Below are 115,343 nucleotides of genomic sequence, written 5' to 3'. Positions count from 1 at the left end.
CTTTGGTGGCGATGATGAGCTCATTCCGCACGCTGCGTTCCTGTAAGACTTCGCCGATTAATTCTTCAGATCGCCCCAATCCATATATAAAGGCGGTATCGATAAAATTGACGCCGCCATCCAATGCCGTGCGCACTAAATCCTTCCCTGTTTCATCATTTAGATTTGGAAATAGATTATGCCCGCCGACCGCATTCGCGCCGAATCCGATCCGCTTCACCTTCAGCTTCGTTTTGCCGAGTGTACGTGTTTGATCCATTGTTCCTTCTCCTTTGAAACCAATTTTGATGAAAAATAGTGCAGGGTCACTTTTTGTATTAGATATCCTTTTTCTATTTTCCTTCTTTTTTCAGGATATACAAAAAGGAGAAAGTGTATTTCTCCTTTCGCAAGTTTATTTTGGCAGGCTGGATTTTACCTACCGCCACCCCGTCTCCCGGTTAGAAATCAAAATTCCGTTTCAAAAATAAAAAACCTTGAAAAGCCAGGCTTTTCAAGGTTTTTTTCATTATGAGGATAACGTTTGTGCAAAACGATCCGCTTCGTCTTGCAACGTGCTTTCAATTTCTTTGTAACGGCTGGAAATTGTTGAGGCGCTGACGCCGTATTTTTTCGCCAGTTTGGCTTGAGAAACGGACGCGCCGTTAAGAGAAATCGCATTCACATAATATTCAACTGCCGCAGCAAAAGCTTCCGGTTTTCTGATAACAGGTGATTTTTTCTCACAGAATGTTTTCCAAATGTCAATGACAGCCGGAATCAATTCAGTCGGATACTCATCTCCGCTCATGCCTTCTTCAATAGCCGCAGCTGTTTCTTTCTCCATGTTATTTGCCCACTCAACACTGCTTTCTTCAGCTGCCTCTGCCTGCGGCTCTTCATCTTTCTCCGCTAACAGCGCGAACAGAACGTTGTTGAATTCTTGCTTCATGAAGTCTTCCGGCGTTTTGCCGTTCTTCACAGCGGCATCCGCATATTTCTTCACTTTGCTGATCAGCGCTTCCGTTCTCTTCACCGGGAAGATCGTGAACTGCATGAAGAATTCTGCTTTTTCTGCTTCGTGGATTGGATATCCGAGAATCAGGCTCCCCACTGGCGGGAGGTCTTGATTGTTGGCGTCCATTTCCACTTCGAATTGTTTTGTCGTAATAACATCCTCAAAGTGAATGACACCTTCTTTTATGTCCTGCAGCAGCAATAAAGCAGGCGTCATGCTCTTCCATGATTCAACGATCTCACGCGTTTTCGGACGAGTGATTGAATCGCCTTTTTTCTGAAGGTACTCTTCGAAGATTGTCTTTTCACCAGCAAGCTGATGGAAGAAGATTCCCCAGATTCCTAAGTTAAATACGCTGATGTCTTTCGTCTGTCTGTCCATAGCAGAAAGGAAATCATGCTGGTTGATAAAGCCTGAAATACTTTCTCTATGTACTGTGAAGGCATACTCCACTAAGTCTTCCTGAATTTGTTTTGCTTCTTTTGCCGCTAGTTCTGTCGGGAAGTCGACAACTTTACTTCCGCAGCATTTTTTATATTTCTTGCCGCTGCCACATGGGCAAGGGGCATTTCGTTTCACTTTTCCCACAATAAACCCTCCGAATTCTTTTGTAACTTTTCTATTTTAACAAAAATAACTTCTGAGGGCTTGGTTTCGGGCTAAAAAAGAATTTGGTAATATGATAAGCTGGCTGATTATGCCAATTTACCTATGACATTTACATCAACTTTTGTGATTTAAGACTTATAACCTATTCCCACTTTAGGCCCTTCTTTTTTACAATCATTAGGTATTTATCTAAAATTTTAAGGAGTGTTTATGTTGGAACTAGCTGGTTTTATGTTGCGCGCCTGCGCCCTACTACTTGATGTGGTCATTGCCGCAGCAGTGATTTTGGCAGCCGGATTTACGTTTGGTGACGGGTCCGCCGGCGTCATTGTTGTCGCCATAATAATGCTGCTTGTGTATCCTTTGCTGATGCCGCTGACAAACTGGAAGGGTACACTGGGCAAAAAAATCATTGGGCTGCAAATCGTGAGAGACGAAACATACGAAAGAATATCCCTTCCACAGGCCATTGTCCGTTACATGATAGCGTGGGTGCATGTGTTCTCTCGCCTGATCTATTTGACAGCCGCATTTACGAAGAAAAAACAAACCGTTCATGATATGGCTGCGAAAACAATTGTGCTAAAAGCAGAATAACCTTGAAGAATAGAATTCTTCAAGGTTATGCATCTCGTTAGTTCGTATTTTGGCCTCCGCCGTTCAGTCCTTCTTTAATCAGGCTGTTGACTTGGCTGTTCATCAATAAACCGATGTGGCCAACACCATGAATTTGAACGTTTTTAGCACCGTCTAATTTTGATAAATAATTCATGACAATCATATCGGCACTGCTGTAAACGGATGTGTATAAAATCTTTTGGTTTGGATCTGTTCCTGGAAGCGCCTTGTTTGTCACCAAACGATTCGCGCCGCCAAGCGTTACGACGTTTTCAATTTTATTTCCGCCGTCCAGATTTTTTATGTAGTAAAGTGTGTTCGCGCCACCCATGCTATGAGCAACAATATCCACTTTTTTCGCACCTGTTTCATCTAAAACCTTTTGCACAAATCGTGATAATACCGGGCCATTATTATAATTCGTGCCTGTCTTGTCCCAAAAATCAACTGCATACAGCTTGTCCCGCGACCAGCCCTGAGATACGAGATAGCTCTTAATACCTGCAAAATTGTATGATGCTCCTCCAATACCGTGTACCATAACAACCGGATTGTGTTCAGCAGCTTTTGCTGACGGCTGCATCGCAAACAGCGATGTGACTGACAGCACCAAAATTGTTACAAGTGCAATGAACTTACTTTTTACAAATTTCATAATATCCTCCTTTTTTTGTAACAAATTCTTCAATTATATTACGTTACCAAATTAATTAAGTAAAGGGTAATTTTTACTTATTTTTAAAGAGATTTTAAGGTTCAGAGGGGATTTTTGGTCCTAAAATTGCAAAAAAAGAAGGCTTATTTGCCTTCTTTTCTTTAATACTCATTGAAATAGGCCTGGATTTTTTGAGGATCGTCTGTTTTGGTGAGCACGAGCATCTGTCTACTTACGGCTTTTCTCTCGTTTTTTTTCGTTGTAATATACTTCTTTTTTGTCTTTTCATGCAATGAATTTTTCTTGACAATTGATGAGTGAATCAAGATAATAGACCAGTCACTATATTTTTGATTGCAATTCAGTAAGGTGGGAATGTTATGAGTTATGGAGATTCCCGTGAGAAAATCCTTTCAGCTGCGACCAGGCTGTTTCAGCTGCAAGGGTATTACGGAACGGGGCTGAACCAGATTATTAAGGAAAGCGGCGCTCCTAAAGGCTCTCTTTACTACCACTTTCCCGGCGGCAAAGAACAGCTGGCGATCGAGGCGGTGAATGAGATGAAGGAATATATCCGCCAGAAAATTGCGGACTGCATGAAAGCTTATACCGATCCAGCGGAAGGTATTCAAGCCTTTTTGAAGGAGCTTTCCTGTCAATTTTCATGCACGGAAGACATTGAAGGCTTGCCTGTCGGCTTGCTTGCGGCTGAGACGTCATTGGAAAGCGAACCGTTGCGGGAAGCCTGCCATGAAGCCTACAAAGAGTGGGCCTCTGTGTATGAGGAAAAGCTGCGGCAAGCAGGCTGCAGCGAAAGCCATGCTAAGGAAGTCAGCACTGTGATTAACGCCATAATTGAAGGCGGTATTCTTTTATCTTTGACGGCAAAAAACAGCACACCGCTCCTTCATATCTCCAGCTGCATTCCTGACCTGCTGAAGAGATAAAAATAAGACATACTTATACTACGTTCGAATAGAGAGGGGAAATGTTTTTTGGAAACAGCAGCTAAAGCATCTCAGCAATACAAAGTGATGCCGATTATGATTTCCTTGCTGTTGGCCGGTTTTATCGGCATGTTCAGTGAAACAGCGCTGAATATCGCTTTAACCGATCTTATGAAGGAATTGAACATTACAGCGTCAACCGTTCAATGGTTGACGACGGGCTACCTGCTTGTACTCGGTATCCTCGTTCCTGTATCAGGACTGCTATTGCAATGGTTTACAACAAGGCAGCTTTTTACCGTTTCACTTATCTTTTCAATTATAGGAACCTTGATTGCGGCGCTTGCGCCAAGCTTCCCGTTTTTATTAGCGGCAAGGGTTGTTCAGGCACTCGGAACCGGTCTTTTACTGCCGCTGATGTTTAACACAATCTTGGTAATTTTCCCGCCTCATAAACGGGGCGCGGCGATGGGAACGATCGGGCTTGTTATTATGTTCGCGCCCGCTATCGGCCCGACTTTCTCCGGATTGGTTCTGGAACATCTCAACTGGCACTGGATTTTCTGGATCTCTCTGCCGTTCCTTGTGCTGGCGCTTGTTTTCGGTATCGCATACATGCAAAATGTATCAGACATTACAAAACCGAAAATCGATGTATTGTCTATCATCCTGTCGACGATTGGCTTCGGCGGCATTGTGTTCGGATTCAGCAACGCGGGTGAAGGCTCCGGCGGATGGTCCAGCCCGACTGTGATCGTCTCACTGATTGTCGGGGTTGTCGGTCTTATCCTATTTTCAATCCGCCAGCTGACGATGAAGCAGCCGATGATGAACCTGCGTGCGTTCAAATATCCGATGTTTATTTTGGGTGTTATTATGGTATTCATTTGCATGATGGTCATCCTGTCATCTATGCTGCTTCTGCCGATGTATCTACAAGGCGGCTTAGTCCTGACGGCATTTGCTTCTGGCCTTATTCTCTTGCCGGGCGGCATTTTAAACGGCTTTATGTCCCCTGTTACAGGCCGTCTGTTCGACAAATACGGACCGAAATGGCTTGTCATTCCGGGATTTGTGATTGTTACTGTTGTCCTTTGGCTCTTCTCAAACATCACGACCACTTCAACGGCTGTGCTGATTATCATCCTGCACACCTGCTTAATGATCGGGATATCTATGATTATGATGCCAGCGCAGACAAACGGTTTAAACCAGCTGCCGCGAGAGTTTTATCCTGACGGCACCGCTATTATGAACACGCTGCAACAAATGGCGGGCGCTATCGGAACAGCGGTTGCGGTCAGCATTATGGCTGCAGGCCAGCATGATTATATGAGCACTGTCAAAAACCCTGCCGATCCGGCAGTCATCCCGCAGGCTTTGACTGCGGGCGTGCAGCACGCGTTTGTGTTTGCGATGATTGTTGCTGTTATCGGTTTAATTGGCGCTTTCTTCTTGAAGCGAGTTAAGGTAGATCATTAATATGAAAAGCCCCTGACCTTGTGTTCAGGGGCTTTTGTATGTTTACATTCAGAGCGTTTTCGACGCGATTTCATCAATCGCATGACGCAATTCATCCTTCGTGTTATAAAAGTGAGGAGCGAGACGAATGACAGTGTCCCGCGGCGCGCAAATCACTTTTCTCTTCTTCAGCAGCGCCGCCGTTTCCGATGCCCGCTCATCCCGGATCGCAACCATGCCCGGTTGCTCTCCCACTGATGCCGCCAGCTGCAAGCCTTTTTCAGCAGCATATTGACATGCATCGGCACAGATCGTTTTCACATGATCCCGGATATGAGAAACCCCGATATGATTCAGCAATGATAAGGCCGCTGCCGCTGCGTATACACTGATAAAAGCAGGGGTGCCTGTTTGAAAACGCCGCGTGCCTTTCGCATAAGCTGCATCAAATCCGCTCTCCCGCCCGAACCAAGCTGATGCTTTCGGTTTCAGTGCATCCGCGACCTCCTTTCTCACATAAAGAAATGCCATTCCCGGTATGCCAAGCAAATACTTCCGGGTGCCAGCCGCCAGCATATCTACACCCCACGCCTTCACATCAATGGGAATGTGCCCCGCTGATTGATAGGCATCCACAAATAAAAAAGAACCCTTTCTCTTAGCAATTTCAGCGATTGCTTTTACATCCTGAACAAAGCCGTCACGATAATGAACGTGCGGAACACACGTCAGCACTGTTTCATCTGTAATATGCGTTTCATACTGTTCGAGCGGCAGCCCGCCGTCTATCGATGGAATGACGGATACGGTATAATCCGATTGTGCCTGCCAAACATGAGACACCGCCGGAAAATCCATCTCTGTATACACAATATGCTTCTTTCCAAAAACAGATAAAGATGATGCTACGGAAATGAGCGCATCAGAAACTGACGGCACAATTGCAATTTCATCCGGTTCAGCCCCTATCATCTTTGCAAACTCGTTTCTCGCACTTTCTGTTTTTTCGATCGCTTCATTCCAGTTCGTCCCCATATGCAGCAGGCTGTCATGATAGTCTTTAATCGCCTTTGATACAGGCTCTGCCAACGCGCTCTGAGAACAGCTGGCAAGCATCGTATGTGTCTGCACGGTTGGGAACAGCTGGCGATACTGCTGCGGCAAATGCTGCATTGTGATTCACTCCTTTTTATTATTTTGATGAAAAACCCAAAAATAAACAATAGAATATAAGTAAAAAGGAGATGGGAAGATGAGAAAAAAAGTGCTGATCACAGGCTTTGACCCTTTTGACAAAGAAACCGTTAATCCATCATGGGAAGCGGCGAAACAATTGAATGGCTTAGAGACGGATGAAGCAATCATTAAAGCAGAACAAATTCCGACTGTCTTTAGAACCGCTCTGGACACTCTGCGGCAAGCCATTCAGAAGCATCAGCCCGATATCGTGATTTGTGTCGGCCAAGCCGGAGGGCGGATGCAGATCACGCCAGAACGGGTAGCAATCAATCTTGCAGACGCGCGCATCCCCGATAATGAAGGACATCAGCCGATTGATGAAGAGATTTCTCCAAGAGGGCCCGCTGCTTACTGGACGGGACTTCCCGTGAAACGAATGACTGCGAAAATGAAGGAAAATGGCATTCCAGCCGCAGTTTCTTATACAGCGGGCACATTTGTATGCAACTACTTGTTCTACGGGTTAATGGATCACATAAGCCGGACATCCCCCCACGTTCGCGGCGGGTTTATTCATATCCCTTTCATTCCAGAGCAAACAATCGACAAAACAGCGCCGAGCCTCAGCTTAGACACGATTGTCCGAGCATTGAGAATCGCCGCTGTTACGGCCGCACAATACGATGAGGATTTGAAGACACCGGGCGGTACGCTGCACTAAGCGGCCGCCGTTTCGCTTGTCAGTCTCTTTTTGTATACAAACGCCGATAGGGTGACACTTACTTCAAACAGGACAAGCAGCGGGATCATGACGAGAAAATCAGAAATGAAATCAGGCGGTGTAATCAATACAGACACGACGATCAGCAAAAAATAGGACAGCTTTCTCGCTTTGGCCAGCCGGTAGGGATTTAGGACGCCCAGCCTTGTTAAAAACATGACCACTAAAGGCATTTCAAACAGAAAGCCAAACGGCAGGCTCAAATTCACCATAAACCTGAAATAGCGGTCAGCCGTAAACATTGTTTCAAAATGGCCGGAAGACAAATGAGTCAAAAAGCTGAGCACGATTGGAAACAAGACAAAGTATCCAAAGGAGATGCCCGCCAAAAACAACACAAATAACCCGGGTATGTACATGAGCGTCACCTTCCGCTCCGTTTTCGTGAGCGCCGGGGCAACGAAACGCCACAGCTGGTACGCGGCAACAGGGATGGAAGCCGCAATAGCACAAATGCCGGCAAGCATCATATACACCCAGAGGATTTCACTCGGGCCAAGCACAGCCAGCTTTCCGTCTAAATCCCTGATCAGCCAGTCATAAATATCCTGCACAAACAAAAAAGCCGTGATGAGAAATAGAAGAAATGCCGCGAGAGTCACGATAATCCGGCGGCGAAGCTCTTCTAAATGCCCGATCAGATGGGTTTCTTTTTTATCCATTCAAAAAAGCCCTCCCTTTCATAAAAAAGAGGCAGACCCGGTGTCTGCCTCATCAGCACTCAGCCCGCGTTTTTGTCCTGCTTTACCGCTGTCAGCTCAGCTGATTTTTCGTCTTTTTCATCACCAGACACAAGTGATTTTGTGGCGCTTTTAAATTCCAGCAGTGTCCGTCCGGCAGCACGCCCGATTTCCGGAAGCTTTGAAGGGCCAAAAATAATGAGGGCAATGACAAAGATTAGAATCAAACCCGGTATACCAATGTTTGAAAACATTTTTTTCACTCCTTAATTCGTGATTTTTGCCCGTTTCTTAATCATTTGTTTTTCGTGGGCTTTGTTGTGTGCAAAGAAACGATCCTCTTCGACTTCATCGGATTGCTTCACCCCGCCTTGGATCGTTGTGGATGATACCTTTCTCAATCCAGTTTGATCCTTTTGGTAAACGAATGAAGCCCGTGTTGAAATGGCTGCGCCCGGCTCTGTCACAAACGGCATCACCCGATAATCAGCTTTCCACTGATGAGGCGTCACTGTACAGCGGACATATCCGCGATAATCGTTAAAGAACTTGATATGCGGATTTTCCTTTAAAATTTGATCTGTATCCGCTCGCTTATCCGCTCCGTTTCCTCCGGAGGTGATTGAGGTGCCGACAAATTCAGCCCCGAAAATTTTTGAGCTTGTTTTATTAAAATCAACGTGGAGGTTTGATGCCCAGCTTGCGTGTACATCTCCTGTCAGCACGACAACGTTATTTAGATTTTTACTTTTAATGAAATTGACAACCCGTTCGCGCTGAGCCGGGTAGCCGTCCCACGAATCCATGCTGTAGATCGGGCTTGCGCTTGTCCCAAAATTCCACTTCGCAAAGAAAATCTGCTGCGCCAGCACATTCCAGTGGGCGGTCGAGCTGCTCAAATTGTTGAAAAGCCACTGCTCCTGTTCTTTTCCTAACAGGGTCCGATTCGGATTGAGCGATTCATCAGAAGGCGGCTTATTGCCGTCGTTATTGGCTTGGTCATCCCTGTACTGGCGGGTATCAAGGACATTGAAGGAAGCCAGGTTTCCGTACGTAAAGTGCCGGTACAGCTGCATATCCGGACCATTCGGCAGAGAGGAGATGCGGAGCGGCATATGTTCATAGTACGCCTGGTACGCAGCCGCGCGGCGGAGCACAAATGCTTCAACCGACTGTCCTTTTTCCGGTATTTTATTGGCATAGTTGTTTTCGACTTCATGGTCATCCCACGTCACAACCCAAGGGAACGCCGCATGTGCAGCTTTTAAATTGGCGTCAGATCGGTATTGGGCATGGCGGTTCCGATAGTCTTGAAGCGTAATGATTTCCGCGCTGTTGTGCGTGCGGACATTGCCTGTTTTTGAGACATATTCATTGGGACCGTATTCGTATATGTAATCACCGAGATGGAAGACAAGATCAAGCTTTTCCTTCGCCATATGCTTGTAGGCCGTATAATATCCATGCTCATATTGCTGGCAGGAAGCAAACGCAAAGGTCATTTGCGGCACATTGGCGCCAGGGGCAGGCAGCGTTTTTGTTTTTCCGACAGGGCTTAGTTCATGTCCGGTTTTGAAACGATAATAGTACACTTTGTTCGGCTCAAGCCCGTCCGCTTCCACGTGAATGGAGTGAGCGAGATTCGGCTTGGCCATTTCAGTGCCCTTTCTCACAATCTTGCGGAAATGCTCATCCTTTGCGACTTCCCATTTGACAGGCACCGCCTGATTTGGCATTCCCCCGCCGTTCAGCGGATCTGGTGCCAAGCGCGTCCACAGCACGACACTGTCAGAAAGCGGATCTCCAGACGCAACCCCTAACGTAAACGGATAGCTCGTGAACTTAGGCGCGGCATTTACTTCAAATGCACCAACTGACTGAGCAATAGTCAGTCCAAGAGAAAGTCCTGCAATCTTCCCCGCTCCTTGAATAAATTTGCGGCGGTCAAACGTATTGTTTTGAAAGCTTTCCTCTTTCAGTTTCTGTACCCATTCATCAAAACGATTGTCGTATGCCATTCAAGATCCCCTCTCTTCTCATTGATCGCCTCCATTATAGAAAATCATTGTTAAATGGCTGTGAAGAAGTGTGAACCGATTGTAAGCACTGAACATCAGAAACAGGTCTTCACTCACAAGCCTGCCGCTGAAACGTGCCGAAAGATGGCTAATTGGCGCGTTCTCTGCATATCTTGTCGTTTGCAAGCCGCCCATTCGGACTATTTTTCTTCACATGATCTTAAAAAAACAAAAACACCGAGCCATTTCGCAGAATGACTCAGTGCCTTATCAGTTATTTCGAAAATAATCTGCTGAAAAAACCCTTCTTTCTCGGATTTTCAGCAGGAGGCTCTTGTTCTCTTACAATTCCTTTTTTCTTCGCTTCTTTCAGCCAAAATGGAAATTCAGTAAGCAGAGCGTCATAAAGCTTATCATCGGAAATACTGTCAATCTCTTCGATTTGAAGGAAGTTCGTGTTATCAACAGCACGTCCTTCTAACGTATCCAACTTATTGAGAAAATCGATGCTTCCGTTTCCAACGCCGACAAACTGCCAAAACACCGGCTTATCAGAAGAGGCTTCAATAATCGATTTAATCGGCTTTTTACAGCCTCCGTCATTGATAAAAACGACGAAAGCGGGATATGAACTAGGTTCCTCCGCAATATATTTACGCAGCACATCTTTCAAGACCGGCGGCTCATCATTTCTGTCGAATTTATGCAAGCGGTCATTATTTAAAATTTCACGATCGACATAGCCCGAAAAATCTTTTTCAGAAACTGGCTTTAATCAGGAGAATCCGTTATCATACACCCATACATCCAGCAACCCGTTATCATCAAATTGATCAGCCACTGCCAAAATCCGCTCCACACCGTCCCGTTTTTGGTTCTCATTGAACCCGTGATATCAAGAACCAGTCCGACACGAGCCGTCACCTTTGTTAATTGCTTTTTTTTCCAGTACGACCTTTATCTTTTGCAAATCAATTGTTGCCATTCTGTCATCTCCGTCAGCTCTTTTTTCTCTATATCTCTTCAAAGAAAAACACCGTTCAATTTGAACGGCGTCCTGTCTCTAAAATGTGTTATATACATTTTCACACGTTTCCGCTGTCGGCTGATAAAAGCAGTGTGACTTAAATCTGGCCACAAACGGCTGGTTATACCACTGGGAGGGACAGTCTCCCTCCGGCCTGAAGTACCACAAACTAAATTTTGCAGGCCAGCGTCTTTCACCGTTTATTGACCGGCGTGCCAGGCTCCGCTCGCTATCCCGCGCCCTTTGATAAAAATATCCATGAGTTACAGCCTCAAACGCGTGCGGCTGAAAAATCATCTGTCTGATGGTGCGGAGGCCTTTAAAATCTGAGCAATTTGCCCGCAGCCGATTGATTCCCACGTTGCCGACAAGCAGCATCCCCTGCTTGCCTTCGCCTTCCGCTTCCGCTCTGAGCAGCCTTGCCAGTAAATCGACATCCGCACTCGTTGCTCTCACGACCGCCATCACGTCACCTCCCCTTGATCTCCTTTCATCATATTTCAGTACTTCAGAAGTGATGACGGAGGGACAGGTGAGTTTTTAAATTTATTCAATTGGATGTGCGACAAAGCCTAAAAACAAAAGGCTTGATGTTTGTTCATCTGTGATGACAAAGAAAAATGGGCGGTTGGCCATCAAGGTAACATCTGGCGTGAGTGCGGACTCAACAGTTTCCACTGACGAGGCAGCCGCAGCCTCGGTTCCTGCTTCATCCACCTTGATAAATGTGTGGTGATTCACATCATCGATTGAAACACCGTGGCCTTCAGTAAACATGCTGGAAAAGTCAGCAGCGGAAAAGACCGATTTCATCCCCATATCGTGAAGAGCGCGTTTTACGTTATACTGCCCTTTCAGTGTAAAGCGTGGCATGCTCAGCTTCACTGTTTTTGGCTGAAATGCGCTGTCCCATGCTTTTATGTTTTGACTTGTGAAAAGAGACATGAAAGAAGCCGGCTTTTTCTTCGGCAGAAATAAAGTGAAAGTAAGTTGTTGATCTTCATATGGAAGCTTGACTGCTTGGAACAGTTCATTTTCTAAGTAAGCAAGTCGTGCAGTCTGCTTCATCAGCAGCAGTTTTTTGGCCGAGCCGTCAGGCAGAAAAAAATGCTCTTCAGCGGTCACATACTGGTCAAACGGCAGCGCCCACTTTTCTTGAAAATAGACGGCGTTTACCAAAAGAGAAACAGCTTCCGGCGAAAGATGATCCGCGATGTCATCAATATGCCCTTTCGTTTGGTGAGCTGTCCATTGATTGATCAAGTTCTTTGCGGTCTGAATATTGTCATCCATTTTAAAGACTCTGCCCGAGAAGAATTGTTTAATCGTTTGTTTAAAGTCTGGCTTGGTCTCAATCCTTGTCCATACGGCATTGGCCGTCAGCAGTTCACCTTCAGGCAAGGATTCAAATCTTTTCATGAGCGCGAACGATGACTCATTTATGGCGCTGTCATGAAGGCCCGATAAATATAAAGCAGCTTTGATTTCTTTTAATGTATCTCCCTCCGTTCCATTTGCAGTCATCATCAGCACCTGCTGCAAGCTGTATGGGGAGATCAGCAGGTTGTCCGTTAACCCGTCTTGTTCTGACATATTTTGAAACAACTCGGTTCCGAATCTACGCTCCGCTTCAATAAAACCCTTATGAATATTGTAAGCTTTGTTTTTTGCAGAGTCAGATGGAGAAGGTGATTGAGCAGATGATGCCGGTTCTTCAGCGGGTTTGCAGCCTCCTCCAAAAAGCATACACATCAGCACAACTGTGAACATCTTTCCTTTCATAAAAACCCATTCACCCCCTTTACATGGACTGTAAAAAACACAATATAAGGTTTAACTTTTTGCATTTGAGGAATCATACATAACAAATCAAAATACAGAAGGAGGAACTTTGGAATGACACATGTGAAAGCGCTCGCGATTAAAGGTATTATGACAATTATTGTGTTGTATCTAGTGCTTGGTCTGGGCTTTGGTTTCACGTTCGGTGATACGCTCTTAATGACGCTTGTGTTAGGGATTATTTCTTATTTGCTTGGCGATCTTTATGTATTGCCGAGATGGAACAATATGATTGCGACCTTAGCTGATTTCGGTCTGGCCTTTCTTGTCATTTGGCTGATGGGCATGCCGCTTTCTATGGGGATGACTGGCGGTGAGGTTGCATTGGCGGCTTTATTCGGCGCGATCGCCATGGCAATCGGTGAATATTGCTTCCATTTCTATATGATGAGCAAAGAAATTGGCAAGAAGCATTATCTTGAAACAAGAACAGATTCATAATAGATAGGCCGGTGCTGTCAGCATCGGCCTTTTATGAATATTGGGCGCCTTTGTTTACGCATCTTGCTTGTCTGCGTTCCTGATCGCCATGTAGGAAAAAACCAAACCGAAAGCCGCTAAAGATAATGGGATATAAACAACAGACGAAATGGAGAAACCAGGGTTTGTTGAACTGATGAGCATAACAATCACTACAGATGATATGATGGTAGCCGGAACCGAGTGTTTACGCATCCCAAAAAAGATGGGAACTAAACTGGTTCCAGCGGCGCCAAAAGCGAAAACCGCCATTTTTACCGCCTGCTGAGACATGATTTCGGAAGTAAGCTCTCCCGGTATGAAATGGTAGATCGAGTTGAGCCAAAAGAAATTGGCGGCTATGAGTATATTTGATAGTAAGATTGTGATAAACGTCAGTCCGCCCGCGATCATGAGCTTAGCAGTGAGCAGCTTTTTCCGGCTGATCGGGTACGTGAACATCACAAGAATGGTTTTGTTTTTGTATTCCGAAATCACCAATTTTGCGATCAGTACTGCGCCAAAAACGATAAATACTGCTCTGACGAAAGTGCCGATGATGAGAAACGCTTCCTCCGTGCTTTGAAACGAAACCCCACTTTCAGCTTTTTCTGAATAACAGATCAGCCACAAAAAGCCCATGATGATCAAGTTGGCAATGAGGGCACCTCTGACATACCAGCCCATCTTCATTTTTCTCAATTCGATTCTGATCAAATTCATCAACGTGTCTCTCCTCCTTTACGCACTGATGCTATTGCCGTTGATCAAGTTGATAAAATAATCCTCCAGCGACGTATACTTTTTGGTCATTGATTCAATGTCTACATCATGTAAAACCAGCGCTTTAGATATGGCAGCCTGAGAGGCTTCAGCCTCGTAAATTCGAATCGTTTTCTCGTTTAAAATCTTAAAGTTGGTTAATCGCAGCTCTTTCTCCAGCACAAAGCAGGCCCTTGTCTGATTCGGTGTGACAAACTCGATGTATTCAGTATTCTGTCCTCTTACATCCTCCATTGACACTTCTTCAAGCAGCCTGCCGTCCCGAATGACGCCGATCGTGTCTGCAATTTGTTCGATTTCACTCAGCAAGTGGCTTGAGATCAGCAGCGTCATACCGTACTCTTTGCTCAGCACTTGAAACAGCTGCCTGATCTTTTTGATGCCGAGTGGATCAAGACCATTAACCGGCTCATCCAAAATAAGCAGATCCGGCTTCGTGAGGATGGCACGCGCAATCCCAAGGCGCTGCTTCATACCGAGCGAAAATGTTTTGACGGGCTGCTTGTCGATTTGTTTTAAATTGACCATATCCAGCACTTCTTGAATGGCTTTTTTATTGTGGTACCCCATGTATTCACAATGCAGATCTAAATTTTCTACTGCTGTCAGATTTTCATAAAAAATCGGATATTCAATCATGCTGCCGATGCTCCCCAGCACCTCGTATGACGTGTGGGTAAGCTTGTTCCCTAGGATACTGATTTCACCGCTTGTCGGTTTGACAAGGCTCGTCAGCATTTTCATAATGGTTGTTTTACCCGCGCCGTTCGGGCCGAGAAAGCCATAAATTTCACCTTTTTTAATATGCATGCTGACATTGGATACGACTTCTTTGCCCTGATACGTTTTGGTCAGCCCGTTTGTTTGTACGATATAAGTCAAGTTCGTTTCTCCCTCCCTCTCTTTTCCTGTTTTCTATTGTAGCGGCGAGCCCTGTCATTTTTATTTCTCAAATCTTAAGAAATTCTTACGTTTGTTAATATGTCATTCGTTTCAATGTGATCGTAAACGCAGTCCGTTCGTACGGCTTGCTTTGAACCGATATGGCGCCTCCCATTTTCTCTGTAAGCCGTTTCGTGATGGTTAAGCCGAGACCGCTTCCTTGAAATGCTTTATTTCTGGATTCTTCAAGCGTGTACAGCCTCTCAAACACACGCTGCTGATCGGTTTCACTGATCCCTTTTCCCCGATCCCATACGGTGATGGCAACGCTCGTCTCATCATACGACAGCGTCATGCCGATAAACTTGCCGGCCGCGCCATATTGAATCGCATTGGACAATAGGTTTTGCAGGATTCTGTCCAGTGCCTCTTCATTCGCGCGGGCATACACTGGCGTATCCGGGATATTGATGGCAGCTTCAAAACCTTTTGACTGAACAGCGTCATAATAGTGCAGAATATTTCGTTTGCATATTTCGTTTATATGTACTTTGGTTATCGGGATGTCTTTATCTTCTGATTCTAATTTGGCTAAATCAAAAAAGGAGTTGATCATCTGAATCAGTTCATTTGTTTTCTGGCGGAGCTTCCCCAGCAATCTTTCCCGCTCTTCATCCGGCATGTCTGGGTCACTTTGAATGGCTTCGAAATAACCGAGAATGACCGTTAACGGCGTTTTCAGGTCGTGCGACATGTTGGTCAGCATCCGCTTCATGGATTGCTCTGTTTTGGCAAACTGAGCGCTGAGCTGCTGACGATTCTCAACGAATAGGTTGATGTTAACAAGCAGGTCTTTGAGCGACTGATCATCTGTATGAAGCAAAATTTGTCCCGCCGAATCCCGGCTGAGCATGGAGCCAAGCTGTTCTGCCGTGTAAGCCAGATTCCCGTCCCGCTTCTTTTTCATCATGAATTGAATGACATTCAGACATACCAGAACGATGACAACGGCCATCCATAACACTGTCATTCTAAAACTCTCCTAATTTATAACCGATGCCCCATAACGTTTTAATATATTGAGGGGAAGAGGGATCGTCTTCAATCTTTTCTCTAAGCCGCCGCATATGTACGTTAATGATGTTTTGATCACCAAAGTACTCTTCATTCCAGACGGAACGGTAGATTTGTTCTTTCGTAAACACTTTTTTGGGATTTGCCGCAAATAGGCACAGCAGCTGCCACTCTGTTGACGTCAGCTGAAGCGGTTCTTCGTTTTTCAAAACTGAGACATTGTCTATATCTATTTCAAGCTGGTGAATCCGGATCACCCTATTCTTAGCCGGTTCCTCCGCCGAATATTGCGTCGCCCGCCGTATCGCGGCTTTTACTCTGGCTGTCAGCTCAATCATTGAAAACGGTTTGGCAATATAATCATCCGCCCCAAACCCCAGTCCTAATGCTTTGTCCACATCTCCGTCTTTTGCTGAAATCATCAAGACCGGAACGTTGCTTTTTTCCCGGATGATTTTCAGAAAATCCATGCCGTTCAGCTTCGGGAGCATGATATCAAGGAGAATCAAATCATATGAATCGTGCTGAAACAGCCGGATGCCTTCTTCACCGTCGAAAGCATGCACGATCTCAAAGCCTTCTTTTGTTAAATAATGATCCACCATTTCACTGATTGAATGGTCGTCTTCTACTAGCAATATTCGCTGCATCTTCTCACCTAACCTTTGCAAAATCAAAAAACACACACGTGATTACACTTATTGTAATTGAAAAACGTGTGTGTTTTACAAAAATTATTCATTTTTACCTGTTTTCAGTTTTCTATATTCCATGCCCGTTATGACAATAAATACAGCTGCGCATCCAATGGTTTGAGTAAGCTGGAGCCGCTCACCGAGAAATAAGGCTCCAAAGAAAATCGTCAAGACAGGGCCTGCCATTGAAATAGTGGCAGCTCGCAGTGCCCCGATTCGTTTTATGCCCTCAAGCATCAGCACAAATGGAATTACAGTGGAGACGACTGCGATGAACACAAACAAACCGTACACAGCAAGCGGATATGCTGTCATTGGCGTATTCATGCCGATCGCCTCCTTTATGCCTGTGTAAAGCATCATGGCCGCTCCGGCTGCTGTCATCCCGTAAGCATTGAGTCGGATGCCGCCGATTTGATGGACGAGACGCCCGGAAAGGACAAGATAACCAGCATAAACGGCCGAGGATAACAAAATGAATACAGATCCAATCATATTCGCCTGAAAAAGCTCAGCATTCCAGCCGCCGAGCGCAAAGAAAAAACCGATCATGACCATCAACACTGCGAAAAGGTCTTGGATGGAAACCATTTTCCGGTCATAACACGCGTTGAATCCGATCATAAACACCGGATAGCTCATCAGCAAAATACGCTCAACCATTGCGGATACATGGTTCAGCCCGATAAAATCAAACAAGGGAGACAGAAAAAAACTAAACACTCCCGCGACACACGCCCTCCATAGATCTCCTTTTTTCATATCGTCTGGCATTGGAGGACGGTATAACAAAAAGATCAGCCAAAACAGCGGAACAGCAAACAGCTGTCTGTATAACAATACCGCGTCTGGCTCAGCACCCATTTGATATGCCCATTTAATCCAAATCGACTTAGATGCAAAACAAGCCGTTCCGATCAGCAAAAAAACCGTACCTGCCGATGCCTTGCGAATCTTACTCTGCTCTTCTACTCTCATCTCAGCTCAGCTTTTCTCCTTTACTTGTTCAAATGCTTTTGTATAAAATCCAGAAGCGTATTTCCTTGAGCCGTCAGAATGACACCCTTCCCGCCGCAAGCTGGACATGGGCTGCCTTCGATTTCTCCTGCTCTTTCACACTCAGGGCATGCGACCTCAAGATCATCAGTTGCTATGACCACATGACATCCTCCTTTCCTCTTCATCTGTTATGCACCCACCAGCCATCATCCATTGGCCGTCACCTCCTTTAAGACACAAAAACCCCCGTCCTATGCAAAGGACGAGGGTCTCGCGGTACCACCTTTATTAACAGCTATACAGCCGTTCACTCTCAGTACAGAAAACATCCGTTTCGATACGCCTCTCTTGGTAACGGGGAGAGAATCCCGGCTTCGCCTACTATCCGTTCAGCAAAGCAATTCAGAAGCCCATTCGGCATCAGGGGAGGATCGGTTCACACCTGCCACCGACTCTCTGAACCTCACACACTGACGCGTACTTACTCTTCCTCACGATTGTTGATCCGTTCTTTTGTTAGTAAAATTTATAATACTCGGTTAATTTTAAGAAGTCAATTCTTAATCCGATTTTACGCCGAGTGCCTCCAGCGCCATTTTGATGTGCTCCTCCTGCTGTGTCTGAAGAGCAAACTTGGCAACTTCCAGCGGATATGACGCCTGCATCTCTGAGATGTGTTCCTGCATTTTTGCCCATACGCGGCCGCCTGCTTGATGATAGTATTCAAGCAAACGGGCAGTTTCCTCTTCCCCGAACAGCATTTGATAAAAGATAAAATCTTTTGCAGGATCAGCGACTTTGGCCTCTGTCCAATCTAGAAGGCCTGTGACATGTTCATTTTGGCCAATCAAAATATGCGGTGGATGTAGATCACCGTGTATCAGTACGGAAAACTCCGGCCAATATGCATCATCATTTATCCACGTGTGCCATCTTTGCCAAAGCTGTTCAGACACTCCAAGCTTGTTCTTTACGTCATCCATAGATTCAACTATGTTTCGCCTGACTTCTTCCGGACTCATCACTTTTATACCAGATTGGCAAGCGTCTGCTGGGTTCACTCCATGTAATTCAGCCAGTATCTCGGCTAGTGTCCTTATAAAATGGTCTGACGGCGGCTGATGATTCATATTCCATACATACTGTTTCTGTTCCAGATCAATCACAGCAGCTGGCGTTCCTTTTAACATTGGGTAAGCAATCAATTCCGGTGTGTGAATGTTCCAATCCGGTACATCAGCTGTAAGAACCGTGCGGAGAAAGGCAAGCGTTCTGCCTTCTGAAACTGCTCTTTCAACAACATCACTTCGCCGCGGTTTTCGCAGCACCCATGGCATACCTGTATCGTCTTCGGCGAATACAACTTGAAAATCCATTCCAGTTTCATTTAATTTCGCATTTTCAGAGTGAACCGCCAAACCTTGGTTGCGTGCAAGCGCAACAGTCTCTGTGATCAGCTGTATGTCGTTCTGGTTTGTCATCTCTTTTCCCCTTTCTCATGTTCCGCCTGTCGTAGAGAGAGGGGATGTTGAAGCACAAAAAGAGGGCCGCATCGCTACCCTCTTTTGATGACAATATAAGGGCTCATACATAGGCAGATTCATCCCGATTCTCCGCATTCAGGCGAGAGTCGTTCACTATTGAATTCGTATCAATCGGAATCTAATGAATGCCATGCTGTAACCCCTCCGTTCTTTGTATGTCGTTTACCTTTTTACATCATATTCCAATTATGAGCTGCTAGAACAATGAATCAAGTCACTGGTGCAGGATTAAACAAGCACAAATCATTATGAAGGCCCCACCGGTCCGCCCACGTTTGTTTTCGGCCGCTTGCCACATCCAGAATCGTCCTGAAGATTTCCCAGCCTACGTCTTCAATACTGGCTTCACCTGTTGCGATTCGCCCGGCATTAATATCGATTAAATCCGCCCAATGCTCTGATAATGAATGACGTGTCGATACTTTCAGCACCGGTGCAGCGGCCAAGCCGTACGGTGTTCCCCTTCCTGTCGTAAAAACCTGCAGATTCATGCCTGCCGCCAGCTGAAGGGTACCACACACAAAATCGCTTGCCGGTGTCGCCGCAAACAGCAGGCCTTTTCGCTCCGCCTTTTCACCTGGGCCGAGCACGCCGGAGATGGGGCTTGTGCCTGATTTCGCTACCGAGCCTAACGCTTTTTCCACCACATTGGATAATCCGCCTTTTTTATTGCCTGGTGACGGGTTTGCGCTTCGGTCTGCTTCCCCCCGCCGCAGATAGCTGTCATACCACTTCATCTCTTCGATCAGCGTATGTCCGACCTCTTCACTCACAGCCCGCGGCGTTAATAAATGAATCGCATCCCGCACCTCTGTCACCTCAGAAAACAAAACCGTTGCCCCTGCGCGAACCAATAAATCAGCTGCATACCCCACCGCAGGATTCGCTGTCACGCCCGAAAACGCATCACTGCCGCCACATTGCAGGCCGATGACCAGATCAGAAGCTGGGCAGGTCACACGGGCTCTGCTGTTCAGCCTGATCAACCGTTCTTCCGCCATTTCCAACATGGACTGAATCATTGCCGCAAAACCTTGATGATCCTGAAGTGATAGAATGTCATCCTGATTCTCAGAAGCAATTCTTGACGGGAGGAGCTTTTCACATCCTAATCCGATCACCATCACTTCCCCGCCGAAGTTCGGATGCTTCGCCAGATTTTGAATCGTGCGAATCGGAATGACGGCATCCGGCGCATTGATCGCCACACCGCAGCCGTATTGATGGTGCAGTGGTACAACATCATCGACATTTGGATATTTCGGCAGCAGCTCTTCTTTTATCCGTTTGACTGCATAATCCAAAACGCCAACGACACATTGAACACTTGTAGTGATACCGAGAATATTTTTCGTCCCCGCACTGCCGTCCGCATTTCGATACCCTTCAAACGTGTAGCCTTCAAGAGGCGGAAGCGGTTTGGGCACTCTGTTTGCGAGAGGAAGATCGTCTAAAGCCGGAGGAGCGGGCATTCTTACGAGGGCTTCCCTTATCCAGCTCCCGCGTTTGATCGTCTCATCGGCAAATCCGATCACCTCACCGTAACGAACAATCTCATCTCCTTGATTCAGATCGGTTAAGGCCACCTTATGGCCTTGAGGTACATCCTCTTCAAGTACGAGTCCACATGAAAAAACAGTGCCCTTTGGCAGTCCTCCGTCATTAACAATAATCGCCGTGTTATCTGTTTCATTCACTTTGATGTAAAGGGGCGCTTGGTTCTTTCTGAGGTTCATCGCCATCTGAAAATCACTCCTCATATCATAGTAAGCGTTTTCTATATCGGTTCAAAAAAGCCGCAGCTCTTTGCGGCTGTAGTCTACAATTATTTCTTATCCATGCCCTTCAAAATTTTGTCACGGACAAATTTCAGATGCTCATACATGTGGTAATGCGCTTTGTAGGGGTCTCTTTTAGCAAGAGCGTCGTAGATTTTTTTGTGATATTCGACCGTTATATCTCTCTCCCTGTACGGTATCTGGCTGTCAATTTTCGCATGGGTGATCAGCAGGGATTGAATCATCCCTTCAACAACGGGGTTATTGGCACTTAATGCAATAATTCGATGAAATTCTTTATCTGCTTCACCATAAAGATTGTCAGTGCTGCTGGCTATGTCGTCGATTGTCTTCTGCAAACGCTGAAGCTCATCCTCATTAATTTTTTCCGCAGCAATCGTCACAAGTCCGAGTTCTAACGCCATCCGCGCTTCAATGATAGCCGGAAGATTATCAGTGGCCAAGGCAAGCATGACGGAAAATGGCTGCATGCCGATTTTATCGTTGAAATACGTGCCGCCGCGGGTTTTTCTCGTAATCACCCCAAGTGTCTCTAGTGAGCTGAGGGCCTCGCGAAGCACCGGCCTGCTGACATGCAAAATGTCCATCAGTTCCATTTCTGTCGGTAATTTGTCTCCAGCCTTTAACTGTCCGCTCGATAATAAATGGACAATCCGTTCAATGACCTGCTTGGCTAATGTTTTCCGATTGACTGTATCGACTTTCAGATCTTCTAAACCTTCGTACACGAACAACTCTCCCTTCAGTTGTTCAATTGTAAGACAAAACAGCCAATATGACAATATTTGCAATAAAACTTATCGCACAAGACAAGGGCGTTTGCGGTCGAACTCCCAGTTGCTGATCAAAAACTGCATAGGGACCGCATCATTCCGCGCGCCTAAATTCATTTTTCGATAGAGTTCATGGGCTTTTTCCACTTGTTCCATATCAATGTCAATACCGAGACCGGGCTTATTCGGCACCTTGACACAACCCTCAGAAATCTCAAAAGGCTGTTTCGTTAAACGCTGCCCGTCCTGCCAAATCCAATGGGTATCAATCGCCGTAATGCGTCCCGGAGCCGCTGCTGCCACATGGGTAAACATTGCAAGGGAGATATCAAAGTGGTTGTTGGAGTGAGATCCCCATGTCAAACCCCAATCATGGCACATTTGCGCAACCCGCACCGAACCCTGCATCGTCCAGAAATGGGGATCAGCCAGCGGAATATCCACCGCATGAAGCTGGATCGCGTGACCCATTTCCCTCCAGTCGGTCGCAATCATATTTGTTGCGGTAGGAAGCCCTGTCGCGCGGCGGAATTCAGCCATTACTTCTCGGGCGGAGTAGCCGTTCTCATCCCCGCACGGATCTTCCGCATACGCGAGCACATCATGCTTACCTTTGCATAATGCAATAGCTTCCTCTAATGACCAAGCCCCGTTCGGATCAAGAGTGATCCTTGACTCTGGAAAACGTTTTGCTAATGCGGTAACAGCTTCAATTTCCTCCTCTCCCCGCAGCACCCCGCCTTTCAGCTTGAAATCCTGAAAGCCGTAGCGCTCCTGCGCAGATTCAGCAAGACGTACAATGGCCTCTGGGGTTAGTGCTTCCTCATGGCGGAGACGGAACCACCCGCAATCTGACTGCTCATCGCTTTGATATGGCAAAGTCGTCCGCTTTCGATCGCCGATGTAAAAGAGGTAGCCGAGCATTTTCACTTCATCACGCTGCTTCCCTTCGCCAAGCAAAGCCGCGACCGGTTCTTGAAGAAACTTTCCAAGCAAATCTAACAAGGCCGCTTCCAGCGCTGTGACGGCATGTACCGTGGTGCGCAAATCAAACGTCTGGATGCCGCGTCCTCCCTTGTCTTGATCGGCAAACTGCTTTCTAACCGTTTGCAATATTGACTGGTACGCACCAATGGATTTTCCGACAACAAGCGGTTCTGCCAGCTCGAGTGTACGGCGTATCTGTTCTCCGCCAGGCACCTCTCCGACTCCCTGATTTCCGCTGCTGTCAGTTAAGATCACGATATTCCGGGTGAAAAATGGGCTGTGTGCGCCGCTTAGATTCAGCAGCATGCTGTCATGTCCCGCAACAGGGATCACCTTCATCTCACAAATTGAAGGAATATTCGATCTCTTTTCTTTTTGAACCTGCTCTTGTATTGGTGAACTCATGTATTTTCCTCCTTTTATAAAGCGCTTTCATTAATGTTAAACAGGCAATGATTGATCGGGGTCCTGCTCTTGCTTCTTTAACACGACCCGTTTGATCGGCCCGACCAGCAGCAAATAGCTGAGGATCGCCGCAACCGCATTAGCACCGACAAACACGAGCGCGCCATTAAAAGATCCTGTGGCATTTACGATGTAGCCGATAATAATCGGCGTTGTAATTGAGGCTATATTTCCGAACGTGTTGAACAAACCGCCGCTTAATCCTGCACACTCTTTCGGAGACGTGTCCGACACGACAGCCCATCCCAATGCGCCGAATCCTTTTCCGAAAAAAGCAAGTGACATAATGACAACGACGAGCCACGCTGAATCTGTATAGTTGCAGACAATCATACTGCAAGACAGCAGCATGCCGACAATGATCGGCGCTTTTCTTGCAAAGGTCAGCGAACGGCCTTTTTTGAGTAAGATGTCTGACACAATGCCCCCAAGCACGCCGCCGGCAAATCCGCACAGCGCCGGAAGAGAAGCGACAAACCCCGCTTCAAGAATAGACATGCCGCGGGCCTGAACCAAATATACCGGAAACCATGTGAGAAAGAAATAGGTGAGAGTCGTAATGCAATATTGCGCGATGTACACGCCAATCAGCATGCGGTTCGTTAACAGCTGTTTGATATACGGCCAGTTCGATTCTTTTTCTTGCTTGCTTTTGCTGTCATCCATGGAAATCAGCCCGCCGCCCTGTTCGATGTACGCGAGCTCGGCTTCGTTGACCTTCGGATGTTTTTTCGGTTCATACACTGTTTTTAGCCAAATAACAGCCAGAAGAATGCCCGCGGCACCCATGACAACAAAGACAGAATGCCAGCCGAAAGAGTGGGTGAGCCAGCCCATTAAAGGAGAAAAAATGACGATTGCGAAGTATTGAGCTGAATTAAAAAAGGCTGAAGCTGTCCCGCGCTCAGAGCTTGGGAACCATGAGGCAACAACTCTGCCGTTTCCGGGAAATGAAGGCGCCTCGGACAAGCCGACCAGAAAACGCAGTGCAAACAACAGGATAATCGCTGTGCCGGCGGAGAAAAAACCAATCGCCCCCTGCAGCAGCGTAAAAAACGACCAGAAAAAGATGCTTAACGCAATGACAGTCTTTGAACCAAACCGGTCCAGCAGCCAGCCGCCCGGAAGCTGCCCGATGACATAGGCCCAGCCAAAAGCAGAAAAGACATAGCCCATAGCGACCGAGTCCAATCCCAGATCATGCTGGACGGAATCTCCGGTGATGGAAAGCGTGGCCCGATCCGCGTAGTTAATAGAAGTCACAAGAAACAGCATAAAAACGATGAACCAGCGTACAGACGTTTTTTTGCCCGCCGGCGAAACATTCGCATAGTCTTTTTTCATAGTATCTTCTCCTTTTCAAAGTAGAGAATCATATGCTGGCTGTGATAAAGCTGGGAAAGAGACGTCCGCCTCTTTCCAGCACCATTATGGCTTTACAAACACGGTTTTGATTGCCGTGAAAAAGTCCTTCGCCGCCTCACCCTGTTCGCGGGAGTGAGAACTCGACTGCTTCATGCCGCCAAAAGGCGCCTGAAGCTCAACACCCGCGCTTTCCGCGTTAATCCGGACAAGCCCCGCGTCAATTTCATCAACGAATGAAAGCATTCGGCCGATGTTTTGCGTGAAAATGGATGCGCTTAAGCCGAACTTTACATCATTGGCGATGTTCAGTGCCTCCTCCATCGCGTCCACCTTGATCAAGGCGATCACTGGGCCGAAAATTTCCTCTTGGGCGATCGTCATCTCAGATGTCACATTGTCAAAAATGGCGGGCTGAACATAATAGCCGTTTTGATACTTACCGTCCTCTAGCTTTTCTCCTCCAATCAAAAGGGAAGCGCCCTCTTGTTTACCTTTCTCAATGTACGACAGGCAGTTGTCAAGCTGATTCTTGCTGGCGATCGGTCCCATCCAGACATCCTCTTTTAAGCTGTCTCCGATCGTAATATCCTTTGTGCGCTGGAGGAGTTTTTCTTTAAAACGGTCGTAAATTCCACTTTGCACGATGACGCGGCTTGTCGCGGTGCACTTCTGGCCGGTTGAACGGAAGGCACCCGTAATGACAGCTTCTGCTGCCTCTTCAAGATCAGCGTCATCGGCTACGATGACCGGGTTTTTGCCGCCCATTTCAAGCTGATATTTGGCTCCTCTCGCTAAAGCGGCTTGCCCGATGATTTTCCCGACTTGATTTGAACCCGTAAACGTAACGGCGTTTACACCTTCATGCTCAGCAAGTCCCTGCCCGACAACAGAACCCGGGCCTGTCACCAAATTGATGACCCCTGCCGGGATCCCTGCTTCTTCAAAGCAGGCAATGATTTTCGCGCATGTCACAGCTGTTTCTGTCGCCGGTTTGATGACAACGGTATTGCCGTATACCAATGCCGGGGCCATTTTCCAAATTGGAATCGCCACCGGGAAGTTCCACGGAGAAATCACGCCGACCACACCGAGCGGTACACGGGTGGTGAACATGAGCGCGTCTTTGTCAGTAGACGGAATCACGTCACCCATTTTGCGCATGCCCTCTCCGGCGTAATAACGCAGAATGGCAATTCCGCGGGCTGTTTCGCCTTTCGCTTCGGGCAGTGTTTTTCCCATCTCACGCGTTTCGCAGGAGGCGATTTCCTCTAAGTGCTGCTCCATAATATCCGCTGTTTTGTATAAGAATTGGCCCCGCTCGGCTCCCGTCAGCTTTCTCCAAGCCGTTTTGGCTTCATTGGCGGCCGCGACGGCCCGTTCCACATCTTCAGCCGTTGAATTCTGTACATAGCCGACAATATCGTTTACATCCGCAGGGTTTTCGACCTTGACCATATCGCCTGATTGAGACTTAACCCACTCTCCGTTAATAAAGTTGAGATACGTATTTTGTTCCGTGATCACAGACATGCCCATTGCCCCTTTCATGTTTTTTCTGTTTATCAAACCGTCGCGGCTTTTTTCGGAAAACGGTCAGCCGCCTGCTTCAAAATCGCTTCTAATTGCTGATAGTGCTCTTTTTCAACCGGGCCGACTGGCGGTCTGGCTGTGTTTCTCACATTCAATCCCATGATCTCCATGCCCGCTTTAATCAAAGATACGGCATATCCTTTCCGTTGCTTGCGAATGTTGTTGATTGGAAGAATCACATGCTGATAGAGCTCCTTCACAAGCTCGTTATTTCCGTTTTTCAATGCGTCATAGAACATCCGGGAAATATGCGGGATATAATTTGAAATCGCTGAAGAATAGGAGTGAAACCCGATCGACAGGTAAGCCGGCATCGTCACTTCAGCCATCGGCATTCCGTTGAGCCATCCTAAGCGGTCGCCGAGCGTATAAACGAGATTAATATTCAAATCCATATTCCCCACCCCGTCCTTCACACCAACCAGCTGTTCAAATTCTGTCAGCCGCTTGATCTGTTCAAGAGAGAGAACGGCGTTATCGCGCTGATAAAGAATTGCATTCAAATCGGTGCTTTCAATAATCGTTTTCGCATACTGATAAAGCCCCTCCTGTTCGCCATGCACCAAATACGGAGGCAGGAGCAAGTATCCGTCGGCGCCTTTTTTCTCCGACAGCTGCGCCCATTCAAGCGCTGTACTGAGGTTACCGCCCACCCCCGTGTAAACCGGAACCTTTCCTCCGGCTGCCGAGACTGCAACTTCCACCATTTGCTCGTATTCTTTCTGGCTGAGGGATTGAAATTCACCAGACCCGCAAGCAATAAAAATCGCTTCCAAGCCTTCTTCAAGCAAAAACTCGATATTTTGAAAAAGAGCTTCTTCCTCCAGTTTTCCTTGTGTATTAAAAGGTGCAACCGGAAAACCTAATATTCCAGCGGGTGCTTTTCTGATATGGCTCATCAACATAACCTCCTATTATTTGTATATACAGCCCCTAACTGAAAGCGCTTTTATTATTTTTTGGTTTTACATCCGCTCCTTCCCTATATCCTTTTGTTTAATTGTAAGACAAATAAACAATAAGTCAATATCTTTATTTTCTGATATTTTATAAATTAACCAGTAAACCGCTGTCCCACCGGGGTTCTGTAGCAACAAAAAAACAGCCGGATCGGCGGCTGTTTTGGTTTACATCGTTCTTTGTTTCATCGTCTCGTGCAAAAGCTTCGCTTCCAAAAAGAACACGTGAATGAATTTTTTCATATTCACTCTTGCAGGGGCGAGAGGTTTTGCATCCTTGGATTGGAGTTCTTTCATTTTCTGGCTGACAACCGGAAAATCAAAGAATTTCGATGCATAGGTTTCAAATTTCGGATTTGAAAAATCAGTTGTCCCTAATGAAGCAAAATGGTGCAGTGAATGGATAATCGCTCTGCGGATGCGCTGCTCTGAGGCTTTCATTTCTCGATTGACCTCCGTTTCGGATGCCCCTGCCCCCAGCTTCCGTTCCGCTACTTGGGTGAAGATCTGTTTGAGCGAAGGGATATGTTTTTCGTACGGCTCAGATTGCTCATGTTCTGCCAAATACTGGAGCACGGCCATGAGATCATGTGCGCCGCCTTCCCCCATCATGCCCAGCTCGGACAACAGGAATGTTCCTGCTTCTTTTAAGCCGCTGTCACTTTGCTGCTGAGGGCGCGCTTTCTGTTCAGTCCGATTGACAAGCCGGCTTAGAGAGTGCTGAATAGCCCCAATCGATTGCTCAAGCTCGATCCGCTCCTTCACCTTTTGGAGAACCGTGACAATTTCTATGCGGTTAATCGGCTTATGGATAAAATATTCGATGCCGAGCGAGTACGCTTCCCCGACCATTTCCTTCGCTTCCACTTGTGAGATCATCACGATTTTGCCGGAGTACGTATTCTGGAGCTGGCGAATCGTCTCAATGCCGTCTCTTCCGGGCATTAACAGATCAATTAATAAAATATCAATCTGCTTGAATTGCAGCATATGCCCTTCCACCTGGCTCCCGTCGTCCGCTTCACCAGCAGCTTCTCCGAGATCCTCATCTTCAATGATCTGCCTTAAAATTGACCGTACTGCACGGTCATCATCAGCGATAAAAAAACGCATATCTTTCGGTTCATCCTTTCTGAATCAAATGCCGGACAGGCAGCGTGATGGCAAACACCACACCCCGCTGCTGGTTATCAAACGTAATATCCCCATCTAGTTCAGTCACTATTTCCTTCACATAGGAAAGTCCGATTCCCGTAGAAGGCGTGCCAAATTCGTCATATTTTGAAGTAAAGCCCGGATCAAACACAATGTCTCCTATTTTTTCAGGAATACCGGGACCATTGTCTTCCACCTGAAATTCTACCATACTCTCATTTGGCCTACGCAGGCTCAGGCTGATCATCCCCTCTTCTCCCATGGCCTCTACCGCATTTGCCGTTAGATTATTAATAATCGAAAGCACGATAAATACGTGATATTCGTCATGCTCTCCCTCTATCGAGCAGTGAAAATCAATCTGCTTTTTCAGTGATTCAGCGTACTTTTCATTCATTCGAATCACAAGCTGCAGCAAATCAGAAGCCCTCATATAATCTCTTAAACTCTCATTCGAAATCAGTTTTGAAAGCCCTGCGAAAATCCGCTGGTTGTCTTTTTTCACTTCATGAATCTCTCCGGCCAACCTCAGGATTCTGCCGCTGAGCTGATCATCCTTGCCCTTCACTTCCCGATAGAGCTGATACGAATCGTTCGTCACTTGCTCTGTCGTTTTCAGCGTCTTTTTTAAATGCACCGTTTCTTCGTATAAATTCGAAACGATCATCAGCATGTGCTCATGCTGCCGCCTCGTCTGTTTTTCTCTCGACTGCGTTTCATAAAGCTTCAGCACAGTATAAAAACTCATCACGATAAATGTGTGAGAAATCGCAATCACTGCGATATCCGTGATTTTCTCAGGCGTGACAACCGTATGAAAAATGAGAAACTGCACGGCCAGCTCGACACAATCTGACACAATTTCAATCATAAACCCGATAAAACCGAGCATAACCGGCCGTTCGCGGAAACGATTAGCCTTTAATACGGAAAACAGACAGGCGTAAGTCATATAAAAGAAAAAGCCAGACGCTTGGTCATACAGAATCGGAGTCAGTCCGCTGTGTCCCCCGCCCCATAATTCCAGGAAGACGCGAAAGATGAAAACCGCCGCTCCAGTCAGAAATCCCGGCAGCACAGCGGGCACTTGCCGCAGCAGCGATAAGAAGAAGAAAAAAGCGGGTGCGCCAAAGCTGATCCGGAACTCTTCATTAAGGGGATAAAATTTCAGTTCACCTGCCAGCGGCACCGTAATCAGCATGAGAGCCAGTATATATCCGTCTTTTTCAAAAAAACGTTCCAATTTTATCATGATCACATCCTCGCTTCTATTTTGGGGAAACAGCAGAAAACCTGCAAATTTCTTTTGACCCAGAACATGAGCTTTTTATAAATCTTACGGCTTATTTTCAAAATAGTTTTGTCGTATTTTGTATGATTCTGTAGTCGCCATTATACAGTAAATATACTTCCGCTTTTATGAAAGCGTTTAATGCCCCTTCAGCCTTCGTTTTGATAAACCTCAGTCCTTAAAGAAGAAAAACAGTAAGGAGGAATTCGATGAAAGAATTGATAAAAGAGCCCCAAACAGAAATAGACCCGGCATCACAGCTGCATGATTGGGTTGAGCACTATCGCCCCTTTGCCGCCAATGGACAAAGTGCAAACTATATCCCCGCTTTAGGAAAAGTCAATGACTCACAGCTCGGCATTTGTATATTGGAGCCTGACGGAACAATGATACATGCCGGCGATTGGAACGTCCCTTTTACCCTGCAAAGCATTTCAAAAGTGATCAGCTTTATTGCCGCCTGCATGAGCCGCGGCATTCCTTATGTGCTGGACCGCGTAGATGTCGAGCCGACAGGTGACGCCTTTAATTCAATCATTCGGCTCGAAATCAACAAGCCGGGAAAGCCATTTAATCCTATGATCAACGCGGGTGCCCTCACCATCGCCTCACTTCTACCGGGTGAGTCGGCACACGATAAGCTCGAGTTTCTGTACTCAGTGATGGAAACCTTGGTAGGAAAACGGCCGAGAATTCATGAGGAAGTGTTCAGGTCTGAATGGGAAACCGCCCACCGCAACAGAGCGCTGGCCTACTATTTAAAAGAAACAAATTTTTTAGAAGCAGATGTAGAAGAAACGCTTGAGGTGTACTTGAAGCAATGCGCCATGGAGGGCACCACAGAAGACATCGCATTGATCGGCCTGATCCTTGCCCATGACGGCTATCATCCGATTCGCCGCCAGCAGGTGATTCCCAAAGACGTGGCAAAATTGGCCAAGGCGTTAATGCTGACGTGCGGCATGTACAACGCTTCAGGCAAATATGCGGCCTTTGTCGGCGTGCCGGCCAAAAGCGGCGTCTCCGGCGGCATCATGGCTCTCGTCCCTCCAAGCGCCAGAAGAGAACAGCCTTTTCAATCCGGATGCGGCATCGGCATTTACGGGCCTGCCATTGACGAATACGGCAACAGCCTCACCGGCGGTATGCTGCTGAAGCATATGGCACAGGAGTGGGAGCTCAGCATTTTTTAAACATAAAAAAGAGGTGATTGTATGCAGCAAATCCTGGAACATATCGTCGGTATCGCAAATGATCTTTTGTGGTCAAAGCTATTAATTGTTTTGCTCCTTTCTCTGGGAATCTATTTTACGTTCAGGCTTAAGTTTTTACAGGTTCGGATGCTGAAAGAAATGGTCAGGGTATTAAGAGAAGGTGCTGCTTCCCGGTCGAAAAACAGCATTTCTCCGTTCCAAGCGTTTTGCATCAGCATGGCCGCCCGTGTCGGAACGGGAAATATTACAGGCATTGCCATCGCCATTGCTCTCGGCGGACCAGGCGCAATCTTTTGGATGTGGATTATCGCCATTATCGGATCAGCATCAAGCTTCGTGGAAAGCACACTGGCTCAGATTTATAAAGTAAAAGATGCAAACGGCTTCCGCGGGGGTCCGGCTTACTACATGGAAAAAGGGTTGAACAAAAGGTGGATGGGCGCGCTTTTCGCAGTGTTAATTACCTTATCGTTCGGTATCGTCTTTAACTCGGTTCAATCAAATACAGTCAGCCTCGCCTTTGAAAATGCGTTCGGCACAAACCGCCTGACTTTGGGGCTCATTTTAATTGCTGTGTTCGGCACGATTATTTTCGGCGGTGTAAAGCGCATTGCGAAACTGGCTGAATCCATTGTCGTCGTATTGGCTGTTCTGTATATCGGAGTTGCGTTTTTCGTGATTTTCACCAATATTACGCAGCTGCCGGACGTAATCGCGCTCATCGTGAAAAATGCGTTTGGTTTTGACCAGGCTGCTGGCGGCGCTTTGGGAGCGGCGTTAATGCAGGGTGTCAGACGGGGAATCTTTTCAAACGAAGCGGGAATGGGAAGCGCACCGAATGCCGCTGCCACTGCAACGACAAGCCATCCTGTCAAACAGGGGCTGATTCAAGCGCTTGGTGTCCTGTCAGATACACTAATCATTTGTACAAGCACCGCTTTTATCATCCTGTTTTCAGATGCCTACCATACTCCGGGACTGAGCGGAATCGCGTTGACACAAGCCTCTCTGAGCTCCCATGTCGGATCTTGGGCATCAGGCTTTCTCGCCATTCTGATTTTGTTATTCGGTTTCTGTGCTTTAATCGGGAACTATTATTATGGCGAAACCAATATCGGCTTTTTGAACAAAAGCAAAAAATTGATTTTTGTCTACCGTATCGGCGTGCTGGCGATGATTGTGTTTGGCTGTGTTGCCAAAGTCCAGCTCGTCTGGGATCTGGCTGATTTGTTCATGGGCCTGATGGTCGTCGTGAATTTAATCGCGATTTTCTTATTATCAAAAGTCGTTTTTGCGGCGCTCCAAGACTATACACGCCAGAAAAAAGCAGGCAAAGATCCGGTCTTTTATAAAAGTGTACTCAAAAACCACAATGGCATTGAATGCTGGCCGCTTTCTGAGACACAGGCTGACACAAACAACAAACAAATATCATAAAAAAGGGTGTTCAGACATACGGCTGAACACCTTTCCCTTTTGCGTTTATTGACAAACACGTAAACCTCCATTACGATTTTCATATCTTTTTCAAAAAATCTGAAAGAAGGCATCGGTACATTCTATGAACCCTATCCAACACATACTAGATACATACCCGCTTATTGTGCTAGACGGCGCCATGGCGACTGAGCTTGAACGCAAGGGCTGTGATTTGAACGACAGTCTATGGTCGGCAAAAATCCTGATGGAAGAGCCACACCTGATTAAACAAGTTCATACTGATTATTTCGTGGCAGGCGCCGACTGTGCGATCACCGCCAGCTATCAGTCTACGTTTGAAGGCTTTGCTGCACGCGGGCTGAGCGAAGCGGAAGCACGCCGGCTCATCGAGATGTCCGTCAGCATCGCAGCTGAAGCACGTGATGAATTTTGGTCACTTGAAGAGTACCGTCCGAATCGGCCAAAACCAATCATTGCTGCTTCTGTAGGACCTTATGGTGCTTATCTTGCAGACGGGTCTGAGTATCGCGGTCACTACGGAATCTCAGAGGATGAACTTGTTGATTTTCATCGCCCCCGCATGAAAGCGCTAATCGAAGCCGGAGCTGATGTTTTGGCATGCGAAACGATTCCATGTCTGACCGAAGCAAAAGCGATTGTGCGGCTGTTGAAGGAATTTCCTGAAACGTATGCTTGGATCAGCTTCAGTGCAAAAGACGGCCTGCATATCAGTGACGGAACACCTGCGGCTGACTGCGCATCATGGCTTGATGAGCACCGCCAAATTGCAGCGATCGGCATCAACTGCACGCCGCTTCAGCATATCCCTTCTTTAATAGAAGAGTTAAAAAAGCACACATCTAAACCGATCACCGTCTACCCAAATTCAGGCGAGCAATATGATCCGGAGACAAAAACGTGGAACGGCGCAGCATGTGCAGAACCTTACGGACAAAGCGCCCGCACTTGGCATGAAAAAGGAGCGAAGCTGATTGGCGGCTGCTGCCGGACAAAACCTGAAGATATTAAAGAAATTGCGGCTTGGGCGCGCTCTTTAAAAACAACTTGACTTATCGGAATTGTTTGTATATTCTATCTAAAAGCCGGTTCGCCGGAGTCTCGTGTCACTCGCTGACATGAGACTTTTTATTAGGTAGGAAATAAATCGCCGATAGAAAGTTGGAAAAAGATGAAATCTGCCCACAACAAGAATGAGACAAACTTTCAGAGAAGTATGAAAAGCCGGCACCTCTTTATGCTTTCCTTAGGGGGTGTCATCGGAACCGGACTGTTTTTAAGCTCGGGCTATACCATTCAGCAGGCAGGCCCAGCAGGAACGATACTCGCCTACTTAGTCGGCGCCGGCATCGTCTATTTGGTCATGCTGTGCCTCGGTGAGCTGTCAGTAGCCATGCCTGTCACGGGCGCCTTTCACACCTATGCAGCCAAATACATAGGGCCGGGCACCGGATTTACGGTCGCTTGGCTGTACTGGCTGACATGGACTGTAGCATTAGGATCAGAATTCACCGCAGCCGGCCTGTTAATGCAGCGCTGGTTCCCCCATACTTCCGTTTGGATGTGGAGTGCCGTCTTTGCGGTGTTCATTTTCTTGCTGAACGCATTTTCAGTCAAGTTTTTCGCTGAATCAGAATTTTGGTTTTCCAGCATCAAAGTATTAGCCATTATATTGTTTATTCTTTTAGGCGGCTCTGCCATGTTCGGCATCATCCCGATTCAAGGCGAAGAAGCTGCTCCGATGCTGTCCAACTTCACAGCGGAAGGCGGGCTCTTTCCAAATGGATTTGTCCCGATTTTGATGACAATGCTGTCCGTCAATTTTGCCTTCTCGGGAACTGAACTGATCGGAATCGCCGCCGGAGAAAGCGTTGATCCCGACAAGACGATACCAAAAGCAATTAAAACAACGGTCTGGCGTCTTTCACTCTTTTTTGTCGGAACGATTTTTGTGCTGTCAGGGCTGATTCCGATCCAAGATGCAGGCGTCATCAAAAGCCCGTTTGTCGCGGTCTTTGACAGAGTCGGTGTCCCGTATGCAGCCGATATCATGAACTTTGTCATCTTGACAGCGATCCTGTCAGCGGCTAATTCCGGGCTTTACGCTTCTTCCCGGATGCTGTGGTCTTTATCAAAAGAAAAAACGCTTCACCCGACATTTGCAAAGCTGACATCAAAAGGAACCCCGTTTAACGCGCTGATATTCAGTATGATCGGCGGCATTCTATCATTGCTGTCCAGCGTATTTGCGCCGGACACGGTATACGTTGTGCTCGTGTCGATTTCCGGTTTTGCGGTCGTTGTTGTATGGATGGGAATCGCCGCTTCTCAATTCATGTTCAGAAAACGTTATATTGAAGCGGGAAACAAGGTCGCCGATTTGAAATACCGCACCCCTTGGTATCCGTTCGTGCCAATTGCCGCGTTCCTGCTATGCCTGGCATCCGTCATCGGCATTGCCTTTGATCCAAATCAAAGAATCGCACTGTATTGCGGCATTCCGTTTATGGCCATCTGCTATGCAGTGTATTATGCGAAAAACCGCAAAAGCCAGCCGCCTGCTGATATGACTCATTCAAAATAAAAAGAACCTGCCTCCAAGCAGGTTCTTTTTCATCTTCAAACTTCCACCGTCCAGTTGAACGGGCCCTTCACTTTTCCAAGCTGAATATTTGTTAGCGTTTCATACAGCTTTTTCGAGATATCCCCGATTTTTCCGTCGTTGACAATCACCGTTTTACCATGAATATTCAGTTCACCGACAGGCGTAACGACCGCCGCCGTACCCGTGCCGAAGGCCTCTGTCAATTCGCCGCGTGCAGACGCCGCATAAATCTCATCAATTGAAACTCTCTCTTCTCGAACCGTAATGCCCCAGCTACGAATCAGTTCAATCGCAGACGCACGTGTAACTCCGCTTAAAATACTTCCGCTTAAAGCCGGTGTGACAGCTTCCCCGTTAATGACGAAAAAGATGTTCATGCTCCCCACTTCTTCCACGTATTTCTTTTCAATGGCGTCCAGCCACAGCACCTGGTCATAGCCCAGTTCATTCGCCTTCCGCTGCGCCTGAAGGCTGGCCGCGTAGTTTCCGGACGTTTTTGCACTTCCGACTCCGCCGTTCACCGCCCGCACGTACTCATCTTCGACATAGATTCTCACCGGCTTCAGCTGATCACCATAATAGGAGCCGACAGGAGAAAGCACGATCATAAATGTATAGCTTTTGGATGCCTTCACACCGAGACTCGGTTCTGTGGCAATGACAAACGGACGAATATACAGTGACGTTCCCTTTTCGTTTGGAACCCAATCTTTCTCCAGCTCAACTAATTGAGTTAATGCCTCAAGCACTAGCTCTTCGTCTAAAGGAGGCATACTCATGCGCTCACAAGATCTGTTCAGCCTTTTGATATTTTGATCCGGGCGGAACAGCAGCACCCTGCCATCTTCCGTTCTGTACGCTTTTAATCCTTCAAAGACAGCCTGGCCGTAGTGAAAAACAGATGAAGACGGATCTAACGTAAGCGGCGCGTACGGTTCAATTCTCGGATGGTACCAGCCCATTCCCTCTTCATAATCCATCACAAACATATAATCTGTAAAATACTTCCCGAATTCCAAGGATGACGGGTCGGGCTTTTCCTTATGAAATACAGTTTTTTCTCGTTCAATAAGCTTATTCAATCTAATCAGCACACCTTTCACAACATAATTGTTTAAATATTCAGTCTTTTTAAAACTAAAAAAAGTATACAGCCTCTTCTTTGATTATACGCCGCTCCACACCTTTAAATTTCAGAATATTCTTTAGGATCATCAGCTATTATACACCACATTCATTGTCAAATGAAGATGAAATAAAAGAAAAACAGCCAGATTCATTCCGGCTGTCTGATTTAGATTGCTAAATAAAGGACGGCAATATGGCAAATCAGCAAAATATACACCGCAATCACAAATTGCCAATTGATCTTCTGTGCCCATGCAAACACCACCATCAAAACAGGAAGTATCACTATCCCCGCCAGCTTGTTAACCGTCATATCCGGACTGTTCGTTCCATCATAATGAATCGGCATCTCCGCCGGCAGAAACGGGTAAAACACGATTGAAAGGATGAAAGCAGCAATGACAGCCCCCCACAGCACTTTTCCATTCGTCAATAAAAACATAGAACCACCATTCCTTTCTTAAAACGCATTGCTTTATGAATGATATGACTGTTCTACGGTGAATTTCGTTCGGTCTCCCCGTGTAATAATTTGCGCATATTCCACCACATCTTCATTTTTATCATAGGTCAGGGATTCTGATAAAAACGCAGGCGCTCCGACGTTGGTTAACAAGTGGCCGCTGATCGTTTCATCCGTTAAAATTGGCTCGATCGATTCCGTGCCCCTGCTGATTTCAATATTGTATTTTGTTCTTAACAGTTCAAACAACGAGCCGGTGCACTCTTCCTGCACCAGCCCCGGTGCCGCTTTCCAAGGAATATATGAGGTGTGATACTGCAAGGGCTCCCCCTCGGCGTATCTGACTCTGACAAGCTTGTTAACAGGTTCATTCTCTTTCATTTTCAAAAGCTCGGCAATGGAGTGATCAGCAGGGATCACCACAAGTTCAAGCACTTTTGATTCAGAACGCAAACCTCTCATTTGTTCTGCAAAGCTCGTAATCTTGTGCGGAATCGGCGTTTGTATTTTTGCCGCCGATACAAATGTTCCTTTTCCTTGAATTCTCTTAATATATCCCTCAAGCTCAAGCTGTTGCAGAGCCAGTCTCACAGTTGTTCTGCTGACATCATATTGTTCGCAAAACTCGCTCTCCGTCGGCAGCTGATCATTCGACTGATATTTGCCCGACTTAATTAATTCAATGATTTTAAACTTGATAACAGAATATAAAGCTGTCATTTCATTCTCCCCATTCTGTATGTAAACCGTTCTTTTTGATTGAGACCATCATACCACTTGCCCTCCAAATACGAAAGATTTGTATCCTGCTTTTATAACAAATTTTCAGAAATTTATATTGACAGTTTGATGAGGGTGGTGCTAAATTCGTAATGACAACTATCATAAATTGATTATAACAAATATGGTGCTTGTCTATCTCTTTGAGGGGGTGTCACATGAAGATTATTATAGCCGATCACTATGAAGAACTCTGTAAGTTAAGCGCTAACATTATTAAAGAGCAGATACAGGCTAAGAAAGATTCTGTTCTCGGGCTGGCAACAGGAAGCACGCCGGTCGGCTTGTATAAGCAGCTGATTTCAGACTTTCAGGCAGGCGAAATCGATTTTTCAAAGGTTACTACATTTAATTTGGATGAATATGCTGGGCTCTCTCCATCTCATCCGCAAAGTTATAACCATTTTATGCACGAACAGCTTTTTCAGCATATCAATATGCAGCCTGGCCATATCCATATCCCACAAGGAGACAATCCGCAGCTTGAGGCTGAATGCAAGGTGTACGAGGATCTCATCCGTCAGGCGGGAGGCATTGATGTTCAAATCCTAGGCATCGGCGCCAATGGCCATATCGGTTTTAATGAACCCGGATCTGATTTTGAGGATCGGACTCGAATTGTTAAGCTGTCAGAAAGCACAATACAGGCAAATGCCAGATTCTTCGGCGGTGATGCTGTCCTGGTACCGAGACTTGCAATTTCAATGGGCATTAAAACCATCATGGAATTCAGCAAACATATTGTGCTTTTAGCAAGCGGCGAGGGAAAAGCAGATGCCATTCAAAAAATGGTAGAAGGCCCTGTCACGACAGATGTACCAGCCTCCATTCTTCAAAAACACAATTATGTAACCGTTATCGCCGATCAAAAAGCAGCTCAAAAACTTAAGAAAGCATCATACTCATAAAGGAGACTATCATGTTTAAAAAGGCATTTCAAATTCTGCAGCAGCTTGGCCGCGCGTTGATGACTCCGGTTGCCGTTCTGCCGGCAGCCGGTCTTTTGCTTCGTTTCGGTGACAAGGATTTACTGAACATCTCCATTATAAAGGATGCGGGCGGCGTTGTTTTCGATAACCTGCCGCTTATTTTCGCCGTGGGGGTCGCAATCGGTTTAGCTGGCGGAGAGGGTGTAGCCGGACTTGCCGCTGTCATCGGATATTTAATTTTGACCGTCACCCTCGACAACATGGGAAAATTACTCGGCCTTCAGCTTCCTTATGAAGGGGCCGAGCACCTGATTGATATGGGGGTATTCGGAGGCATCATTATCGGACTTCTTGCCGCCTATTTATATAAACGTTTTTCATCAATCGAGCTGCATCCGGTCCTTGGATTTTTCTCAGGAAAACGGTTTGTCCCGATTATTACTTCAATCAGTTCATTGGGAATCGGCGTGATTTTCTCAATTGTTTGGCCGCTGATCCAAAACGGAATTAACGCTGCCAGCAGTTTAATTGCCGATTCAACGGTCGGCCTGTTCTTTTATGCAACGATCTATCGTTTGCTGATTCCTTTTGGCCTGCATCATATTTTTTATACACCTTTCTATTTTATGATGGGAGAATACACAGACCCGTCAACAGGCAGCACCGTAACCGGCGACCTGACAAGGTTTTTCGCAGGAGACCCGACAGCCGGGCGCTTTATGATGGGAGATTTTCCTTACATGATTTTCTGTCTGCCGGCAGTTGCTCTTGCCATTATCCATACCGCGCGTCCGGAAAAGAAAAAAATGATCTCCGGCGTGATGATTTCTGCGGCGCTCACATCTATGCTGACAGGCATTACAGAGCCTGTTGAGTTTTCTTTCTTATTCGTTGCGCCCGTGCTTTATTTGATTAACTCTATTCTTGCCGGCGTTATCTTTGTCGTTTGTGATTTATTCCACGTGCGCCACGGCTATACGTTCTCAGGCGGCGGAATCGACTACGTCTTGAACTACGGGCTGTCGACAAACGGCTGGGTTGTCATTCCTGTCGGGATCGTGTTTGCTTTCATTTATTATTATTTGTTCCGATTTGCGATTTTGAAATGGAATTTGAAAACACCCGGCCGTGAAACAGATGAAGCCGATCAGACTGAGGCAAAAGCTCCTGTAGCAAAAGACCAGCTTGCCTTTCATGTGCTGCAGGCCTTGGGCGGACAGCAAAATATCGCCAACCTTGACGCTTGTATTACAAGGCTTCGTGTGACCGTTCATCAGCCGAGCCAAGTCAGCAAGGATGAATTAAAACGTCTAGGCGCAGTAGGCGTGCTCGAAATCAACAACAACTTTCAGGCGATATTCGGAACAAAATCCGATGCCTTAAAAGACGACATCAAAACGATTATGGTCGGAGGCGTCCCTGACACCGCCGCCGCGCTGGATACAGAGACTAACAAACAGCAAAAGCCTTCTTCCGAAGAGACTTTTATTTATCCACTCAAAGGAGAAACGGTCTCTCTGACAGATGTGCCTGATCAAGTCTTTTCAGAAAAAATGATGGGCGAGGGCTTTGCGATTGATCCATCAGAAGGAAAAGTCGTTGCCCCTGCGGATGGAGAAATTGTCTCCATTTTTCCAACGAAACACGCCATCGGCTTTATGAGCGCCGGTGGCACCGAAATCCTAATTCATGTCGGCATTGATACCGTCAAATTGAATGGGGAAGGCTTTGAAACCTATGTCACGAGCGGACAAGCCGTCAAACAAGGCGAACTGCTTCTTACATTTAATCTCGATTACATCAAGCAGCATGCCGTTTCCGCTGTGACACCGGTTATTTTCACAAATGCATCTGAAGAAGATATGAAGCACATTCAAATGAAGTAAAAAAGTCCCCCCTGCTGCGGGGGACTTTTTCGCCAACATAATGAAAGCGCTATCAAAATAAAATTTGAAATAAGGTGCTTTCATTTAATTCACGAATGGTATGAATATGCCTCATCCTATCATCATGAAAAGGGGGATTCATTTGAAAAAATTGATCGCGTTCCAAATCTTAATCGCTTTGGCTGTCGGCGCAGTGGCCGGCCACTTTTTTCCTGATTTCGGGATGGCACTGAGGCCTGTCGGAGACGGGTTTATCCGTTTGATTAAAATGATTGTCGTGCCGATTGTGTTTTCTACCATTGTCATCGGAGCCGCAGGAAGCGGAAGCATGAAAAAAATGGGCAGCCTCGGTATCAAGACAATCATTTGGTTTGAAGTGATTACCACGTTGGTATTGGCGCTTGGACTTGTATTAGCGAATGTCTTAAAACCGGGTGTCGGGCTTAACCTCTCCCATTTGGCGAAAAAGGATATCAATGAACTTTCCGGCTACACAGACAAAGTTGTTGATTTCAAACAAATGATCCTCGATATTATCCCTACAAACATTATTGATGTCATGGCCAGAAATGATTTGCTTGCCGTTATTTTCTTTGCAATTTTGTTTGGTGTCGCCGCGGCCGGCATTGGCAAAGCCTCTGAACCAGTTATGAATTTCTTTGAATCCACCGCTCAAATCATGTTCAAACTCACGCAAATGGTTATGGTGACTGCTCCTATTGGCGTGTTAGCTCTGATGGCAGCCTCTGTAGGCCAATATGGCATCGAACTCCTCCTTCCTATGTTTAAACTGGTTGGCACAGTATTCCTTGGTCTGTTCCTGATCCTCTTTGTCCTCTTTCCGTTAGTCGGTCTCATCTTTCATATTAAGTATTTCGAAGTGTTAAAAATGATATGGGATCTGTTTTTGATCGCGTTTTCCACCACCAGCACCGAAACCATTCTCCCCCAGCTGATGGACAGAATGGAGAAATACGGCTGCCCGAAACGAGTGGTATCATTTGTCGTTCCCTCCGGCTTGTCACTGAACTGTGACGGCTCCAGCTTATATTTATCAGTTTCCTGTATTTTTCTGGCGCAGGCCTTTCATGTAGACATGACATTGTCCCAACAGCTGCTCATGATGCTTGTGCTTGTCATGACCAGTAAAGGCATTGCAGCTGTTCCGTCGGGCTCACTTGTTGTACTTCTGGCGACTGCCAATGCTGTAGGGCTTCCTGCTGAAGGCGTTGCTATTATTGCGGGCGTTGACCGTGTCATGGACATGGCGAGAACAGGCGTGAACGTACCGGGGCATGCGATGGCATGTATCGTGGTGTCAAAATGGGAAAAGGCCTTCCGCCAAAAAGAATGGGCCTCCGCAAACGGACAAACCGAAAACATATAGAAAAAAAGAACACCTCGTTCCTGAGGTGTTCTTTCGATTATTCAGCAGCAGCGTGATCTTCTTTTTCAATCACTGCCAGTCTTGCGTTTACTTCTTCTTCTGTCATGTTGTGCTCTGAAACATACAGGTTTCTTGGGTTCGTGCGGCATTCGTGGCTGCAGCTGCGCATATATTTATACTCATTTTCCGGTGTGCATATCATTTTTTTGTTGCAAGATGGATTTGCGCAGTTCACATAACGCTCACACGGTTCACCTGTAAAGTAGTCTTTTCCGACAATCACATGCTCGACACGGTTGACAGGTACGCTGATTCTTTCATCGAAGACGTAGCACTGGCCGTCCCAAAGTTTGCCTTGCACCTCAGGATCTTTTCCGTATGTCACGATTCCGCCGTCAAGCTGTGATACATCTTCAAATCCTTGCTTCATCAGCCAGCCTGAGAATTTTTCACAGCGCACGCCGCCCGTGCAGTACGTTAAAATCTTTTTGCCTTCAAGCATATCTTTGTTTTCTTCGATCCATTCAGGCAATTCACGGAAGGCTTCGATGTCAGGACGGACAGCGCCTCTGAAATGGCCAAGGTCATACTCGTAATCGTTACGTGCGTCGAGCACAATTGTGTTTGGATCCTGCATTTTCTCATAAAATTCTGCAGGCTTTAAATGCTGTCCTGTTGTTTCATTCGGATTCACATCATCTTCCAGACGAAGCGTTACAAGCTCTTTTTTATGACGGACAAACATTTTTTTGAACGTATGATTCTCTTCTTCATCAATTTTAAATACCATGTCCGCAAAACGAGGGTCAGCTTTCATTGTTTGCATATATTTTTCAGTCTGCTCAACCGTACCTGATACCGTACCGTTAATTCCTTCAGCAGAAACAAGGATACGGCCTAACAAACCAAGCTCCTTACAAAAAGCCAGATGCTGCTCTCTAAACGCCTCTGGATCTTCAATCGGAACATATTTATAGTAAAGTAATACTCTGTATTGTTTTTCCATGATTTAAACACCCTGTTCAATTATAGTTAGTTGCTATGCACACTCTTACTATATCATACAGGAAAATGCCGCAAAGATGAACATATCCGCACAGACTGATAAAAATATCCAAGCTCTTACAAACCCACGCGGCACAAGGGTTCATTCATAAATAATGGTATTTTCCATTAACTTACTAATGAAAGTAGTTATCTGAAAACTATCAAATGATAGAGTGAACCCCCTCTGTAGTATAACAGAGGGACACCGCTCACTTAATAATGACAGCTGGCGTGATATGCTCCAGCCAAATGACACCGTCATATTGTTCCTTTAAGATCATCTGCTCTTCCATGAATCCCCAATAGAGTGCTGTTCGCGGGGTATACAACCACGAAGTGCCTTTCTTGTTTTTGGTATGGAGAAAATCAACAAAGACAGCTGGATGGTCCGCAGCTTTCAGCAAAGCTTCGAGACTCCCTGGTGGCGGCGGGCTAGTGACCGGCTTAACCGTCTTATTATCGGAGCTATCTAGACTCGCACCTGCGTAAGCGTAGATTCCAATCGTATAAGTTTGTTTTTTCAGCCGCTCCGGCAAATAATCACCCATGTTAGGTCCGTTTAGCTGTACCCAGTCCTTTATCATTTTGGTATTCTGCTTGCGAAGATGATAATTGTGACCCCAGACGATGATTTTCTTTTTTGGATAAAGGGTTTCCGCAACCCACTGAAATTGTTCAGCCATCAGGCGGTCTCTCATAAAGAAAGAAAAATCCTCAATATTCTCCGGATAATCCTCTAGCTTTTCTTTCATTTGTTCTAGCATGTATGTTTCCATGACGTCAATTCTCAACTGAAGGGAATGCATAAAGATCTCATAAGCCTTTGGCTCTTTCGGAAGGTGCGCCTTAAGCGCTGAAGCATGTGTTTCAGCGAACTTGATAAGCTCCTGATAGTTTTTCACAAGCGCTTCCTTCTTTTGCGTAAATTCTTCAAACGTACTGCTGTCTGTCACCAATGTTGAAAAGTCATTTTCTGATTGGGAGAGCAGCTCTGCTTTTTTAGGGTTCACTGCTTTGACCCATTGATTTGCAGCAACATTGAATGAATCCTTCATGCTTTGAATATCAAATCCAGTGAGGATGAGCGGATCGCCTTTCTCTTTTTGCTCTTTCATATAATCAAACAGTTCAACAACATCTTCTGTGTGCCATACGGGGTAAATGGATTTTTTCATCGTGCTCTTAGAGGTGGATTGCTCCGTATTGAGGTAGGATGCATTTGTATCAGTAAAGCCAGACTCAAAGGCTAATACATCATATCCCAGTTCTTCGTGAAGGTATTTGATCATACGGACCTTTGTTGCATTGATTTCACCAGCGCCGTGTGTGGTTTCCCCTAACTGAACGATTCGTTTTCCTTTCAGCACCTTCTTTAGAAATCGAAGGTCTTTGTTTGAGGCATCGGTAGAATCCAGTGGATGTGCATGTTGTTCAATCCAGCGATTCCAATGTTTTTCTTCAGAATCAGCTCGGGCGGATGCTGAAAAAGAAGTAAACACCAGACAGACAATCAGCAGGGGCAGAGCCGTTTTCACTATCATTCGTTTCAATTCTATCTCTCCTTTTCTGCAAGGTTCTCTAGTAATTACGAGATTGATACAGAAAAAGTTTCCTTTTTTTCACCAACAAAAAAAGCTTCTCTATTGAAAGAAGCTTTAGGTGGATCCTCTCATCACCTGATGAAAGTAAAACCGATACGTATTTCGTAAAAATGTCTCGACCGGAAGCTGCACATCCGTCTGGTATTTGCTGATAATGAACGGAAACCGCTCGATTCCTTTCTCACGCAAATCACTCGCTTGCTCTTCATCCTTTGCCTTCTCTTTCAGAACCGCTTCAACAATTGGCCAGCACGCTTCCCGCACTTGCCGCAGAACGGCTTCATCTCCGGTGTTTTGATAATCTGTGATCCAGCTGATGATTTGTTTTTCCATGAGTTTCACCTTTCTTCAAAAAAAGAGGTGCTGCGTTTATGCGAGCTCCTCTTTTTACTCTTCGTAACCTATCAGTTCACCGACTTGGACTTCTTGGCCTTCTGTTAAATTGGCGGACGGCTGGAACGCGTCTTTTTCAAAAATCAAAATGACGGTCGAGCCGAATGAAAAGTATCCTAGCTCTTCGCCGATCTCCAGCTCGTTCCGTGTACTCGTCTGCACGATAGAATTAATATTCATCGCGCCGACAGGGATCATCAGGACATTTCGAGTGCCGCTATTCAGCTCGTACACAAACCGGTAATTTTTCGACAGCACATCTTTTCCGTATTTTAACCCTAATTGATTTACAGGGTATGAGCGATTTCCGAGCTCGGCCAGCTTTTGATACCTGCAGCTGATCGGGGAATGAAAACGGTGATAATGCCGCGGGCTTAAATACAAAACGACAAAGTACCCTCCGTTGAATTGATGGTCTGCTCTTTTAAAGCCGGTCAGCTCAGCGAAAGAGTAATCTTTCCCCTTTACGGTAAAGGTTTGATTCGGGTTGATTGTTCCTACCGTCTGAACCACCCCGTCAACAGGGCTGACCACCGCGTGCTCCTCTTTTGAAACAGGGCGCCGCTCCAAATTAATATGTCGAATGAACAATTCGGACAGCGAACCGTAATCAGCGGCCGAACCGTCTACATCATCCCAATTTAGCCGAAAATGCTTTGAGAAAAGCGGAATGACCGGTTTGCTGATTTTAGACTCGCAAAATCCTTTAATCAGATAGGATGACAGACGATGATTCGTCAGCTCTATCAATGATCGATACAGAATCTTTACAGCCGTATTAAACATGAATAATCCCTATAACCCTTCCGATTGTAATAAAAATAAAGCACCATAAAAAGGCGCCGATTGCCGCAAACGCAATATACGTTTTCAGGTTCATTTTGCCGATACCCGAAAAGTAACACGTTACATGTCTGACGCCGGGAATGAAATAACCTAAAATAAGAGAATATGGACCGTATTTATTCATCCATTTCTCTACCTTCATCATTCTCTTTTCTTTTAATCCGACCCACTTGCCGTACTTGTCGATAAACGGGCGCCCGGCTTTTCTGCCGATCATGTAGCTGATCAGCATACCTAACAAAGCCCCGACAAAGCTGATCAAAATTGAAAGCTCATAATTCAGCACGTCAGTATGCGTGAAGTAACCAACAACGGTCATCATTACTTCATCTGGAATCGGCAGTCCAACAATCCCTAGAACCAGCATCAAAAAAATAGCGATATAACCGTAATCCGCTATGAGCTGCTGAACTAATTCCATCTCTCGGACTCCAGGTTTTCTGCCGCATGTTTTTTAAAGTGTGGGAATTTTATTTTACTCACCATTAAATAAGAAAGTCCGCAAGTGCCAATTGCCAGCAGGATCGGGTTATAGACGAAGCTTAGAATAACGAGACACATACCCGCAAATGGAATCGGCATTCCGATAAAGGTCGGGAGCTTGCTTTGCTCAATGTTAAATTTAGAGAGGCGAAGCATTCCGCAAATGCTGTACGTCAATGCGCATAAAATCCCGATAAACGGAAGGGCGTATAATGAGACACTGTACGCAAGCATAGAAGGAGCCACACCAAACGTCACCAGATCGGCAAATGAATCCAGTTCTTTTCCCATATCAGAAACAGCATTCAGCTTACGTGCTGCCATCCCGTCAAAGAAATCGAGAAACATGCCGGTAAAAATGAAAAGCACTGCTGAATGAACGTTGTGATATAACAAGGAATGAATCGCCAGCAGTCCGCAAGTAAAGTTTCCTATCGTAATCATACAGGGGATATAATTCACAGTGTAACCAAACCTCCAATTGTAAAACCATCTATATCATTCGACGATATGGATCGAATAGCGTTACAGGAAAAATTTTCTCTATTAAGCATGATAACATAGAATGCCCCCAAAAAAGCAGCACTCAAATTCTATTATTATACAACATTTGTTACCTTTTGAACAATGAATGTCAATCTTTTCATGTTTTTTACTATTTTATTCTCCTCTCAAAAAGGACAAGACGCGTTGATTGACGTACTCTGGCTGCTCCAGAGATAACAGATGTCCGGCGTTCTTCACGATTTCTGCCTGAATTCCCGGCACCAATACTGAAGCCCGTTCTAAAGCCATTTGCTGATGGTACATGACCTCGTACTCACCGAACATCAGAAGTATCGGGACTGTTATCGATTTCAAATCCCGGTCTGTGAACACGTACGGAAAGCCATTTTCTGTCGGCTTCAGGCTTCTTTGTTCATCCTGCCATTCCACACCTGCCACAATTTGTGTTTGCAGCACAGGATGCAGGTCATAACGGCTATCGGTAATCCATCTAAGATATGCCTTAGCTCCTCTTGATCCTGTAAGCCCCGCTGCGTATTTATAGACGTCCGGATGAAATGAAATAAACGCTTCAGCAGGACTCATAACAACCGCCCGCTCTACTCTTTCAGGCGCTTGGAGCAAGAAGTTCACGATATGGGAACCGCCAATCGAAAGGCCTGCCAGGTGTGCCTTCTCAAGTCCAAGAGAATCAAAGACGTCTTTCAGCCATTCTGCGCAATCAGCTCTCGTATCCAGAGCAGCTGATGGGATACTTTTATTTTTGTCTCCTATTATATCGACCGCATATGTACGATATTGACTGCTCCACTCCGCGATATTCGGATACCACATAGCAGAGCTGAAAAGGCCCCCGTGAAGCAAAATCAGCGAAGGTGCGTCCTTTGGCCCACTTGCAATGATATGTGTTTTTCCAAAACGAGTAGAAACATAGAATGTTTCCGACTCAATCGGCCACAAAGAAAGGCTTTGATCATATGCCTGGTAAAAGCGAAGACCGCTTTCAGCCGCGGCAAGCTGCATTGAATCTTGTGTCATCTTCTTCTTTTTCCTCCGGGTTAGATTGATATAAAAATAAAGGATAAAGCTCCTTTTGTCTCGTAAGAAAAAATGCCTATTTCTTATTATCTCACATTATAAATTTCCAGTATATATCTTGGCTTCCTGTGATACATAAAAAAGGCAGTTTCCCTCGAAAGAGAGAAACCGCCTATTCTTTGAAAACTAATGGAATGACCTTATCTTTTTTATCCTCTGTTAATGAGATGTGATGGGTTACTGATTTTTCACCCTTCGTTAATGCGACTGAGTAGTCCCCTTTTCTGCCTGTATCCCATTTGATGTCTCCGTTTTTATCTGTTTTACCGAGTATCTCGCCAATCTCTATACTCGGCTCCTGATCTGAGGCCGGCGCTTCGACAATTGTCACTTGAACCCCTTCAACCGGCAGCCCTTTGGCATCCTCCACATGAAGAGTAACAGGAATAGCCGTTTCTTTCTGAGCAGAATGCGTCTGTGAACTGCATCCGCATAAAAACAAAATAGACATGAAAATAGCTAGTTTGCTGTATTTATTGATTTGCCCAATATTGAATATTGTTGAATACATCGTTCGTCACCCTTGTTCCCAAGTTATATGACGATCCCCCGTTCGTGTGAATCGCAATAGCTGTCTGCCCTGTGTCACTGTAGTTTCGATACACAGGCGATCCGCTTTGGCAGCCGTACGTATCGGTTGTATAGGTCAGCTTATACGTTTCAGCGGAGCGAATCGGCTTTGTATCAGACCACATCGTGCCAAATGTCTTGTCACATGGGTATCCTGTCACTGACGAGGAAAGACCCACAGGACTGCTGCTATTTGTTGTCCGATAGCCGTACCAGCCAACCGTGTTTCCCGGAGAACCGTTTAATTTAATAGCGCCGTAATCATAATTGGTGTTTTTGCTTTCCGTCCATCCTTTGACGGAGTAAAACATCGTGCCTGAATAAGTTCCGTAAGGATATGAAGAATCATTGCGCCCTGGCGCAGCGGTTATCGACGAAGCCCAGCCGTGATCCTGGCTGTACACACAATGTCCAGCCGTTACGACAGTATTCGGATTGACTAAAAATCCGGTGCATCCATAAGTGCTTGAGGTGTTGGGATACTTGATTGACAGTTGAACAGTTGCTCTGTAAGGAAAAGATGTTGTACTGGAGATTCTGACGCGTTCATCGGTTCCGATGATACTTGAAGGCTGTATGGTTTTAATGTTTTTTTCCAGTTGCGTTTGACCATAAAGCGATTTGCTTGTTTTCCCGGTTCCCTCATAAGGGGCGGAAACCTGTTCTTCTTTTGACGTTTGGTTTTTCGTGACATCAGCTTCTTTACCGGTATTTGATACAGAAATTTGCGGGTTCTCTGCCGCTTTTGCCGGTACGCCGAAAGATACCCCCGCTGATAAAGCCAAGCACAAAACTGTTAAGTAAACGAACCATTGTTTTCTGAATGTTGAAACTAATTTCATTTTGTCATCTCCCTCCTTTTGTGTCAACCACCCTTATAGGTGGAAGACTTTTACATTATAATCGCGTTTCTGATTCTTATGATAAAACTTTTATGGTGGATGAAAAAAAAGGCCTTGTCCAAGACAAGACCCGCTCAAACTCTATTTTATAGATAGCTGATCAAATGCTTTCTTTGCATTCTCTCTTGCTGTTTCAACTGTATCAGCCGCAGAAAGCGCAACCGCCATACGGCGTCCGGCTTTCGTTATCGGTTTGCCAAAGACGCGAACTTGTGTCTTCGGAACTGCCAGGGCGTTTTCCAGCCCTTCAACAGTGTAATCCGCTGATTCTTCCGGTGCTTTGAGGGGCCTGCTGGCGCCAGGAGAAAGCTGAGTGATTTCTGTAATCGGAAAGCCGAGAATCGCCCGGACATGCAGTGCGAATTCTGACAAATTTTGCGTCACCAGCGTGACAAGGCCCGTATCATGAGGTCGAGGAGATACTTCACTGAAATACACTTTATCTTTCGCAAGGAACAGCTCAACGCCAAACAGGCCGTAGCCGCCAAGCTCATCCGTAATGGCTTTCGCAATATGTTTCGCTTCTTCCATTTGCTGCTCTGTCATATGATGCGGCTGCCATGATTCGATATAATCTCCGTCCTTTTGCACATGACCGATCGGCTCACAAAATGTCGTGCCGTTTACCGCACGTACGGTTAAGAGCGTGATTTCTGATTCGAATGGGATAAACTCCTCAACGATCACGCGCCCGTTTTTCACCCGTCCGCCTTCCATCGCCGTCTCCCAGCAGCTCTCTAAATCCGCTTCAGAGCGGCACACGCTTTGGCCTTTTCCAGAAGAACTCATCAATGGTTTAACGACACAAGGGAAACCGATCTGAGCTGCCGCTTGTACAAATTCTTCATATGTATTCGCAAACTCATAGCCAGCCGTCGCAAGTCCGAGCGTTTCCGCCGCAAGCCGTCTGATGCCTTCCCGATCCATGGTCAGCTTCGCCGCACGCGCATTCGGGATGACGTGAAATCCTTCCTTTTCAAGCTTCAGCAATTCATCCGTCGCAATCGCCTCAACCTCAGGCACAATCAAATCCGGCTTTTCTTTCTCAATGATGGTTCTGATCTGCTCGCGGTCCAGCATATCAGCAACATAGCTGTTATGCGCAACCTGCATCGCCGGAGCATGCTCGTAACTGTCCACCGCCACCGTCTGTACCCCAAGACGCTGGGCTTCAATCACTACCTCTTTTCCTAACTCACCTGAACCTAACAATAAAACCTTCTTTGATTGATACATCTTTGCCCCTCCTATCTGTTTCCCAACCATTATAACTGAAATATTCGAAAAATAAATTTTTATTAAAAAGATAAAATAAGAAGTCATCATGAACTGTATGATCAAGGGATTTTCACAAAGAAATGGAAGCGAATGCTGCATATACCATGAAAGACCACCTGAAATCTATTTTGCGAAAACCACTACAGGAAGCCGGCGAGAATTAGCGCGGATGCTGATTCCAGCAGCTTTTCCTGCCTGTGCCTAAAATGATTAAATAGAACCAGTAAAAAAGTACCTTTTTTCCTTGTTTTTTCAGTTTTCACTCCTTTCCTGAATTCACCATGGTACCATATTTACAGGAAAATTCAGGCGAAAGGACACAGTACCTTGAAGATACTTGAAGCAAATACGATTTTAGAAACGGCTGAAACGCGCCTTAAAGCCTATCAAACATTGAGAGGGCATATGACTGCTCTGAAGAAACAGTTCAAAGAGATGACAAACTTGGATGATGCCATGACAGGCAAGGGTGCTAACGCAATTAAAGCTTTCTATAAGGAACAAGCTGCAGGGGCAGATCTGTGGCTGGACCTTATTGACATGAGAATCGCTTTTTTTAAAAATATTCCAGCCGCAATTGAGGAAGCAACATTTGATGACAATGCATACGTTGAGGAATCCTATCTCGATAACGAACTGCATAACGGTCTAATCAAAGCGGACGGCATTATAGATGCACAGCATAAAGACATGAAATCAATCCTGAATTCTATTGACGACATCTTGCCGTTATCTCTCTTTGATAAATCTACAGTCATCGACGAACTGGATAAAGCAAATAAAGAACGAGAAAAAACGATTACACATCTGCATAACCTGGATGAGAAACTAAACAGTGATTACGTAGCATCCGAAGCAGTGGAACAAGAGGTTCGTGCATTTTTCGAAGCACTGACCGGTGCCACCCGCAAAGGCGGAAACACAAATCCCATGACCTTTAACGCAAAAGCCTTTCATGAAACGGACGCTTATCAAAACAAAGCGGATATTCACAAACAAGCACAGCAGTTCATCAAAGCAAAAAAACAGGAAGAAATCGAGTTTCTCAAGAAAAAACTCGACAAAACTACTGACCCTGATGAATACCTGAAAATTGCAGACAAAATTGGCACTGACAACCTGAGCGCTGAGCAATTACAATACTATTCAAGCATTGTTCAAATGAAAGCCCAGCAGGAAGCAGGAAGAATGCTAGTCGAAGGTGGAAAAGGTGTAATTGTCGGGCTCTGGGATGCCGGAAAGGATATTGTCACCGGTGCATGCGACCTTGCTGTCGGTGCTTATGATCTTGCTGTATGGTCATATAGAGCACAGGGTGGAATGGGCATCGAAGAACAAGTGAAAGCCGGACAGGAACTTCAAAATATCATCTATAGCGCGCCAGAAACTTTTGAATACATGGTCGATTCCTTCAAAAAATCATGGAACGACAACATGGTTCACGGTGATGTCTATAGCCGCTCCCACTATATCACCTACGCAGTTGCCTCCCTATTTGGGGCCAAAGGACTCGGAAAAGCGGCATCAGCAACAAAAGCTGGGAAATTCGTGACAAAAGAAACAAAAACATTTTTGAACGATCACAAATCTTTAGCAAAGAACATTACTGAAAAAGCAAAACCTTATTTCAAATTGCCAAGTAACAATCAACTAGAACCTGCAATACAAGGAGCACAGAATTTTGAAAGCCCTATTTCGAAACTGGAGAAGGATTTTGATAAAAAACATGAAAACTTTGTCCAGATTAATGGCAGCGATCATAGCAAATCAGGTGGCGTAGGCCCAATGAAAGTTCTAAAATTACACGTGATATTAAAACAGTAGAGGAAGCACACCAATGGGGGAGCAAGTATTATGACGATTGGATGAATTCATTAACTCCACGTGAACAAGATGCAATTAAGCAATATACTGGTGACGATTTTAAAAAAATAAATGATTATTTAAGAGGAATTAATGATTCTTTAGATGGCATTGATTTAGATACAATCTATAATATAAAGAATGGGTTGGATAAAGCGAGAGTTCCACACAATTTGCAAGTTTATAGAGGGACAGACCTAAGACCTTTAGAATCATTAATCCAATTTGACAAATATGGAGACATTAATGCTGAATCGTTAATTGGGAAGACTTTCAGAGACAATGGTTTTATTAGTACTGCAATTGTTAAAGAATCATCCTTTGATCACATGAAAGTCTCATGGGAAATAAATGTTCCAGCAGGAACTAATGCAGCCTATCTTGGAAAGATAAGTCACTTCCCTAATGAAGCTGAGTTACTTTTAAATTTTGGGCAAGAGATGGTTATTAAAAGCGCACATGTTGATAGCAGCAATAAGTTACATATTATTTTAGACTTAATTTAAGAGGGTGAAAAAATGAGAAGCAGAAGAATGATAGATAGATGGGAAGATGACAATAAGAGTTTTCTTAAACTTAATATAAAAAACAAAGTTCTTCCAACAATATACGGTGGCATTATAGGAGATATGTTAGGAGTTCCAGTTGAATTCAAAAAAAGAGGAGATTTTCATGTGCAGGATATAGTAGGATACGGCACCTATAATCAACCTCCTGGAACCTGGTCTGACGATACATCTCTGACCTTGTGCCTGATGGAAAATATGATTGAAAAAGGGAACATAAATGATTTAATGCAGAAATTTAAACAGTATCAAGATGAAGGTTACTGGACGCCGTATGGTGAAATGTTTGACATTGGCAGGACGACTGTTGAAGCGATTACCCGATTTAGAAAAGGTGTTCTGCCAGAAAAATGCGGTGGTCAGTCGGAATTCGATAACGGAAATGGAGCATTAATGAGAATTTCACCATTAGTGTTTATTTTGCATAAAGAATTTGATTTTGTGAAAAAAGCGGAGATGATTAAGAAATATACAGAAATAACTCATGCCCATCCGCGTGCTATAGTTGGTTCCATTATTTATGTTGAGCTATTACTAAGGCTATATTATAACAATTCAATTGATAAATCTTTAAGAGAAGTGAAAGAGCTTTTCGATGAGAATTTTGCAAAAGAACATGTATACCATAAAGAGTTAACACATTATGAAAGAATTTTCGACAAAAGTTTTTTGAATACACCAAGAGAAGAAATCCGATCAGACGGGTATGCCGTTCATTCTTTAGAAGCGGCAATATGGTGTTTCGGCACTACATCTTCATTTACCGAAGCAGTACTAGCAGCAGTGAACTTAGGAGAGGATACTGATACCGTAGCATCAATAACTGGATCAATAGCGGGAATGTATTATAAGATGGACGGAATCCCAGAAGATTGGTTAGACAAAATGGCTCGCAAGCAAGATGTTGATAAATTAATAAACAATTTCTACGAGTATTGTGCAGATAAAGCTATTATTGAGGAATATGGAAATCTTTAAATTCTTGTTAAAAGAAAAACACTATCTAGCATTTTCATATGTGGGATGGAAAAGAAAGCAGACCAATCAAGGTCTGCTTTCTCTATTCCAAACAGCAACATCATACAAGAAATCCCTAAAAATCATGCTACACTTAACCCAAGACCACCACACCGACAGGAGGCATCCCATGCAAAACGAAACCCGAACACTGCAGCTTGACCCGCACCTTAATATAGAAGCATACCGCTTCAAGGGGATTATGCAAAAATTCCCTAACCACTTTCACGATTATTATGTGATTGGCTTTATCGAAAAAGGACAGCGGTATCTGGCCTGTCAGGATCAAGAATATATTATCAATCCAGGTGACCTTCTCCTCTTTAACCCCCGTGACACGCATAGCTGTGAGCAGATTGACGGGCGGACGCTTGATTATCGGTGTATCAATGTGATGCCGGATGTCATGGAGAAGGCGGTCGAAGAGATTACTGGCGCCGGGCATCTCCCATATTTCTCCCAGCATGTGTTATTCCGCCACGAGCTGACATCCAGCCTGCAGGAATTGCACATTCTGATTTCCGAGGAAAAGCAGGCTTTGCGCAAGGAGGAGCTGTTTCTTCATTTGCTGGAAGAGCTGATCCGCCGTTATTCAGACGTCACGTTCCTCAACAGCATTCCGGAACCATCCGACGAAGTCAAAATGGTTTGCGGATTTCTAGAAGAACATTATGCCGAGAACGTCACACTCAATGATTTGAGTGAATTAACAGGCTGGAGCAAGTATCATTTATTGCGATCATTTACAAAACAAAAAGGAATTACGCCTAATAGCTACCTAGAGACAATCCGGATTAATCAAGCGAAAAAACTCCTGGAACAAGGGGTTAGACCGATTGATGCGGCATTTCAGACAGGCTTCAGCGATCAGAGCCACATGACGAAGTTTTTCAAACGGCAGGTGGGGCTGACGCCGAAACAATACATGAAGATTTTTGAAAAGGAGCTTCAAAGATGAGCATACAAAGGGAAACGGCCGGACATACCGCAGCCATTGTGACCATTCTGATTTGGGGGACAACCTTTATTTCGACAAAGGTTCTGCTGGCTGACTTTACTCCAATGGAAATATTATTTTACCGGTTTTTGATGGGCTTTATTGCACTTATTCTCGTACGTCCTAAAATAATTCCGTTCAAAAATTGGCGGCTGGAGCTGTTATTTGCCGGGGCAGGTTTATTTGGCGTCACCCTTTACTTTTTATTAGAAAATATAGCCCTTACGTATACATACGCTTCAAATGTAGGCATGATTGTATCCATTATCCCGATGATTACTGCTGTTCTTGCCCACTTTCTGCTTGAAGGCGAAAAACTGCGGCTGACTTTTTTCATTGGATTTGGGGCAGCACTGATCGGGCTTTTATTGATTACGTTCAACGGCAATGTCGTACTGCGGCTGAATCCGTTCGGAGACATCATGGCAGTCGGGGCCGCTCTCGTGTTTGGAGGCTACTCGATATTGATGAATAAATTAAGCGCTTACGATTATCACATCATCGAGCTGACACAGAGAGTGTTTTTGTACGGTTTGTTGTTTATGGTTCCCGCTTTATTTTTGTTCGACTTTCATTTTGACCTGAGCCGATTTTCATCCGCTTCAAATGTACTCAACATGCTCTTCCTCGGCATCGGTGCTTCCGCCCTGTGTTTCGCAACATGGAATTACTCTGTCGGCGTGCTCGGCGCCGTAAAATCCAGCGCATATATTTATATGGTCCCGGTCATCACAATCACAGCCTCCATCCTGATCCTTCACGAAAACATGACATGGATCGCTCTTCTAGGAGGTGCACTTACGCTTTTAGGACTCTACATTTCTGAGCAGAAACCGAAAGCGGAGCTGATGGAGAACGGAAGTCATATGGATGCTTAACGGCATCCATTTTTTATTTTGTCCTACGTTTGCCACCTATAAATGAACGCGACCTAAAGAAGGAGGAATCGAAATGGATGAAATGGTCTTAATCACACAGCAGTGGCTGAACGAAACGTACAGCGGCAAACACGGGTATAACCCAGTAGAAGAAAGCGGGAAAACTGGGTGGGATACGATCTACGGTCTGACTCGTGCGCTTCAAATTGAACTGGGTATCTCGGAGCCAGCTGATAACTTCGGGCCGACAACACAGCGCTTATTTAAGCCTCTTAAACGTCAAGCTCCAGATTCAGAACCAAGCAACATGAATTTTATTTTACAGGGGGCTTTATGGTGCAAAGGCTTTAATCCCGGCGGTTTTACAGGTGTCTTTTACGAAAAAACAGAAAATGCGGTGAAGGAATTTCAGAAAGCTGCAGGACTGACAACTCAGGATGGAATTGTCACCACGTTGATTATGAAAGCCTTATTGGACATGAGTGCTTTTAAGCTAGTGTCTGGGGGGGATCCAAGAATCCGTCAGATTCAACAAAACTTAAACCGGGACTACAATGACTATATCGGTTTAATGCCTTGTGACGGACTATATGCCCGCGATACCAACAAGGCCCTTATTTATGCTTTGCAAAAAGAAGAAGGCATGAGCACAAGTGTCGCCAATGGATTTTTCGGAAACGGCACAACAAGCTTATGCCCTACTTTAACTCCCGGCGATTCAAGAACAGGCTTTGTTTTAATTGTTCAGTACGCCCTTTATTGCAATGGAAAGTCATTCGATCCTGGTGAGTTTGACGGCAAATATGGCGTCGGTGTTGTTTCAGCCGTTAAAGCATTTCAAGAGTTCATGTGCCTGCCTCAAACAGGTTATGCCGACATGCCAACCATCAAAGCTTTATTATCAAGCTCAGGAGACACAACACGGACCGCTTCTGCTTGTGACACTGCTACAATAATAACAGCAGAAAAAGCTCAGACCCTGCGGAATAACGGTTATAAAACAGTTGGAAGATATTTGACCGGAAATGTGCGGACAAGCAATGGCCTTACTTCGAAGGCCCTGACATCTGAGGAACTTTCAGTTATTGTTGATGCCGGATTAAAGGTTTTTCCAATTTATCAAGACGGCGGTTATGAATCTTCTTATTTTGTAAAAGACCAAGGCACAAGAGATGCATACAGCGCTGCTTCAGCGGCTCGAAGATTAGGTTTCCCGTCAGGCACGATCATTTATTTTGCCGTCGACTTTGATGCATATGATTATGAAGTGACCGATAAAATTATCCCTTATTTTCAAGAGATCAAGTCAGCATTTACAAAAATGCAGACATTTTCAACCGCACCTAAATATGAAATTGGGGTTTACGGACCGAGAAACATTTGTATCCGCACTTCAGAAGCCGGGCTGACAAAATATAGTTTTGTGGCAAATATGTCAACTGGATTTAGCGGCAATCTCGGCTATCCGATGCCAAACAACTGGGCCTTTGATCAATTTTATGAGGGGACAATCGGAAGCGGCTCTGGAAGCATCGGAATTGATAAAGACGGATTTTCAGGAAGAGACTCAGGTGCAAGCAATTTGAATCCGCCGTCTGATCCGGTATATGATGCAAGACTACGTACACTGACAGACATTTTATCTACCATTCCGGCTTTAGAAAATCTATCTACTCTTGCAAACGCGATGTTTGAATTTGATACGACAGAAACCATTTTCACATCACCTGAGTTGGATATTATTCTATCAACTTCACTTCTGGCAACCATCCCAAGTGAAGGTTCACCAAACACAATTACCATTACAAATGGTAAACCAGGTGCCTATATCACGGGTTTATTGGGAGACACCCAAACGTCTCTCACTGCGTCACAAATTGACTCTTATCAAAACCTTTTAAACAGCCTCAGCTTGTCAGTACGCAACGGTTATTTGGAGGTTTATGTAAATCCAACTGCCCAATCGTTAAATATTCAAGTTAAAATCTATACTCCTGATATTCCAGTTGGTGACAGTGCAACAACTGGACTTACAACTACGATTACGTTTAAAATAAAACAGAAGCACTTTAGATTACCAGATACTGAGGAAGTATATTCACCAGATTGGGATACTATTGTCAACAACATGGTTCAGGTAGGTATAGGTATTGTTATTGTTGCTGGTATCGGTGCCTTAGCTTTAACGGTAGGCGCTGAAGCAGGAGCAGTTGCAGTACTCTTCCGTACATTATTAGCGGCTTTTAAATAATCTTGGTCTCCATGGATCCTTTTAGAGGATTCATGGAGTTATTCTTAAGGGGGATTCTTTATGAAAAACAATATACATAAGTATCAGGAAATCACCAAAAAAATAGAAACGGATCTGTACCCAATTAGCCAAAATCAAAGTGATTTACTTTTATACTTAATGCAACAAGACTCACTCACACTCAGCCAAATGAAAGTGTGCTTAACTGAACCACAGCTCACATTCAAACACACCGTCAAAATCGTTTGTTTCGTGTCATTCGTAACTTTATATATTTATTTTTTTAGCACTCGTTTTAATGAATTAATAGAATTAGCTATACAAATGTTTTTTGCCTTGATCGGCCTTTTTTGGGTTTTTATTGTTTTCCCATTTTCAAGAAAAGTTCAAATCTCCCAGAACTTCAAACAAAAATCCGAAAACGCCCGCATTGTCAGTATGATTGACTTCGTATTAGAACAAAAATACAAAAAAAGCATCTCTGAATAATCCCGAAATCAGAGATGCTCACTTTCTGCTCTCCCCTTCTCTATCACAGCCACACTGTCACGTGTGACTCCCGCAGGCTCCCTCAGCAACACATTCATCACGCTCGCCAGCACGAGCATCCCAATCGACAAATAAAAAGCCAGTGTATACTCGCCCGTTACAGTATAGATGACGCCGGGCACATATGCGCCGAGTGCCGAGCCGATTTGATGGGCAAGAGACAGCCAGCCGATCATGAGGCCGATCGAGTAGTTTTGAAAGTACTGGGTAGCGAGCATTTGAGTCGGCGCTACCGTGGCGAAGTCCACTAATCCAAACAGAATCGCAAATGCTAAAAGCAAGTAGGGCTCGTGGCTGTAAATCAGAATCACGATCGACAGCGCGCGTACCGCATATAAAAAGCACAGGATTTTCCGGCTGCTCCACCGGTCTGCTACAATTCCGGACAGTAAGATCCCAGCGATGTTAAAGCCGGCAAGCAGACTGACAGCAGCACTTGTGACTGTCGTCGAAAAGCCGTGATCGTGAGAAAACGGAATCAAATGGGTATCCATCAGCCCCACGGTCGTAAATCCGCAGATCAAAAACGGCAAAATCAGAAACCAGAATTGCTTCATCCGAAACATTCCGGTCACTGAAAGAGCAGTTGTTTTAGATGCTGTTTCTTTTTCCGCAGCAGCAAGCCCGCCAATCGGCTCTGTATTCTTTTCTGAAGGATTGTTCCGCAGCATCAGCAGTGCAGCCGGAAAGACAATCACGATTAACAGCAAGCCCAACACCACAACCGTCAGCTTCCAGCTAAACCAATGGATCAGCATAAGTGAGCCGGGAACGAGAAGCATTTGCCCAGCGCCAAAGCCTGCTTCCATGATCCCAAAGGCTAGTCCCCGCTTTTTGCTGAACCAATTGACGACCAATACACTTGCTGCCACATTCGATGCTCCGCCAACTCCAAGCGAGACGCCCAGCCCATAAAGCAAAAACAGCTGCCATGGCGAAGTAACAAGGTATGTTAAGAAAATGCTGACTCCTGTCAATAACGCGCTCCATGACAAAACAGCCCGAGCACCCCATTTGTCCACAAGTCGTCCGATCACAGGCTGTGATATGCCATAAACAATAAAGCTTATAGTAGAAATCAGCGAGATGGTGCCTCTGTCCATTGAAAACTGCCTTTCCCAAGGCTCCACAAACGCACCAAATGACAGGCGCACCCCCTGAACGGCCAATAAGATCAAAAAGGTGACGGAAACGATGATCCAAGCATAGTGCAGTCTTTTCATGACAGCTCCAAATCCCACCGTTCTTCTGTCAGGCGCTGTCCCCATAATGGCGCTTCTTTTTTCACTTCACTGACCCTAAATCCAAATTTTTCATAGAGCGGACGAGCCTCGGCCATGGTGCTCACCGTCCAAAGGAAAACGCGTTCAAACCTCATGTCCCGGCAGTATGTAACCAGATGCTCCAGCAATTGAGTGCCGAGCCCTTTGCCCCGAAAAGCGGCATCAACGAGGAACCATCTGAGCTGCACTGTCTTTTCATCATGTTTGACCAACCCGACAGAGCCGGCAAATTTCCCGCCGCTTTCTGCAATCCATATCTTTTCGATTTCAGCATCAAATGTTTCATGAAGATAATCTAAAAACGTGTCGTCCCAGCCGTTAGCCTCCGCGTAAAATTGTCTTTGTTTCTCAATAAGGAGTTGAAGATCATCCGACAGAAAATAATCTCTAATCGATATCTCTGATGTTCTGGCAGAAAGCGACTGTGAAAGGATCGCTTCAATCTCTGCCATCGCCTCCGCAAGCTTGTGCTGGTCCTTTTGATCAATTTCCTCCAGCATCAGTTCCACTTGTTCGTTAGCTTTCTCCTCCAGTTTTTTATAAATCGTTTTTCCCGTTTCCGTGACATAAATATAATGGTGGCGGGCGTCATCTTTGCTCTTTTGTTTATAAACCAAATCTTCTTTTTCAAACTGTTTCAAAATCCTGCTGACATATCCCCGATCTAGCCCTAGCTTATCCTGAAGAGCCTTTGCCGTACAATTGGGCGTATTGAAAATTTCAAATAAAATACGTGTTTCTGTTAAGGAAAACGGGCTGTCGTAAATGTGCTCATTAAGGAAGCCAAGGACATTCGTGTAAAATCGATTGAACTTTCTGAATTTTAAACCGACAGTTGATTCACTGGTTTTCATACTCATCCCCACTTTCTTATATCGTTGATTAAGCCAATTATAATCACATATAGTTGCTATAGTCAACGATATGTTGGAAAGCGGGGTATTCTTATTTTCTTGATGCTTTCTTTTTCCTGATCACAATCAATGTGATATAGGATAAAGCCAGTGAAACCAAGCTATAGACAACAACCCACCCTAAAAATGATTCGTTAAAAATGGTAAAAGTGAACACTAGCGATATGATCAAACTAAGCACTGGCATCAGATACACGTTTTTACAAACAAAAGTCCCGGCAATCGATAACAATATAATCCCTAAAGGCAAAATACCGAACGCGATATCTAATTCATTCACCTGCAACAGCCTCCCTCCAGATTTTTATGCGGCTCGTAAAAAAACATAACTGTAATATGAAAAGGATAATATTCACTTTTTTCTAACTCAAATTTTAAAATTACCCGTTTACATTCACTCCGGACTATGATAATTTAAGAAAGCGCTATCATGATAAGTTAATAGCTTGGATGGAGATGAGGAGAGCCAGGAAGCCAACCCCTTTTGACGAGGGGTGTTTTCTGGCTCTTTTTGTTTTTCAGAAAGGAGGCACGCCACACATCCAACACAAGCAGCAAAGGAGGATGATTTTGATGTTTCACATATTTAAACCGGCTCCTCACATTGAGAGACTGGATGATTCAAAGACGGATGCGGCTTATAAACGGCTCAGGCTCCAAGTGTTTATCGGGATTTTTATCGGCTACGCAGGCTACTACCTGCTGCGGAAAAACTTTGCCTTTGCCATTCCTTATCTTCAGGAACAGGGGTTTTCAAAAACAGAACTGGGGTTGGTGCTGGCCGCTGTGTCCATTGCATACGGATTCAGCAAATTCATCATGGGCATGGTGTCTGACCGCTGTAATCCGAGGTATTTTCTTGCGACAGGCCTATTTTTATCAGCAATCGTTAATATTCTCTTCGTTTCAATGCCTTGGGTGACTTCGAGCGTCACCATCATGTTTATTTTTATGTTTATCAACGGATGGTTTCAAGGAATGGGCTGGCCCCCATGCGGCAGGACGATGGCCCATTGGTTTTCCATTAGTGAACGCGGCACCAAAATGTCGATCTGGAATGTCGCCCATAACATAGGCGGCGGTATTCTCGCTCCGCTTGTCACTCTTGGCATTGCGATGTTCGTGACCTGGAAAAGCGTGTTTTTCTTCCCTGCTATTATCGCCATTGTCATTTCATTTTTGATTGTTTTATTGGTTCGCGATACACCTCAATCTTGCGGACTCCCGCCAATTGAAGAGTATCGGAATGACTACCCAAAACACGCGTTTAAAAATCAGGAAAAAGAATTAACAACAAAAGAAATCCTTTTTCAATATGTGCTGAACAACAAATTTCTTTGGTACATCGCGTTTGCCAATGTATTTGTCTATTTTGTGCGGTACGGCGTGGTTGACTGGGCGCCTACTTACTTAACAGAAGCCAAAGGCTTTTCTCCTGAAGACTCGCGCTGGTCATATTTTCTTTACGAATACGCCGGCATACCGGGAACAATCCTGTGCGGATGGATCAGTGACAAATTCTTCAAAAGCCGCCGGGCACCGGCAGGCGTTTTGTTTATGGCGGGCGTTTTCATTGCCGTATTGGTGTACTGGCTGAATCCTGCCGGCCATCCGCTCGTAGACAACATCGCCCTGATCAGTATTGGCTTCTTAATCTACGGGCCTGTTATGCTGATCGGCCTGCAAGCGATTGATCTAGCCCCGAAAAAAGCAGCCGGAACTGCAGCCGGTTTGACCGGATTTTTCGGATACATCGGCGGATCGGCTTTCGCCAATGCCATTATGGGCTTTGTCGTTGACCAGTTTGATTGGAACGGCGGCTTTATCATGCTGATCTCTTCCTGCATTCTTGCTATCGTCTTCTTGGCTTTGACGTGGAATACAGGAAAACGGGCGGAGCACGTTTAAGAAAGAAAAATAAAAGATTAATCATTTTCTAACACGCCGTTTACATCCGTTTTTTAATATGAAAGACAGGTTCTGTTTATCTATAAGGAGGAGAAATCATGCGAAAAAATAGAATACTAGCTCTGGCTCTTCTGTCGCTGGGCTTACTCTCATTTATGGTCACGCCGGTGTCGGCAGCGTCAAAAGGGAACCTGCTGTCACCTGACCGTATCCTTACAGTTGCGCACAGAGGGGCTTCCGGATATGTGCCTGAGCATACGATCCTTTCTTACGAAACCGCTCAGAAAATGAAAGCAGATTATATTGAGTTGGATCTGCAAATGACAAAAGACGGCAAATTGATTGTCATGCACGATGAAAAACTGGACCGCACCACAAACGGAACGGGCTGGGTAAAAGACCATACGCTCGCAGACATTAAGAAACTTGACGCCGGTTCTTGGTTTAATAAAGCCTATCCGGAAAAAGCAAAGCCGCAGTACGCCGGCCTTAAGGTTCCTACATTAGACGAAGTATTGAACCGTTTCGGAAAACACGCAAACTACTACATTGAAACAAAATCGCCTGACACCTACCCAGGCATGGAAGAAAAATTGATCGCTTCTTTACAGAAACATAAATTACTGGGCAAACATTCTAAGCCCGGCCAAGTGATTATTCAATCGTTCAGCAAAGAAAGCCTGGTAAAAGTCCATCAATTGCAGCCAAACCTGCCGGCCGTTCAATTGCTGGAAGCCAAACAAATGGCGTCAATGACAGATGCTGACCTGGACGAAATCAAAACATACGCTGTCGGTGCGGGTCCGGATTACAAAGCGCTGAATGCTGAAAACGTCAGTATGATCCGCAGCCATGGCCTCCTGCTTCACCCTTACACGGTCAATACAGAAGCAGATATGCGCCGCCTGCTTGACTGGGGAGTGACAGGAGTATTCACAAATTACCCTGATGTCTTCCAGCACGTTAAAAATGACTACAAAAAAAGCTGAGAATCTTAGGATTCTCAGCTTTTTCTTATCGATTTTCACCAATAACAGCTTCTGCAATATTCACCGCATGATCGCCGATACGCTCAAGGTTGCTGATCATATCGACAAAGACGATGCCCGCTTGTCCGGTGCACAGCCCTTCATTCAGACGGATAATATGCTTTTTGCGAAGCTTCCGTTCCATTTTGTCAATTTCATCTTCTTTTTCAATGACTTGCTCAGCTATCTTCACATCATTGTGGTGCAATGCTTCCATGGACGCTTTCACAGTAGAAATCGTCAAATCCATCATTTCCGTTAAATCCGCCATGGCAGATTCAGTGATAACCACACGATGCGCCTGCTGATATTCAATCAGTTCAATTACATTTTCGAAGTGGTCGCCGATTCTTTCAATGTCTCTGACGGTATCCATCAGCATATGATGCTCCTCAGACTCGTGCTCTGAAAGAGAACTTGAAGAAAGCTCGATCAAATAATCGGTAATTTTCCGATCAAGATTGTTAACCGCATCCTCTATCTGATAAGCATTTGCCGCGTATTTTGGCTGTTTTGTCACTAAAAACTGTTTTGTAACTTCCAGCCCCTGCACCGCAAAATTCCCCATTTGCAGCACTTCTTCTTTTGCTTGTCCAAGAGCAATAGATGGGGATTGCTCGATAAAAATCGGATCAAGATGCGACTTGTATTCGACCATTGAATCCTTGCCCGGAATCAGTTTTGTTACGATCAAAGCCAATATCCCGACAAAAGGAAGCTGTATAATCGTATTGGTCGTATTAAAGATTCCGTGTGCGAATGCAATCGTCATCTTCGGATCAAGCCCAATCGATGTCTGAAGCGATAAGATCAATGCTGTGAATGGTTTAAGCAAAATCAGGAAAATCGTTGTCCCGATAAGGTTAAACAGCACATGAGTGGCCGCAGCACGTCTCGCTGCAACAGATGCACCTAAAGACGCAAGAACCGCGGTGATCGTCGTTCCGATATTGTCACCGAATAACACCGGCAGCGCACCGTTAATATCAATCAGACCATCTGAAAATAAACCTTGCAGGATACCAATCGTGGCGCTGGAGCTTTGCACGAGAACCGTAAACAAAGTCCCAATGACAACACCTAGAACCGGATTGGAGCTCATACTAACCGTTAAATCATGAAAGGCCTCAAGTGAACGGAGCGGTTTCATGCCGCCGCTCATTAACTCCAGCCCATAAAACAGAGCCCCGAACCCAAACACTATCTGACCCGCGTTTTGTACATTTTTATGTTTAAAGAAAAACAGTAAAAATCCGCCGACAGCAATAATCGGCAACGCATAGGCCCCTATATCGATTCCGATAATAAACGCGGTAACCGTTGTTCCAATATTGGCTCCCATAATGACGCCAATGGCCTGGCGAAGCGTCATAAAGCCCGCACTGACAAGCCCAACGGTGATAACCGTGGTTCCGGAACTGCTCTGAATCAAAACCGTCACAATAATCCCCGCCAATACGCCCATTAGCGGATTGCTTGTAAAACGGTCTAAAATATTTCTTAATCTATCTCCAGCCGATTTCTGAAGTCCGTCTCCCATGAACTTAATCCCAATCAGGAAAATACCGAGACCCCCGAGAAATTCGAACAGTAATGTTTGTATGTCAATCGCCAACATGTTCACCTCTGTTTAGACATTATTCAGCAAACTCTCTTCGATTATGTTTCAAGTTCAGATGATTGTAAATAAAACATCCACTTAATTTACAATAACTTAACAATAAGCCTTATGGTCCTATTAAACGTTTACATTGGTGTAACATTTCGCGATGAACATGACCAATCGACTACAAAAAATCTTACGTAATAGCGCAAGGTTTTCTCATCACAGGTTATTCTTTCCCGTTGGTTTTTCAGTATACCCGGCGCAAAGAATAACAGGATAACCTCTAAACTGTTCCCTAAGAAAATCGGCAAAGGTTTAGCCATAACCAAAACGGGAATGATACAGGAAACACCACTCTTAAAATAGAAAGGAGTATCACCATGAAACAAAAGCTGTTACTTTCAGGTCTCGCTGTTTCAACCGTCGGCATCACTTCTTATCTATTAAAAGACCCGTCAAATCGCCAAAAAGCTAGAGAATTCATTCACAGCATGAAAATGAAAATGACCAAACAGCCGGATATGGAAAAGTTCCCAGTCGATAAAGCAGGACACCCGCACCCGCAAGATATTGAGGACAACAAAATGGTATCCGAAGGCTCTATGTATCCCGTCCAATACTACGATGAAAAAAAGAAGTAATCAAAAAGCTCTCTTCGATAAGGAAGAGAGCTTTTATATTTAACTTTTCCGTCTGATTCCGCTCATCACAAAACCGCTTTCAGGCAATGCCGGCATTCTCGCGAGACTGTAATGCAGCGATTGTTCCGGGACGTCGTATTCAATCTGATTGACGAGAAAATCCAGGCTTGCTTTCATGACTTCAATAGTAATGCCTTCCCCTGGACAGCGATGCCCTTTCTCGGCGTGGCCCCCGCCTTGAGGAATCAAATCAAACGGATTTTCTTCCCGCTCTTCAAATCGTTCCGGCCGAAATTCATCAGGCTTGTCCCACAAGCGGGGGTCGTGATTCGTTCCATATACATCAAGTAGTACCGATGTGCCCTTCTTAAACTCACAGTTATTCCATTCAAAATCCTTCTTGACAAGTGCCCCTAAAAACGGGCCGAACGGATAATATCTGCGGACCTCCTGCACAAACATTTCTCTTTCCCGGCTGCTTCCAGAACGCAGCCATTCCTTATACTTCGGATGCTTATGAAGCGCCAAAGCTGAAAACACAAGAAAGTAAGAGATAGCGACGATAGGCCGCAGTACATTAATCAGCTCAATGGCGGCCATCCTGGAATCTAGCTGGTTGCCATCCTCCTGTGTGTGAAACGCCATTTCATGCAGCGCTGTTCCAGCAGATGTTTTCAGCAAGCCGGCACGGACATCTTCAATCATTCTTTCAATCCACTCTTCCGCACGCGGCCTTGCTCTTCTTCCCTTCCAATGCCGCGGCCCCACAGCACCGAATGCGTCGACCATATCAATGAAGTCATCCGCTCTCTCTTTGACTTCCGTTTCCTTCAGCGGAACACCTGCCCAATAGCACGCTACCCGGCACAGGATTTCTTTTGCTTCTTCAAATAACACAACCTCATCTGCCTTCTCCCATCTTGTGACTGCTGCTTTCCACTCCTCTGTCATCAACTCAGCCAAACGTTTTTGATGCGGCGGTGTCATCAATGACAGAAAAAGCATCTTCCGATGGATATGTGCGCTGCCATCCATTCCCTGAATCGCATTAACACCAAACAGCGATTTCTGCACCCGCTTAGGCAAAGCGTTCTGCCGCTGGAATCGATCCGTATCATAAAACACCTTCGCCGCCTCAGCGCCAGTCATGCAAATAAAGTTTTTCCCCAACAAACGGGCCTGAAACAGGTCTGAGTGATAGCGTTCTGTTCTATTTTTAATAAACAAATATCCTTCCTGCATCAGCTTCAGGCTGTTATCGAGACTTTTGTCATGTGGAATCTGCTCATTCATCCGCTTACCCTGCCTTCCCTTTTTACCCTCTTTTTTCACGTTATCTTGCGAGTATAAACCCAATAACAGTATTTGTTTACGAAACCAAATTTAAGCGCTTTTTGAGTACTTTTTAAAGGAAGAACAAAAGAAATAGAGAAGAGGTAGTTGATCAAAACAAAGGGGAGGACAAAATGAAGAAATGGATATATGTAGTGCTTGTGCTGAGTATTGCAGGTATCGGCGGCCTTTCCGTCCACGCAGCTTCGTCTGCCCATGATAAACACCTGAATGTCAGCCGAATGAATGTTGATGATGAATTCAAGGATACGGATGGAACCTTCATCCTGCATGATGTGCAAAAGGATAAGACATTTGTCTACAACAGAGAACGGGCAAACAAAAGACAAACTCCGCAGTCCACCTTTAAGGTCGCGAACGCCTTAATCGGTTTGCAGGTAAAAGCCGTTCGGGATGAATACGATGTCAAACGATGGGACGGGGTCAAGCGTGAATTCGAATCATGGAACCGCGACCATACGCTTGGCTCGGCCATGCGCGAATCCGCAATCTGGTATTATCAGGCATTAGCGAGAGATATCGGCGAGGAAAGAATGAAAACATGGCTTCATACACTATCTTACGGCAACGAGGATATCAGCGGGGGAATCGGCCAGTTTTGGCTGCAAAGCTCGCTCACAATATCTCCGCTGGAACAAGAAACCTTTTTGGAGAAACTATTTAAAGAGGAGCTTCCATTTGACAAGCCGGTAATGAAAACCGTCAAGCGCATGATGATTCAAGAGGAAGGCGATCATTACACGCTCTACGGGAAAACCGGAACCCGCCTGACAGATATGGGATTAGGATGGTTTGTCGGATTCATCAAAACAGAGCATGGCTCTTATGTCTTTGTCACCAATGTCGATGATTCCGGCACAAAAGCCAAAAACATCACCGTGGATATCCTGAAAAAGTATGGCCTGATCACATCCTAAATAAAAGAGCCCTGCACGGCAGGGCTCTAAATCTCATGCTCAAAACAATAATGATTCACAAGCTCTTCAATCAAATCATGATCGGGATATTCTCCGTTAAATTCAAATTCGATTTCTTCCACAAATTCTCCGTGATGGTACACATGAATGGCTCCATTTTGACGGACGACGCTAAACTCCGGCTGAAATGTATATCCGCTTCGTTCAATTGCTCCCATTTCTTACCCCGCCTTTCAAAGCAGTAATTCATACACCTCGTTTAATTCCTTGGCCCGTTTTTGATCCTGTTCATTCTGGGCATATTTAATTTCTTTTTCTAATACATGATTCAAAAAAGACATTTCATTGTCATCTAAGTCTTTTACAAATTCCTCTTCATTCACATACCGCTTCGCCAGCATCTTCTTGCAAATCCGCTGGCAGACTTCATTTTCAAGATGATTCGAAAGTGATTCGCGCAAATACCCGAGTGTAACATCCATTTTTGAACACCTTTCCTTCTGCTATCTTTATCCTATAGCTTGCTGAAATAGGAAAAATCCATACGCCAAAAATAAAAAAAGAGACACTCGATGAATGTCTCTTTTTTCTATGGTTATTCAGCCGCTTCGCTGCTTTTTGTCAAATTAGCCTGCGCACGTTTGTCAATCCCAAATACATAATAACTCATGACCACAAGCGCTAAGAAAATCACGCCTACAATCAGAGAGATGCGAGTATCATCATTAAACCACATGCCGACCAGAACCATCAGCAAGAAAGCAATCGTCACATAGTTTGTGAAAGGTGCAAATGGCATTTTGAATGGATGTTTATCTAATGCAGCGCCCTTCGCTTTCCTGAAACCGATATGGCTGATCAAAATGACAAACCAAGGAATCATGCCTGGCAAAACACTCGCGCTGTACACATATACGAAAATCTTCGGTGGCGCGATATAATTCAGCACAACACCGACAGCCAAACCGATCAGTACCGCAATTGTGCCATACAGCGGCACACCATTGCGTGAAATCTTCTTGAAGAATTTCGGCGCTTGTCCATTAACGCCTAATGTATAAAGCATACGGCCTGCACTGAAAATTCCGCTGTTACAGCCGGACATTGCCGCTGTAATCACGACAAAGTTAATAATGCCGGCAGCTGCCGTAATTCCGATTTTCGAGAACGTAGACACGAACGGACTTCCGAGTGAGTTGAGCTCATCCCAAGGATATACCGTCACGATTACAAAAATAGCGCCAATATAGAAAATCAAAATGCGCCAGATAATACTTTGAATCGCACTTCTTAGCGTGTTTTGCGGATCTTTCGCTTCACCTGCTGTAATCCCGATCAGCTCAACCCCTTGATAGGCCGCAATGACCAGAGACAATGCAAAGAAGAATCCAGTGAAACCACCTGCAAAGAATCCTCCATGAGACCACAGGTTCGACAATCCGATCGCATCTCCCCCGTTGCCAAATCCGAAGAAAATAATCCCGATTCCCGCAATAATCATTAAGATAATTGTCACGATTTTAATCATCGCAAACCAAAACTCAAACTCGCCAAACGACTTAACAGAGATTAAGTTCGCCGCACCAAGAATCAACATTGCCACGATACCAGGTATCCAAGCAGGCAAATCCGGGAACCAATACTTCATATATGAACCGACAGCGATAATTTCTGACATGCCGACGATAACCCACTGGAACCAGTTGCTCCATGCTGTCATATAACCTGCCAGCGGATGAATATATTTATGCCCGAATGTCGCAAAAGAACCTGTGCTCGGTTCGACGTACAGCATTTCACCCATCGCACGCATAATAAAAAAGATAAAAATTCCGCATATTGCATAAGCCAAAAGGACAGACGGGCCAGTCCATGAAATCGTGCTGGCAGAACCCATAAACAAGCCAACACCGATCGTACCGCCCAAGGCGATCATCTGAATGTGGCGCGCGCTCAGGCCCCTCTTTAATTCTTTATTTGCCATTCCTCTTCCCCCTCTTACAAAATACTCGAAAATGAGAAAACAGCAGGCCTGCTTGCCTCCACATCTTTCTCACCAATCAGTTATAACAATCAGAAAATTCAAACTTAAAACTGTTATATAATCTCCTAAATTACTTATTTCATCATAATAAATTTCTCTGGAAAATACAATTGTTTTTTTCAGGCAAACACCTTTAATCAGAGTTTTTCATCAAAACTTCGATTAAAATCTTTTATATAGATATAATGAAATGATTTGACTATTAAAATATATTCTTCCTTAAATTCTCATAAAAAATAAGCTGTTCACAATGAACAGCTTACCTAATAATTCACGCCTGTTTGACGTTTTAATGTCTCAAGCCACCCCGTATCTCCGGCCCCATAGCTCTTGCTTTGCCCCACATCTCTCAGAGATCCATTGCTGTAATCAATTGATAGGACGAAATCCGGAATGGCATTATACCCGGCTTTCGCAATTTTATTGAGCTCTGAACGATAGTGAGATATAGCATAGGAAGCCGTTTGTTTTTGCACAGGATTTTTTTCAAGCTCTTCTTTATATACGTCTAATAAGTCACGTCCATCAGGCGTTACATACTGCCCGTCAATCACTTCTAAATCCTTCAAATGATAGCCTGTGACTTCGTACATCTCACGAGCAGCCTGATACTTTTGATATGCCTCTTCGGAATATTGTGTTGAATCACTGCTTTGGCTTTTCATGATATGTAAAAATAGCTCTTTTCTGTTGTCTCCGGATTGCATCACTTGCTCAATTTGCTCAATTAGTGCCTGATCGTCTGTCCCGCTCACCTGTACCTTATAGTCAATCGGCGTAATTGTAAATCTCAGCTCTGTTCCCTGTGGAATGTGAATATGGTTTCGGTTCAACAGCACTTGCAGCTGCTGATTAACCTGGCTTCGCTGATACACCTTTGCATTCTCAGCCTCCACTTCCCCATTAAACGTGACATTGCGAAATGCGGCATCCTGCAGATTATAGTTTTGCGCCTTCCCTTTGAATAACCATTCTGTTTCATTATCGTAAGCAGCCTGTCTTTCTGCAGCTGACAGATCGCTTCGGAAATAAGGAGACTTTGAATTTTGGTACTTATCCTTTATATAGCCTAATGGGTCAGACTTTGTTTTGTTAATCGCATTCATCCTGCTGTATTTTTCATCAAGTATTTTGATTCTGATATCACTCTCAGATTCATAGGGGTTATTGGATTGAATCACTGTTTCTCCCCCTGTGTCTGTCACTGTTCGATCATTCGCTGATTGATACACTTTGCCAAAGGTTCCGCTGTTTCCCGCCACACTGGTTTTAGAATAATTGAACTGATTGATTCCCTCATTTGAAAATCGTGACTCAAGCCTGCTGTATGCCTTTTCCAGCACCGCTGCTGTATTTTCAGACGTATTCTTGCGTGTAGCAGCCGCATTCCTATTCAATATGTTCTGTGCCATCAGCTGGGTACGGATAAATTGCTGATTCAGACGCATTAGGTTCCCTCCTGAACAATTCTCTCTTACTCTTTTTTATCGGCAAGGGCAATGTATATATTAACCTCAAAAAACATTTATTTACACTTATAGCGTTGTTATGTATGATGGAAATAAAAGGAGGTTGTTTGAATGACAAAAAAATGGTTCATTCCATTCGCTATTATGCTGTCTGTCCTCTTCACCTTTACTTATTCGGCATCAGCTGCCGAAGTCACTGCTATTACAGGAAACAATTCATTTGATACCGCAGCACCAATCGGATATTGGAAATATAAGAATATCGATACAACGATACTAGAAGCCGGACAAGATGAAGCCTATTTCACCTTTACAGCTAATAAGGGAGAAAAAGTATACGTGAGAAGTACATACCAGAGCGCATACACTGGGATGAAAATTGAAATTTACGATAAGAACAAAGTACCTGTTTCACAAGGCACAGAAGTCATTAATCCTAATACTTTCTCTTCTTTTATTTATGCCAATGCTGACGCCCAAAACACGTCGGATACCTTTTATGTGAAAGTGTCACGCGGCACCTATAGCGGGAACATGTATTTTACACTTTCAATTGAAGACCGAATCAAATCCGGCAGCGGAACGTTCCAATTCAGCGGCGTTGCTGAAAACAAAGGAAATACAACCCTTAGCCCCTCAGGTTCTGACTCCAGCGTAATCAAGGTTGATTTAACAAACCAATCTGGAATACCTCGCGATGCCATTGTAACTAGAGTACAAACAACCGCCACTCAAACACCAAGCCAGGGAAATACACGCCACTTCATCATGACGGGCGAAAACAACGAATGGCGCCGTGCACTTGTAAATAGCTCGACGTCAGGGTCCTATGATATATCATTGTCAGATCAACTCAGTGTCGCTAAGGTATGGAGTTTTAAATATAATACATTAGCGACAGCTAGATCGACGATGAGTAATGTCAAAGCAAAAATAGATTATGAATACGATGTAACAAAACAGTTTTAATTCATACTGAGCTGGTTCAAATCCCATGAGCCGGCTCTTTTTAATGTTTAGCTGCCATTGATTTAGCCTAGAATGCAATTGTTTTGATAAACTATAATCAGTACAACCAAGGGAAGTGCAGACATGGCATTAAAACAGATAAAAAAGCTGCTTTTTGACCGCCCTTTAAAGGACGGCATTATCCTAAATCATCATTACAGAATCGAAGAATGCCTCGGAATGGGCGGCTATGGCTTGGTTTATTTGTGCACCGATGTCCATACTCAAACACCCTATGTCTTAAAACAGCTCCGTCCGACAAAAGCGAAAAAGGAAAAAGAAAGAGTCCGGTTCCAGCAGGAAATGAAACTGCTCAAAAGCATGCACCACCCGCAAATTCCCGCCTTCATAGAAGATTTCACCATAGACGGACAGGCTTATTATGTCATGCAGCTGATTGAGGGAGAGAATATAGAAGAATTATTATTTTTTCGAAAACAGCCGTTCACAGAGCTTATGGCGTTACAACTGATTTCGCAGCTGCTTGAGATTATAGAATACCTGCATGATCGCCTTATCTTCCACAGCGACATCAGAACGCCTAATCTCATCATCAATGACGGCAGGCTCTGCCTCATCGATTTCGGCCTTGCCAAACAATTGACTCTTGAAGAAATGGAGGAAATAAAAGTACGAAAACAGGATGACTTCTTCGATCTCGGAGAAACGCTGTTGTTCCTGCTGTACTCTCAATATAAAGGAAAAAAGAAGAAAAATGGCACCTGGCTGGAGGAATTAAAGCTGACCAAAGAAGTCACCGTACTGCTGAAAAAATTATTGGGCATTGATGAAGAGTATCAGCACACCGCTTTGATACGCGAAGACCTAAACCGGGCCATTCAATCGGTCACATAAAAAAACCCTTGTCCCAAAAGCGGAACAAGAACTTTTTTTAGATTAACTGCTGCTGTAGCTCCGGCGCTTATAGCGATGACTGCCGCCATAACGGTCGTAGTGTCTTCTTTTGCCTGAGCTGCTGCTATAGCTTCGGTAATGTCTGCGCCGGCTGCTGCTGTAATGCCGGTGTCTGCGATATCGGTCACTAGAGCTGCTTGAGAGGTTCTTGATCGTTTTGATGAATTTTTTAAACATATGCTGATCACCTCATTTCTTTCTTCCTATTATATAGAGTTTATAGGAGAAAGAAAAACATCAGCGGGGGTACTCTTTTGAAAACAAGAACCGCGTTCCATTCTCATTTGTCTCCAGCTCATAAGTAATCGCAAGCAGCCTGCATATATCCTCAATAATCTTTAACCCAAGCCCCTCACTGTTCTGATTCGGATCAAATCCAATTCCGTCATCGCAAATAGAAACAGTTCCATGTTCAATCGTAACATCCATCTTTTCAGCTTTTGAATGCTTTAACGTATTTTGAAAAATATTATCGAACAGCCTTTGCAACCATAATCCGTTGCTCATCCAAATCACATCTTGGTCTGCCGGCTTATAGTCCAGCTCAATGCCCTTCACGCTATATAAATAATCCCACTTTTTTACTGCTGTTTCTAACAGCTCGTTTATAAGTACTTCTTCATTTACGATATAAGAACTTTCTAACGTCTCAGCGGAATATAGATTAAATTCATTGGTTAATTCCGAGATATATTCGATTTGCTGATACAACGATTCAAATACGGCCTGATTATGACATTGTCCTTCCAAATAAAATAACTGCAGCCTGAGAGCGGTTAAAGGTGTATTAATGTCATGCCTCAGTTTTTGCAAAAGCTCCTTTTTGATTTCCTCCTGCTGCCTCAGTTCCAGTTCACGGTATGTCGTTCGTTCAATTAACAAATTGACCGACTTGGTTAATTCCCCGATTTCATCACTACGTTTCACTTCTATTTTATTAGGCACCCTTTGATCACTTGCCAGATGCCGAATGGTATGATTTAATAGATTGATTTTATGCAGCAGGGAATGAATCGACCTTGAAAATAAAAAAGCTAACATTAAGAGTGATAACAAAAATACAACGAGCATTGCCGGATACGCAAAAGACCTATGAAAAGGCGTACCGTGATTCATTGATTTAAACATGTTTTCATAAATGACAGACATCAAAATACTAACCGCCAGCAATAGCACCGGCACACTAATGACAGCCGTACATAATAACAACTGATATTTAGTCTTTAACTTCATTTCTTCACAACGGTATTCAGCCGATACCCTTCTCCATATATATTTTCAATCATCTCACCCGCTTGATCATTGATTTTGGCTCTGATTTTTTTAATGTGCACATTGACGATATTCGGGTTTCTGTCTTCGAGCTGCCACAAATATTCAAAGAAATGTTCCTTTGTCAGGGTACTGTCTCTATTTTCATATAAATAAAAGAAAATTTTCCGTTCAATCGCAGTAAACAACACCTCATCATGCAGGCTTTCATTGAACACTTTTTTCGTTTCCGCATCAATATACAAATGTTTGATTTGCGTAAAGGTGCCATAATGATGCTCAAGCATATTCTGGATTCTTAATAGCAGCTCTCTCGGGTCAAAGGGCTTCACCATATAATCCTCGCCGATCTGCAACCCTTGGAGCTTGCTGTCCATGTCATTGCGGGCCGAGAGAAAAATGACCGGAATGCGCAGCCCCAACTTTTTGATTTTGGCAGACAATTGATATCCGTCTTCACCCGGCAGCATCACATCCATAATGACCAAGTCGACCTTCTGAATCACCGAAAGCACATCCGCTCCATCTGTTTTCCATATCACATGATATCCCTCACGCTGCAAAATCTTTTGCAGCAAATCACCAATCATCACATCGTCTTCCACGATTAAAATATGATAACTCTTCATCTTTAGCGAACCTTTCTCATAAACTCCATGGAAAGTTTATATATTTGATCAGGCTGATATAAATAAATACTGTGTGTTCCCCTCAGTTCCTTTATATCGGCTGTATTGAATTGAGCCGCAAACGCTTCATAATCTTTTCGATTTTGTATGGCATACTTTGAATGTCTATTTTGGTCAGAGACCGCATCTAGAATCAAGACGGGAGTTTCTTTTGGCGCCGGCAGATTCACAGATTTCCTGCCGTTTTGGTAAGACTGTAACAGCTCATGCTCCATATCTGCATTAAAAAATTGCTTAAAATTAATGGCTTGATAAATTTCTTTTTCTTTATCAGTTAAAAACGACTGCCGAATCACCTCAGGATTATATACAGCGGAAGGCATAAACCGATGAAAACCAATCGACGTTAACAGATGGAACCCTCTCACTTTCAACCTGTCAATCCCGCTCAATTTATACGTGACATACTGCTGAGGCAATCCAATATCCATCGCAATAATGGCCTTGATTTCCTTAGGATATTTCTGCGCCCAATATATCGCTTCAATTCCGGATATGGAATGAGGCATTAAGATATATGGAGGCTTATTTCCGCATTTCATAAGCGCTTTCCTCGTCTGTTCCAATATCGTATCTATATCTCTATCATCGTTAGACACATCACTGTATCCATAACCTGCCCGATCAACAACAGCAATCTTATTTTCCTTTGAAAATTTGCTGTACAACCCCTTCATCTCATAAGCAGGCGCAGCGATCCCCGAACCGGACATAAACACAAACGTATCCTCCCCGCTTCCCTCTTCATACACATTCATCTTTTTACCGTCAACATCGACTAGTGTACCTTTGCCCTTTAACAGTGCTGCTTCCTTATTTAATTGATAATGGTGGTAAATAAAAACGGAGACGGATACAAGTAAAACCAAAGCAGCCAAGCTGCCAAAAAAGACTTTTAGGACTTTCCATAATGTTTTCATATGATGCTCCTTTCTCGTGATATCTGAAAGGATACGATATGAAAATAAATTTCTGATTAACTTTGGAAAGATTTTATTTTGACATTTGACTTTGCCCTTACGGAAAGGTGTACATTTGAAGCATGGAGGTGATCGCTTGCTATCGATCGGTGAATTTTCAAAGATATGCAAAGTATCCACAAAAACACTGCGATACTATAATGAAATCGGATTAATCCACCCCGAAGACATTAATCCTGAAAATGGATATCGGAGAGTCTTTGCGCAATTTCTTATACGCAGCCTTCTTCAAGGAGAACCCATTGAGAAGGCTGCCTCTTATATCAATCTTTCACAAAACAGAATTCAGTTGTATTTCATCCATCTATTCACACAACAAAGCCTTTTTTTCTTCTTCCTGCTCGATAAACAGATAATTGTCAGGGCTGCCTAAAATGAAAAAAAGCACCAAAAGTAACTTCCATCCCCGGATCGGACTTCCGCATCTAAACTTCAACACTTCTCCTTCTGCTAAAGTAAACCTCAATGTTTGGCTTGTGCACCAATCAACTTTCACTTGAATTACATGTTCACCTGGCTGTAACTCAATTCGCAGCCTCCCTCCATCTTTGATATTTCCCATCTCATCACCATCAATTATCACAGAATAACCTCTCAATTTATTGATGTACTGCGATGTCCTGCTAATTTCAATGTACGTCTCTTGACTCACGATGACACATCCTTAAAATAATAATCATACAGACAAGCAGCGTTAGAACCCTCTCGCCATACCTTTATTTCTCATTCCTAGTATATTATAACTTGCCGTGCTTCAGCTCTCCGTCGGCAAAAATCCCTTTCAGCTTCAGTGGGCCTTCTATAGGACGAACTTTGAACAGCTTATAAAAAAACACCCGCTTGATAACGAGCGGATGTTAGATCTTTTGAAATAAAACCATTGAACTTTAAGGATGAAAACAAATCATTGTATTATTGATTAATATCTTTTAGCATCTGTTTCGGTTGTGAATGAAAAATCATCAATGATGCAATAATGGCAATCATAACCCCTGACGCGCCAATCCAAGTAATCGAAGCTAATGATACGTTTTCTACAAAAACGCCCCCTATTCCTGCGCCGACTGCCATGGCGAGTTGCATCATGGACTGATTCATGCTGAGCAAAACACCTGACATTTCCGGTTCTATTGTAGCTAGGTGAAATTGCTGTGTCGGACCGGTGGACCATGCTGCAAACGACCATAATATGAGAATCACCAACACTCCGATATAGGAATGAGTAACAAGTGACAGAAGAATCAGTGTGACGATATGCAACGTCATCCCGCCAACGAGTGTAAAGGGCACTCCCCATTTATCGGTGCTATATCCCCCAAACTTCGATCCAACCAAACTGGCAATTCCAAATATAAGCAAAACACCGCTAAGCAGCTTGCCGTTTATTCCTGAGATGTTCAAGAGATACGGTGACAAATAGGTATAAGCAACAGAATATCCCCCGAGCCAGAAGAAAGTGATTGATAACCCCATCGCTACTCTCCGTTTCTTAAAAAGAGCAAGCTGTTGAAGCAAAGGCACAGGTTTATCCCCTTCAGTATGCGGAAGAGTAAAGAATATAACGACCATCGCGATCAATCCCAACAAAGCAATTGCTCCAAATACAGACTTCCAGCCTAGTGCAACTGCTATCATTCTACCAAGCGGAACACCTATGATTAAAGAAGCGGTAAATCCCATCACGACCGTAGCAATGGCACTGCCCTGCTTCCCTTCCCATGCAATCTTAGCGGCAATCGTTAATGCGGTGACAACCACCACACCTGCTCCCATCGCCATAATGATCCGCGCTGCAATAAACCATCCATAACCAGGCAGTACAAAAGCCAGGACATTGCCGAACACAAACAAACCTAGGGCATACATCATCAATTTGCGTCTATCCATACTTGCTGTCAACGCCATAAGTACGGGTGTTGAAAGAGCATATACAAGCGAAAAAATGGTAATAAGCTGGCCCGCGGCAGCCAAAGTGATCCCGAGAGTATGAGCAATTTGATCCAAAATTCCCGAAATGATGTACTCTGAGGTTCCAACTAAAAAGCTGACAATGGCTAAAATATAAATTTTCCAAGTGTTAGACATAAAACATTCACTCCTTAATTATTAATAAACATATCACGAATTATCGATATGTTATTATAAAAAATAAACACATCGTAATATGTCGATATGTATGGTGTGAAAATAAACACCTTTTGATGTTTATTTTTATATCTCTGTTTTAAGAAAGTCAGCAAGTTTCCTAATGGCTTCTTCATCTCTTTTGTAATACGTGTACTTTCCGATTCGTTCCGCCTTAATTAGGCCGGCTCTTAAAAGGATGGTGAGATATTGGGAAGCCGTCGATTGCGTCATTTTCAATTTGTCTGTTATTTGACTGACACATACCCCGATTGTGTTCATATCAATCCCTTCATGGGGTGCAAAATGACGATCAGGCTCCTTCAGCCATTGTAAAATTTGCAGCCTAGATTCATTTGATAAGGCTTTGAATACTTCAATTGGTTCCATATGTATTATTATATAATTATATTCCGATATGTCAATTCGTTTTTTGTTGCCTAGTTTAGGCTTATTTCTGACTAATTCTGTGAAATGAAATTGAAGACAGCATATTAAAAGTGGCCTCTAATCATGGCATTGTATGCTTTTGGGAACCTGGAATTGGCTTTGTTAATCTAGGCGTCCGCTTAGGTTGTGTATTACAAATCATCAATGATGGCAAACACTAAAAAAAGAAGCGGAAGATGATTATGTTCAATCAGCTTCCAGCCTCTTTGAAAATTTAACCTCTGCTTGGGCTTGAATAGTATTGTTTAATAAAACATTTTAATTCTTCATATCAAAGATTTTTCTCTAAATCATTACATAATTTAAATACCATCACTCGTTCGCCCGTCCGGGAGCTTAAATCAGTATGAAAACTTTTCACTTTTTCTCCGGTTATCGTTAGGATGATATCCTTAAGACCTTCTATACCTGATTCAACTAACTCCGAACGCGTTTGTTTGATAGATAACATACCCTCTTTTGAACCACAAACTGCATATTCAGCTGGTGTTAAAATTCCTTTTAAATTAACGATGATCATATCCCGCAATATATCAGTCTTAACAGATACAGACCCACGCCCAAGATAATCCTTTTCCCATTGCGTAATGGACTTACTGATCTCTGATTCAATAGAACCTTTCGTCTTTTTCATATATAACACATCTCCTGGCAAGAAATTAGCATATTCTATTAGTTATTTCGTCTCTTTAATATTCTCTTACAACATGTCCTTCATATACACCTTCGATATCCAAATCAGTTTTACCGTTCCTTGAGACCACTATCATTTTGGATAACATATTTTCTTCCATCATAGAGTGTACATGCAAAAATCGAACGCTTCCTAAATGGGTTTCCTCAACTTCTTCATAAGATTTTAAATGATAAAAATCAATTGCTTTTCTAATTACTTTTTTTACGCATTCCATATTATCATGATCAAACTGACTCATTTCCTCTATTGTTTCCGTTACAAAATCAGGTAAATTAGCGCCCATTATATTCTCCTTAGACTGCTTTCTTTTCATAAATGGGTGTAGAAGTTGACCCCTTCCACTTCATCGTGACAAACAATGATCAGGTAAGCTTGACGCCGTTTTAGTAGCAGGAACCTCAACAATTGAGAATTTTCCATCCTTATGATTAACAATTAAACCTCTAACTTCAACATATGACGGCACTAGTGGATGATGACGAATGATATCAACACTTTTTTCAATAGCGTCACTACTATTTTCATTCCCATTTAGCCATTCATCGAAGGTACCACCTGAAAATTCAGGCTTACAATGTTGAAACAGATAATCTAATGTTTGTATTTTATCCTTCATTGTTTCATGTTGATTTAGTATATGACCTGTGGAAGCCCTCTTATCTTTTGTTCCTACAACATATACCTCTTCAACATCTTCCTGATAAATTGCAAAAATGACAGACCTCATGATTTCTCCATAAGGATGTGAGATACCGGCATCATAGCTTTGTATAGTCAACATATTTTCTGCTGGAGTGTTAGTCACTTCTTGTAAAATAGGCTCCAAGCCGTTTTCCATGTCCGTCAAAAATAATACTTTTTTATTTTTATTTACACTCATATAGCACACCTCTTCTACATGTTTATCATTTTTATATTGAGTAACAAATCCATTTGATAAATGCTTAGATTCATCATTACCAGCTTTCCCAACATCCTTCTGGGTCAATACTAGCCAGTCGAACCCATCCATTTTGAACTTTTTGTAGAAATACTGGGTCATTATTTAATAACCGTTCGACATGCCGTCTAGGTGCTTGAATGACAATCAACAAACGAAGAGGAGAATGATAAGCCTCATGATCTGATTGCATGACGGATTGCCAAGGCAGTCCGGCTAACAAGTCACTTGCATTCCCCTGCATAACTCCGAGACCTGCAGTGACTGTTTGAGTTGCTTTATTTCCGCTGCCATAATAATGAGGTGCAACCGTTGATGCGTAATATTGTAAATTAATCCATTGGGCCACAGTTCCAGGTCCTGCAATAATATTTGCTAGGAGTTCACCGCTTTCATCCTGCTTCCAATCATAATTATGAAGGAAGGTTCTTCCTTCCAAATCACAATCCTGAGTCAGTTCACGTTGGCCGATAATAAAAGCGGCATTACGAGCCAGTCCCCATTCCGGACGTATCTCACTCCAATCTTCGGCAAATCGGTGTGCCTCAGCCTTCGGGTTTTTAAGTTTCGATTGGACATTCGGTAATTGGGCTAGACGTTCTGCATTTACGTTATGTCTCACTTTCGGCATAATAGCTTCGATATGTTCAAATGCTTCCTGTGCAGCTTCGGATAGCTCTGGCACATAAAGCCAATGTAATTCATCCACCGTTGTATTATGTTCAGCGGCGGCAAAAACCGTATCCTCGGGGATTTTCATTCCTTCACTTAAAAGAACCTCTCTTACCTCTGAAAGATTACATAAAGCAGCTAAAACTCTTGCATTGAACCCACCGGCCGCTCCACCGCAGGCACCACAATCAAGAGCTGCGGCATAAGGATTATTGGTACTTTGACTACCATGCCCGCAAATCACCACTAAGGGTGCGAAATTCTCTGTTAAGCCCATCATTTTTAGCGCTTGCCGAGCATAGTTCACTTTTTCTTCTTCAGTAAAACCCACAGGTATTTCTGCCTCTGTGTCATCATCATGATGAAGCGAGAGTTTTGTATCGGGTTTCCGTAACCAAGTCTCACGGAGATTACGGATGAAACGATCAGCTTTTCTTGGCACAAAGCTACGTGCTACCATTTGCAGACTAAGCCAAGGCCCACTTAGCTCAGGCAGAAGTAAGCTCGAAAGTACATTCTGTTTCATCGTTTTAAATGTATGGCTTACGGAATAAACCGCTTGCTTGCGTTGGGTGTATTTTTCGAGTACATCTTCATCTGCGAACTCTTTTACTTTATGTTGCGGTTTTTGTATGATCGGCAAAGAGGCATGACTGTGTTTACTGCCGAGTTCACAAGTTGCAATCGGCACTCCGAAGAAACCAGCAATACCGATCGTTTCAAACGGACCTTCTCTTTCTAGATGACGACGAAAAGGCTCTGACCGTACATCGATGCAGAATGCGAATTGAGCTAATGCAGACTTTTTACCGGTTTCACGTTGTTTCGAGATGATCTTCTGGCTTAATCGATCAGTGTATGTTTGTTCCCAAGCTTCTAACCAAAGTTTCCTGCGAAGTTTCTCATCAAAGCTATGGGCAAATGATAAATATTCGTTTTGTTCACTGGCTGACATTTGAGACCATTCCTCTAGTGTCAGCCCCCCCCAATGAATCCAAGCTGCTATAAGGGGAGTAATTGAAATTTCATTCTCAAATCGGTCATTATTAATAGGTAAATATGGCTTTATAAGGGCCCACTCCATGGATATCCGGACCGCTAAATATTCTGTTAGGAGTGCATGTTCATGGTTCGATTGTTGGGAGCGCCAAAGCATCATCCCTGCCCATCCAGGTAAGGAAAGTAAATGGCCTTCAAGATAAGTCTGGATGTCTGATTCTGAGATTCCTAGTGCGTATAACGCTTCTTGTAAAGCCATATGTGCCTCTTGCGGGCATCCTTTTAACCTTTCTCGCTGCTTTTTGCTAAGTGCTGGATCATATTGAATGAGATGCTGCCAAGCACGATAGAAACCTTCCTCACGGTTGGGCATTGTCCAACCCGCTTGAGAGTCATCAAGATATAATTTGCTCCACTTAATGACATGATGATCTAGTATATTGACTAGCCTTTCACCATCTTGATTCTCTATATACGAACTTAGTGGTTGCATAAAAACATTCTCGATATGATCCAATCCACTACATTCACTTACTAATTTCTCCAGCTCATGTGATGATAAAAGGTCGGAAGGCAAGGGATCTAACTGTAATGCTGCATGACAAAATCGCTCTGCCACGTCCCTTGGGATGTGAAAGGAATGTGAATCAAGCCAACGCTGCAGCCCCATTTCCACAAAATCTTCATCAATCTCACCTTTATTCTTTGCTGAACGGATCATAGACGCACTAGGGTATATATCAACATCGCGAGTATTTTTCAACCAACCTGCAACCTGATCAAACGGTTGGGTTTCAAGTCCCATCCACGGATTACGTGCAGCAAAGGTAGAAATAGGCCAAAGTGGCGCAATGACTCGGCTGGCAGATTCAATTAACACGTTAAGATCTCTTTCTTGAACATCTATATCTGTATCTTTCTTTTTTACATTTTCTTTCGTTAATACGGATGTCATGCCCAACACTTATTACCTCCTTATGATAAATATTGTTTAAAGTAGTCTGGATGACTCTCTACTGTCTTCGGTTTTGCTTCGCCTAATCGTACTAGCCAAAGGTAGAGTACTGCGAAAAAAACGGAAGAACGATGACGGGCAACCCACGTACCTAAAGCACTGCCACATAGTAAGAGACATACAACAATGATGACAGCTGACATTGGAGGTTGAACACTTTGAAAATCGATTGTATGCAGCCACTTATAGAAAAGGTTATGAATGATAAAATATACGAGGGCTGCTCCTCCTAAACATGTTAAGCCAACAATTCGGCCAATTTTCCCCTCTCCAAAAGCTACGAGCTGAGTCCAAGAAACGGACAATGACCACGCTAAGATTAGGGCACTAATGAATTGATACCCCTCTCCAGGAGCAGCGAGCCAAAAAGCAACGCCTATAACTAAGGATAAAATCCGACCAGCCATGATCCATAAATAGGATGTTCCTTTATTAGCGCGAGCTGATACTTCATGACGCCGTACTGCCGAACCAGCCTGTAAAAACAACGTAGCTTTGAATAAACCATGTAAAATAAGATGAATAATGGCTGCTATATAGGCGCCTAATGCACACTGAATGAGCATAAACCCCATTTGCCCAATCGTGGAGCCTACTAACTGGCGTTTATAATCAACCTGAACTAAACTAATACCTGTTCCAATCAATACAGAGATGCTAGCAAGCATAAGTAAAATAATTGAAGCTATACCACCATTAAATAGAGGTGAAAATCGAGCTAGTATAATACCGCCTGCATTTACTAAACCTGCGTGCATAATCGCAGAAACAGGAGTAGGAGCAACAATAGACTCAATTAACCATCTTTGGAATGGCCATTGAGCTGCAGGGATGATCACTGCTAATACAATCAACAGATTAATCCCTGTTCTCTCCCATCCCCCCAGTTGAGCTAAACTTTCATTTGTTAAAACCAATGATAACTGCCATTGACCTGTGACTTGAAAAAGCCAAATCATCGCGAAAAACAAAGAAAACCAGCTTAACAAAAATAATCGACCAGTAACCTTAGCTGCTTCGCTAGCTACTTGCCAAGCACTGTTTAACCTGATAAGTAAAGTTAAACCGACAAGAGTTGCTCCCCAAAAAATAACCATCAAGCGGAGGTCACCACTTAACCATGCAATTGAAGCAGCACCTGTAGTGAAAGTAAAAAGCGTAAAATATTTTCGATAAGATCGATCACCCATTAAGTAACGTACAGAAAAACGCTGAATGATTAGGCCAATTGACAAAACAAAGAAAGTCATTAACCAAGCTAAGGAATCTAAGTACCAAGGGCCAACAATTCCATTCACACTCCTAGTGGCAAGAATCACTAAGGAAACCAAGGGTGGTAAAGCCAAGATCCCAATATGAATGCGAACAAAACTCAAGGGTACGCGTGGATGTAGAAACAATAGTCCACTTATCCCGGAAGCAATAAGCATAATAAAAAATAATGTTAACAATGATGACAAATTCAGCGAAACTAACATTTCAAATTCTCCCTTTTTAAACGTCGTTATTGTTCAAAAGACCTTTAAGTCAGATCATATTTTTCTATCATTTATTCAAATTTTATCTATCTCTATTTTTTTCCAACAAAAAAACCGACAACTTCAAAATTTCAATGATGATTTTAGATCATTGAATCTTGAAAATTGTCGGCTTCACTTCAACTAACTTCAACGAAGTTTTTTGAAGAGCTACCTTATTATTGGTCATTTCTTTATGCTATGTTTTAAATTCCTTCTAAAGGAAGTATCGTTAAAACTTTAATTTAGTCCATTGATTCTAGAATAAATCGATTAATGTTACTCTTCCTTTTTTATATTAGAATACTTTTTCATCCAGTCAAGATTAAAAATTAAATATCAAAAGAATGCTAAAGGTCTAATTATGTAGAATGGCGAAAGTAAACATCTGTACCGATTATTCAGTTATGTATAAGATATGCTAAATTTTAAACATTGTCAAGCTGTTGGAATACAGAGAATGAAGTATCAAATCCTTCTTTCCCTTTAAATATACATCCTGAATCTTTATACAAGGCTTATAATATCTATCACTTTAATTTTTTAAAATACAAGAAAAATTTTATAATCATTTTCTATTTTATTGTTTAGTAAATAACTGAGTTCAATTAGCAACTATAAATGAATACTGGTTCCTACTTTATTTTCAACAGCCTTAACGACCAAGAAATTGAACTAGCTGTTGTGAATATTGTTATAGCTAGAATTCCCCAATTTCTCCGTAGATGTCACTTTCCTTGAAAATACCTTCTTTATATTTTCATATTCTTATGGCAATCCTAAATATCTGCAAAACTAAACATAGCCATCTTTAAAACAAAAAACCCCTTTGGCTAAAGCTGTAGCTTTGAAATAAAGGATGATCAAAAATAACACATGAACCTTCAGTTTACGGCAAATTTAAAGAATCCATTTAGAAAAAAAAGATAGATCAAAATGGATTCTACAGTTTTGAATACAGATGGAATCTTTATAAAAGAGTTTGATCATTTTAGGTTACGTTTTTTTGAACATTAGCACCCGATTGTTGAATAAATCTAAAAGTTTTTTGACTTATTTTCCTTTCTTTTGAAGCGATAAAGAAGTATGTTTTCACATTTTTCATAAATTTTTATGGTAGTTTGAGTAACATTTAGTTTAGGGAATGTTAAATATATAAAAGTTGAAACTGCTAGGCTTATTAATACTCCTGCTAAAACATCAAAAGGATAATGAACCCCAACCCATATACGGGAGACTCCCACAAGAACAGCTAACAATACCCATAAAATTGACCAGCCTCTCTTAAAGAGCCAGAATGAAATACAATATGAGAAGAATAAAATTGTATGGTCACTTGGAAAAGAATTGTCTTTTTCTTTATGTATCAGTTTATTAACCTCTCCCAATTCAACAAAAGGTTGATAATTCGAGTAAAATACCCCTGAAACCTTCCCTATCGTAAAGGCACAAATGAAAGCGATAGATGCGCAAAGAATCATAATTCTATTATCCGTATCTCTTGTAAACCAAATAAAAAGAACACTTATTGCAAGTAAAAAAACCATATATTCAGCAATAAAACTAAATACAGGATTCAAAAAGGGATATTCTTTTCCTAAGTCATTAACTAGTCTAAACAGTGATATATTAACTTCTGAAATATCCAAACCCAACACCATCCAATCTCTTTTTAGAACATAGTAAAAGAAAATTAGATGATCTGCCATCGAATCAAATTACATTATTTGAGATTAAAGTTACATTTTTGTAAGATTGGTGTCACATCATTTATGTAAAAAGAGGACTCAATCAATTGGAATCCCCTTATAATTTTTAGTTACCTGCCTCTTTAGTTAAAATAGAAAAATACCCTTAGATAAAAATTATCTAAGGGAAAAAGCATCGCAACATTTTTATAAACGTCGTAACTTTATTTTAAACATCTCATTTTTTTACAAATTTTAAAGCCACAAAAACAACCAAAGGGGTTAAACATTTTACTCCACAGTAACACTCTTCGCAAGGTTACGCGGCTTATCAACATCACAACCGCGATGCAGTGCAGCATAGTAAGCGATCAGCTGCAATGGAACAACAGAAACCAATGGAGCAAGCGCTGGGTTTACTTCCGGTAGTACGAATCTGTCATCCGCATCGTCTAGGCCTTTCAGTGAGATGATGCATGTGTTTGCTCCGCGAGCGGCAACTTCTTTAACGTTTCCGCGGATGCTTAGGTTTACGTGCTCTTGTGTTGCCAGTGCAAATACTGGTGTACCTTGTTCGATCAAGGCAATCGTGCCGTGCTTCAGTTCTCCGCCGGCAAAGCCTTCCGCCTGGATGTAAGAAATCTCTTTCAGCTTCAGTGCGCCTTCGACACATACAAAGTAGTCAAGGCCGCGTCCGATGAAGAAAGCGTTTCTGGATACAGTCAGGTATTCACGGGCGATCATTTCCATTTCGTCTTTCTGGTCGCAAAGGGCTTCCATTGCGTTTGCAGCGATACCGAGTTCTTTGACGAGGTCAAATCCGATATCGATGCCGTTTTTGTCAGCAGCCACAGAAGCAAGAACCGCAAGAACTGCAATTTGGGCAGTGTATGCTTTCGTTGACGCAACAGCGATCTCAGGGCCTGCGTGAAGCAGCAATGTATAGTCAGCTTCACGAGAAAGCGTTGATCCAGGTACGTTTGTGATTGTCAGGGCTTTGTGTCCGAGCGCTTTGACTTGAACGAGAACCGCGCGGCTGTCTGCTGTTTCTCCGCTTTGAGAAAGGAAAATGAAAAGCGGTTTCTTAGACAGAAGCGGCATGTTGTAGGAGAATTCACTCGCTACATGCACTTCAACCGGCACGTTTGCCCACATTTCAATATATTGTTTACCGACAAGTCCTGCATGGTAGCTTGTTCCGCAGCCAATGATATAGATGCGGTCCGCTTCCGCTACAGCGGAAGCGATATCGCCAGGCACAGACAGCTTGCCGTTTTCATCTTGATACGTTTGGATGATTTTGCGCATCACAACAGGCTGCTCATCCGTTTCTTTCAACATGTAGTGAGGGTACGTGCCTTTTTCGATATCACTGGCATCAAGCTCAGCAATATAAGACGCACGTGTAATCACGTCACCATCAAGGTTTTTGATGACGACTTGATCATCAGTGACGATAACCATTTCTTTATCCATCAGCTCAACATATTCGTTGGTTACTTGAAGCATCGCCATTGCATCAGATGCCACGACGTTAAATGTATCTCCAAGACCTACTAATAGAGGGCTTTTGTTTTTCGCTACAAAAATCGTTTCTCTGTTTTCGTTGTCGAATAAAGCAATTGCATAAGAGCCTTTTAACAGTGTAAGTGTTTTGCGGAACGCTTCTTCTGTCTCAAGTCCTCCATTGACGAATTGCTCGATTACTTGAACGACTACTTCTGTATCGGTGTCACTTTTGAGCTCTACATCTTGCAAATACTCTTGCTTCAGCTGAACATAGTTCTCGATCACGCCGTTGTGAACAAGTGTAAAGCGGCCCAGTGCGCTTTGATGCGGGTGAGCGTTCAGATAGCTTGGTTCGCCGTGTGTAGCCCAGCGAGTATGCCCAATTCCGGCTTTCGCTTCTACATTGGCATCCACAACTTCACGAAGATCTGCAATGCGTCCTTTTTCTTTGAACACATGGATTCCCTGTTCGTTGGCAACAGCAATACCAGCAGAGTCATAACCGCGATACTCAAGCTTTTCTAACCCTTTTAATAAAATTTCCTTCGCATCAAGCTGACCGATATAACCTACGATTCCACACATATTTTTCTTCCTCCTAAGATTGTAAAAGGAGACGAAGAAAGTCAAATTTCAAGGGGACTTTCAATCGTCCCCTCCTACATGTTTTTTGGAAGATCATGTGATTTCTCTTTGTTCAAGGAGTCACCCCCTTGGTTTGAAGAAATCCTTACGGCTGTGATCTGCACACTCAGCCGGGAGGCATCCGCCGAAAATTCGATAACCTCCATCCTCGTCAACTAAGCCTTTTTCCGGGCGCTTAGTTCGGGCGCTATAATTATAGGTAATACAATAATCCCGTCTTCTTTTCCTATTGAGAAAATAAGAACAAGACAAGCTTGATTTTACAACATGTGGCATAAACGGTCAATTGTTTTTTAAACAACTTTGCCGTATGTCTCACAATTATCTTATGTAAACCTCGCTTGTCTTGTTCAGTCTCTGATAATAGATTTCGTTACTCTAATCCCATTTCTGACCGGACGACTTCAACAATGCGATTGACATACTCATCGCACAGCTCTTTCGTCTTCGCTTCAGCCATGACACGGACGAGCGGTTCAGTTCCTGAAGGGCGCACCAAAATCCGGCCGTCGCCGTTCATTTCTTTTTCAACTTCAGAAATAACAGCTTTTACTTTTTCGTTTTCTTCGACTTTATATTTATCAGTTACTCTCACATTGACTAACAGCTGCGGGAACTTCTCCATTTCAGCTGCAAGCTCTGACAGCGGCTTGCCTGTCGCTTTCAATGTGTTCATCAGCATAATAGCAGACAATAATCCGTCCCCTGTCGTGTTGTAATCAAGGAAAATAAGATGTCCTGACTGCTCACCGCCGACATTGTAGCCGTCTTTTTTCATTGCTTCTACCACGTAACGGTCACCGACAGCCGTCTGCACGCTTTTGATGCCTTCCTTTTCAAGCGCCTTATAGAAGCCGAGGTTGCTCATCACGGTTGAAACCACTGTGTCATCCTTTAAACGGCCCTCTGATTTCAGGTGTTTTGAGCATATGTACATGATTTGGTCGCCGTCAACGATATTTCCTTTTTCATCAACAGCAATCAGGCGGTCGCCGTCACCGTCGAACGCAAGGCCGAGATCGGCGTTTTTCTCTTTGACAAACGCGCTGAGTGCTTCAGGATGAGTTGATCCGACGCCATCATTAATGTTTAATCCGTTCGGGGAAGTTCCCATTGTTGAAACATCTGCATCTAAATCAGCAAACAGGTGTGTCGCCAAGGACGACGTTGCACCATTTGCGCAGTCAAGTGCTACATGAATGCCTGTGAAATCTTCATCAGCAGTCTGTTTTAAGAATTGCAGATATTTTTGTCCGCCTTCAAAATAGTCGTTTACAAGCCCGAGATCAGCTCCGACCGGTCTTGGCAGCTTATCCTCCGGTTCTTCCATCAGGCGCTCAATTTCAGCCTCCTGTTCGTCAGAAAGCTTAAATCCGTCTCCCCCGAAAAACTTGATGCCGTTATCCTGCACTGGGTTGTGAGAAGCAGAAATCATGACGCCTGCCTCTGCATCCATCGCTTTTGTTAAATAAGATACACCAGGTGTAGAAATGACACCCAGACGCATGACTTCTGCGCCAATAGATAAAAGTCCGGCGACAAGGGCTCCCTCCAGCATATGGCCGGAGATCCGTGTATCGCGGCCTATCAGCACTTTCGGACGTTGTTTGTCTTTTGTCAGCACATATCCGCCGAAACGTCCGACTTTGAAGGCCAGCTCAGGTGTAAGCTCACTATTGGCGACACCTCTTACACCGTCTGTTCCAAAATACTTGCCCATTTTATAATCGCTCCTTTTTTATTCTGATGAGGATTGTGAATCCGCTGTGGATTCATCCTCATCCTGATCTTGGTTTTGATCTTTATTTTCGTCTTGTTTTTGATCATTGCTGTTTTTATCAGTATTCGTTGTATCTTCTTGCTGATTGTTCTTTTGATCAGTTTGCTTATCTGTGTCATCCTGGTTCCTTGATGTATTGCTGCTGTTGTCATTAGTTGATGTATTGCCTTTTTTAGACGTCAGCTTGATTTTGGCATTTTTCTGCCCCAAGGACCAGGTTACATTCTGGGGCCCGTTTACTTCAAGCTTCACGCTATGCTCCCCGTCATCTAAATCTGAAACATTCACATACAATTCAATATCTGATTTCTTCAGTTTTTTTATATTGGCGGGAGAGCCTTTAGCCGTCACGTCTATCGCTTGCGATTCAGGATCTAGAAATTCAATGTTTTGCGAGCCGCTCAGCCCTACAGTCTTAATAGAGACATTCTCAAACTTCTGATCCGCTTCACTATCTACCTCTATATGCAAAGTCACCTTTGACGGCGAGATTTTTTTGACGCCGTCAGGAAGCGGAATATCTGCCTCGATATCGGAATCCTTGTTAATTTTGCTTAAATCTAGGCTTACGCCGTCAATAAATTCAAGAGAATCCAATACATCCTGTGAGCCGTAAACCGTTACTTCACTGGGACTGGATTCAATTTTGGCTATGCTGACACCGTCAGGAAGGCTTCCTGTCCGTTCAATTTTAAAGGGCACCTTTTTACTCGGGCTTGTCACCGGAACGGTAATCTTGATGACAGAGGGCTCTACGTCGACAGGAAGCGCGTTTCCGTCTTTATCATAGACAGTCACTTTCGCTTCCTTTTCAATCGTTTCATCTGCGTTTTCCAAATTCACTGAAGCTTTTACAAGAGAAATATTATCAATCACATTTTTAGATCCGGTAATCTGAACATTTTTCGGACTGACAATCGGCTGCTCCGGAGAATAGCCTTTTTTCATCTTGCTTTTATTGTAGTACTCCACTTCTACGGGAAAGCTTTTGGTCGTCCGTTCTTGAATGGTAACTGTCGTAACAGACGGATTGATTGAGATTGTCAGCCCATCCGACACGTTTTTGGCCTTTAGCTCAACCTTATGTGTGCCGGTTTTCAAATTTTCCATATCGGCATATATTTCAAAATTCTTAGTCTGTCTAGCCTTTTTCACGGCGCTTGTCGAGCCTTTTATCGTGACATTAACCGTTTGCGGAACACCTGTCACGACGTAATTTTCATCATCATAATACGCTTTGACCGGAATATCGGTCAGTGTTGCTTCATCAGTTGTTGATGTCGGAAAGAAAGATTCACCAGGTTTTTTTGGAGTCGGTGCTTGATTGCTGTTAACCGCCACATAAAGCAAGAGCGCGAAAAGCAGAGCAATCATTTTCACAGCCCAGCGGTTGTTTAAGAATTTATCCATTTTTCTTGCCCCTCCAATACCAGCGGTTAGAAGAAGTGTCTCTGGTGTTTTTCTTAAACTCGGCTTCAAGCATTTCTTTCAACGCTTCTTCCGTCAGCTCTCTGTGAAGGTCTCCGTTCTTCGCCACACTGACGCCGCCGGTCTCTTCAGACACAATAATTGTCAAACTGTCTGTTACTTCACTGATGCCCACAGCCGCCCTGTGCCGCGTACCCAGTTCTTTTGAGATAAACGGGCTTTCAGAAAGCGGCAGATAACAGGCGGCCGCGGCAATCTCATTATTCTTCATAATCACCGCACCATCATGAAGCGGGGTATTTGGGATAAAAATATTGATCAGCAGCTCAGAGCTGACTTTTGCATTCAATGGTATGCCCGTCTCAATATAATCCCCCATTCCAGTATCCCGCTCAATGGTCAGCAGGGCGCCTATACGGCGTTTCGCCATATAATTGATTGCTTTTGTAATGGCCTCAATTGTTTTCTGCTGCGCTTCCTCTACAGGTGTGCCGCTCCTAGAAAAAAAGCGGCCGCGGCCAAGCTGTTCAAGCGCTCTTCTCAGCTCTGGCTGGAAAATAATAATAATTGCTAAAAATCCCCATGTTATCGCTTGGTCCATCAGCCATTGAAGCGTGCTGAGGCCCAAATATTGGCTGGCCATACGGACAAGCACGATCACTACAATTCCTTTTAACAGCTGAACCGCTTTCGTGCCGCGTATCACCATAATCAATTTATATATCACATACCAAACAAGGAGAATATCAACGGCATTGCCGAGGTACTGCAAAAAAGGGATATCCTCAAAAGCCATTTCCTCGTCCTCCAAGATTTCAGTCATTTCGTATTTTGTGTTTTACGTGTTACGCATATGTACTTTACATAGCGAGCCCATTATACCACATTTCGATTTGGCAAGTGAAATGTGCCAGCCCGTTCAGCCCATAAAAAAGAGCAAAGCGGCTGAAGCGCTTTACTCTTTCCCTTTCGGATTTAATGCATTGACTACACTTTTCCCCGCAGACTTCATCTTGTACCATGTCCAGTCGAATAATTGATTGATTTCTTCAATCTGACCGGTGACTTGTCCAGCAGAGGCCATATACTTTTCGCCGTTTACGACGGTTACATTCCCGTCTATTTTGCCTTTAATAATCAGCTTGCCGTTTTTGACAGTGACATCACCTTTGACCGTCTCACCTTCTGGCACGGTCACAGTGTGATTATGCACCACAAGATTCGGCTGCTTGGACACGCTGAAATTGTGGTCATTATGCCAGCTGTTAAAAAAACCTCCGCCCATCAAAATGATGAATACCGCAGCAGCTGCGATAACAGGATGGGTTCTGAACCACCTTTTCACAGAAGCTCTTTTCTTCTCCTTAGGCAATTTCGCCATGACATTAGCGGTAAAATCCGCGGGGGCTTCGACATGCGATGTGCTCCGGACGAGCGCTATAGATTTTTCCATCTCATAAAAATGCTTTCTGCATTTCTCGCATGTCTCCAGATGTTCATTTAATACGTGTTCATCTTTTGGAAGGATATCTCCATCAAGATGCATATGCATAAGCTGCACAATTTGTTCAGGACAGCTCATTTCATCACCCCACTTAAAGATCCCTTAATTGTTTTCTAAGAGCCTCTCTGCCCCTGTGAATCCGAGTTTTCACAGTCCCCACAGGAATGTTCAGAATCTCGCCGATTTCAATTAATGAGAGTTCATCAATATACTTTAATACGATAACTGTTCTGTATTTGTCAGGAAGCTTTAAAATTTTCTGCTGAATCGTGTTTGAGAGCTCCAGTGACACAACTGCATCCTCTGGCAATACCCCATCTGCGGCGATTTGGGAATACATGGTCAAGCCTTCCGTACCAGCCACCTCTGCATCGAGGTAATAATCCGGCTTCTTTTTGCGAATGCGGTCAATAGTTAAGTTGGTCGCGATTCGATAAAGCCAAGTTGAAAATTTCCGGTTAATATCAAAACTGTCGATATTAACGTACGCTCTGATGAAAGCCTCCTGTGCTATATCCTCTGCCTCATGCACATTACCAAGCATACGGTAGCAAAGCTGATAAATTTTATCCTTGTAAATATCTACGATGTCCGCAAATGCATCTTGGTCGCCTTTTTTGACTTGTTTAATTCTCTTTTTAATCATCATTTCCATATTTATCTAACCTCTGCCTTCACCGGTCTGTATGTATACGAGCTTCGTTTCAAAAGGTTTCAATTTTTTTATAAAATAAGTTTAACAAATTTTTGGCAGGGTGTAGATGGTAATTCGTGAATAAACTACCTTAACATATTTTTAAAATTATTATACAGACTGAACAGTTAGAAGTTGGAATTATTTTTCAAAAAGAAAAAAGACACCTTTTGGTCAAAGGTGTCTGTGACTGGGCTAGCTGGATTCGAACCAACGCATGACGGAGTCAAAGTCCGTTGCCTTACCGCTTGGCTATAGCCCAATAATGGTGGAGGGGGGCAGATTCGAACTGCCGAACCCTGAGGGAGCGGATTTACAGTCCGCCGCGTTTAGCCACTTCGCTACCCCTCCATATTCATATTAAGAAAAACAGTGCCGGCAAGAGGACTTGAACCCCCAACCTACTGATTACAAGTCAGTTGCTCTACCAATTGAGCTACACCGGCAAGATGGTGGAGGATGACGGGCTCGAACCGCCGACCCTCTGCTTGTAAGGCAGATGCTCTCCCAGCTGAGCTAATCCTCCAAATGGTGACCCGTACGGGATTCGAACCCGTGTTACCGCCGTGAAAGGGCGGTGTCTTAACCGCTTGACCAACGGGCCGTTTGTGTTCTCGTCGAGCTGACAAAAGTTATTATATACAGGTCACCCCCTGTTTGTAAAGAGGAAAATTAAATTTTTTATTTTCAAACTTTTTAACTCCTTTTTTAACTGAAAAAGCCTCCCAACATTAGTCATTTATTTTATGATAGAGACAAACGATGCAAGAGAGGAGAAACCAATATGATCCTAGTCAGTTCTTGCCTTGGAGGCATTGAATGCAGATACAACGGCTCTCACGCCGCATCAGAGAAAATCAGAAAACTTGTCGGTGAAAATAAAGCAGTTATGGCTTGCCCTGAGCTTCTTGGCGGCTTCTCAACTCCTCGTGAACCTGCAGAAATTATCGGAGGCACCGGCGAGGATGTTCTCAATGGAACCGCGAAAATCATGACAGCTTCAGGAGAAGATGTAACAGAATTATATATGGAAGGTGCCGCTAAGACATTAGCTTATGCAAAAGAAATCAATGCCTCTGCCATCATATTAAAAGAAAACAGTCCATCGTGCGGAAGCGGTTTTATCTATAACGGCACATTCTCTGGCGCAAAAATCACCGGCAGCGGAGTGACCGCCGCACTGTTAGAGCAAGCAGGCTACCGCGTCATTTCAGAAAACCAGCTAGACGACATATTGTAAGGAGGCCGCCACATGACTCTAGACATTTCTTTATCCTTCTATAAGCCTGAACACTTGCCGGAGCTTCAATCATTCACGCTTAACAACGATGACAAACGCTTTACCTCTCTCCCCAAAGAGGTGCTGACTCAGGCCCTGAGCATACGGGACCGGTATCCGGTTATCATCTTAAAAGACGATCTCCCAGTCGGTTTTTTCATTTTACATACATCAAAAGAAACGCTGGCACCCTATTCTAACAATCCATTTGCTTTACTGCTCAGTTCCCTGTCATTAAACGCTGTGCATCACGGAAAAGGCTATGCAAAAAAAGCAATGCTTCAGCTTCCCTCTTTTGTGAGCGGTTATTTTCCATGGTGCGATGAAATCATTTTGGCCGTCAATCATCTGAACACACGCGCAAAGCGCCTTTATATGAAAAGCGGGTTCCTTGATAAAGGCAGGAGAAGAATCGGACCGCTCGGAGAACAGCTGATCCTTCATTATTTCTTATAGCCTGAAGTGAAATAAAATTTCAAAAATGCAAAAACATAGTTGAAATATCATGACAGAAATGAATATACTGAATATTAAGATACATTATTCTAAACAGGGGGCATCCTCATGTCAGAACCATTAAACCTTCACCGTCTTACAACGGAATCACGCAATAGCCAAACAGCTGAAATCCATAAAGCAAATACACTCGACATCCTCAAAATGATCAACAACGAAGATTTAAAAGTCGCAGCCGCCGTTCAGCAGGTTCTCCCCGATATTAAAACAGCTGTAGACTGCGCGTATGACTCATTTCAAAATGGAGGCCGGCTCATATACACAGGCGCTGGCACAAGCGGCAGACTCGGTGTCATGGATGCTGTTGAATGTCCTCCCACCTACAGCGTAAGCCCAGATCAGGTCATCGGAATTATGGCTGGAGGTCCCAAAGCATTTTTACAGGCAGCAGAGGGCATTGAAGACAGTGAAGAAGCAGGAGCCGAAGATTTAAAAAACATACAACTCACTTCATACGACACCGTCATTGCCATCGCAGCAAGCGGCCGTACACCTTATGCAGCGGGCGCCCTAACATACGCCCGCAAAGTCGGAGCACACACTGTCGCCCTTACCTGTAATGAGCATTCGGCCATCAGCAAGGATGCGGATCACAGCATTGAGGTTGTCGTCGGACCTGAGGCTATTACAGGATCAACACGTATGAAAGCCGCAACTGCTCATAAAATGATTCTAAACATGATATCTACCGCTGTAATGGTCAAAATCGGCAAGGTTTACGAAAACTTGATGGTAGACGTCAACATCAGCAACAAAAAACTAAAAGAACGCGCCATCAGCATCATCCAAAGCCTTACAAACGCTTCATACGACACAGCCAGACACACTCTAGAACAAGCCAATCATCACGTCAAAACAGCAATCGTCATGCTCAAAACTAGCACAGATCAGGAACAAGCTAAAACATTGCTTGATCAAACAAACGGTTTTATAGACAAAGCAATCGAAAATTACCATTCAGAATAAGGAGAGACCAAGAATGGCAACAGGCGGTTTAGCGATCATCCAATCAATGAAGCACAAGCTCCCTCCATCCGAGCGTAAACTTGCGGATTACATCCTAACTCATCCCCACAAAGCAATTGAAAGCACTGTCAGCGAAATCAGCGCCTTAGCCAATTCAAGTGACGCTGCCGTCATCAGGCTCTGCAAATCACTCGGTCTAAAGGGATTTCAAGATTTAAAAATGAGAGTGGCAGGCGATCTGGCAAAGCCTGCTGTACAAGGCTATCGGGACATTGCGCCTCACGAACCTCTGTCCTCCATTTCTGAAAAAGCGGCCGGCAATGCCATTCAAGCCATTCAGGACACTTCAGACTTGATGGACTACAAAGAGCTTGAACGAGCGGTTTCTCTGCTTCTCAAAGCTCATACTGTGCATTTTATCGGCGTCGGGGCTTCCGGCATTGTCGCCAAGGACGCCCAGCAAAAGTGGCTTCGCATCCATAAACTAGCAACTGCGTTCACAGACACTCATCTTGTGGCATCATTAATCGCAAATGCAGATAAGGGTGACATCGTATTTGCCATTTCGTTTTCAGGAGAGACGCAGGAAATCATTGAACTGATTACGATGGCTAAGGAAAAAGGCATCACAACGATCAGCCTGACACAATACAGCCAGACATCCGTCTCCGCGCTGGCTGATGTCCCATTATACACAGCACATTCCAACGAAGCCTTAATTCGAAGTGCAGCCACTTCCTCCCGCCTCGCCCAGCTTTTTATGATCGATGTTTTGTTTTTAAGCATGGCGGCTGAGCAGTATGAAGAAACAACCGGTTATATCGATAAAACGAGAGCAGCCATACAATCTATGAGAAAAAAATAAGGCATCTTGAAGAGGAGGGGTTTTGATGAGCAAAGAAAATAACTACCATCATCTCGCAAAGAAAATCCTCGAGCTATGCGGAGGAAAATCCAATATTTCCTCGTATACGCATTGCATGACACGCCTTCGAATTACGCTTTACAATGAAAGCAAAGCAGATGCTCAGGCTATAAGAGAGCTTGACGGCGTTTTTGGGGTCGTCGAAGCTGAAACCTTACAAATCATCCTCGGCACAGGAGTTGTCAACCATGTCACAGCCTCTTTCTCTAAGCTCGTATCAGCAGAAGAAGGTGTCGACGTCAAAGAAGCAGCGGCCAAAAAGAAAGCCGACATAAACCGAAAAAACGCTACTCCTTTTAAACTTTTCTTACGTAAAATTGCCAGCATCTTTATCCCTCTTATTCCTGCACTCGTCGCTTCCGGTTTAATCACTGGGATTACCAAAGCAATCATTCAAGCCGGCTGGCTCTCTGCAGAATCACAAGTCGCTGTTATCCTGACAGTCATCGGGTCAGGATTGTTCACTTACCTCGGCATTCTCGTCGGCATTAACGCATCGAAAGAATTTGGCGGGACACCCGCTCTTGGAGCTCTGGCAGGGATCTTGATTATGAATCCGGAGATCGCAAAGATCAGTTTATTCGGAGAACAGCTCCTTCCAGGCAGGGGAGGCCTGATCGGGGTTCTTTTCGCAGCCATATTCATTGCTTACACCGAACAATTTATCCGCCGTTTTATTCCTCAATCACTCGATATCATAGTCACCCCAACCGTCTCACTGTTAATCACCGGAATCGTAACGTATGTCGTATTTATGCCTTTAGGCGGCTTCATTTCTGATGCCATTACATCCGGCCTTCTGTCCATCTTGGACATCGGCGGCATCGCTGCAGGCTTTATTCTGGGCGCTACCTTCCTACCTCTTGTCGTAACTGGACTGCATCAAGGCTTGACGCCTGTGCACATGGAATTGATCAATTCAATCGGCAATGATCCTCTGCTCCCTATATTGGCTATGGGAGGCGCGGGACAGGTAGGCGCCGCCTTTGCCATCTTTGTGAAAACGAAAAAAACAACATTGAGGAAGGCAATCGCCGGTGGGCTTCCGTCGGGGCTGCTCGGTATTGGTGAACCGCTTATTTTCGGAGTCACGCTGCCACTTGGACGCCCGTTTTTAACAGCATGCTTAGGAGCTGGAATCGGCGGCGCTTTTCAAGCTTATTTTCAGGTAGCCACCATTGCGATTGGCGTCTCCGGGCTGCCGCTTTCCTTTCTCGTCCTGTCTTCGCAAATCATCCTATATATCATCGGACTCTTTATTTCCTACGCGGCCGGCTTTTTATTGACCTATGCATTCGGATATAAAGAAGAAATGGCTTCCCAGTTCGATTAAATTATTCTGTTTTAGGGATAGTAAACGGGATAGAAGCACGGAAAGGAGCAAGCCAGTGAAAACACAGATACTGTTCTTATTCAGTGCCATTTTCACCCTATCTATATTGACGCCAGCCGAAACCTCCGCGCAAACAGCAGACTACCAAGTTGAGCCGAAAACCATAAATGCAGAAACTGTACAATTCTCGTCGAAGAAACTAAGGAAGGTTGATCAGATGATAGAACGGGATATTGCAGCAGGATTTCCAGGCGCCGTTCTTGTCGTCGTAAAGGATGGCCGCATCATAAAAAAAGAAGCATACGGCTACAGTAAAAAGTACGAAGGAACAGAACTGCTGCGCCGTCCGGCCAAAATGAAAACCCGCACAATGTTTGACTTGGCCTCAAATACAAAAATGTATGCAACAAATTTTGCATTGCAGCGCTTAGTCACCCAAGGAAAACTCGATGTTCATGAAAAGGTTTCTGCATATTTGCCTAATTTCAAGGATCAGCCTGGAGACCCGATCAAAGGAAAAGATAGGATTCGTGTTATCGATGTCCTTCAGCACCAATCAGGGCTCCCCTCAAGCTTTTATTTTTACACGCCGGAAAAAGCAGGCATGTACTATTCTCAGGAGCGGGAGAAAACGATTGAATATTTAACGAAGATTCCGCTTGATTATCAAACAGGGACAAAACACGTATACAGTGACATCGGATATATGCTCCTCGGCTGCATTGTTGAAAAACTCACCGGTAAACCGCTTGATGTCTACGCGGAGCAAGAGCTCTATAAGCCGCTGGGGCTGAAGCATACCTTGTACAATCCGCTGCAAAAAGGCTTTAAACCAAAGCAGTTCGCAGCTACTGAACGTATGGGCAATACACGGGACGGTGTGATTCATTTCCCTAACATCCGTACACACACGCTGCAAGGAGAAGTGCATGATGAAAAAGCGTTTTACTCAATGGATGGCGTGTCTGGCCATGCCGGATTGTTCTCAAATGCTGATGATATGGCCATTCTGCTCCAGATCATGTTAAACAAAGGATCATATCGGGACGTTTCTTTATTTGATCAGAAAACAGCCGACCTATTTACAGCTCCTTCAGCAACAGATCCGACATTTGCTCTTGGCTGGCGTCGAAACGGAAGTAAAAGCATGGAATGGATGTTTGGCCCTTATGCCAGCGAAAATGCTTACGGACATACCGGCTGGACAGGAACAGTTACCATCATTGATCCAACATACAATTTAGGCATTGCACTTTTAACGAACAAAAAGCATTCACCAGTTGCTGATCCAGAGGAAAATCCAAATGTGTTTAAGGGTGATCAATTTCCAACAGGCAGTTACGGGAGCGTCATTACCGCGATCTATGAAGCGATGGAATGAATGATTTACGATAGGAGGAAGTTTCTATGAAACCTGTCTTTCCGCTTATCCTTTCAGCCGTTCTCTTTCTCTCAGGTTTTCTCGGCGCCAGTCAGACAAAAGCCGCTGCATCCAGCGGCTCAGCCGACGCCAAGCAAATTGTCAAACGAATGACGTTAGATGAAAAACTCGGCCAGATGCTAATGCCGGATTTCAGAAATTGGCAAAAGGAAGGCCAGTCCTCTCCGCAAGCCTTAACGGAAATGAATGAGGAAGTCGCCGGCCTCATCAAGAAATATCAATTCGGGGGCGTCATTCTTTTTGCAGAAAATGTAAAAACAACAAAACAAACTGTACAGCTGACAGATGCTTACCAAAAGGCGAGCGCTAAAATCCCGCTTATTCTGAGTATTGACCAAGAAGGCGGCATCGTAACGAGATTAGGGGAGGGAACTAATTTCCCAGGGAATATGGCGCTGGGCGCAGCAAGAAGCAGAATCAATGCCTATCAGACCGGCACCATCATTGGCAAGGAGCTTTCTGCCTTAGGCATTAATACAGATTTCAGCCCTGTTATGGACATTAATAATAATCCTGATAATCCTGTGATCGGCGTACGGTCATTCAGCTCTAATCGAGAACTGACAGCACGACTCGGTTTGTATACGATGAAGGGTTTGCAGCGGCAGGATATAGCTTCTGCGCTCAAACATTTCCCGGGACATGGAGACACAGACGTTGACAGCCATTACGGATTGCCGCTCGTTTCCCATAATCAAGACCGGCTTCGTGAGGTCGAGCTCTATCCTTTTCAAAGAGCAATTGATGCTGGTGCTGATATGGTAATGACAGCACACGTTCAATTTCCTGCCTTTGACGACACCACATACAAAAGCAAACTTGATGGATCGGACGTTTTGGCCCCGGCTACACTCTCGAAAAAAGTGATGACAGGTCTTCTTCGTGAGGAAATGGGCTTTGACGGCGTCATCGTTACCGATGCTCTCAATATGAAAGCAATCGCAGATCATTTTGGCCAGGAAGAGGCTGTAGTCATGGCTATAAAAGCCGGTGTCGATATTGCATTAATGCCTGCCTCAGTTACTTCTCTGAAAGAAGAACAGAAATTCGCACGTGTTACTCAAGCTTTGAAAGAAGCAGTGAAAAACGGAGACATTCCTGAACATCAAATCAACAAATCGGTTGAAAGAATCATTTCCCTGAAAATAAAACGCGGTATGTATCCAGCTCGAAACGACGACAGCATAAAAGAAAAAATAGCCGAAGCCCAGAAGATCGTAGGAAGCAAGCATCACCTGAAAGCGGAGAAAAAAATAGCCGAAAAAGCCGTGACCGTATTAAAAAATGAACAGCACACCTTGCCGTTCAAGCCTAAAAAAGACAGCCAAATCTTAATTGTCGCGCCTTACGAAGAACAAACTGCTTCAATTGAACAAACCATTCGCGATCTCATCAAGCGAAAGAAAATCAAATCCGTGTCCCTCAGTAAAATCAGTTTTGCAAACCAAGTATTTAATGCCGAGCATGAACAACAAGTAAAAGAGGCTGATTATATCATTACCGGCTCCTACGTCGTGAAAAATGACCCTGTCGTCAACGACGGTGTCATCGACGACACCATTTCAGATTCTAGCAAATGGGCCACCGTATTTCCGAGAGCTGTGATGAAAGCCGCACTGCAGCACAACAAACCATTTGTCTTAATGAGCCTGCGCAACCCATATGATGCCGCCAATTTTGAAGAATCTAAGGCACTCATTGCTGTCTATGGCTTTAAAGGGTACGCGAATGGCCGTTATCTACAACCCAATATTCCGGCCGGAGTTATGACGATATTCGGCCAGGCAAAACCTAAAGGCACACTTCCAGTTGACATTCCGTCAGTCACGAAACCGGGAGACATCCTTTATCCATATGGCTACGGATTAAATATCAAAACGGGAAAACCGCTCTAATAAGGAGGGACACATGAGAAAAACAATATTCGCTTTTCTCACAGGGCTTATGATGTTCGGAACGATAACAGCTGCCTCAGCATCATCCGATTCCAAGAATCAAAAGGCTAAAAAACCTAAAGTCCAGACCGGCATAGACACGCTTTTCCCGGATTATAAAAAACAACTCAAAGGAAAACGAATCGGATTGATCACCAATCCAACAGGCGTAAACGCATCTCTGAAAAGCAGTGTTGATATTCTTTACGAGAACCCCGATATCAAGCTGACAGCGTTATTCGGCCCTGAGCACGGCGTACGCGGAGACGCTCAGGCGGGAGACGAAGTAGGCTCTTACATTGACGAAAAAACCGGAATTCCCGTATACAGCCTCTACGGAAAAACGAAGAAACCGACACCAGAGATGCTGAAAAATGTCGATGTTCTTATGTTTGACATTCAGGATGTCGGGACCCGGTACTACACGTACATTTATACAATGGCATACGCAATGGAAGCCGCTAAAGAAAACGGCATTCCTTTTATGGTGCTGGACCGTCCGAATCCTCAAGGCGGGAATCATATTGAAGGGCCAGTCTTAGAACCTGAATACGCCTCGTTTGTCGGATTGTATCCCATTCCGTTAAAGCACGGAATGACCATAGGCGAATTAGCTTTACTGTTCAACAAGGAATTTGACATTGATGCCGATCTGACAGTGGTGAAAATGAAACACTGGAAACGAAAAATGGATTTTAACGATACCCGACTGCCTTTCGTCCTCCCTTCACCTAACATGCCGACGGTGGAGAGCACATTTGTTTATCCTGCAACCGGGCTGATTGAAGGAACAAATATATCCGAAGGGCGGGGGACAACAAAGCCATTCGAATTAATTGGGGCTCCCTTTATCAAAAGCACAGAGCTTGAAGAAACATTAAACAGCCTCAATCTGCCGGGAGTCACATTCAGGGCAGCTTCCTTTACGCCGACGTTTTCTAAACATCAAGGAACGCTTTGCCACGGTGTGCAGCTCTATGTGACAGACAGAGAAAAGTTTGAAGCGGTTAAAACAGGTCTGTCACTCATTAAAACAATACACGACCTCTATCCTGAAAGTTTTGAGTTCCTATCAACAGGTTCATTTGATAAACTGGCAGGCAACGGCTGGATCAGGACAAAAATTGAAAACGGCACTTCTATTAAAGACATCATAGACAACTACAAAAAACCACTCAAGCAATTCAGCAAAACAAGAAAAAAATATCTTATCTATTAAGACGTAAGCATCGTATGTTACACGTGTAACATTTTCTTACCGAACAAAAGACCCTTACTTTTATATCTGAGTAAGGTTTTTTTTTATGACAAAAACCCACCAGCTTTATATAGGAAAACTTTCATTTATTTGGTACAATTTTATTGAAAATGATTATCAATTGAATGTTTCTGAAAAGGTGGTCTACTCTTGCAAAATACAGTGATTTATCATCCCATACAAATTGAATATCTAAAAAAAACAAGTGATCTCTTCTCAGAACAGCAATTAGCGGATTCATTTGTACTGATCTTTCATTTAAAAGGAAACGGCCATATTTCAATCGGAACAAACATCAGTCCTCTGCAAAAAAAGACACTTTATGTTTGTCCGCCTAACGAGACCTTTGGCTTTACGCCCGCAGCCGAAGGTCATATAGATGCCTGTCTGATCAGGCTTCAAAGCTATGTCAAGGAAACCGGGCAAGATATCTTAACACCCTGTACAGAAACGGAATTAGCCAAACTGAAGCTTGTGAATGTTTCACATATCGAAAACCTTACAGTCCGGCTTCAGGAGCTGGCAGCGCTATGGAATGAATCGACTCGGCTTTCTCAGCTAAAATGCGCCATTGAAGTACAAAGCCTGGTTTATGACCTCTTCACTGCCAGTTTTTCTGAGCAGACGGATACACATTCAGCAATCGAAAAAACAAAACAATATATCGAGACCCATGCAGATACAAAAATTACACTTGCCCAGCTGTCGCAAATGGCCGGAATCAGCGCCAAACACTACAGCGAAAGTTTTAAAAAATGGACAGGTCAGAGTGTAACAGAGTTCATCACAAAAACGCGAATCACACGAGCAAAACGGCTCATGGCTAGATCAAATTGCAAATTAAAGGAAATCGCTCATCAAACTGGCTATCAAGATGAATTTTATTTCAGCAGAATCTTTAAAAAGCATACAGGCTGTTCACCTACAAGCTATATGAAAAAACGCCGAAAAAAAATTGCTGCATACGGAAAGGGCACAATGGGCCATCTCATCCCTCTTCATCACATACCGTTTGCGGCCGCGCTGCATCCAAAATGGACGTCTTACTACTATCAGCATTATTCGACAGATATTCCCGTCCAGCTCAGCGCATACCGGTTTAATGAAAAATGGGAAGAAAACCTGCACACGTTATCTCAGGCTGAACCAGATGTGATTTTCAGCATGGATTCTATTTCTCTAGAAGAACAAAATCGCTTGAATCGTATCGCAGAAGTCAATTATCTTCCTTCAGGAGAAAGCTGGAGAACTCACTTTCTGCAAACTGCCTCATTCTTAAAGGAAGAGTCTGAAGCAGAAAAGTGGCTCGCGTCTTATGACCAGCAGACGGCGGCCGCCAAAAAAACACTTCAGCACGCCCAAGGGCTGCGTTTTCTGTTTCTGAGGCTGCATAAGCAAAACTTCTATCTGGCACATAATCGAAGCGTCCGCGAAGTCTTCTTTGGCGATTTAGGACTCCGCTCGGCAAAAACGCCAGATACGCCTTTAGATCAAGCCATTTCGTTAGAAAATATCGCAAATTACCAAGCTGACTGCATAATGCTTTTTCTATTTAAAGAGCCTGAAACCATTGCTTATTACCAGCAATTGCAGCAGACAGAAGCCTGGCAAAACTTAAGCGCTGTGCGGTACAAACGTGTGTATCTTCTATCCTTTGACCCTTGGAATGAATACTCAGCTTGCGGGCACGAACGGATCGTTCAGCAAACCGTTTCTTTACTATCCGGTGATTGTCCATGATAAATTTGGAATTTGTCCATGGTGTTATATCTGTTCATTCTCTATAATTCCAATTGATAATAGTTATCAATTGAACAGGAGGCTCTATAGATGAAAAAGATATCTCTTACCTTATTAATCTTGCTTCTCGCGCTGACGGCGGCAGCTTGTGGCAGCAAAAATGAATCGACTGCCAGCAAAGCAAGCGGCACATCGTCTGAGAAGAAGAAAATTGAATACCTGGATAAAACATATGAAGTACCTGTACCGACAGACAAAATTGCCATTACAGGAAGCGTAGAATCAATGGAAGATGCGAAACTGCTTGACGTTCATCCGCAAGGCGCAATTTCATTCTCCGGCAAATTCCCTGATATGTTCAAAGACATCACTGATAAAGCCGAAGCAACCGGAGAAAAAATGGAGCCAAACATTGAAAAGATTCTTGAAATGAAGCCAGACGTCATCCTTGCTTCAACAAAATTCCCGGAAAAAACACTGCAAAAAATCAGCACAGCCGGCACGACGATCCCAGTTTCTCATATCTCTTCAAACTGGAAGGAAAACATGATGCTGCTTGCCCAGCTGACTGGAAAAGAGAAAAAGGCGAAAAAAATCATCGCAGACTATGAACAAGATTTAAAAGAAACAAAAACAAAAATCAATGAAAAAGCAAAAGATTCAAAAGCGCTTGTCATCAGAATCAGACAAGGCAACATTTACATTTACCCTGAACAGGTGTACTTCAACTCCACACTTTATGGTGATTTAGGCCTTAAAGCGCCGAATGAAGTAAAAGCTGCAAAAGCGCAAGAGCTGATTTCATTAGAAAAATTAAGTGAAATGAATCCTGACCATATCTTCGTCCAATTTTCTGATGATGAAAATGCAGACAAACCTGATGCCTTAAAAGATTTAGAGAAAAATCCAATCTGGAAAAGCCTTAAAGCAGTCAAGGAAGATCATGTGTACGTCAACTCAGTGGATCCTCTCGCACAAGGCGGCACAGCTTGGAGCAAAGTCCGCTTCCTGAAAGCGGCTGCTGAAAAATTGACACAAAACTAATTCAGAGTAGGTTTTTGTATGTATTCAAAACAGTGGACACGTATCATATTGATTACTTCTCCATTTGCTATTGCACTGTCGCTGCTGCTTTCGATCTTATATGGCGCAAAGCACCTAAGCACAGATATTGTTTTTACATCTCTTATTCATTTCGATCCGGGAAACACAGACCATCAAATTATATGGCATTCCCGGATTCCAAGGGCTGCCGGCGCTCTGCTCATAGGGGCAGCCCTTGCTGTTTCTGGAGCACTTATGCAAGGCATTACGCGCAATTACTTAGCTTCGCCCTCCATTATGGGCGTTTCAGATGGTTCCGCGTTTATCATCACGCTTTGTATGGTTCTGCTCCCGCAATCGTCTTCGTTTGAAATGATCATTTACTCTTTTATCGGCTCAGCATTAGGAGCTGTGTTAGTATTCAGTCTTGCTGCCATGATGCCTAACGGGTTTACCCCCGTGCAGCTAGCCATCATTGGCACAGTCACAAGCATGCTGCTCAGCAGTTTATCAGCGGCCATGTCGATTTATTTTCAAATCTCACAAGATCTCAGTTTCTGGTACAGCGCCAGACTTCATCAAATGAGTCCTGATTTCCTGAAGCTAGCCGCTCCGTTTTTCCTAATTGGCATCGTAATGGCCATTTCTCTCAGCAAAAAGGTGACCGCTGTATCATTAGGCGATGACATTTCTAAAAGTCTGGGACAAAAGAAAAAAACCATTAAAATCATGGCGATGCTTTCAGTCATCATTTTAACCGGCAGTGCAGTAGCGCTGGCCGGAAAAATTGCGTTTGTCGGATTAGTTGTTCCGCATATCACGAGATTTCTCGTCGGCTCTGATTACAGCAGGCTGATTCCATGTTCCTGCATCTTAGGCGGAATCTTTTTAACCCTATGTGATCTCGCAAGCAGATTTATCAATTATCCGTTTGAAACACCGATTGAAGTCGTGACATCTATTATCGGTGTGCCTTTCTTCCTTTATTTGATTAAACGAAAAGGAGGGGAGCAAAATGGCTAAAAAATATGCCGTGTTCATCGCTTTAATTCTCGTTGTCAGCTATTTCAGCTTAACGAGCGGATCATTTTCTGTTCGTCCGGCTGAATTGCTCTCCACTCTTTTTCAGATTGATCCGAATCCGCAGTATGACATTTTGCTGTTCGATTTAAGACTGCCGCGGGTTGTCATAGCAGCTATTATTGGACTCGGTCTAGGCATTGCAGGCGCCGTCATCCAAGCCATCACACGTAATGGCCTTGCAGACCCGGGAATTCTCGGAATCAACGCAGGAGCGGGAGCCGGGATTGTCGCGTTTATGCTATTGTTCCAAGGCCAGAAAGAAGTGACATCCATAGCTGCGGCGATGGGAATGCCAATCTTCGGATTGATAGGCGGACTGATTGCGGCGATCCTGATATACATATTTGCGTGGCACAGAGGCAATTTAGATTCAGGAAGAATTATTCTGGTAGGAATCGCGATCAATTCAGGATTTAGCGCCTTGTCTCTGTTTTTATCATTAAAAATGGACCCGCAAGACTATCAAATGGCCATGGTGTGGAAAAACGGAAGCATCTGGTCTGCCAACTGGACGTATATCACAGCCGTTCTCCCTTGGATGCTGTTATTTATACCTATTCTTATCGCCAAGTCCCGCTTGCTCGACACCATTCGTTTTGATGAAGACACAGTCAGAAGCCTGGGTATTTCATCAAATAAAGAAAAAACCATCCTGCTCGTCGCTTGCGTAGCAATCATCAGCGCCTGTGTCTCCGTAGCGGGCAGCATGGCGTTTGTCGGCTTAATTGCTCCCCATATCTCACGGAGACTGGCTGGTGTCGAACACCGCGACATCTTGCCACTGAGCGGTTTAATCGGCATGCTGCTTGTGATAAGCGCAGACTTTGCCGGAAAGCTGTTTTTCCAGCCAGCTGAAGTGCCCGCAGGCATTATTTTGGCGATCCTCGGTGTTCCTTATTTCTTATATCTGCTTTTCAAGCAAAAAAAGGGGGAGAATGCTTGAAAGGATCTCTTTCAGAACACAAAGCTGGAAAAAGGAGGTTCACGCTGTACCTTCCTCCTTCCTACAGCCCAGGCAGCAGGGGATTTCCTGCTGTTTACTTGCAGGATGGCAGTTTTTTGTTTCAGGGCCAAATCGAATTATTAGAAAACAAATTTCAACAGCGAAGGCTGCCCGAACTCGTGCTGATCGGTATCATACCCGAAAACCGGCTGGATGAATATACCCCTTGGCCAGCTGCATCACTCAGTGATCGGTTCCCGGACTTCGGAGGCTTGGGATATCACTATCTGTCTGACATAACAAACCGGTTCATTCCATTTATCGAAGAAAACTGGAACGTCACCAGGGAACCGCAATCAAGAGGAATGATTGGTGCCTCATTAGGCGGCCTCATTTCAATGTTCGCCTTATTAAAGTATCCGTCTGTGTTTGGAAAAATAGGCTCTATCTCAGGCTCCTACTGGTACGAAAACGCAGCGGAAACCATTCATTTATCTTCTTTAAAGCCCGGCCCTGCACGTGTTTTTATGTCTGTCGGCAGTGAAGAAGGCCGTGAAAAACAATCCATTCAGCGACATATGCTGCAGAATACAAAGCAAGTGCATCAAAGTTTAAAAGAAAAAGGCTTCACTGAAAAGCAACTATGTCTTTCAATTGAAAAAGGGGCGGTGCATCACCGCAAGTACTTCTGCCAACAGTTCATCATCGCGCTCGAATGGCTATACGGAAAAAACCGCTCGTAGAATTGAGCGGTTTTTTCATGCTTTCTGCAATACAGGTTTTAGTTCAAAACGATTCAGCATATAGCCAAACAAAGCAGCCAGTATCTGCTGAAACAGCATGCCGATCACCACCGGAACGGCAACCTGGGACGGGAAGAACGTAACGGCAAGAACTGCGCCGGCACTGATATTTCTCATGCCTCCCGTAAAAATAAGAGATACAATTTCCTCCTGCCGCCTTTTCATCATTTTTCCGATCAGCCAAGCAGCGGCATAGCCGGTTAACGCGATAAAGAAAACCGTCACAGCTATACCTACAAATCTCAAGTCAATCGCTTTGAAATAAGGAGCAATTGCTGAACTGTTAATCGCAATGACAGACATCAGGCAAAGCTTTGAAAAAGGTGACAGCGCACTGCTAACAGATGCGGTTCTTTCTGGAGATGAGATCTGATTAAACAGCATGCCCAGAAAAGAAGGAATCACGACCATCACAATCAGCCCTTTCATCATTCCCCACACATCCATATGAACCTGAGCGCCGGCCAGCAATGAAAGGCTCAGCGGTACGATCAACGGCGACAGCACAGTATCAACCAAAATAATCGAAAGCGTCAAACCGACATTCCCTTTGTACATCGCTGCCCAAATCAAGCTTGTAATCCCCGTAGGAATCACAACAGCCAATGTTAAGCCGGTGATCGTCAAAGGATCTCCTTTAAAGATAAGATGGCCGCTGCCCCAGGCAAAAAGCGGCATAAAAATATGAAGAACAAATAATGCAAGAATCATAGGAAGAGGATGAGACAATGCATGTCTCAAAGATTGAAAGTTAGCGCTCAAACTGCCTGCAAACGTAATAAAAGCAAAGATCCAAGGCACAGCCCATTCATATCCGTTTAAAAACTGAGACAGCAGCACGCCCAGCACCACACTAGTCGGCGTTAAAAGCGGCATGACTTTCCCCAATACACGGTTCAGCTTCTGAAGCGTCATATACAAGTCTCCTATTAAATATTTCTTTCTCACTCTATTATATCAATGCTGTTCAGCCATATGTGATATAAAAAAGCCCAGATCTCATCAATCTGGGCTTTCACACTTTATGTCATTTGCTTCATAAGAGCTTTACTAGCATTGTTCAAACCCTTTACTTCGGCTTCAATTCCTTGCTCTTTAAACTTCGCAACAATCTTATCAAGCGCTGCCGCTCCTGAATCATCCCATACGTGGGCCTCAGTTAAGTCAATCACAACTCGCTCAATATCCTCTTGATAAATAAAAGCATTCGTAAGATCAGTCACTGACGCAAAAAAGATTTGCCCCTTCACTTTGTACGTTCTCAGCTTTTGATCCTCTGCATGAGAAACAATTTTCAGCTTCGAGATTTTTGCCACAAAGAACACGGCGCTTAAGAGAACGCCGACGAATACGCCTTTCGATAAGTCGTCTGTCACAACAACCGTAATCACAGTCACAACCATGACAATTGAGTCTGTGAGCGGTGCTTTTTTGAGGCCTTTTAAAGAAGACCAATCAAATGTGCCGACAGAAACCATAACCATAACAGCCACTAACGCTGCCATCGGAATTTTCACGACGACAGTACTCAAAACGGCAATTAAAAACATCAGAAAAGCCCCGGCAACAAATGCAGATAAACGTCCGCGGCCGCCCGCTTTTGTATTAATGACAGATTGTCCAATCATAGCGCAGCCTGCCATGCCGCCAAAGAACCCAGTCACGATATTCGCAATCCCCTGTCCGCGGCTCTCTTTATTTTTGTCACTGTCCGTATCCGTCATCTCATCAATAATCTGTGCTGTCAGCAAAGATTCCAGCAATCCGACAAACGCTAAAGCAATCGAATAAGGAAAAATGATTTGCAGCGTTTCAAAGGTAAACGGAACATCAGGGATTAAGAAATGAGGCAAAGAACTAGAAATATTGCCCATATCTCCGACCGTCCGTACATCCACATGGAAAGTAACCGCAATAATCGTCATCACAATAATCGCGACAAGTGGAGACGGAACCGCAGTCGTAAATCGCGGGAGTACATAAATAATTACCAACGACCCGGCAAGCATTGCATACATGCTCCAAGAAGCACCCTCAAACTGAGGAAGCTGCGCAGAGAAGATAAGGATCGCCAGCGCATTCACAAACCCAATCATCACAGAACGCGGGATGAATTTCATTAATCTCGCAATTTTACTGATACCTAAAATCACCTGAATAATTCCTGTCAAAATCGTTGCCGCAAATAAATATTGAAGCCCATGATCAGCAACCAGCGAAACCATAACGACCGCCATTGAGCCAGTCGCAGCTGAAATCATGCCTGGTCTGCCGCCAAAAATAGAAATAATAATGGCTATACAAAATGACGCATAAAGACCGACCATCGGATCAACACCGGCTATAATAGAAAAGCCAATTGCTTCAGGTATTAATGCTAACGCAACTAAAATGCCAGCAAGAATGTCTTTTCGGATATTCCCGAACCATTGCTGCTTTAATGTAAAACTATTATTCAAATATAACGACTCCTTTTTAAAAAATAAATCCGCACCGTATTAGTTGTATTGGGAGCTGACTTTATTTTACGGGAGAATATGAAAAGGAACACGATCGGGGAAAAAGGGGAAACGTTGAGTATGTTGTATTGAGGCAAGGAGTTATTATACAAAGAGTATCATATTAAATTTTGATCAAATACGCAAGATGAATGCTGAAGAAAATAATGGCTCAAACTTAGTTTGAGCCACTTCGCTGCATTATATCATATCCGGATGAGAAACAAGAATCGTTTTAACTGCAGTAATATCTTTTCTCTCATTTGAAAACGGATCTATGCCCATCAATTCTTGAATGGCAGCCTCATAGTTCTCAAGCGAGGTTTTCTCCGTAATCAGTTCAGAAAGCTGAGGCATGTCCGCGGCACATGAAACCGCATCCTCCATAATCTGGCGAGCCTCTCCCGTTCCAACGATTGTCACGCCATTAGAAAGCAGCTGGAAAGGCCTGATTTTCATCTCATACGTATCATCAAATCCCATTGGCACAAGCCTGCCACCCTTATCTATTAATGGATACGCCCAATCAAGCTGATTGCCGATCGCGTCAAAAATCACATCAAATTTTCTCCCTTGATTAATGCGTCTGACCTCGTCCACCGTTAGATCCTGCGGATGATAAACATAATCGGATATCAGGCCTGCCGCTTCTGTTCGGTACTCTCCCACCTCAGTCGCAACCGTCAGCCTTGATAATTTTTTCACCATCATTTGCACAAGCAGCCCGATCGGACCCGACCCTAGCACCAGTACAGAATCGTCAGGTTTTATTGCAGCCCGCTCTACCACATTTAATACACAGGAAAGCGGCTCAATTAAAGTGGCTCGTTCCCATTCCATATCGTCAGGTATTTTATACATAAAACGGTCCTCGCCTACGTAATAATCGGCAAAAGTGCCATGCGCTCCTAATCCCAACTGCCAGTCTTCAAATGTCTCACAATAACAGGTTAATCCTTTCCTGCAATAATAGCACTTTCCGCAAAACTGAGTCGGATCGATCACCACGCGATCACCAGGCTTAACGTTATTCACCTCAGGCCCCGTTTCTGTCACCACTCCAACAGATTCGTGGCCTAGGATCATATTATGAGTCGCATGCATCTTTCCTTTTAGCACATTTAAATCCGTTCCGCAAATGCCTGTCCCGTATATTCTTACTTTCACATCGTTCATTTTTTTGATTTGAGGTTCTTCTACTTCTTGCATTTCAAGCCGATCATTAGGAGTCCAGACCAACGCTTTCATATGTCTCTTCCTTTCCGTCCCAGCGAATTTGATCCAGCAGCTTCTGATGCAGCTCCTTCGTTGACGCAGCAATGCATGACTGCTGGTTATTGTAGCTAAGATCCGTCAGATGTGTATCATCCAAGGACTTACCATACGCATCAGTAATGACAACTCCCGCTTTTTTCGCCAAAAACACACTTGCGGCAATATCATAAGGAAACAGATGCAGAACCTGTCCATTCCCCACATCCTGAAAATCTTTCAACAGCGCAGGATCGTCCTTTAATAAACGATTACCGATATCCACATAAGCATCCATCTGCCCTGTAATAATTCTGGAGATTGAATAAGAAGCGCTATTGAAAACAAATACACCGCCATTATTGGCTGACTGATCAATCAAATGACCGTACGCATCAATCATTAGGTGCGCGGGATGCCCATTAAACTCAAGGCTCCAGAACATATGTTTAATATCTGTTACTTTACTGAGATTCGGCAGGGTGCCTCGATAACCTTCATAATAGATTCCCTCAGAATAAACATCCGCGTACATATAGGCACCTGTTTTCAGCTCAAGCAGAAAAGCAAATTCAATATCCTTAATCTTTGCATCAGGCTTGTATGCAGCCAATGCGATAGAAATACAAGACATTTCAAGTCCTGCAGCTGCCGGGCGGGTGCCGTCAATCGGATCAACGATCAAAATATACTGAGGATTGTCTCCAAATATCTTCAGACCGCCATCTTCCGTATAAAACGCGACTGACTCTTTCTTGCTTTTCACATATTCCAGCACTGCGTTCTCAGCAGCGGCATCAATGTTAAACTGTGCATCTCCGCCCGGGGAATACCCATTGACTAACCGGTTTTTCAGTGTTCCTTTCTGTCCCTTCACTTCTTCATAAACAAATTTTCCGAGCTCTATAATATATTCTTTCACTTGATATCCTCCAATAGCTTACGAAGTTTGAAACAAAGCACCTCAGCCTCACTAAGCGTAATTGTGAGCGGCGGACGGATTTTAAATACATTTCCGAATCCGTAACGGGAAGTCCGCAAAATTAACCCATAATCCATAGCCCGCTTGGCAATATAATTGGTCAGCTCTACATCAGGCTCATTATTCTCTTTTACAATTTCAACACCGATCATCAAACCTACGCCTCTGACGTCAGCCATAAATGTAAATTCTTTCTTCATATGCTCTAAGGAATCCATAATATAATTCCCAACAATTGTTACATTTTCTAAGAAGCCCGGCCGCTGCATGATTTCGATTGTCTTACAAGCAGCTGCCGAAGCCATCACATTCGAGCCATAAGTAAATGAGTGATTGTGGCCGGCTAATCCCATATACTTTTCCTCCGTCAGGGTAGCGGCAACCTGGAATCCCGTGCCTCCCAATCCTTTCGCGACAGTCATCATATTCGGTTTCACATCAAAGTAATCAGCGGCAAACATCTTGCCTGTCCGGCCGAATCCGGTTTGAATTTCATCAAAAATAAGTGCAATATCATGCTCATCACAGAGCTTTCTTAACTGCTTAAAGTACTCCTTAGGCGGAACAATGTTTCCACCGTTGCCGGAGATCGGTTCAATAATCATCGCTGCAATTTTTCCGTTACTCGCATATTCAATAAAATCATTAATTCTTTCTACACAAAGCATTCCGCATGAATCTGGTTTCTGATTGTAAAAACAACGGTTGCAATAGGGGTCAGGCACCTGCAAACCAAAAGAAAACTGAGGGGGGAACGGCTCTCTTCGAAATGAATTCCCGGATAGCGCAGACATCATATACGTTTGGCCAAGATGGCTCCGGAATAAAGAAATGACATCTGTCTTTCCAGAATAGTTCTGGGCCATTTTAATAGCTCCTTCATTCGCGGCAGAGCCACTGCTAACCTTAGGGTGAACTTTAGTGAGATTGTCGGGGGAGATTTCTACAAGTTTTTCAGCTAGTTTATTAACGGCGTTGGTTTGGTAGGAAGAAGTGACATGTATCAGCTGGTCAGCCTGTTCTTTGACTGTATCAATAACTTCTTTATTGGTATAACCCAAATTCAAGTTGAAAGTAGCAGAGGCACAATCGATATACTCATTGCCCTCTGAATCGTACAAATAGATGCCTTCACCTCTTTCCATGACCACATCATCCACTTTGTAATACAAACTGTCTGGATTCGTAATTTCTTTCGTCCCCACTAACAACACCCCTATTCAATAAAATATGTAAAACTCGTTAATCATCGTATAAATTCTAGAAATTAATGTCAACTACATAAATAGTAAAATTTGTTAACTATTTGTTAACGTTTGCATTGAGGG

109 protein-coding genes, 5 tRNA genes, 4 pseudogenes and 1 other annotated feature (1 of these 119 only partly in view) are annotated in these 115,343 nt (G+C 44.1%); of the genes and pseudogenes, 41 read left to right on the top strand and 77 right to left on the bottom strand.

Annotated features, from left to right (window positions below; translation table 11 throughout):
* Window positions 1-259 carry the start of an aldo/keto reductase gene (locus M0696_RS01600; RefSeq protein ID WP_166854385.1) on the bottom strand. Its footprint begins 674 nt before the window's first position, so the window shows 259 of its 933 coding nt (coding positions 1-259); the start codon lies at window positions 257-259; the stop codon falls past the left edge of the window.
* A 139-nt stretch (window positions 260-398) separates the two neighbouring features.
* On the opposite strand from M0696_RS01600, the pseudogene M0696_RS21045 reads away from it, so the two are divergent.
* Window positions 399-470 (top strand): annotated as a pseudogene (locus M0696_RS21045) (hypothetical protein); the annotation flags it as partial.
* A 38-nt stretch (window positions 471-508) separates the two neighbouring features.
* On the opposite strand, the gene M0696_RS01590 reads toward M0696_RS21045, so the two are convergent.
* Window positions 509-1,585, bottom strand: coding sequence for a helix-turn-helix domain-containing protein (locus M0696_RS01590; RefSeq protein ID WP_222143481.1), 1,077 nt, complete (start codon window positions 1,583-1,585; stop codon window positions 509-511).
* A 234-nt stretch (window positions 1,586-1,819) separates the two neighbouring features.
* Between M0696_RS01590 and M0696_RS01585 the strand changes: the two genes are divergently transcribed.
* Window positions 1,820-2,203 (top strand): RDD family protein, encoded by a 384-nt coding sequence (locus M0696_RS01585; protein WP_166854743.1) that lies wholly within the window; start codon window positions 1,820-1,822, stop codon window positions 2,201-2,203.
* A 37-nt stretch (window positions 2,204-2,240) separates the two neighbouring features.
* On the opposite strand, the gene estA is transcribed toward M0696_RS01585, so the two are convergent.
* Window positions 2,241-2,879, bottom strand: coding sequence for a lipase EstA (gene estA / locus M0696_RS01580; protein ID WP_166854387.1), 639 nt, complete (start codon window positions 2,877-2,879; stop codon window positions 2,241-2,243).
* A 380-nt stretch (window positions 2,880-3,259) separates the two neighbouring features.
* On the opposite strand from estA, the gene lmrA reads away from it, so the two are divergent.
* On the top strand, window positions 3,260-3,826 hold the full coding sequence (gene lmrA / locus M0696_RS01575) for a transcriptional regulator LmrA (protein WP_248602405.1): 567 nt from the start codon (window positions 3,260-3,262) through the stop codon (window positions 3,824-3,826).
* A gap of 48 nt (window positions 3,827-3,874) precedes the next feature.
* Window positions 3,875-5,308, top strand: coding sequence for a lincomycin efflux MFS transporter Lmr(B) (gene lmr(B) / locus M0696_RS01570; RefSeq protein ID WP_282707823.1), 1,434 nt, complete (start codon window positions 3,875-3,877; stop codon window positions 5,306-5,308).
* Window positions 5,309-5,356: 48 nt separating this feature from the next.
* On the opposite strand, the gene M0696_RS01565 is transcribed toward lmr(B), so the two are convergent.
* Window positions 5,357-6,460, bottom strand: a complete 1,104-nt coding sequence (locus M0696_RS01565) for an aminotransferase class V-fold PLP-dependent enzyme (protein ID WP_248602404.1) — start codon at window positions 6,458-6,460, stop codon at window positions 5,357-5,359.
* Window positions 6,461-6,539: 79 nt separating this feature from the next.
* Here M0696_RS01565 and pcp point away from each other — a divergent pair, with 79 nt between their 5' ends.
* Window positions 6,540-7,187, top strand: a complete 648-nt coding sequence (gene pcp / locus M0696_RS01560; RefSeq protein WP_166854391.1) for a pyroglutamyl-peptidase I — start codon at window positions 6,540-6,542, stop codon at window positions 7,185-7,187.
* Here pcp and tatC read toward each other — a convergent pair.
* The 7 genes and pseudogenes from tatC to M0696_RS01525 form a co-directional block, all read right to left on the bottom strand.
* Window positions 7,184-7,909, bottom strand: coding sequence for a twin-arginine translocase subunit TatC (gene tatC / locus M0696_RS01555; RefSeq protein WP_166854392.1), 726 nt, complete (start codon window positions 7,907-7,909; stop codon window positions 7,184-7,186). The two genes, pcp and tatC, sit on opposite strands and share 4 nt — an antisense overlap.
* A gap of 59 nt (window positions 7,910-7,968) precedes the next feature.
* Window positions 7,969-8,181 carry a sec-independent protein translocase protein TatAD gene (gene tatAD, locus M0696_RS01550; RefSeq protein ID WP_166854393.1) on the bottom strand — a complete coding sequence of 71 codons (213 nt, stop codon included), beginning with the start codon at window positions 8,179-8,181 and terminating at the stop codon, window positions 7,969-7,971.
* Between the two features lie 12 nt (window positions 8,182-8,193).
* Complete coding sequence (gene phoD / locus M0696_RS01545; RefSeq protein WP_248602403.1) at window positions 8,194-9,945, bottom strand: alkaline phosphatase PhoD; 1,752 nt, start codon at window positions 9,943-9,945, stop codon at window positions 8,194-8,196.
* 18 nt (window positions 9,946-9,963) lie between these two features.
* Window positions 9,964-10,140, bottom strand: coding sequence for a hypothetical protein (locus M0696_RS01540; protein WP_166854395.1), 177 nt, complete (start codon window positions 10,138-10,140; stop codon window positions 9,964-9,966).
* 79 nt (window positions 10,141-10,219) lie between these two features.
* Window positions 10,220-10,930: pseudogene (locus M0696_RS01535) on the bottom strand (vWA domain-containing protein).
* 78 nt (window positions 10,931-11,008) lie between these two features.
* Complete coding sequence (cwlJ, locus tag M0696_RS01530; protein ID WP_166854396.1) at window positions 11,009-11,437, bottom strand: cell wall hydrolase CwlJ; 429 nt, start codon at window positions 11,435-11,437, stop codon at window positions 11,009-11,011.
* 81 nt (window positions 11,438-11,518) lie between these two features.
* Window positions 11,519-12,754 carry a serpin family protein gene (locus tag M0696_RS01525; protein WP_166854397.1) on the bottom strand — a complete coding sequence of 412 codons (1,236 nt, stop codon included), beginning with the start codon at window positions 12,752-12,754 and terminating at the stop codon, window positions 11,519-11,521.
* A gap of 114 nt (window positions 12,755-12,868) precedes the next feature.
* Here M0696_RS01525 and M0696_RS01520 point away from each other — a divergent pair, with 114 nt between their 5' ends.
* The gene (locus M0696_RS01520) at window positions 12,869-13,255 is read left to right on the top strand and encodes a YndM family protein (protein WP_166854398.1); all 387 of its coding nucleotides are present in this window, start codon (window positions 12,869-12,871) and stop codon (window positions 13,253-13,255) included.
* A pseudogene (locus M0696_RS01515) lies at window positions 13,227-13,289 on the top strand (hypothetical protein); the annotation flags it as partial. The gene M0696_RS01520 and the pseudogene M0696_RS01515, both read left to right, overlap by 29 nt.
* A 20-nt stretch (window positions 13,290-13,309) precedes the next feature.
* On the opposite strand, the gene M0696_RS01510 reads toward M0696_RS01515, so the two are convergent.
* From M0696_RS01510 to glnK, 15 genes are all read right to left on the bottom strand, one after another.
* Entirely contained in the window at window positions 13,310-13,996 is a 687-nt protein-coding gene (locus tag M0696_RS01510) for an ABC transporter permease (protein WP_166854399.1), read from the bottom strand.
* A gap of 18 nt (window positions 13,997-14,014) precedes the next feature.
* Window positions 14,015-14,938, bottom strand: a complete 924-nt coding sequence (locus M0696_RS01505) for an ABC transporter ATP-binding protein (RefSeq protein ID WP_166854400.1) — start codon at window positions 14,936-14,938, stop codon at window positions 14,015-14,017.
* Window positions 14,939-15,032: 94 nt separating this feature from the next.
* A complete protein-coding gene (locus M0696_RS01500) occupies window positions 15,033-15,968 on the bottom strand; it encodes a HAMP domain-containing histidine kinase (protein ID WP_248602402.1) in 936 nt (311 codons plus the stop codon).
* A 1-nt stretch (window position 15,969) separates the two neighbouring features.
* A complete protein-coding gene (gene ycbL, locus M0696_RS01495) occupies window positions 15,970-16,650 on the bottom strand; it encodes a two-component system response regulator YcbL (RefSeq protein ID WP_166854744.1) in 681 nt (226 codons plus the stop codon).
* Between the two features lie 96 nt (window positions 16,651-16,746).
* Window positions 16,747-17,685 carry a DMT family transporter gene (locus M0696_RS01490; protein WP_248602401.1) on the bottom strand — a complete coding sequence of 313 codons (939 nt, stop codon included), beginning with the start codon at window positions 17,683-17,685 and terminating at the stop codon, window positions 16,747-16,749.
* Between the two features lie 20 nt (window positions 17,686-17,705).
* Window positions 17,706-17,867, bottom strand: a complete 162-nt coding sequence (locus tag M0696_RS01485) for a hypothetical protein (protein ID WP_003241325.1) — start codon at window positions 17,865-17,867, stop codon at window positions 17,706-17,708.
* A 94-nt stretch (window positions 17,868-17,961) separates the two neighbouring features.
* Window positions 17,962-18,210, bottom strand: a binding site (T-box leader).
* 56 nt (window positions 18,211-18,266) lie between these two features.
* Window positions 18,267-19,187: a macrolide 2'-phosphotransferase gene (locus tag M0696_RS01480; RefSeq protein WP_248602400.1), complete on the bottom strand. Its 921-nt coding sequence runs from the start codon at window positions 19,185-19,187 to the stop codon at window positions 18,267-18,269.
* 272 nt (window positions 19,188-19,459) lie between these two features.
* Complete coding sequence (gene garD, locus M0696_RS01475; protein WP_222143472.1) at window positions 19,460-20,992, bottom strand: galactarate dehydratase; 1,533 nt, start codon at window positions 20,990-20,992, stop codon at window positions 19,460-19,462.
* 83 nt (window positions 20,993-21,075) lie between these two features.
* Window positions 21,076-21,777: a FadR/GntR family transcriptional regulator gene (locus tag M0696_RS01470; protein ID WP_166854405.1), complete on the bottom strand. Its 702-nt coding sequence runs from the start codon at window positions 21,775-21,777 to the stop codon at window positions 21,076-21,078.
* A gap of 69 nt (window positions 21,778-21,846) precedes the next feature.
* The gene (gene gudD / locus M0696_RS01465; RefSeq protein ID WP_248602399.1) at window positions 21,847-23,214 is read right to left on the bottom strand and encodes a glucarate dehydratase; all 1,368 of its coding nucleotides are present in this window, start codon (window positions 23,212-23,214) and stop codon (window positions 21,847-21,849) included.
* Between the two features lie 36 nt (window positions 23,215-23,250).
* Window positions 23,251-24,618, bottom strand: coding sequence for a glucarate transporter GudP (gudP, locus tag M0696_RS01460; RefSeq protein ID WP_166854407.1), 1,368 nt, complete (start codon window positions 24,616-24,618; stop codon window positions 23,251-23,253).
* Window positions 24,619-24,702: 84 nt separating this feature from the next.
* Window positions 24,703-26,169: an alpha-ketoglutaric semialdehyde dehydrogenase GucD gene (gene gucD, locus M0696_RS01455; RefSeq protein ID WP_248602398.1), complete on the bottom strand. Its 1,467-nt coding sequence runs from the start codon at window positions 26,167-26,169 to the stop codon at window positions 24,703-24,705.
* 32 nt (window positions 26,170-26,201) lie between these two features.
* Complete coding sequence (gene kdgD, locus M0696_RS01450) at window positions 26,202-27,128, bottom strand: 5-dehydro-4-deoxyglucarate dehydratase (RefSeq protein WP_248602397.1); 927 nt, start codon at window positions 27,126-27,128, stop codon at window positions 26,202-26,204.
* A 228-nt stretch (window positions 27,129-27,356) separates the two neighbouring features.
* Complete coding sequence (gene glnL, locus M0696_RS01445) at window positions 27,357-28,301, bottom strand: glutamine utilization two-component system response regulator GlnL (protein WP_222143468.1); 945 nt, start codon at window positions 28,299-28,301, stop codon at window positions 27,357-27,359.
* A 10-nt stretch (window positions 28,302-28,311) separates the two neighbouring features.
* A complete protein-coding gene (gene glnK, locus M0696_RS01440) occupies window positions 28,312-29,544 on the bottom strand; it encodes a two-component system sensor histidine kinase GlnK (protein WP_166854745.1) in 1,233 nt (410 codons plus the stop codon).
* A gap of 299 nt (window positions 29,545-29,843) precedes the next feature.
* On the opposite strand from glnK, the gene M0696_RS01435 reads away from it, so the two are divergent.
* The 4 genes from M0696_RS01435 to mmuP all read left to right on the top strand — a co-directional run bounded on the left by M0696_RS01435 (window position 29,844) and on the right by mmuP (window position 34,890).
* Window positions 29,844-30,827: a glutaminase gene (locus M0696_RS01435; protein ID WP_166854411.1), complete on the top strand. Its 984-nt coding sequence runs from the start codon at window positions 29,844-29,846 to the stop codon at window positions 30,825-30,827.
* A 21-nt stretch (window positions 30,828-30,848) separates the two neighbouring features.
* Entirely contained in the window at window positions 30,849-32,285 is a 1,437-nt protein-coding gene (locus M0696_RS01430; protein WP_166854412.1) for an alanine/glycine:cation symporter family protein, read from the top strand.
* A 124-nt stretch (window positions 32,286-32,409) separates the two neighbouring features.
* A complete protein-coding gene (gene mmuM, locus M0696_RS01425; protein WP_248602396.1) occupies window positions 32,410-33,357 on the top strand; it encodes a homocysteine S-methyltransferase in 948 nt (315 codons plus the stop codon).
* Between the two features lie 120 nt (window positions 33,358-33,477).
* Window positions 33,478-34,890, top strand: coding sequence for an S-methylmethionine permease (gene mmuP / locus M0696_RS01420; RefSeq protein ID WP_166854414.1), 1,413 nt, complete (start codon window positions 33,478-33,480; stop codon window positions 34,888-34,890).
* A 35-nt stretch (window positions 34,891-34,925) separates the two neighbouring features.
* Here mmuP and M0696_RS01415 read toward each other — a convergent pair whose 3' ends face one another.
* From M0696_RS01415 to gamR, 3 genes are all read right to left on the bottom strand, one after another.
* A complete protein-coding gene (locus M0696_RS01415) occupies window positions 34,926-35,993 on the bottom strand; it encodes a branched-chain amino acid aminotransferase (RefSeq protein ID WP_222143467.1) in 1,068 nt (355 codons plus the stop codon).
* Window positions 35,994-36,205: 212 nt separating this feature from the next.
* Entirely contained in the window at window positions 36,206-36,481 is a 276-nt protein-coding gene (locus M0696_RS01410) for a DUF1648 domain-containing protein (RefSeq protein ID WP_166854416.1), read from the bottom strand.
* Window positions 36,482-36,514: 33 nt separating this feature from the next.
* Window positions 36,515-37,222, bottom strand: a complete 708-nt coding sequence (gene gamR / locus M0696_RS01405) for a transcriptional regulator GamR (RefSeq protein WP_166854417.1) — start codon at window positions 37,220-37,222, stop codon at window positions 36,515-36,517.
* 218 nt (window positions 37,223-37,440) lie between these two features.
* Here gamR and nagB point away from each other — a divergent pair, with 218 nt between their 5' ends.
* The 3 genes from nagB (at window position 37,441) to gltP (ending at window position 41,484) form a co-directional block, all read left to right on the top strand.
* Window positions 37,441-38,190, top strand: coding sequence for a glucosamine-6-phosphate deaminase (nagB, locus tag M0696_RS01400; protein WP_248602395.1), 750 nt, complete (start codon window positions 37,441-37,443; stop codon window positions 38,188-38,190).
* An 11-nt stretch (window positions 38,191-38,201) separates the two neighbouring features.
* A complete protein-coding gene (ptsG, locus tag M0696_RS01395; protein ID WP_222143466.1) occupies window positions 38,202-40,097 on the top strand; it encodes a glucose-specific PTS transporter subunit IIBC in 1,896 nt (631 codons plus the stop codon).
* A 142-nt stretch (window positions 40,098-40,239) separates the two neighbouring features.
* Entirely contained in the window at window positions 40,240-41,484 is a 1,245-nt protein-coding gene (gltP, locus tag M0696_RS01390) for a glutamate-aspartate/proton symporter GltP (RefSeq protein ID WP_222143465.1), read from the top strand.
* Window positions 41,485-41,521: 37 nt separating this feature from the next.
* Here the strand turns inward: gltP and trhO are convergent, their stop codons facing one another.
* The 10 genes from trhO to purT form a co-directional block, all read right to left on the bottom strand.
* A complete protein-coding gene (trhO, locus tag M0696_RS01385) occupies window positions 41,522-42,490 on the bottom strand; it encodes an oxygen-dependent tRNA uridine(34) hydroxylase TrhO (RefSeq protein ID WP_166854421.1) in 969 nt (322 codons plus the stop codon).
* Window positions 42,491-42,740: 250 nt separating this feature from the next.
* Window positions 42,741-44,081: an erythromycin esterase family protein gene (locus M0696_RS01380; RefSeq protein ID WP_222143464.1), complete on the bottom strand. Its 1,341-nt coding sequence runs from the start codon at window positions 44,079-44,081 to the stop codon at window positions 42,741-42,743.
* 105 nt (window positions 44,082-44,186) lie between these two features.
* Window positions 44,187-44,465 carry a hypothetical protein gene (locus tag M0696_RS01375; RefSeq protein ID WP_166854424.1) on the bottom strand — a complete coding sequence of 93 codons (279 nt, stop codon included), beginning with the start codon at window positions 44,463-44,465 and terminating at the stop codon, window positions 44,187-44,189.
* Window positions 44,466-44,519: 54 nt separating this feature from the next.
* Window positions 44,520-45,311, bottom strand: a complete 792-nt coding sequence (locus M0696_RS01370; RefSeq protein ID WP_248602394.1) for a phosphatidylserine decarboxylase — start codon at window positions 45,309-45,311, stop codon at window positions 44,520-44,522.
* Window positions 45,304-45,792 (bottom strand): DedA family protein, encoded by a 489-nt coding sequence (locus tag M0696_RS01365; protein WP_166854426.1) that lies wholly within the window; start codon window positions 45,790-45,792, stop codon window positions 45,304-45,306. The genes M0696_RS01370 and M0696_RS01365 overlap by 8 nt, the downstream gene beginning before the upstream one ends.
* A complete protein-coding gene (gene pssA, locus M0696_RS01360; protein WP_166854427.1) occupies window positions 45,783-46,316 on the bottom strand; it encodes a CDP-diacylglycerol--serine O-phosphatidyltransferase in 534 nt (177 codons plus the stop codon). Before pssA ends, M0696_RS01365 begins: the two co-directional genes overlap by 10 nt.
* A gap of 198 nt (window positions 46,317-46,514) precedes the next feature.
* Window positions 46,515-47,399: an enantioselective carboxylesterase CesB gene (gene cesB, locus M0696_RS01355; RefSeq protein WP_222143463.1), complete on the bottom strand. Its 885-nt coding sequence runs from the start codon at window positions 47,397-47,399 to the stop codon at window positions 46,515-46,517.
* 172 nt (window positions 47,400-47,571) lie between these two features.
* A complete protein-coding gene (locus tag M0696_RS01350) occupies window positions 47,572-47,970 on the bottom strand; it encodes a YbfJ family protein (RefSeq protein WP_222143462.1) in 399 nt (132 codons plus the stop codon).
* Window positions 47,933-48,871 (bottom strand): extracellular metalloprotease Mpr, encoded by a 939-nt coding sequence (gene mpr, locus M0696_RS01345; protein ID WP_166854430.1) that lies wholly within the window; start codon window positions 48,869-48,871, stop codon window positions 47,933-47,935. The genes M0696_RS01350 and mpr overlap by 38 nt, the downstream gene beginning before the upstream one ends.
* Before the next feature lie 141 nt (window positions 48,872-49,012).
* Window positions 49,013-50,197, bottom strand: coding sequence for a phosphoribosylglycinamide formyltransferase 2 (gene purT / locus M0696_RS01340; RefSeq protein ID WP_282707822.1), 1,185 nt, complete (start codon window positions 50,195-50,197; stop codon window positions 49,013-49,015).
* 339 nt (window positions 50,198-50,536) lie between these two features.
* On the opposite strand from purT, the gene M0696_RS01335 reads away from it, so the two are divergent.
* The 7 genes from M0696_RS01335 (at window position 50,537) to M0696_RS01305 (ending at window position 58,270) form a co-directional block, all read left to right on the top strand.
* Window positions 50,537-52,033, top strand: coding sequence for a T7SS effector LXG polymorphic toxin (locus M0696_RS01335; protein ID WP_248602392.1), 1,497 nt, complete (start codon window positions 50,537-50,539; stop codon window positions 52,031-52,033).
* A 41-nt stretch (window positions 52,034-52,074) separates the two neighbouring features.
* Window positions 52,075-52,578 carry an ADP-ribosyltransferase gene (locus tag M0696_RS01330; RefSeq protein WP_248602391.1) on the top strand — a complete coding sequence of 168 codons (504 nt, stop codon included), beginning with the start codon at window positions 52,075-52,077 and terminating at the stop codon, window positions 52,576-52,578.
* A 12-nt stretch (window positions 52,579-52,590) separates the two neighbouring features.
* Window positions 52,591-53,616, top strand: a complete 1,026-nt coding sequence (locus tag M0696_RS01325) for an ADP-ribosylglycohydrolase family protein (protein ID WP_222143459.1) — start codon at window positions 52,591-52,593, stop codon at window positions 53,614-53,616.
* 169 nt (window positions 53,617-53,785) lie between these two features.
* The gene (locus tag M0696_RS01320) at window positions 53,786-54,613 is read left to right on the top strand and encodes an AraC family ligand binding domain-containing protein (RefSeq protein WP_222143458.1); all 828 of its coding nucleotides are present in this window, start codon (window positions 53,786-53,788) and stop codon (window positions 54,611-54,613) included.
* A complete protein-coding gene (locus tag M0696_RS01315) occupies window positions 54,610-55,530 on the top strand; it encodes a DMT family transporter (RefSeq protein WP_222143457.1) in 921 nt (306 codons plus the stop codon). The genes M0696_RS01320 and M0696_RS01315 overlap by 4 nt, the downstream gene beginning before the upstream one ends.
* Window positions 55,531-55,603: 73 nt before the next feature.
* Window positions 55,604-57,781 carry a glycoside hydrolase domain-containing protein gene (locus tag M0696_RS01310; RefSeq protein ID WP_222143456.1) on the top strand — a complete coding sequence of 726 codons (2,178 nt, stop codon included), beginning with the start codon at window positions 55,604-55,606 and terminating at the stop codon, window positions 57,779-57,781.
* Between the two features lie 60 nt (window positions 57,782-57,841).
* Window positions 57,842-58,270, top strand: a complete 429-nt coding sequence (locus M0696_RS01305) for a hypothetical protein (protein WP_166854437.1) — start codon at window positions 57,842-57,844, stop codon at window positions 58,268-58,270.
* A gap of 8 nt (window positions 58,271-58,278) precedes the next feature.
* Here the strand turns inward: M0696_RS01305 and M0696_RS01300 are convergent, their stop codons facing one another.
* The 3 genes from M0696_RS01300 to M0696_RS01290 all read right to left on the bottom strand — a co-directional run bounded on the left by M0696_RS01300 (window position 58,279) and on the right by M0696_RS01290 (window position 60,807).
* Window positions 58,279-59,553, bottom strand: coding sequence for an MFS transporter (locus M0696_RS01300; RefSeq protein ID WP_222143651.1), 1,275 nt, complete (start codon window positions 59,551-59,553; stop codon window positions 58,279-58,281).
* On the bottom strand, window positions 59,550-60,467 hold the full coding sequence (locus M0696_RS01295; RefSeq protein WP_248602390.1) for a bifunctional helix-turn-helix transcriptional regulator/GNAT family N-acetyltransferase: 918 nt from the start codon (window positions 60,465-60,467) through the stop codon (window positions 59,550-59,552). Before M0696_RS01295 ends, M0696_RS01300 begins: the two co-directional genes overlap by 4 nt.
* A 91-nt stretch (window positions 60,468-60,558) precedes the next feature.
* Window positions 60,559-60,807 (bottom strand): YbeF family protein, encoded by a 249-nt coding sequence (locus M0696_RS01290; protein ID WP_248602389.1) that lies wholly within the window; start codon window positions 60,805-60,807, stop codon window positions 60,559-60,561.
* A 293-nt stretch (window positions 60,808-61,100) separates the two neighbouring features.
* On the opposite strand from M0696_RS01290, the gene glpT reads away from it, so the two are divergent.
* Both glpT and M0696_RS01280 read left to right on the top strand, forming a co-directional pair.
* Window positions 61,101-62,435: a glycerol-3-phosphate transporter gene (glpT, locus tag M0696_RS01285; protein WP_166854440.1), complete on the top strand. Its 1,335-nt coding sequence runs from the start codon at window positions 61,101-61,103 to the stop codon at window positions 62,433-62,435.
* Between the two features lie 98 nt (window positions 62,436-62,533).
* A complete protein-coding gene (locus M0696_RS01280) occupies window positions 62,534-63,424 on the top strand; it encodes a glycerophosphodiester phosphodiesterase (RefSeq protein WP_222143454.1) in 891 nt (296 codons plus the stop codon).
* Between the two features lie 25 nt (window positions 63,425-63,449).
* Here M0696_RS01280 and M0696_RS01275 read toward each other — a convergent pair whose 3' ends face one another.
* A complete protein-coding gene (locus M0696_RS01275) occupies window positions 63,450-65,078 on the bottom strand; it encodes a Na/Pi cotransporter family protein (RefSeq protein WP_175304905.1) in 1,629 nt (542 codons plus the stop codon).
* 371 nt (window positions 65,079-65,449) lie between these two features.
* On the opposite strand from M0696_RS01275, the gene M0696_RS01270 reads away from it, so the two are divergent.
* Window positions 65,450-65,710 carry a hypothetical protein gene (locus M0696_RS01270; RefSeq protein ID WP_166854443.1) on the top strand — a complete coding sequence of 87 codons (261 nt, stop codon included), beginning with the start codon at window positions 65,450-65,452 and terminating at the stop codon, window positions 65,708-65,710.
* A 39-nt stretch (window positions 65,711-65,749) separates the two neighbouring features.
* Here the strand turns inward: M0696_RS01270 and cypC are convergent, their stop codons facing one another.
* A complete protein-coding gene (gene cypC / locus M0696_RS01265; protein ID WP_222143453.1) occupies window positions 65,750-67,003 on the bottom strand; it encodes a CYP152 family fatty-acid peroxygenase CypC in 1,254 nt (417 codons plus the stop codon).
* A gap of 173 nt (window positions 67,004-67,176) precedes the next feature.
* Between cypC and blaOXA the strand changes: the two genes are divergently transcribed.
* Entirely contained in the window at window positions 67,177-67,980 is an 804-nt protein-coding gene (gene blaOXA, locus M0696_RS01260) for a class D beta-lactamase (protein ID WP_222143452.1), read from the top strand.
* A gap of 26 nt (window positions 67,981-68,006) precedes the next feature.
* Here blaOXA and M0696_RS01255 read toward each other — a convergent pair whose 3' ends face one another.
* The 4 genes from M0696_RS01255 to M0696_RS01240 form a co-directional block, all read right to left on the bottom strand.
* Window positions 68,007-68,198 (bottom strand): DUF5370 family protein, encoded by a 192-nt coding sequence (locus tag M0696_RS01255; protein WP_029316749.1) that lies wholly within the window; start codon window positions 68,196-68,198, stop codon window positions 68,007-68,009.
* Window positions 68,199-68,213: 15 nt separating this feature from the next.
* Window positions 68,214-68,462 (bottom strand): sigma-G-dependent sporulation-specific acid-soluble spore protein CsgA, encoded by a 249-nt coding sequence (csgA, locus tag M0696_RS01250; protein ID WP_003241413.1) that lies wholly within the window; start codon window positions 68,460-68,462, stop codon window positions 68,214-68,216.
* Between the two features lie 113 nt (window positions 68,463-68,575).
* On the bottom strand, window positions 68,576-69,964 hold the full coding sequence (locus M0696_RS01245; RefSeq protein WP_166854446.1) for an amino acid permease: 1,389 nt from the start codon (window positions 69,962-69,964) through the stop codon (window positions 68,576-68,578).
* Window positions 69,965-70,287: 323 nt separating this feature from the next.
* Entirely contained in the window at window positions 70,288-71,472 is a 1,185-nt protein-coding gene (locus M0696_RS01240; protein ID WP_166854447.1) for a DUF4885 domain-containing protein, read from the bottom strand.
* Window positions 71,473-71,604: 132 nt separating this feature from the next.
* On the opposite strand from M0696_RS01240, the gene M0696_RS01235 reads away from it, so the two are divergent.
* Entirely contained in the window at window positions 71,605-72,462 is an 858-nt protein-coding gene (locus M0696_RS01235) for a hypothetical protein (protein WP_166854448.1), read from the top strand.
* A gap of 123 nt (window positions 72,463-72,585) precedes the next feature.
* Window positions 72,586-73,356: a serine/threonine-protein kinase gene (locus M0696_RS01230; RefSeq protein ID WP_248602388.1), complete on the top strand. Its 771-nt coding sequence runs from the start codon at window positions 72,586-72,588 to the stop codon at window positions 73,354-73,356.
* Here the strand turns inward: M0696_RS01230 and M0696_RS01225 are convergent.
* From M0696_RS01225 to M0696_RS01210, 4 genes are read right to left on the bottom strand one after another with little or no spacing between them, the layout of a single operon-like run.
* Window positions 73,341-73,604 carry a hypothetical protein gene (locus M0696_RS01225; RefSeq protein ID WP_166854450.1) on the bottom strand — a complete coding sequence of 88 codons (264 nt, stop codon included), beginning with the start codon at window positions 73,602-73,604 and terminating at the stop codon, window positions 73,341-73,343. The two genes, M0696_RS01230 and M0696_RS01225, sit on opposite strands and share 16 nt — an antisense overlap.
* A gap of 49 nt (window positions 73,605-73,653) precedes the next feature.
* Window positions 73,654-74,649, bottom strand: a complete 996-nt coding sequence (ybdK, locus tag M0696_RS01220) for a two-component system sensor histidine kinase YbdK (RefSeq protein WP_222143448.1) — start codon at window positions 74,647-74,649, stop codon at window positions 73,654-73,656.
* Window positions 74,646-75,317 carry a two-component system response regulator YbdJ gene (gene ybdJ, locus M0696_RS01215; protein WP_222143447.1) on the bottom strand — a complete coding sequence of 224 codons (672 nt, stop codon included), beginning with the start codon at window positions 75,315-75,317 and terminating at the stop codon, window positions 74,646-74,648. The genes ybdK and ybdJ overlap by 4 nt, the downstream gene beginning before the upstream one ends.
* A gap of 2 nt (window positions 75,318-75,319) precedes the next feature.
* Window positions 75,320-76,297, bottom strand: coding sequence for an alpha/beta fold hydrolase (locus M0696_RS01210; RefSeq protein WP_222143446.1), 978 nt, complete (start codon window positions 76,295-76,297; stop codon window positions 75,320-75,322).
* A gap of 136 nt (window positions 76,298-76,433) precedes the next feature.
* On the opposite strand from M0696_RS01210, the pseudogene M0696_RS01205 reads away from it, so the two are divergent.
* Window positions 76,434-76,550, top strand: a pseudogene (locus tag M0696_RS01205) (MerR family DNA-binding transcriptional regulator); the annotation flags it as partial.
* Between the two features lie 111 nt (window positions 76,551-76,661).
* On the opposite strand, the gene M0696_RS01200 reads toward M0696_RS01205, so the two are convergent.
* From M0696_RS01200 to M0696_RS01105, 20 genes are all read right to left on the bottom strand, one after another.
* Window positions 76,662-77,009: a hypothetical protein gene (locus tag M0696_RS01200; protein ID WP_166854454.1), complete on the bottom strand. Its 348-nt coding sequence runs from the start codon at window positions 77,007-77,009 to the stop codon at window positions 76,662-76,664.
* Window positions 77,010-77,269: 260 nt separating this feature from the next.
* Window positions 77,270-78,442: an MFS transporter gene (locus M0696_RS01195; RefSeq protein WP_248602387.1), complete on the bottom strand. Its 1,173-nt coding sequence runs from the start codon at window positions 78,440-78,442 to the stop codon at window positions 77,270-77,272.
* Window positions 78,443-78,568: 126 nt separating this feature from the next.
* The gene (locus M0696_RS01190; protein WP_248602386.1) at window positions 78,569-78,871 is read right to left on the bottom strand and encodes an ArsR/SmtB family transcription factor; all 303 of its coding nucleotides are present in this window, start codon (window positions 78,869-78,871) and stop codon (window positions 78,569-78,571) included.
* A gap of 331 nt (window positions 78,872-79,202) precedes the next feature.
* On the bottom strand, window positions 79,203-79,565 hold the full coding sequence (locus M0696_RS01185) for a Na-translocating system protein MpsC family protein (RefSeq protein WP_101864820.1): 363 nt from the start codon (window positions 79,563-79,565) through the stop codon (window positions 79,203-79,205).
* Between the two features lie 55 nt (window positions 79,566-79,620).
* Complete coding sequence (locus tag M0696_RS01180; protein ID WP_248602385.1) at window positions 79,621-79,911, bottom strand: DUF6407 family protein; 291 nt, start codon at window positions 79,909-79,911, stop codon at window positions 79,621-79,623.
* A gap of 60 nt (window positions 79,912-79,971) precedes the next feature.
* Entirely contained in the window at window positions 79,972-80,508 is a 537-nt protein-coding gene (locus M0696_RS01175) for a carbonic anhydrase (RefSeq protein WP_248602384.1), read from the bottom strand.
* A gap of 76 nt (window positions 80,509-80,584) precedes the next feature.
* Entirely contained in the window at window positions 80,585-83,200 is a 2,616-nt protein-coding gene (locus tag M0696_RS01170) for a DUF2309 domain-containing protein (RefSeq protein WP_248602743.1), read from the bottom strand.
* 14 nt (window positions 83,201-83,214) lie between these two features.
* Entirely contained in the window at window positions 83,215-84,732 is a 1,518-nt protein-coding gene (locus M0696_RS01165) for an NADH dehydrogenase subunit 5 (protein ID WP_222143440.1), read from the bottom strand.
* 1,076 nt (window positions 84,733-85,808) lie between these two features.
* A complete protein-coding gene (locus M0696_RS01160; RefSeq protein ID WP_281361045.1) occupies window positions 85,809-86,432 on the bottom strand; it encodes an undecaprenyl-diphosphatase in 624 nt (207 codons plus the stop codon).
* Between the two features lie 318 nt (window positions 86,433-86,750).
* Window positions 86,751-88,553 carry a glutamine--fructose-6-phosphate transaminase (isomerizing) gene (glmS, locus tag M0696_RS01155; RefSeq protein ID WP_166854460.1) on the bottom strand — a complete coding sequence of 601 codons (1,803 nt, stop codon included), beginning with the start codon at window positions 88,551-88,553 and terminating at the stop codon, window positions 86,751-86,753.
* 433 nt (window positions 88,554-88,986) lie between these two features.
* A complete protein-coding gene (gene glmM / locus M0696_RS01150) occupies window positions 88,987-90,333 on the bottom strand; it encodes a phosphoglucosamine mutase (RefSeq protein WP_166854461.1) in 1,347 nt (448 codons plus the stop codon).
* A gap of 18 nt (window positions 90,334-90,351) precedes the next feature.
* Window positions 90,352-91,803, bottom strand: a complete 1,452-nt coding sequence (cdaR, locus tag M0696_RS01145) for a CdaA regulatory protein CdaR (protein WP_248602383.1) — start codon at window positions 91,801-91,803, stop codon at window positions 90,352-90,354.
* Entirely contained in the window at window positions 91,796-92,617 is an 822-nt protein-coding gene (cdaA, locus tag M0696_RS01140) for a diadenylate cyclase CdaA (RefSeq protein WP_003223651.1), read from the bottom strand. Before cdaA ends, cdaR begins: the two co-directional genes overlap by 8 nt.
* 159 nt (window positions 92,618-92,776) lie before the next feature.
* Entirely contained in the window at window positions 92,777-93,403 is a 627-nt protein-coding gene (gene rsiW / locus M0696_RS01135; RefSeq protein WP_166854463.1) for an anti-sigma-W factor RsiW, read from the bottom strand.
* 13 nt (window positions 93,404-93,416) lie between these two features.
* A complete protein-coding gene (gene sigW, locus M0696_RS01130) occupies window positions 93,417-93,980 on the bottom strand; it encodes an RNA polymerase sigma factor SigW (RefSeq protein WP_003223646.1) in 564 nt (187 codons plus the stop codon).
* Window positions 93,981-94,209: 229 nt separating this feature from the next.
* Window positions 94,210-94,281, bottom strand: a tRNA-Gln gene (locus M0696_RS01125).
* 4 nt (window positions 94,282-94,285) lie between these two features.
* Window positions 94,286-94,370: transfer RNA gene (locus M0696_RS01120), tRNA-Tyr, on the bottom strand.
* Between the two features lie 22 nt (window positions 94,371-94,392).
* Window positions 94,393-94,465, bottom strand: a tRNA-Thr gene (locus tag M0696_RS01115).
* A gap of 4 nt (window positions 94,466-94,469) precedes the next feature.
* Window positions 94,470-94,545 (bottom strand) — tRNA-Val (locus M0696_RS01110).
* 3 nt (window positions 94,546-94,548) lie between these two features.
* A tRNA-Glu gene (locus tag M0696_RS01105) sits at window positions 94,549-94,623 on the bottom strand.
* Window positions 94,624-94,803: 180 nt separating this feature from the next.
* On the opposite strand from M0696_RS01105, the gene M0696_RS01100 reads away from it, so the two are divergent.
* The 13 genes from M0696_RS01100 to M0696_RS01040 all read left to right on the top strand — a co-directional run bounded on the left by M0696_RS01100 (window position 94,804) and on the right by M0696_RS01040 (window position 109,224).
* The gene (locus tag M0696_RS01100) at window positions 94,804-95,259 is read left to right on the top strand and encodes a 2-thiouracil desulfurase family protein (protein WP_248602382.1); all 456 of its coding nucleotides are present in this window, start codon (window positions 94,804-94,806) and stop codon (window positions 95,257-95,259) included.
* A 12-nt stretch (window positions 95,260-95,271) separates the two neighbouring features.
* Window positions 95,272-95,754, top strand: coding sequence for a GNAT family N-acetyltransferase (locus M0696_RS01095; protein ID WP_248602381.1), 483 nt, complete (start codon window positions 95,272-95,274; stop codon window positions 95,752-95,754).
* A 108-nt stretch (window positions 95,755-95,862) separates the two neighbouring features.
* Window positions 95,863-96,780 (top strand): N-acetylmuramic acid 6-phosphate etherase, encoded by a 918-nt coding sequence (gene murQ / locus M0696_RS01090; protein ID WP_248602380.1) that lies wholly within the window; start codon window positions 95,863-95,865, stop codon window positions 96,778-96,780.
* Window positions 96,781-96,793: 13 nt separating this feature from the next.
* The gene (locus M0696_RS01085) at window positions 96,794-97,645 is read left to right on the top strand and encodes a MurR/RpiR family transcriptional regulator (protein ID WP_166854467.1); all 852 of its coding nucleotides are present in this window, start codon (window positions 96,794-96,796) and stop codon (window positions 97,643-97,645) included.
* A 25-nt stretch (window positions 97,646-97,670) separates the two neighbouring features.
* A complete protein-coding gene (locus M0696_RS01080; protein ID WP_166854468.1) occupies window positions 97,671-99,038 on the top strand; it encodes a PTS transporter subunit EIIC in 1,368 nt (455 codons plus the stop codon).
* A 55-nt stretch (window positions 99,039-99,093) separates the two neighbouring features.
* Window positions 99,094-100,419 carry a penicillin binding protein PBP4B gene (pbp4b, locus tag M0696_RS01075; RefSeq protein WP_166854469.1) on the top strand — a complete coding sequence of 442 codons (1,326 nt, stop codon included), beginning with the start codon at window positions 99,094-99,096 and terminating at the stop codon, window positions 100,417-100,419.
* 26 nt (window positions 100,420-100,445) lie between these two features.
* Entirely contained in the window at window positions 100,446-102,374 is a 1,929-nt protein-coding gene (locus M0696_RS01070; RefSeq protein WP_248602379.1) for a glycoside hydrolase family 3 protein, read from the top strand.
* Between the two features lie 13 nt (window positions 102,375-102,387).
* Entirely contained in the window at window positions 102,388-103,632 is a 1,245-nt protein-coding gene (locus M0696_RS01065; RefSeq protein WP_222143433.1) for an exo-beta-N-acetylmuramidase NamZ family protein, read from the top strand.
* Window positions 103,633-103,821: 189 nt separating this feature from the next.
* Window positions 103,822-105,411: a bacillibactin transport transcriptional regulator Btr gene (gene btr / locus M0696_RS01060; RefSeq protein ID WP_222143432.1), complete on the top strand. Its 1,590-nt coding sequence runs from the start codon at window positions 103,822-103,824 to the stop codon at window positions 105,409-105,411.
* 90 nt (window positions 105,412-105,501) lie between these two features.
* Window positions 105,502-106,455 (top strand): iron ABC transporter substrate-binding protein FeuA, encoded by a 954-nt coding sequence (gene feuA, locus M0696_RS01055; RefSeq protein WP_222143431.1) that lies wholly within the window; start codon window positions 105,502-105,504, stop codon window positions 106,453-106,455.
* A gap of 18 nt (window positions 106,456-106,473) precedes the next feature.
* Window positions 106,474-107,478: a FecCD family ABC transporter permease gene (locus M0696_RS01050; RefSeq protein ID WP_084992765.1), complete on the top strand. Its 1,005-nt coding sequence runs from the start codon at window positions 106,474-106,476 to the stop codon at window positions 107,476-107,478.
* Window positions 107,471-108,481, top strand: a complete 1,011-nt coding sequence (feuC, locus tag M0696_RS01045; RefSeq protein WP_222143430.1) for an iron ABC transporter permease FeuC — start codon at window positions 107,471-107,473, stop codon at window positions 108,479-108,481. The genes M0696_RS01050 and feuC overlap by 8 nt, the downstream gene beginning before the upstream one ends.
* Window positions 108,478-109,224: an alpha/beta hydrolase gene (locus M0696_RS01040; protein WP_222143429.1), complete on the top strand. Its 747-nt coding sequence runs from the start codon at window positions 108,478-108,480 to the stop codon at window positions 109,222-109,224. Before feuC ends, M0696_RS01040 begins: the two co-directional genes overlap by 4 nt.
* A gap of 15 nt (window positions 109,225-109,239) precedes the next feature.
* Here the strand turns inward: M0696_RS01040 and M0696_RS01035 are convergent, their stop codons facing one another.
* From M0696_RS01035 to M0696_RS01015, 5 genes are all read right to left on the bottom strand, one after another.
* Entirely contained in the window at window positions 109,240-110,160 is a 921-nt protein-coding gene (locus M0696_RS01035) for a bile acid:sodium symporter family protein (RefSeq protein ID WP_248602742.1), read from the bottom strand.
* 146 nt (window positions 110,161-110,306) lie between these two features.
* On the bottom strand, window positions 110,307-111,743 hold the full coding sequence (locus tag M0696_RS01030; RefSeq protein ID WP_166854477.1) for a SulP family inorganic anion transporter: 1,437 nt from the start codon (window positions 111,741-111,743) through the stop codon (window positions 110,307-110,309).
* Window positions 111,744-111,983: 240 nt separating this feature from the next.
* Window positions 111,984-113,030 carry a zinc-dependent alcohol dehydrogenase gene (locus tag M0696_RS01025; protein ID WP_222143428.1) on the bottom strand — a complete coding sequence of 349 codons (1,047 nt, stop codon included), beginning with the start codon at window positions 113,028-113,030 and terminating at the stop codon, window positions 111,984-111,986.
* Window positions 113,005-113,955: an inositol monophosphatase family protein gene (locus tag M0696_RS01020; protein WP_166854479.1), complete on the bottom strand. Its 951-nt coding sequence runs from the start codon at window positions 113,953-113,955 to the stop codon at window positions 113,005-113,007. Before M0696_RS01020 ends, M0696_RS01025 begins: the two co-directional genes overlap by 26 nt.
* Window positions 113,952-115,220 (bottom strand): aspartate aminotransferase family protein, encoded by a 1,269-nt coding sequence (locus M0696_RS01015; RefSeq protein ID WP_222143427.1) that lies wholly within the window; start codon window positions 115,218-115,220, stop codon window positions 113,952-113,954. Before M0696_RS01015 ends, M0696_RS01020 begins: the two co-directional genes overlap by 4 nt.
* Between the last annotated feature and the right edge of the window lie 123 nt (window positions 115,221-115,343).

The sequence above is a fragment of the Bacillus rugosus genome (assembly GCF_023238245.1).
In the GTDB taxonomy this organism is placed as follows: Bacteria; Bacillota; Bacilli; order Bacillales; family Bacillaceae; genus Bacillus; species Bacillus rugosus.
This window is presented reverse-complemented; position numbering and strand designations above follow the sequence as displayed.

Coding starts and splice junctions, on each gene's coding strand:
- cesB (WP_222143463.1), bottom strand. CDS start 47,399: ATGACACAAGATTCAATGCAGCTTGCCGCGGCTGAAAGCGGTCTTCGC.
- garD (WP_222143472.1), bottom strand. CDS start 20,992: ATGGCGATGAACCTCAGAAAGAACCAAGCGCCCCTTTACATCAAAGTG.
- M0696_RS01520 (WP_166854398.1), top strand. CDS start 12,869: ATGACACATGTGAAAGCGCTCGCGATTAAAGGTATTATGACAATTATT.
- M0696_RS01320 (WP_222143458.1), top strand. CDS start 53,786: ATGCAAAACGAAACCCGAACACTGCAGCTTGACCCGCACCTTAATATA.
- blaOXA (WP_222143452.1), top strand. CDS start 67,177: ATGAAGAAATGGATATATGTAGTGCTTGTGCTGAGTATTGCAGGTATC.
- M0696_RS01255 (WP_029316749.1), bottom strand. CDS start 68,198: ATGGGAGCAATTGAACGAAGCGGATATACATTTCAGCCGGAGTTTAGC.
- cwlJ (WP_166854396.1), bottom strand. CDS start 11,437: ATGGCGGTCGTGAGAGCAACGAGTGCGGATGTCGATTTACTGGCAAGG.
- M0696_RS01510 (WP_166854399.1), bottom strand. CDS start 13,996: ATGAATTTGATCAGAATCGAATTGAGAAAAATGAAGATGGGCTGGTAT.
- phoD (WP_248602403.1), bottom strand. CDS start 9,945: ATGGCATACGACAATCGTTTTGATGAATGGGTACAGAAACTGAAAGAG.
- M0696_RS01330 (WP_248602391.1), top strand. CDS start 52,075: ATGAATTCATTAACTCCACGTGAACAAGATGCAATTAAGCAATATACT.
- M0696_RS01080 (WP_166854468.1), top strand. CDS start 97,671: ATGAGCAAAGAAAATAACTACCATCATCTCGCAAAGAAAATCCTCGAG.
- M0696_RS01165 (WP_222143440.1), bottom strand. CDS start 84,732: ATGTTAGTTTCGCTGAATTTGTCATCATTGTTAACATTATTTTTTATT.
- M0696_RS01210 (WP_222143446.1), bottom strand. CDS start 76,297: ATGAAAACATTATGGAAAGTCCTAAAAGTCTTTTTTGGCAGCTTGGCT.
- M0696_RS01035 (WP_248602742.1), bottom strand. CDS start 110,160: ATGCCGCTTTTAACGCCGACTAGTGTGGTGCTGGGCGTGCTGCTGTCT.
- M0696_RS01435 (WP_166854411.1), top strand. CDS start 29,844: ATGAAAGAATTGATAAAAGAGCCCCAAACAGAAATAGACCCGGCATCA.
- nagB (WP_248602395.1), top strand. CDS start 37,441: ATGAAGATTATTATAGCCGATCACTATGAAGAACTCTGTAAGTTAAGC.
- M0696_RS01095 (WP_248602381.1), top strand. CDS start 95,272: ATGACTCTAGACATTTCTTTATCCTTCTATAAGCCTGAACACTTGCCG.
- glmS (WP_166854460.1), bottom strand. CDS start 88,553: ATGTGTGGAATCGTAGGTTATATCGGTCAGCTTGATGCGAAGGAAATT.
- gudP (WP_166854407.1), bottom strand. CDS start 24,618: ATGAAAAAAGACTATGCGAATGTTTCGCCGGCGGGCAAAAAAACGTCT.
- M0696_RS01245 (WP_166854446.1), bottom strand. CDS start 69,964: ATGGCAAATAAAGAATTAAAGAGGGGCCTGAGCGCGCGCCACATTCAG.
- M0696_RS01375 (WP_166854424.1), bottom strand. CDS start 44,465: ATGGAAAAACAAATCATCAGCTGGATCACAGATTATCAAAACACCGGA.
- M0696_RS01540 (WP_166854395.1), bottom strand. CDS start 10,140: ATGGGCGGCTTGCAAACGACAAGATATGCAGAGAACGCGCCAATTAGC.
- M0696_RS01410 (WP_166854416.1), bottom strand. CDS start 36,481: ATGTTTTTATTGACGAATGGAAAAGTGCTGTGGGGGGCTGTCATTGCT.
- M0696_RS01180 (WP_248602385.1), bottom strand. CDS start 79,911: ATGGGCGCTAATTTACCTGATTTTGTAACGGAAACAATAGAGGAAATG.
- rsiW (WP_166854463.1), bottom strand. CDS start 93,403: ATGAGCTGTCCTGAACAAATTGTGCAGCTTATGCATATGCATCTTGAT.
- feuC (WP_222143430.1), top strand. CDS start 107,471: ATGGCTAAAAAATATGCCGTGTTCATCGCTTTAATTCTCGTTGTCAGC.
- M0696_RS01065 (WP_222143433.1), top strand. CDS start 102,388: ATGAGAAAAACAATATTCGCTTTTCTCACAGGGCTTATGATGTTCGGA.
- M0696_RS01230 (WP_248602388.1), top strand. CDS start 72,586: ATGGCATTAAAACAGATAAAAAAGCTGCTTTTTGACCGCCCTTTAAAG.
- M0696_RS01190 (WP_248602386.1), bottom strand. CDS start 78,871: ATGGAACCAATTGAAGTATTCAAAGCCTTATCAAATGAATCTAGGCTG.
- M0696_RS01235 (WP_166854448.1), top strand. CDS start 71,605: ATGACAAAAAAATGGTTCATTCCATTCGCTATTATGCTGTCTGTCCTC.
- M0696_RS01270 (WP_166854443.1), top strand. CDS start 65,450: ATGAAACAAAAGCTGTTACTTTCAGGTCTCGCTGTTTCAACCGTCGGC.
- cdaR (WP_248602383.1), bottom strand. CDS start 91,803: ATGGATAAATTCTTAAACAACCGCTGGGCTGTGAAAATGATTGCTCTG.
- tatAD (WP_166854393.1), bottom strand. CDS start 8,181: ATGTTTTCAAACATTGGTATACCGGGTTTGATTCTAATCTTTGTCATT.
- purT (WP_282707822.1), bottom strand. CDS start 50,197: ATGGTTGGGAAACAGATAGGAGGGGCAAAGATGTATCAATCAAAGAAG.
- lmrA (WP_248602405.1), top strand. CDS start 3,260: ATGAGTTATGGAGATTCCCGTGAGAAAATCCTTTCAGCTGCGACCAGG.
- M0696_RS01565 (WP_248602404.1), bottom strand. CDS start 6,460: ATGCAGCATTTGCCGCAGCAGTATCGCCAGCTGTTCCCAACCGTGCAG.
- cypC (WP_222143453.1), bottom strand. CDS start 67,003: ATGAATGAGCAGATTCCACATGACAAAAGTCTCGATAACAGCCTGAAG.
- M0696_RS01350 (WP_222143462.1), bottom strand. CDS start 47,970: ATGTATTCAACAATATTCAATATTGGGCAAATCAATAAATACAGCAAA.
- M0696_RS01085 (WP_166854467.1), top strand. CDS start 96,794: ATGGCAACAGGCGGTTTAGCGATCATCCAATCAATGAAGCACAAGCTC.
- murQ (WP_248602380.1), top strand. CDS start 95,863: ATGTCAGAACCATTAAACCTTCACCGTCTTACAACGGAATCACGCAAT.
- glnL (WP_222143468.1), bottom strand. CDS start 28,301: ATGCGTTTTTTTATCGCTGATGATGACCGTGCAGTACGGTCAATTTTA.
- M0696_RS01500 (WP_248602402.1), bottom strand. CDS start 15,968: ATGACAGTGTTATGGATGGCCGTTGTCATCGTTCTGGTATGTCTGAAT.
- glpT (WP_166854440.1), top strand. CDS start 61,101: ATGTTTCACATATTTAAACCGGCTCCTCACATTGAGAGACTGGATGAT.
- M0696_RS01160 (WP_281361045.1), bottom strand. CDS start 86,432: ATGGTGTTGGGTTTGGATATTTCAGAAGTTAATATATCACTGTTTAGA.
- glmM (WP_166854461.1), bottom strand. CDS start 90,333: ATGGGCAAGTATTTTGGAACAGACGGTGTAAGAGGTGTCGCCAATAGT.
- mmuM (WP_248602396.1), top strand. CDS start 32,410: ATGAACCCTATCCAACACATACTAGATACATACCCGCTTATTGTGCTA.
- ptsG (WP_222143466.1), top strand. CDS start 38,202: ATGTTTAAAAAGGCATTTCAAATTCTGCAGCAGCTTGGCCGCGCGTTG.
- ybdJ (WP_222143447.1), bottom strand. CDS start 75,317: ATGAAGAGTTATCATATTTTAATCGTGGAAGACGATGTGATGATTGGT.
- M0696_RS01365 (WP_166854426.1), bottom strand. CDS start 45,792: ATGGAATTAGTTCAGCAGCTCATAGCGGATTACGGTTATATCGCTATT.
- cdaA (WP_003223651.1), bottom strand. CDS start 92,617: ATGGCTTTTGAGGATATCCCTTTTTTGCAGTACCTCGGCAATGCCGTT.
- M0696_RS01310 (WP_222143456.1), top strand. CDS start 55,604: ATGGATGAAATGGTCTTAATCACACAGCAGTGGCTGAACGAAACGTAC.
- gamR (WP_166854417.1), bottom strand. CDS start 37,222: ATGACAGCTTTATATTCTGTTATCAAGTTTAAAATCATTGAATTAATT.
- glnK (WP_166854745.1), bottom strand. CDS start 29,544: ATGCTGATTACGGTGCCGCTGGCAGGTGAACTGAAATTTTATCCCCTT.
- tatC (WP_166854392.1), bottom strand. CDS start 7,909: ATGGATAAAAAAGAAACCCATCTGATCGGGCATTTAGAAGAGCTTCGC.
- M0696_RS01050 (WP_084992765.1), top strand. CDS start 106,474: ATGTATTCAAAACAGTGGACACGTATCATATTGATTACTTCTCCATTT.
- mmuP (WP_166854414.1), top strand. CDS start 33,478: ATGAAATCTGCCCACAACAAGAATGAGACAAACTTTCAGAGAAGTATG.
- M0696_RS01175 (WP_248602384.1), bottom strand. CDS start 80,508: ATGAGTGTAAATAAAAATAAAAAAGTATTATTTTTGACGGACATGGAA.
- M0696_RS01325 (WP_222143459.1), top strand. CDS start 52,591: ATGAGAAGCAGAAGAATGATAGATAGATGGGAAGATGACAATAAGAGT.
- M0696_RS01100 (WP_248602382.1), top strand. CDS start 94,804: ATGATCCTAGTCAGTTCTTGCCTTGGAGGCATTGAATGCAGATACAAC.
- gudD (WP_248602399.1), bottom strand. CDS start 23,214: ATGAGTTCACCAATACAAGAGCAGGTTCAAAAAGAAAAGAGATCGAAT.
- pcp (WP_166854391.1), top strand. CDS start 6,540: ATGAGAAAAAAAGTGCTGATCACAGGCTTTGACCCTTTTGACAAAGAA.
- M0696_RS01430 (WP_166854412.1), top strand. CDS start 30,849: ATGCAGCAAATCCTGGAACATATCGTCGGTATCGCAAATGATCTTTTG.
- M0696_RS01305 (WP_166854437.1), top strand. CDS start 57,842: ATGAAAAACAATATACATAAGTATCAGGAAATCACCAAAAAAATAGAA.
- csgA (WP_003241413.1), bottom strand. CDS start 68,462: ATGGATGTTACACTCGGGTATTTGCGCGAATCACTTTCGAATCATCTT.
- M0696_RS01280 (WP_222143454.1), top strand. CDS start 62,534: ATGCGAAAAAATAGAATACTAGCTCTGGCTCTTCTGTCGCTGGGCTTA.
- M0696_RS01300 (WP_222143651.1), bottom strand. CDS start 59,553: ATGAAAAGACTGCACTATGCTTGGATCATCGTTTCCGTCACCTTTTTG.
- M0696_RS01295 (WP_248602390.1), bottom strand. CDS start 60,467: ATGAAAACCAGTGAATCAACTGTCGGTTTAAAATTCAGAAAGTTCAAT.
- M0696_RS01025 (WP_222143428.1), bottom strand. CDS start 113,030: ATGAAAGCGTTGGTCTGGACTCCTAATGATCGGCTTGAAATGCAAGAA.
- gucD (WP_248602398.1), bottom strand. CDS start 26,169: ATGTCTGTGATCACGGAACAAAATACGTATCTCAACTTTATTAACGGA.
- feuA (WP_222143431.1), top strand. CDS start 105,502: ATGAAAAAGATATCTCTTACCTTATTAATCTTGCTTCTCGCGCTGACG.
- sigW (WP_003223646.1), bottom strand. CDS start 93,980: ATGGAAATGATGATTAAAAAGAGAATTAAACAAGTCAAAAAAGGCGAC.
- M0696_RS01480 (WP_248602400.1), bottom strand. CDS start 19,187: ATGACAAACCAGAACGACATACAGCTGATCACAGAGACTGTTGCGCTT.
- ybdK (WP_222143448.1), bottom strand. CDS start 74,649: ATGAAGTTAAAGACTAAATATCAGTTGTTATTATGTACGGCTGTCATT.
- M0696_RS01240 (WP_166854447.1), bottom strand. CDS start 71,472: ATGCGTCTGAATCAGCAATTTATCCGTACCCAGCTGATGGCACAGAAC.
- M0696_RS01525 (WP_166854397.1), bottom strand. CDS start 12,754: ATGAAAGGAAAGATGTTCACAGTTGTGCTGATGTGTATGCTTTTTGGA.
- M0696_RS01070 (WP_248602379.1), top strand. CDS start 100,446: ATGAAACCTGTCTTTCCGCTTATCCTTTCAGCCGTTCTCTTTCTCTCA.
- M0696_RS01315 (WP_222143457.1), top strand. CDS start 54,610: ATGAGCATACAAAGGGAAACGGCCGGACATACCGCAGCCATTGTGACC.
- M0696_RS01370 (WP_248602394.1), bottom strand. CDS start 45,311: ATGTTTAATACGGCTGTAAAGATTCTGTATCGATCATTGATAGAGCTG.
- kdgD (WP_248602397.1), bottom strand. CDS start 27,128: ATGAGCCATATCAGAAAAGCACCCGCTGGAATATTAGGTTTTCCGGTT.
- M0696_RS01195 (WP_248602387.1), bottom strand. CDS start 78,442: ATGTCTAACACTTGGAAAATTTATATTTTAGCCATTGTCAGCTTTTTA.
- M0696_RS01185 (WP_101864820.1), bottom strand. CDS start 79,565: ATGAAAAAGACGAAAGGTTCTATTGAATCAGAGATCAGTAAGTCCATT.
- estA (WP_166854387.1), bottom strand. CDS start 2,879: ATGAAATTTGTAAAAAGTAAGTTCATTGCACTTGTAACAATTTTGGTG.
- trhO (WP_166854421.1), bottom strand. CDS start 42,490: ATGGAAAAACAATACAGAGTATTACTTTACTATAAATATGTTCCGATT.
- M0696_RS01490 (WP_248602401.1), bottom strand. CDS start 17,685: ATGAGAGTAGAAGAGCAGAGTAAGATTCGCAAGGCATCGGCAGGTACG.
- mpr (WP_166854430.1), bottom strand. CDS start 48,871: ATGAAATTAGTTTCAACATTCAGAAAACAATGGTTCGTTTACTTAACA.